Annotated in this window: 93 protein-coding genes, 1 other RNA gene, 3 pseudogenes and 1 riboswitch (1 of these 98 running past the window's edge); of the genes and pseudogenes, 63 read left to right on the top strand and 34 right to left on the bottom strand. The window is 71.6% G+C overall.

Annotated features, from left to right (window positions below):
• Positions 1–1,266 precede the first annotated feature (1,266 nt).
• The 5 genes from ACFXKZ_RS22260 to ACFXKZ_RS22280 are packed head-to-tail and all read right to left on the bottom strand — an operon-like array spanning position 1,267 to position 6,969.
• Positions 1,267–2,562 carry a DUF58 domain-containing protein gene (locus ACFXKZ_RS22260; RefSeq protein ID WP_380002675.1) on the bottom strand — a complete coding sequence of 432 codons (1,296 nt, stop codon included), beginning with the start codon at positions 2,560–2,562 and terminating at the stop codon, positions 1,267–1,269.
• A 6-nt stretch (positions 2,563–2,568) separates the two neighbouring features.
• Positions 2,569–3,537 carry an AAA family ATPase gene (locus ACFXKZ_RS22265; protein ID WP_380002677.1) on the bottom strand — a complete coding sequence of 323 codons (969 nt, stop codon included), beginning with the start codon at positions 3,535–3,537 and terminating at the stop codon, positions 2,569–2,571.
• Positions 3,534–4,784, bottom strand: coding sequence for a DUF4350 domain-containing protein (locus ACFXKZ_RS22270; RefSeq protein WP_380002678.1), 1,251 nt, complete (start codon positions 4,782–4,784; stop codon positions 3,534–3,536). The genes ACFXKZ_RS22265 and ACFXKZ_RS22270 overlap by 4 nt, the downstream gene beginning before the upstream one ends.
• Positions 4,781–5,452, bottom strand: coding sequence for a DUF4129 domain-containing protein (locus tag ACFXKZ_RS22275; RefSeq protein WP_380002679.1), 672 nt, complete (start codon positions 5,450–5,452; stop codon positions 4,781–4,783). The genes ACFXKZ_RS22270 and ACFXKZ_RS22275 overlap by 4 nt, the downstream gene beginning before the upstream one ends.
• Positions 5,449–6,969 (bottom strand): hypothetical protein, encoded by a 1,521-nt coding sequence (locus ACFXKZ_RS22280; RefSeq protein WP_380002680.1) that lies wholly within the window; start codon positions 6,967–6,969, stop codon positions 5,449–5,451. Before ACFXKZ_RS22280 ends, ACFXKZ_RS22275 begins: the two co-directional genes overlap by 4 nt.
• Positions 6,970–7,331: 362 nt before the next feature.
• On the opposite strand from ACFXKZ_RS22280, the gene mtrA reads away from it, so the two are divergent.
• From mtrA to ACFXKZ_RS22310, 6 genes are all read left to right on the top strand, one after another.
• On the top strand, positions 7,332–8,009 hold the full coding sequence (gene mtrA, locus ACFXKZ_RS22285; protein WP_026219725.1) for an MtrAB system response regulator MtrA: 678 nt from the start codon (positions 7,332–7,334) through the stop codon (positions 8,007–8,009).
• A gap of 16 nt (positions 8,010–8,025) precedes the next feature.
• Positions 8,026–9,822 carry an MtrAB system histidine kinase MtrB gene (gene mtrB, locus ACFXKZ_RS22290; RefSeq protein ID WP_380002681.1) on the top strand — a complete coding sequence of 599 codons (1,797 nt, stop codon included), beginning with the start codon at positions 8,026–8,028 and terminating at the stop codon, positions 9,820–9,822.
• Positions 9,819–11,594, top strand: a complete 1,776-nt coding sequence (locus tag ACFXKZ_RS22295) for an LpqB family beta-propeller domain-containing protein (RefSeq protein WP_380002682.1) — start codon at positions 9,819–9,821, stop codon at positions 11,592–11,594. The genes mtrB and ACFXKZ_RS22295 overlap by 4 nt, the downstream gene beginning before the upstream one ends.
• 653 nt (positions 11,595–12,247) lie before the next feature.
• Positions 12,248–12,613, top strand: coding sequence for a phosphoribosyltransferase family protein (locus tag ACFXKZ_RS22300; RefSeq protein ID WP_380003142.1), 366 nt, complete (start codon positions 12,248–12,250; stop codon positions 12,611–12,613).
• Positions 12,501–13,181 (top strand): ribosome hibernation-promoting factor, HPF/YfiA family, encoded by a 681-nt coding sequence (hpf, locus tag ACFXKZ_RS22305; RefSeq protein ID WP_380002683.1) that lies wholly within the window; start codon positions 12,501–12,503, stop codon positions 13,179–13,181. The genes ACFXKZ_RS22300 and hpf overlap by 113 nt, the downstream gene beginning before the upstream one ends.
• A gap of 219 nt (positions 13,182–13,400) precedes the next feature.
• Positions 13,401–14,111 (top strand): response regulator transcription factor, encoded by a 711-nt coding sequence (locus tag ACFXKZ_RS22310; protein ID WP_246127381.1) that lies wholly within the window; start codon positions 13,401–13,403, stop codon positions 14,109–14,111.
• 64 nt (positions 14,112–14,175) lie between these two features.
• On the opposite strand, the gene ACFXKZ_RS22315 is transcribed toward ACFXKZ_RS22310, so the two are convergent.
• Complete coding sequence (locus tag ACFXKZ_RS22315) at positions 14,176–15,384, bottom strand: winged helix-turn-helix domain-containing protein (RefSeq protein WP_380002684.1); 1,209 nt, start codon at positions 15,382–15,384, stop codon at positions 14,176–14,178.
• A gap of 28 nt (positions 15,385–15,412) precedes the next feature.
• Positions 15,413–15,943, bottom strand: a complete 531-nt coding sequence (locus ACFXKZ_RS22320) for a GNAT family N-acetyltransferase (RefSeq protein ID WP_380002685.1) — start codon at positions 15,941–15,943, stop codon at positions 15,413–15,415.
• 138 nt (positions 15,944–16,081) lie between these two features.
• Here ACFXKZ_RS22320 and secA point away from each other — a divergent pair, with 138 nt between their 5' ends.
• Positions 16,082–18,850: a preprotein translocase subunit SecA gene (gene secA, locus ACFXKZ_RS22325; protein ID WP_380002686.1), complete on the top strand. Its 2,769-nt coding sequence runs from the start codon at positions 16,082–16,084 to the stop codon at positions 18,848–18,850.
• 521 nt (positions 18,851–19,371) lie between these two features.
• Here the strand turns inward: secA and ACFXKZ_RS22330 are convergent.
• Complete coding sequence (locus tag ACFXKZ_RS22330; protein ID WP_380002687.1) at positions 19,372–19,986, bottom strand: Rv3235 family protein; 615 nt, start codon at positions 19,984–19,986, stop codon at positions 19,372–19,374.
• Between the two features lie 240 nt (positions 19,987–20,226).
• On the opposite strand from ACFXKZ_RS22330, the gene ACFXKZ_RS22335 reads away from it, so the two are divergent.
• Genes ACFXKZ_RS22335 through pruA form a run of 3 tightly spaced genes read left to right on the top strand, consistent with a single transcriptional unit; the run spans position 20,227 to position 23,048 of the window.
• Positions 20,227–20,688, top strand: a complete 462-nt coding sequence (locus ACFXKZ_RS22335) for a DUF6912 family protein (protein WP_380002688.1) — start codon at positions 20,227–20,229, stop codon at positions 20,686–20,688.
• A gap of 26 nt (positions 20,689–20,714) precedes the next feature.
• Positions 20,715–21,374: an HAD family hydrolase gene (locus ACFXKZ_RS22340; RefSeq protein ID WP_380002689.1), complete on the top strand. Its 660-nt coding sequence runs from the start codon at positions 20,715–20,717 to the stop codon at positions 21,372–21,374.
• 45 nt (positions 21,375–21,419) lie between these two features.
• Positions 21,420–23,048 (top strand): L-glutamate gamma-semialdehyde dehydrogenase, encoded by a 1,629-nt coding sequence (gene pruA, locus ACFXKZ_RS22345; protein ID WP_380002690.1) that lies wholly within the window; start codon positions 21,420–21,422, stop codon positions 23,046–23,048.
• Positions 23,049–23,064: 16 nt separating this feature from the next.
• On the opposite strand, the gene ACFXKZ_RS22350 is transcribed toward pruA, so the two are convergent.
• Positions 23,065–23,628 (bottom strand): DJ-1/PfpI family protein, encoded by a 564-nt coding sequence (locus ACFXKZ_RS22350; RefSeq protein ID WP_380002691.1) that lies wholly within the window; start codon positions 23,626–23,628, stop codon positions 23,065–23,067.
• Positions 23,629–24,028: 400 nt separating this feature from the next.
• On the opposite strand from ACFXKZ_RS22350, the gene ACFXKZ_RS22355 reads away from it, so the two are divergent.
• Complete coding sequence (locus tag ACFXKZ_RS22355; RefSeq protein WP_380002692.1) at positions 24,029–28,912, top strand: NAD-glutamate dehydrogenase; 4,884 nt, start codon at positions 24,029–24,031, stop codon at positions 28,910–28,912.
• Between the two features lie 79 nt (positions 28,913–28,991).
• On the opposite strand, the gene ACFXKZ_RS22360 is transcribed toward ACFXKZ_RS22355, so the two are convergent.
• The 5 genes from ACFXKZ_RS22360 to ACFXKZ_RS22380 form a co-directional block, all read right to left on the bottom strand.
• On the bottom strand, positions 28,992–29,417 hold the full coding sequence (locus ACFXKZ_RS22360) for a hypothetical protein (protein ID WP_380002693.1): 426 nt from the start codon (positions 29,415–29,417) through the stop codon (positions 28,992–28,994).
• Between the two features lie 210 nt (positions 29,418–29,627).
• Positions 29,628–30,488 carry a carbohydrate ABC transporter permease gene (locus ACFXKZ_RS22365; protein ID WP_380003143.1) on the bottom strand — a complete coding sequence of 287 codons (861 nt, stop codon included), beginning with the start codon at positions 30,486–30,488 and terminating at the stop codon, positions 29,628–29,630.
• A gap of 53 nt (positions 30,489–30,541) precedes the next feature.
• Positions 30,542–31,903, bottom strand: a complete 1,362-nt coding sequence (locus ACFXKZ_RS22370) for an ABC transporter permease subunit (protein WP_380002694.1) — start codon at positions 31,901–31,903, stop codon at positions 30,542–30,544.
• A 9-nt stretch (positions 31,904–31,912) separates the two neighbouring features.
• Positions 31,913–33,256: an ABC transporter substrate-binding protein gene (locus tag ACFXKZ_RS22375; RefSeq protein WP_380002695.1), complete on the bottom strand. Its 1,344-nt coding sequence runs from the start codon at positions 33,254–33,256 to the stop codon at positions 31,913–31,915.
• The gene (locus ACFXKZ_RS22380; RefSeq protein WP_380002696.1) at positions 33,253–34,464 is read right to left on the bottom strand and encodes an ABC transporter ATP-binding protein; all 1,212 of its coding nucleotides are present in this window, start codon (positions 34,462–34,464) and stop codon (positions 33,253–33,255) included. The genes ACFXKZ_RS22375 and ACFXKZ_RS22380 overlap by 4 nt, the downstream gene beginning before the upstream one ends.
• Positions 34,465–34,623: 159 nt before the next feature.
• Positions 34,624–34,711: riboswitch (ZMP/ZTP riboswitch) on the top strand.
• 30 nt (positions 34,712–34,741) lie between these two features.
• On the opposite strand from ACFXKZ_RS22380, the gene glyA reads away from it, so the two are divergent.
• A complete protein-coding gene (gene glyA / locus ACFXKZ_RS22385; protein ID WP_380002697.1) occupies positions 34,742–35,992 on the top strand; it encodes a serine hydroxymethyltransferase in 1,251 nt (416 codons plus the stop codon).
• Positions 35,993–36,115: 123 nt separating this feature from the next.
• On the opposite strand, the gene ACFXKZ_RS22390 is transcribed toward glyA, so the two are convergent.
• Positions 36,116–38,746 (bottom strand): FHA domain-containing protein, encoded by a 2,631-nt coding sequence (locus tag ACFXKZ_RS22390; protein ID WP_380002698.1) that lies wholly within the window; start codon positions 38,744–38,746, stop codon positions 36,116–36,118.
• Between the two features lie 314 nt (positions 38,747–39,060).
• Here ACFXKZ_RS22390 and ACFXKZ_RS22395 point away from each other — a divergent pair, with 314 nt between their 5' ends.
• The 3 genes and pseudogenes from ACFXKZ_RS22395 to prfB all read left to right on the top strand — a co-directional run bounded on the left by ACFXKZ_RS22395 (position 39,061) and on the right by prfB (position 43,992).
• Entirely contained in the window at positions 39,061–40,635 is a 1,575-nt protein-coding gene (locus ACFXKZ_RS22395) for a serine/threonine-protein kinase (RefSeq protein ID WP_380002699.1), read from the top strand.
• Between the two features lie 149 nt (positions 40,636–40,784).
• Positions 40,785–41,936: pseudogene (locus tag ACFXKZ_RS22400) on the top strand (serine/threonine-protein kinase); the annotation flags it as partial.
• 943 nt (positions 41,937–42,879) lie between these two features.
• Entirely contained in the window at positions 42,880–43,992 is a 1,113-nt protein-coding gene (gene prfB / locus ACFXKZ_RS22405; protein ID WP_126643607.1) for a peptide chain release factor 2, read from the top strand.
• A 330-nt stretch (positions 43,993–44,322) separates the two neighbouring features.
• Here prfB and ACFXKZ_RS22410 read toward each other — a convergent pair whose 3' ends face one another.
• Positions 44,323–45,312 (bottom strand): hypothetical protein, encoded by a 990-nt coding sequence (locus ACFXKZ_RS22410; RefSeq protein ID WP_380002700.1) that lies wholly within the window; start codon positions 45,310–45,312, stop codon positions 44,323–44,325.
• Between the two features lie 457 nt (positions 45,313–45,769).
• Positions 45,770–45,952 (bottom strand): hypothetical protein, encoded by a 183-nt coding sequence (locus tag ACFXKZ_RS22415; protein WP_380002701.1) that lies wholly within the window; start codon positions 45,950–45,952, stop codon positions 45,770–45,772.
• Between the two features lie 236 nt (positions 45,953–46,188).
• Here ACFXKZ_RS22415 and ftsE point away from each other — a divergent pair, with 236 nt between their 5' ends.
• The 8 genes from ftsE to ACFXKZ_RS22455 all read left to right on the top strand — a co-directional run bounded on the left by ftsE (position 46,189) and on the right by ACFXKZ_RS22455 (position 55,134).
• Positions 46,189–46,878 carry a cell division ATP-binding protein FtsE gene (ftsE, locus tag ACFXKZ_RS22420; RefSeq protein WP_078977036.1) on the top strand — a complete coding sequence of 230 codons (690 nt, stop codon included), beginning with the start codon at positions 46,189–46,191 and terminating at the stop codon, positions 46,876–46,878.
• Between the two features lie 56 nt (positions 46,879–46,934).
• A complete protein-coding gene (gene ftsX / locus ACFXKZ_RS22425) occupies positions 46,935–47,840 on the top strand; it encodes a permease-like cell division protein FtsX (protein WP_078977037.1) in 906 nt (301 codons plus the stop codon).
• Between the two features lie 171 nt (positions 47,841–48,011).
• Positions 48,012–49,271, top strand: a complete 1,260-nt coding sequence (locus ACFXKZ_RS22430; protein WP_380002703.1) for a M23 family metallopeptidase — start codon at positions 48,012–48,014, stop codon at positions 49,269–49,271.
• A 57-nt stretch (positions 49,272–49,328) separates the two neighbouring features.
• The gene (smpB, locus tag ACFXKZ_RS22435) at positions 49,329–49,808 is read left to right on the top strand and encodes an SsrA-binding protein SmpB (RefSeq protein ID WP_126643611.1); all 480 of its coding nucleotides are present in this window, start codon (positions 49,329–49,331) and stop codon (positions 49,806–49,808) included.
• A 144-nt stretch (positions 49,809–49,952) separates the two neighbouring features.
• Positions 49,953–50,322, top strand: a transfer-messenger RNA (tmRNA) gene (ssrA, locus tag ACFXKZ_RS22440).
• Between the two features lie 345 nt (positions 50,323–50,667).
• Positions 50,668–52,746 carry a DUF262 domain-containing protein gene (locus tag ACFXKZ_RS22445; protein WP_380002704.1) on the top strand — a complete coding sequence of 693 codons (2,079 nt, stop codon included), beginning with the start codon at positions 50,668–50,670 and terminating at the stop codon, positions 52,744–52,746.
• Between the two features lie 464 nt (positions 52,747–53,210).
• Positions 53,211–54,617 carry an NAD-dependent malic enzyme gene (locus ACFXKZ_RS22450; protein ID WP_380002705.1) on the top strand — a complete coding sequence of 469 codons (1,407 nt, stop codon included), beginning with the start codon at positions 53,211–53,213 and terminating at the stop codon, positions 54,615–54,617.
• Positions 54,618–54,852: 235 nt separating this feature from the next.
• Positions 54,853–55,134, top strand: coding sequence for an HU family DNA-binding protein (locus ACFXKZ_RS22455; protein ID WP_020553331.1), 282 nt, complete (start codon positions 54,853–54,855; stop codon positions 55,132–55,134).
• A 169-nt stretch (positions 55,135–55,303) separates the two neighbouring features.
• Here ACFXKZ_RS22455 and murA read toward each other — a convergent pair whose 3' ends face one another.
• Positions 55,304–56,647: a UDP-N-acetylglucosamine 1-carboxyvinyltransferase gene (gene murA / locus ACFXKZ_RS22460; RefSeq protein WP_126643613.1), complete on the bottom strand. Its 1,344-nt coding sequence runs from the start codon at positions 56,645–56,647 to the stop codon at positions 55,304–55,306.
• A gap of 151 nt (positions 56,648–56,798) precedes the next feature.
• On the opposite strand from murA, the gene ACFXKZ_RS22465 reads away from it, so the two are divergent.
• The 12 genes from ACFXKZ_RS22465 (at position 56,799) to ACFXKZ_RS22520 (ending at position 68,750) form a co-directional block, all read left to right on the top strand.
• Positions 56,799–57,185: a hypothetical protein gene (locus ACFXKZ_RS22465; RefSeq protein WP_380002706.1), complete on the top strand. Its 387-nt coding sequence runs from the start codon at positions 56,799–56,801 to the stop codon at positions 57,183–57,185.
• Between the two features lie 5 nt (positions 57,186–57,190).
• A complete protein-coding gene (locus ACFXKZ_RS22470; protein ID WP_078977041.1) occupies positions 57,191–57,748 on the top strand; it encodes a YqgE/AlgH family protein in 558 nt (185 codons plus the stop codon).
• A gap of 111 nt (positions 57,749–57,859) precedes the next feature.
• The gene (locus ACFXKZ_RS22475) at positions 57,860–58,174 is read left to right on the top strand and encodes a DUF3039 domain-containing protein (RefSeq protein ID WP_126643614.1); all 315 of its coding nucleotides are present in this window, start codon (positions 57,860–57,862) and stop codon (positions 58,172–58,174) included.
• 273 nt (positions 58,175–58,447) lie between these two features.
• Entirely contained in the window at positions 58,448–59,281 is an 834-nt protein-coding gene (locus ACFXKZ_RS22480; RefSeq protein ID WP_380003144.1) for an FAD binding domain-containing protein, read from the top strand.
• Complete coding sequence (locus tag ACFXKZ_RS22485; protein ID WP_380002707.1) at positions 59,278–59,859, top strand: (2Fe-2S)-binding protein; 582 nt, start codon at positions 59,278–59,280, stop codon at positions 59,857–59,859. Before ACFXKZ_RS22480 ends, ACFXKZ_RS22485 begins: the two co-directional genes overlap by 4 nt.
• 13 nt (positions 59,860–59,872) lie before the next feature.
• A complete protein-coding gene (locus ACFXKZ_RS22490; protein ID WP_380002708.1) occupies positions 59,873–62,044 on the top strand; it encodes a xanthine dehydrogenase family protein molybdopterin-binding subunit in 2,172 nt (723 codons plus the stop codon).
• A 143-nt stretch (positions 62,045–62,187) separates the two neighbouring features.
• Positions 62,188–63,600, top strand: coding sequence for an MFS transporter (locus tag ACFXKZ_RS22495; protein WP_380002709.1), 1,413 nt, complete (start codon positions 62,188–62,190; stop codon positions 63,598–63,600).
• A gap of 130 nt (positions 63,601–63,730) precedes the next feature.
• Positions 63,731–64,303 (top strand): hypothetical protein, encoded by a 573-nt coding sequence (locus ACFXKZ_RS22500; protein WP_380002710.1) that lies wholly within the window; start codon positions 63,731–63,733, stop codon positions 64,301–64,303.
• Entirely contained in the window at positions 64,276–64,461 is a 186-nt protein-coding gene (locus ACFXKZ_RS22505; RefSeq protein WP_380002711.1) for a hypothetical protein, read from the top strand. Before ACFXKZ_RS22500 ends, ACFXKZ_RS22505 begins: the two co-directional genes overlap by 28 nt.
• A 235-nt stretch (positions 64,462–64,696) precedes the next feature.
• A complete protein-coding gene (locus ACFXKZ_RS22510; RefSeq protein WP_380002712.1) occupies positions 64,697–66,478 on the top strand; it encodes a DEAD/DEAH box helicase in 1,782 nt (593 codons plus the stop codon).
• A 723-nt stretch (positions 66,479–67,201) separates the two neighbouring features.
• A complete protein-coding gene (locus ACFXKZ_RS22515; RefSeq protein ID WP_078979460.1) occupies positions 67,202–67,873 on the top strand; it encodes an IclR family transcriptional regulator in 672 nt (223 codons plus the stop codon).
• 106 nt (positions 67,874–67,979) lie between these two features.
• Positions 67,980–68,750: a PDZ domain-containing protein gene (locus ACFXKZ_RS22520; protein ID WP_380002713.1), complete on the top strand. Its 771-nt coding sequence runs from the start codon at positions 67,980–67,982 to the stop codon at positions 68,748–68,750.
• A 285-nt stretch (positions 68,751–69,035) separates the two neighbouring features.
• On the opposite strand, the gene ACFXKZ_RS22525 is transcribed toward ACFXKZ_RS22520, so the two are convergent.
• A complete protein-coding gene (locus ACFXKZ_RS22525; protein WP_380002714.1) occupies positions 69,036–69,506 on the bottom strand; it encodes an Lrp/AsnC family transcriptional regulator in 471 nt (156 codons plus the stop codon).
• A 72-nt stretch (positions 69,507–69,578) separates the two neighbouring features.
• Here ACFXKZ_RS22525 and ACFXKZ_RS22530 point away from each other — a divergent pair, with 72 nt between their 5' ends.
• Positions 69,579–70,946, top strand: coding sequence for an FAD-binding oxidoreductase (locus ACFXKZ_RS22530; RefSeq protein ID WP_380002715.1), 1,368 nt, complete (start codon positions 69,579–69,581; stop codon positions 70,944–70,946).
• A 430-nt stretch (positions 70,947–71,376) separates the two neighbouring features.
• Here the strand turns inward: ACFXKZ_RS22530 and ACFXKZ_RS22535 are convergent, their stop codons facing one another.
• Positions 71,377–71,619, bottom strand: coding sequence for a hypothetical protein (locus ACFXKZ_RS22535; protein ID WP_380002716.1), 243 nt, complete (start codon positions 71,617–71,619; stop codon positions 71,377–71,379).
• Here ACFXKZ_RS22535 and ACFXKZ_RS22540 point away from each other — a divergent pair.
• Positions 71,618–72,475 (top strand): helix-turn-helix transcriptional regulator, encoded by an 858-nt coding sequence (locus ACFXKZ_RS22540; protein WP_380002717.1) that lies wholly within the window; start codon positions 71,618–71,620, stop codon positions 72,473–72,475. The genes ACFXKZ_RS22535 and ACFXKZ_RS22540 overlap by 2 nt on opposite strands.
• A 298-nt stretch (positions 72,476–72,773) precedes the next feature.
• On the opposite strand, the gene alaS is transcribed toward ACFXKZ_RS22540, so the two are convergent.
• Positions 72,774–74,084 carry an alanine--tRNA ligase gene (alaS, locus tag ACFXKZ_RS22545; RefSeq protein ID WP_380002718.1) on the bottom strand — a complete coding sequence of 437 codons (1,311 nt, stop codon included), beginning with the start codon at positions 74,082–74,084 and terminating at the stop codon, positions 72,774–72,776.
• Positions 74,085–74,368: 284 nt separating this feature from the next.
• Between alaS and ACFXKZ_RS22550 the strand changes: the two genes are divergently transcribed.
• The 4 genes and pseudogenes from ACFXKZ_RS22550 to ACFXKZ_RS22565 form a co-directional block, all read left to right on the top strand.
• Positions 74,369–74,731: a zinc ribbon domain-containing protein gene (locus ACFXKZ_RS22550; RefSeq protein ID WP_143658021.1), complete on the top strand. Its 363-nt coding sequence runs from the start codon at positions 74,369–74,371 to the stop codon at positions 74,729–74,731.
• A 94-nt stretch (positions 74,732–74,825) separates the two neighbouring features.
• The gene (locus ACFXKZ_RS22555; protein WP_380002719.1) at positions 74,826–75,632 is read left to right on the top strand and encodes an SDR family NAD(P)-dependent oxidoreductase; all 807 of its coding nucleotides are present in this window, start codon (positions 74,826–74,828) and stop codon (positions 75,630–75,632) included.
• A gap of 109 nt (positions 75,633–75,741) precedes the next feature.
• On the top strand, positions 75,742–77,046 hold the full coding sequence (locus ACFXKZ_RS22560; protein ID WP_380002720.1) for a nicotinate phosphoribosyltransferase: 1,305 nt from the start codon (positions 75,742–75,744) through the stop codon (positions 77,044–77,046).
• A 53-nt stretch (positions 77,047–77,099) separates the two neighbouring features.
• Positions 77,100–77,711 (top strand): annotated as a pseudogene (locus tag ACFXKZ_RS22565) (isochorismatase family protein); the annotation flags it as partial.
• 1,871 nt (positions 77,712–79,582) lie between these two features.
• Here the strand turns inward: ACFXKZ_RS22565 and ACFXKZ_RS22570 are convergent.
• A complete protein-coding gene (locus ACFXKZ_RS22570; RefSeq protein ID WP_380002721.1) occupies positions 79,583–81,379 on the bottom strand; it encodes an immune inhibitor A domain-containing protein in 1,797 nt (598 codons plus the stop codon).
• Between the two features lie 182 nt (positions 81,380–81,561).
• Between ACFXKZ_RS22570 and ACFXKZ_RS22575 the strand changes: the two genes are divergently transcribed.
• On the top strand, positions 81,562–81,765 hold the full coding sequence (locus ACFXKZ_RS22575; RefSeq protein WP_126643288.1) for a hypothetical protein: 204 nt from the start codon (positions 81,562–81,564) through the stop codon (positions 81,763–81,765).
• On the opposite strand, the gene ACFXKZ_RS22580 is transcribed toward ACFXKZ_RS22575, so the two are convergent.
• Together ACFXKZ_RS22580 and ACFXKZ_RS22585 are read right to left on the bottom strand one after the other, a co-directional pair.
• The gene (locus ACFXKZ_RS22580; protein WP_380002722.1) at positions 81,749–82,462 is read right to left on the bottom strand and encodes an RDD family protein; all 714 of its coding nucleotides are present in this window, start codon (positions 82,460–82,462) and stop codon (positions 81,749–81,751) included. The two genes, ACFXKZ_RS22575 and ACFXKZ_RS22580, sit on opposite strands and share 17 nt — an antisense overlap.
• 165 nt (positions 82,463–82,627) lie before the next feature.
• Entirely contained in the window at positions 82,628–83,572 is a 945-nt protein-coding gene (locus tag ACFXKZ_RS22585) for an RDD family protein (RefSeq protein WP_380002723.1), read from the bottom strand.
• Between the two features lie 115 nt (positions 83,573–83,687).
• On the opposite strand from ACFXKZ_RS22585, the gene clpS reads away from it, so the two are divergent.
• From clpS to ACFXKZ_RS22620, 7 genes are all read left to right on the top strand, one after another.
• The gene (gene clpS, locus ACFXKZ_RS22590) at positions 83,688–83,978 is read left to right on the top strand and encodes an ATP-dependent Clp protease adapter ClpS (protein WP_174861535.1); all 291 of its coding nucleotides are present in this window, start codon (positions 83,688–83,690) and stop codon (positions 83,976–83,978) included.
• Positions 83,979–84,066: 88 nt separating this feature from the next.
• Positions 84,067–84,663: a DUF2017 domain-containing protein gene (locus ACFXKZ_RS22595; RefSeq protein WP_380002724.1), complete on the top strand. Its 597-nt coding sequence runs from the start codon at positions 84,067–84,069 to the stop codon at positions 84,661–84,663.
• A gap of 138 nt (positions 84,664–84,801) precedes the next feature.
• On the top strand, positions 84,802–86,211 hold the full coding sequence (locus ACFXKZ_RS22600; RefSeq protein WP_380002725.1) for an amino acid permease: 1,410 nt from the start codon (positions 84,802–84,804) through the stop codon (positions 86,209–86,211).
• A gap of 69 nt (positions 86,212–86,280) precedes the next feature.
• Entirely contained in the window at positions 86,281–86,694 is a 414-nt protein-coding gene (locus tag ACFXKZ_RS22605) for a Mov34/MPN/PAD-1 family protein (RefSeq protein ID WP_380002726.1), read from the top strand.
• A 162-nt stretch (positions 86,695–86,856) separates the two neighbouring features.
• Positions 86,857–86,955 (top strand): putative leader peptide, encoded by a 99-nt coding sequence (locus tag ACFXKZ_RS22610; protein ID WP_360307782.1) that lies wholly within the window; start codon positions 86,857–86,859, stop codon positions 86,953–86,955.
• Between the two features lie 166 nt (positions 86,956–87,121).
• Positions 87,122–87,403: a MoaD/ThiS family protein gene (locus ACFXKZ_RS22615; RefSeq protein WP_380002727.1), complete on the top strand. Its 282-nt coding sequence runs from the start codon at positions 87,122–87,124 to the stop codon at positions 87,401–87,403.
• Positions 87,403–88,353, top strand: coding sequence for a PLP-dependent cysteine synthase family protein (locus ACFXKZ_RS22620; RefSeq protein ID WP_380002728.1), 951 nt, complete (start codon positions 87,403–87,405; stop codon positions 88,351–88,353). Before ACFXKZ_RS22615 ends, ACFXKZ_RS22620 begins: the two co-directional genes overlap by 1 nt.
• A gap of 104 nt (positions 88,354–88,457) precedes the next feature.
• On the opposite strand, the gene ACFXKZ_RS22625 is transcribed toward ACFXKZ_RS22620, so the two are convergent.
• A complete protein-coding gene (locus ACFXKZ_RS22625; RefSeq protein ID WP_380002729.1) occupies positions 88,458–89,075 on the bottom strand; it encodes a TetR/AcrR family transcriptional regulator in 618 nt (205 codons plus the stop codon).
• 143 nt (positions 89,076–89,218) lie between these two features.
• On the opposite strand from ACFXKZ_RS22625, the gene ACFXKZ_RS22630 reads away from it, so the two are divergent.
• The 11 genes from ACFXKZ_RS22630 (at position 89,219) to ACFXKZ_RS22680 (ending at position 102,982) form a co-directional block, all read left to right on the top strand.
• Positions 89,219–90,193, top strand: a complete 975-nt coding sequence (locus ACFXKZ_RS22630; protein ID WP_380002730.1) for a zinc-binding alcohol dehydrogenase family protein — start codon at positions 89,219–89,221, stop codon at positions 90,191–90,193.
• Between the two features lie 131 nt (positions 90,194–90,324).
• Positions 90,325–90,489: a hypothetical protein gene (locus tag ACFXKZ_RS22635; RefSeq protein ID WP_380002731.1), complete on the top strand. Its 165-nt coding sequence runs from the start codon at positions 90,325–90,327 to the stop codon at positions 90,487–90,489.
• Entirely contained in the window at positions 90,486–91,241 is a 756-nt protein-coding gene (locus ACFXKZ_RS22640) for an MBL fold metallo-hydrolase (RefSeq protein ID WP_380002732.1), read from the top strand. Before ACFXKZ_RS22635 ends, ACFXKZ_RS22640 begins: the two co-directional genes overlap by 4 nt.
• Positions 91,242–91,293: 52 nt before the next feature.
• Positions 91,294–92,019: a ribonuclease PH gene (gene rph, locus ACFXKZ_RS22645; protein ID WP_380002733.1), complete on the top strand. Its 726-nt coding sequence runs from the start codon at positions 91,294–91,296 to the stop codon at positions 92,017–92,019.
• A 282-nt stretch (positions 92,020–92,301) separates the two neighbouring features.
• Positions 92,302–92,700, top strand: coding sequence for a hypothetical protein (locus ACFXKZ_RS22650; protein WP_380002734.1), 399 nt, complete (start codon positions 92,302–92,304; stop codon positions 92,698–92,700).
• 156 nt (positions 92,701–92,856) lie between these two features.
• Positions 92,857–93,207 (top strand): cupin domain-containing protein, encoded by a 351-nt coding sequence (locus ACFXKZ_RS22655; protein ID WP_380002735.1) that lies wholly within the window; start codon positions 92,857–92,859, stop codon positions 93,205–93,207.
• Between the two features lie 103 nt (positions 93,208–93,310).
• Positions 93,311–93,913, top strand: a complete 603-nt coding sequence (rdgB, locus tag ACFXKZ_RS22660; RefSeq protein WP_380002736.1) for an RdgB/HAM1 family non-canonical purine NTP pyrophosphatase — start codon at positions 93,311–93,313, stop codon at positions 93,911–93,913.
• Positions 93,914–94,036: 123 nt separating this feature from the next.
• Complete coding sequence (locus tag ACFXKZ_RS22665; RefSeq protein WP_380002737.1) at positions 94,037–95,146, top strand: PucR family transcriptional regulator; 1,110 nt, start codon at positions 94,037–94,039, stop codon at positions 95,144–95,146.
• Positions 95,147–95,272: 126 nt separating this feature from the next.
• On the top strand, positions 95,273–95,917 hold the full coding sequence (locus ACFXKZ_RS22670; RefSeq protein ID WP_380002738.1) for a hypothetical protein: 645 nt from the start codon (positions 95,273–95,275) through the stop codon (positions 95,915–95,917).
• 158 nt (positions 95,918–96,075) lie between these two features.
• Positions 96,076–98,106, top strand: a complete 2,031-nt coding sequence (locus tag ACFXKZ_RS22675; RefSeq protein ID WP_380002739.1) for a flotillin family protein — start codon at positions 96,076–96,078, stop codon at positions 98,104–98,106.
• 46 nt (positions 98,107–98,152) lie between these two features.
• Positions 98,153–102,982, top strand: a complete 4,830-nt coding sequence (locus tag ACFXKZ_RS22680) for a DNA repair ATPase (protein WP_380002740.1) — start codon at positions 98,153–98,155, stop codon at positions 102,980–102,982.
• On the opposite strand, the gene ACFXKZ_RS22685 is transcribed toward ACFXKZ_RS22680, so the two are convergent.
• Positions 102,961–103,674 carry a GNAT family N-acetyltransferase gene (locus tag ACFXKZ_RS22685; RefSeq protein ID WP_380002741.1) on the bottom strand — a complete coding sequence of 238 codons (714 nt, stop codon included), beginning with the start codon at positions 103,672–103,674 and terminating at the stop codon, positions 102,961–102,963. The two genes, ACFXKZ_RS22680 and ACFXKZ_RS22685, sit on opposite strands and share 22 nt — an antisense overlap.
• A 190-nt stretch (positions 103,675–103,864) precedes the next feature.
• Here ACFXKZ_RS22685 and ACFXKZ_RS22690 point away from each other — a divergent pair, with 190 nt between their 5' ends.
• On the top strand, positions 103,865–105,427 hold the full coding sequence (locus tag ACFXKZ_RS22690) for a molybdopterin-dependent oxidoreductase (RefSeq protein ID WP_380002742.1): 1,563 nt from the start codon (positions 103,865–103,867) through the stop codon (positions 105,425–105,427).
• Positions 105,428–105,523: 96 nt separating this feature from the next.
• Here ACFXKZ_RS22690 and ACFXKZ_RS22695 read toward each other — a convergent pair whose 3' ends face one another.
• On the bottom strand, positions 105,524–106,573 hold the full coding sequence (locus ACFXKZ_RS22695) for an LLM class flavin-dependent oxidoreductase (protein ID WP_380002743.1): 1,050 nt from the start codon (positions 106,571–106,573) through the stop codon (positions 105,524–105,526).
• Between the two features lie 226 nt (positions 106,574–106,799).
• On the opposite strand from ACFXKZ_RS22695, the gene ACFXKZ_RS22700 reads away from it, so the two are divergent.
• On the top strand, positions 106,800–108,251 hold the full coding sequence (locus ACFXKZ_RS22700) for a catalase (RefSeq protein WP_380002744.1): 1,452 nt from the start codon (positions 106,800–106,802) through the stop codon (positions 108,249–108,251).
• Positions 108,252–108,282: 31 nt separating this feature from the next.
• Here the strand turns inward: ACFXKZ_RS22700 and ACFXKZ_RS22705 are convergent, their stop codons facing one another.
• From ACFXKZ_RS22705 to ACFXKZ_RS22730, 6 genes and pseudogenes are all read right to left on the bottom strand, one after another.
• Positions 108,283–108,945: an RICIN domain-containing protein gene (locus tag ACFXKZ_RS22705; protein WP_380002745.1), complete on the bottom strand. Its 663-nt coding sequence runs from the start codon at positions 108,943–108,945 to the stop codon at positions 108,283–108,285.
• 177 nt (positions 108,946–109,122) lie between these two features.
• Positions 109,123–109,425, bottom strand: coding sequence for a co-chaperone GroES (locus tag ACFXKZ_RS22710; protein ID WP_052173837.1), 303 nt, complete (start codon positions 109,423–109,425; stop codon positions 109,123–109,125).
• A 222-nt stretch (positions 109,426–109,647) separates the two neighbouring features.
• Positions 109,648–110,022 carry a DUF3618 domain-containing protein gene (locus tag ACFXKZ_RS22715; RefSeq protein ID WP_380002746.1) on the bottom strand — a complete coding sequence of 125 codons (375 nt, stop codon included), beginning with the start codon at positions 110,020–110,022 and terminating at the stop codon, positions 109,648–109,650.
• A gap of 217 nt (positions 110,023–110,239) precedes the next feature.
• Positions 110,240–110,995 carry an energy-coupling factor ABC transporter ATP-binding protein gene (locus ACFXKZ_RS22720; RefSeq protein ID WP_380002747.1) on the bottom strand — a complete coding sequence of 252 codons (756 nt, stop codon included), beginning with the start codon at positions 110,993–110,995 and terminating at the stop codon, positions 110,240–110,242.
• Positions 110,996–111,061: 66 nt separating this feature from the next.
• Positions 111,062–111,823: a cobalt ECF transporter T component CbiQ gene (cbiQ, locus tag ACFXKZ_RS22725; protein ID WP_380002748.1), complete on the bottom strand. Its 762-nt coding sequence runs from the start codon at positions 111,821–111,823 to the stop codon at positions 111,062–111,064.
• Position 111,824: 1 nt separating this feature from the next.
• A pseudogene (locus tag ACFXKZ_RS22730) lies at positions 111,825–112,864 on the bottom strand (energy-coupling factor ABC transporter permease).
• A gap of 253 nt (positions 112,865–113,117) precedes the next feature.
• Between ACFXKZ_RS22730 and bcp the strand changes: the two are divergent.
• Positions 113,118–113,594 carry a thioredoxin-dependent thiol peroxidase gene (bcp, locus tag ACFXKZ_RS22735; RefSeq protein ID WP_380002749.1) on the top strand — a complete coding sequence of 159 codons (477 nt, stop codon included), beginning with the start codon at positions 113,118–113,120 and terminating at the stop codon, positions 113,592–113,594.
• A 431-nt stretch (positions 113,595–114,025) separates the two neighbouring features.
• Here the strand turns inward: bcp and ACFXKZ_RS22740 are convergent, their stop codons facing one another.
• A protein-coding gene (locus tag ACFXKZ_RS22740; protein WP_380002750.1) for an amidohydrolase crosses the window boundary here: on the bottom strand, positions 114,026–115,343 show its 3' portion. 326 nt of this gene lie beyond the right edge of the window; the window shows 1,318 of its 1,644 coding nt (coding positions 327–1,644); its start codon lies off the right edge, out of view — the gene reads right to left on this strand; the stop codon is at positions 114,026–114,028.

The raw sequence follows: 115,343 nt of genomic DNA on the forward strand, positions 1-115,343 counted from the left end.
GGGTGGGGCTTGCGTCGGGGCGGGTGCCCGGGTCGGGGGAAAAGCGGCCCGCGGCGGGTGGCCGGGAGGGGGGTCGGGTTGGGTTCCGCCGGGCGGGCGTTCCCGAGTGGGTCGGGTTCCTCTTCGGCGTGTGTTGGGCTTGGGGTTGCGGGTGGCCGGTGCGGAGTCGGCCGAAGTGGGTGGTGGGCCGCCGCCGGCGCCGGGGATCCGAGACCGCCGGTCTTCGGCGAGGCGCGCGTGTTGCTCGGCGAAAACCGGCCGGCAGCAGGGAGCTGGAGGGGGCTCGGGTCGAGTCCTCCAGGCGGCCTTCCCGAGTGGGTCGGGCAAGGCATTTCGAGGCGCGGCAGACGTGTGTGGGTGGCGGGGGTTCACGAAACCGGACGGCGTGGGGTGTCGTGGCCTCGGTGGGAGAGAAAACCGCAGGTCAGCGGAGAAAGGGGAGCACTTGAGGTCTCTCGGGATCCGGTTTCGACTCTCGCTGGACACTTTCGGTCTCCTCAGTCGCTGCGAGTGGGCGGTTTTGGTCTCTGCAGCGGCGTTGACGGGGCCGGAGCGCACGAAACCGCCACTCGGCACCCGACTTTCCGCCCCGACAACGCAAAACCCCAGGTCACCGAGGCTCGAAGCCCACAACCACCCGCCCGGGAACCGGTTCTGAACCCCAGCCCCGCTCCCACGCCCCCCGACATCCCTGACCCACTCGGCAAGCTCCCCCGCAACCCAAGCACAAGCCCCGCCGAAACAAACCCGACCCACCCGCGAACGCACGACCGGCGGAACCCAACCCGACCCCCCTCCCGGCCACCCGCCGCCGGTCGCTTTTCCCCCGACCCGGGCACCCGCCCCGACGCAAGCCCACACCCCGAAGCCCACACCGGCGCCGGCCCACCCCCGCGACCCGAACCCGCCCCGCACCGGCCACCCGCAACCCCAAGCCCAACACACGCCGAAGAGGACCCGACCCACTCCGGAACGCACGACCGGCGGAACCCAACCCGACCCCCTCCTCTGCCACCCGCCGCGGGCCGCCTTTCCCCCGACCCGGGCACCCGCCCCGACACAAGCCCCACCCCGAAGCCCACACCCCGCCACCGGCCCACCCCCACGACCCGGATCAGGCCCGCACCAAGCAGGCCCGCAAGCAACAGCGCAACGGGCGCCGGAAGCGCTCGGCCCACTCGGGGAGGCGCCGAGGAACCCGAACGGGAGAACGGACACCTTGTTCCCGGTGGGTAGCGGTGATGGGTTCGCCCCGGCTTCGGGCTTCTACAACCGGCCCGCCAGCTTCAGCGCCAGGTACATGTCCGTGACCGCCGACGCCAGTTCGCCCGGCGGGGCGTCCACCACCGTGACGTTTCGGCGGCGGAGTTCGGCGGCTGTGGTGCGGCGTTCGGCCAACTCTTTTTCCGCGGCGGCGGCTTCGTAGACGGCGGTCGCGTCGCCTCGGTGGGCGGCCATGCGGGTGATCGCCGGGTCGGCGACCGCGGCCACGATCACCTCGTGTCGGGCGGCCAGTTGCGGGAGTACCGGCAGGATGCCTTCCTGGACCGCCTCGCGTTCCAGGCCGGTCATCAGCACGATCAGTGAGCGGCGCGGCGAGCGGCGGAGGATTTCCGCGACCAGGCCGCGGGCGTCGGGTTCGACCAACTCCGGTTCCAGCGTGGCCATTGCCTGGACGAAGGCGGGGAGTATCCCGTTTCGGGGCGCGCGGCGGACCTCGGCGCGGACCCGGCGGTCGTAGGCGAGCAGGTCGACCCGGTCGCCCGCGTGGTTGGCCACCGCCGTCAGCAGCAGGCTCGCGTCCATCGCGGCGTCCAGGCGCGGGATGTCGCCGATCCGGCCCGCGGAGGTGCGGCCGGTGTCCAGGACGACCAGGATGTGCCGGTCGCGTTCCGGGCGCCATGTGCGCACCACGACGCCCTGGTTGCGGGCGGAGGCGCGCCAGTCGATCGACTTCGCGTCGTCGCCGGGCACGTACTCGCGGAGCGTGTCGAATTCGGTGCCGGCGCCCCGGGTGAGCAGGGCCGAGCGGCCGTCGAGTTCGCGCAGGCGTTCCAGCTTGGAGGGGAGCAGGCGGCGGCTGGGGAAACCGGGCAGGACGCGCAGGCGCCACGGCACCAGGTGCGAGCCCTGCCGGGCGGCCAGGCCGAGTGGGCCGACGGAGCGCACGGTGACCCGGTGGGCGTGCCGGTCGCCGCGGCGGGTCGGGGTCATCGTGGTGGTGACCCGGCGGCGTTCGCCGGCGGGTACGGCCAGGTCGTGGCGCTGTGTGGTGGTGCCGGTGCTCGGCGGCCAGGCGTCGCGCAGTCGGCCGCGCAGCGCCCGGGTGCCGGGGTTGGTCACGGTCAGCGTCACCTCGGCGGGTTCGCCGAGGCGGACCGCGGTGTCGCCGGCGCGGGTGAAGGTCAGGTCGCGGACGCCGGCGGCGAGCAGCAGGTCGGTGAGTACGCCGAGCAGGAGCAGGCCCTCGACCACGGCCAGGCCGAGCAGCGAGGGCAGCAGCAGGCCGACCACCAATACGCCGATTGCCGCGGCCAGTACGGCGCGTCCGGTCAGGGCCATCGGCGGTTAACGCGGGACCGGGGTGTGGGCCAGTACGGAGTCGATCACCATGTCGGGGGTCACGCCCTCCATCTCGGCCTCGGCGCGCAGTCGGACCCGGTGGCGCAGCGCCGGGCGGGCCAGCGCCTTGACGTCGTCGGGGGTGACGTAGTCCCGGCCGGCGAGCCAGGCCCACGCGCGGGCGGCGGCCAGCAGTGCGGTGGCGCCGCGCGGGGAGACGCCCATGGCCAGCGACGGGGAGGTGCGGGTGGCCCGGCAGACGTCGACGACGTAGGCCAGCACCTCCGGCTCGACGCGCAGTTCGGCGACCGCTCGGCGGCCCGCGGCCAGATCGTCGGCGCCCGCCACGGGACGGACACCCGCGGCGGCGAGGTCGCGCGGGTCGAAACCCCCCGCGTGTCGGCGCAACACGGTGATCTCGTCGTCGCGTTCGGGCAGTGGCAGGGTGAGCTTGAGCAGGAACCGGTCCAACTGGGCCTCGGGCAGCGGGTAGGTGCCCTCGTACTCGATCGGGTTCTGCGTCGCGGCGACCAGGAACGGGTCGGGCAGCGGGCGGGTGGTGCCGTCGACCGAGACCTGCCGCTCCTCCATCGCCTCGAGCAGTGCGGCCTGGGTCTTGGGCGGGGTGCGGTTGATCTCGTCGGCGAGCAGCAGATTGGTGAACACCGGGCCCTCGCGGAACGAGAACGCGGCGGTGCGCGCGTCGTAGACCATCGAGCCGGTGACGTCGCCCGGCATCAGGTCCGGGGTGAACTGCACGCGGGTGGTGGTCAGTTCGAGGCTGCGGGCGAGGGCGCGCACCATCAGCGTCTTGGCCGTGCCGGGTACGCCCTCCAGGAGCACGTGGCCCCGGCACAACAGGGCGATCACCAGGCCGGTGACGGCGGCGTCCTGGCCGACCACGGCCTTGCCGATCTCGCCGCGCAGGGCTTCGAGGGCGTCGCGCGCCCCGCGGGTCTGCTCGGGTGCGCTCACGTCGTGCGTACCTGCCTTATCAGCGCGTCGAGGTCGGCGGACAGGGTGACGAGGGCCTCGTCGCTCTCCGGGATCGCACCGTACAACAGGGCGTGCACGTGTGCGGACGTGTGGTCGGTGCGGGCGGTGATCGCCGCGATCAGCGCGGCCTCGCCGGTGTCGGCGCCGAGCAGGCGCGCGAGGCGTTCGCGGGCGGCGGCGCGGAGCAGTTCGGCGGCCGTGTCCCGGGCCCGGCCGCGGCGGTACAGCCGGGCGCGGCCCTCGACGGTCTCGGCGGCGCGGACCACGACCGGCAGCGGTTCGGCCACGACCGGGCCCAGCCGGCGGGCCCGCCACAGCGCGAGCAGGACGGCGGCGACGGCCAGTTGGGCCGCCCCCCAGCGCCAGCCGGCGGGGAGCAGGTCCCACAACGAGTCGTCGGCGGGCGGGAGTTCGCCGCTGCCGGGCAGGTACCAGACCAGGCGCGGGTGGGCACCGAGCAGGTTCAGGGCCAGCGCGGCGTTGCCGTGCGCGTCCAGGCGGTCGTTGGTGAGCATGCCGCCGGAGCCGAGCACGACCGTGTCCCGGCCGGGGCCGGCCGGAGCGAGCACCAGGGTGGGCAGCCCCGCGTACGGGTAGCAGCCGGTGGCGGCGGGGAACGGGCCGATGTCGAAGCGCCCGCCGCCGACGTCGGCGCTGCCCGCGCGTTGTGCCGCCGGGAGCCGGCAGTCCGGATCCAGCTTGCGGCCGGAGGTGTCGCGGGCGGTGCGTACGCCGGGGGCCAGCGCGTCGAGGGCGGCCTCGTCGGGGCGGATCAGCACGGTGCGGGCCGGCGCGGCGGCGGCGAGGCGGGCCAGGTGCGCGTCGGTGAGCAGGTCGGGGTAGGCCACCACGAGCGTGGTGTCGGGGCGGATCGCCCGCTCCGCCTCGTCGGCCGAGCGGACCAGTTCCACCTCGACGCCTCGGGCGCGCAGCAGTTGGGCCACCGCCTTGCTGCCGGCCTTGCCGGTCGAGCGCGGGTCCAGGCGGCCCTCGTGGCGGTCGCCCTGGATCAGCACGAGGGCGGAGACGACGATGACCACGAGGGCGACCAGCGCGAGCGGGACGCGCAGGCGGCGCCAGGTCTGCTCGGCGGTGCGGCCGAGGGGGGCGGGCGGGGGCAGGGCGGGGCCGGATCCGGCGGTGCCCGAGGTATCTGAGTTGTCCGGCGCGGGGGAGTCCGGCTCCGCGGGGCTCGACGCGCCGGGGGCCGCCGGGTCGGCGCTCATCCGGGGATCCGTTCGGCGGCGCGTGGGCGGGCGGCGGCGCAGCGGGTGTCGAGGTCGCGCAACCGGTCGTCCAGGGCCCGGTCGGCGGTCCGGCCGCCGTAGTGCACGTCGTCGAAGATCGTGGCCGCGGCGCGCAGGTCCGCGGCGACCTCGGGCAGCACCCGACCGCCCTCGACGGCGGCCTCGTCGGCGGTGCGGCCCGGGCGTACGTCCAGCACGGCGCGTTCCTCCAGGTCCCGCACGATCGCGCGGAATCGTTCCCGGACCGCCTCGTCCCAGCGGCCGGCCGCGGCGTGCGCGTCGGCCGCGGCGCGGTGTCGGGCGGCCGGCATCGGGCCGTGCTCGCCGTACAGCGGCGACTCGGCGCGCCGGGCCGCGCGCAGCGGCCCGAGCCGCAGCCGCAGCAGGACGAGCGCGACGGCCGGCACGAGCACGATTACCGCGAGGCCGGTGAACCCGCCGGGGGTGTTGTCGCCCGCCCGGGAGAGCAGGTCGCCGAGGCGGTCGAAGAGCCAGTCCAGGATCCGGCGGAGCGGGTGGGGGTCGTCGCGGTGGTACTCGACCCGGGACAGCTCGTCCCGGGCGGCATCCCGCGCGTCGTCGCGCGGGATGTCCACCGGTTCCCAGTCCCGGGGCAGGAGCGGGAGCGCGAGCGCGAGTCGGGTCACGCGGGCGTGGGTCCCGCGGCCGACCCGGTGCCGGTCTCCTCGTCCAGGACGCCGGCCGCGCGGGCGAGTTCGAGGTCGAGTGCCTCGCGGCGGATGCGCTGGTCGATGTAGAGCAGCGCGGTCGCGCCGGCGGCGAACGGGTACAGCAGCGCGGAGGAGATCACCGCGCCGATGCCGGTGATCAGCAGGTCGACGAACGTGGGGTCGGGGATGTCGGACGTCTTGGAGGCGGTGATCGCCGTGAAGCCGTCGGAGAGGAGCAGGAACGGCATCTGGATGATGCCGCCGACGATCGCCATGATCAGCGAGATCAGCAGCAGGATGCCGCACACGCGCCACCACGAGCCGGTGACGAGCTTGCGCGAGCGCTCCAGAGCCTTGCGGACCGTCTGCTTCTCCAGCATCAGGACGGGCCCGGCGAGGGTGAGGCAGACGTACAGGTAGATCGCCGCGACGATGCCGCCGATCAGGCCGGGGAGCAGCAGCAGCGCGCCGAGCCCGTCGGCGCCGACGGCCAGCAGGGCCAGACCCGGCAGAATCGCCACGAGCAGCGTGCCGACCGGGACCAGCCAGGTCGCGAAGGTGACCCCGAGCAGGCGCGGCAGCAGTGGGCGGACCGCCTTCCAGGCCTGCGCCGCCGTCATGGACTTGGCGATCACCGCGCGGCTGACCACGACGGTGAGCATCCCGGTGGCGGCGATCTGGCCGAGGGTGGAGACCACGATCGGCACGATCAGGATGGCGAAGGTGTCGCGCAGGTAGCGCCACAACTCCTCCCCGGTGGGGTCGTCGGAGAGGTCGCCGGGGGAGAACTCGCGGTTGAGCAGCCAGGTGGCCGGTACTTCGAGGCACTGGGTGAGCAGGGCGATCACGACGGCGATGCCGATCATGACCTTCCAGTGGGTGCGCATCGCGGCGAACGCGCCGTCCAGGATCTCGCCGACGCTCAGCGGGCGCAGCGGGATCACGCCGGGCTTGGCGGCCTGGACGTAGGGGCCGTTCCAGCCGGGGGGCGCGCCCCAGAGGGGCTGGGTGCCGCCCCAGCGCGGGTCGGATGCGGCGCCGGGGTGATCGGCGCCCTGGTGCGGGGGTCCCCAGCCGGCGGCCGGGCCCTGGTGCGGCGGCCCCCAACCGGCGGCGGGGGGCTGGACCGGCGCCCAGCCCGGTGCGGGGGCCTGCGGTGCGGGCCGGTCGGACTCCGGGCCGGCGGGCTTGTCGAGCGAGGTCCGCCGGTCCGAGGCGGCCGGCCCGTCCGAGGCGGCGCGATCGTCCGCGGCCTCCGAGCGGTCCGAGGTGGCGGGACCGTTCGCCTCGACCGGCCCATCCGAGGACGCGGCCTCGCCCGAGGGGGTCGGCTCGGGGGCGGTCGGTCCATCCGCGGCCGGGGTCGGCTCGGCCGCCGCCGGCGGCGTTGCGGGCTCGGGCGCGGATCGGTCGGGTGACGTGGCGTCGTCCGCCGGGCGTGCTGCGTCCGGCCCCGGGGCGTCCGGGGTGGGCCGGCCGGGCGAGTCCGTCATGTCGATTGCGCTCCTCGTCCTGATGGGTGGTGACTCATCGTGGCATGCCCGTGTGGCCCCTTGGTGAACGGGCGGCCGGCGGATCCGAACGACGGGCCGGGCGGGCCGGCCGGGTGGACAACGACGGGCGCCCGGTCGCACGTTCCGGATGCCGCCCGGCGCGGGCCGCGAGGGTCGTGTCGGTGGCCCGAAACGTCCGTTGCGTGCCCGGTCGGGACGGCGTACCTTCCGGCATTCGGGGTGACTCCGCACTCCCTGGGCGTGCCAATCGTCAGAGAAAAGTACGTTTTGTCACCCGAGGACGCGGCCGGAATCGGTCGGATGAGTGCAGGTCACAATCCGGTAATGCGACGATGAGGCACATGAAGGGACGCGTCCTCATCGTTGACGACGACACCGCACTGTCCGAGATGCTCGGCATCGTGCTGCGTGGCGAAGGGTTCGAGCCGTCGTTCGTGGCGGACGGCGACAAGGCACTCCAGGCATTCCGGGACGTCAAACCGGACCTGGTGCTGCTCGACCTGATGCTGCCCGGCCGCGACGGCATCGACGTCTGCCGCCAGATCCGTGCCGAGTCCGGCGTGCCGATCGTGATGCTCACCGCCAAGAGCGACACGGTCGACGTCGTGGTCGGCCTGGAGTCCGGAGCAGACGACTATGTGATCAAACCGTTCAAGCCCAAGGAGCTTGTCGCTCGTGTGCGGGCCCGCCTGCGCAGAGCCGAGGAACCCACCCCGGAGCAACTGGTGATCGGCGATCTGGTGATCGACGTGGCCGGCCATGCCGTGAAGCGGGACGGGCAGAACATCGCACTGACCCCGCTGGAGTTCGACCTCCTTGTCGCACTCGCCCGCAAGCCCTGGCAGGTGTTCACCCGCGAGGTACTGCTCGAACAGGTCTGGGGATACCGACACGCGGCCGACACCCGCCTGGTGAACGTCCACGTCCAGCGGCTGCGCTCGAAGATCGAGCGTGACCCCGAGCGTCCGGAGACGGTGGTCACGGTGCGCGGGGTCGGCTACAAGGCGGGACCGGCCTGACCTTGAGATCGTCCCGGTGAGCACCGCACAGCGGTCGCCCTCCCCGTCGGCCTGGTCCCTCGCCCTGCGTCGTGTGCGCGGCGGCGTGGGCCGGGTCATGGCGCTGTGGAACAGATCGATCCAGTTCCGCGTCGTGGCCACCACCCTCGTGCTGTCCGTCGCCGTCACGGTGCTGCTCGGCGTGGTGGTGGTCGGCCAGGTCCGCAACGGCCTGCTCGACGCGAAGGTGGCCTCCGCCCGGTCCCAGGCCCAGGGCGGCTTCGCCGATGCCCGCGCGCAGGCCGACGAGATCGCCACCAGCCCGGGCCGGCACGTCCAGGTGCCCACCGGCATGCCCACCGGCATGCCCGCCGGCACGCCGGCCGGCGGCAACCGGGTCAACACCGGCGACTGGCTCAATGCGCTGGTCAAGCAGCTCTCCAGCGGCGGCCAGGGGGTGTACGACGTGGCCGCGACGAGTCAGGACACGGTGGACAGCCCACCCGGGTCCGGCCGCAGCCCCCGCGCGTCCGGCGACGTGGTCCCCGACGAAAGCGTGCCGGCCGAACTGCGCCGCGAGGTCGGCCTCAAACACGGGGTGGCGCTGCTCCAGTACACCCAGATCGTGCGCGAGAGCCAGCACGGCGAGGGTCCGGCGGAGACCACCCGCGAGGCCGGCCTGGTGGTCGGCGCCCAGTTGGAGGACCCCGACGGGGGGTCGTACCAGCTGTACTACTTCTTCTCCTTCGGTCCCGAGGAGAAGACCCTGGGCCTGGTGCGCAGCACGCTGGCCACCGCCGGGGTCTTCCTCGTGCTGCTCCTGGTGGCGATCGCGGCGCTGGTGACCCGATGGGTGGTCACCCCGGTGCGGATGGCGGCCCGGATCGCCGAGCGGTTGGCGGCGGGCCGGCTGGAGGAGCGGATGCGGGTGGTCGGCGCGGACGACCTGGCCCGGCTGGGCTCGTCGTTCAACAAGATGGCGTCCAACCTGCAGAACCAGATCAGACAGCTGGAGGAGTTGTCCCGGGTGCAGCGCCGGTTCGTCTCCGACGTCTCGCACGAACTGCGCACTCCGCTGACCACCGTGCGGATGGCCGCCGACGTGCTGCACGAGGCGCGCGAGGACTTCGACCCGGCCACCCGGCGCTCGGCCGAACTGTTGCAGAACCAGCTGGACCGGTTCGAGGCGCTGCTGTCGGACCTGTTGGAGATCAGCCGGTTCGACGCGGGCGCGGCGGTGCTCGACGCCGAGCCGGTGGACCTGCGCGACCTGGTGCGCCGGGTGGTGGAGGGCGCCGAGCCGCTGGCCGAGCGGCGCGGCAGTCGGCTCGTGGTGCGCGTGCCGGACAAGCCGTGCGTGGCCGAGGTCGATCCCCGGCGGATCGACCGGGTGCTGCGCAATCTGGTGGTCAACGCGATCGAGCACGGCGAGGGGCACGACGTGGTGGTCACCGTCGCCGCCGGCGAGGACTCGGTCGCGGTGGCCGTGCGCGACTACGGCGTGGGCCTCAAGCCCGGCGAGTCCTCGCTGGTGTTCGCCCGGTTCTGGCGGGCCGACCCGGCCAGGGCGCGGACCACCGGCGGCACCGGCCTGGGCCTGTCCATTGCGCTCGAGGACGCGCATCTGCACGGCGGCTGGCTCCAGGCCTGGGGCGAGCCGGGCGGCGGCTCGCAGTTCCGGCTGAGCCTGCCCAAGACCGCGGGCGGCGAGCTGGTGCGCTCCCCGCTGCCGTTGGAGCCCGAGGACTCGCGGGCCAATCGGGGCCTGGGTCCGGCGGGCTCGCCGTATCGGCGCGGCGTACGTACGGCCGGTTCCGCGGGAGGCAGTCGATGAGGCGGATCACCCCGTTCCTGGCCCTGGTGTGCGTGCTGTGCGCGCTCAGTGCGTGTGCGTCGATGCCGCACAGCGGCAGTGTGCGCGAGGCGGCCAAGGGCGGCACCAAGGACCAGGGCCCGGAGCAGCAGGTGCGGGTGTTCGCCGTGCCGCCCAAGCCCGGCGAGCAGCCGCACGGCATGGTGGCCGGCTTCCTGGAGGCGGTCACCAGCGACGAACCCGACTACACCACCGCGCGCGCCTACCTGACCCCGGAGGCCCGGGCCAAGTGGGTGCCCACGCGCGAGGTCGTGGTGCTCAACACGATCGCGAAGATCGAACTCGTGGCCGGCGCCGACGAGCGGACCTATCGGGCCGAGGTCTCCGGCACCCGGGTGGGCACCGTCGACAGCCGCAACGCCTACCAGCCCGAACAGCAGGCGGGCGCGCCCTACCTGGCCACCCTGCAATTGCGCCTGGGCAGCGACAACCAGTGGCGGATCGCCGACCTGCCCGACGGGCTGATCCTGTCCAACGCCGAGTTCCACCGGATCTACCGGTCGGTCAACACCTACTGGTTCGCCACCTCGATGCCGCTGGGCCAGGACGTCCTGGTGCCCGATCCGGTCTATCTGCGCAGCCGGGTGGGACTGACCTCGGCGCTGGTGCGGCAACTGGTGAACGGTCCCACCGACTGGCTGCGGCCGGTGGTGGAGACCGCCTTCCCCGCCGGTACCGAGCCCGCCGACCGGGTGGTGTCGATCGAGGACAACCGCACCGCCCGGGTCCAGCTCAACCGGCAGGCCAGACTCGCGCAGGGCAAGGGCTGCGAGCGCATGGCCGCGCAACTGCTGTTCACGCTGCGCCAGGTATCGGGGGTGGACTCGGTCTCGATCACCGGAGGCGGCGCGCCGATGTGCCTGCTCTCCGACGACGACGCGGCGCACTACGACCCCACGCGGGCGGCCAAGACGCCCGGGCCCACCGGCTACTTCATCGCCAAGGGCGGCATGGTCAACGTGGTGCCCGGCGCGAACGGCAACCCGCCCGCGCTGCCGGGACCCTTCGGCGACGGCACCTACAAGGTGGACCAGATCGCCGTCTCGCGGGACCAGTTCCGGCGCCGGATCGCGGGCATCGACACCGGCGGGCGCAAGTTGTGGGTCGGCGACGTGGACGGTCACGGCGAGGCCCAGGAGTGGCTGAACACCTCGCCCGGGTCGTTGTCGAGCCCGACCTGGGACGGCCGCGGCGTGTTGTGGGCGCTGGATCACACCAAGAACGCCGAGCAGGTGCTGGCGCTGTACGAGGACGAGCGGCGCCAGGTCACCAAGGTCGCGGTCGACGTGGAGGGCATCACCGCGGCCCGGATCACCGACCTGCGGTTGTCCTCGGACGGTGTGCGGGCGGCGCTGGTCCTGAACACCGGGCAGGTGCTGGTCGGCCGGGTCGAGCGGCGCGTGAGCAACGGGGTGCCGGCCATCACCATCGCCGCGCCGCGCTCGGTGCTGCCCTCGTTGGTCGAGGTCAAGGCGATCTCGTGGAACGGTCCGGACCGGCTGGTGGTGCTGGGCAAGGAGGGCCAGGGCGCGCTGCAGCCGCAGATCGTGGACATCGACGGCGGCATCTCGATCTCGGTCGCCTCGGTCAACGGCATGCTGCACATCGCCGCGCCGGACGGCGCCGACCAGCCGCTGCTGGCCGACTCCGGTGAGCAGAACATCTACCAGCTGTCCCAGGGCAACAACTGGATCAAGGTGCACAGCGGCACGTACCCGGTCTACCCGGGGTAGCGCGCCCGCCCGGAGCCCGTCCGCGCCCACGGCCCGCCCCCGCCCCGGGGCCCATCCGCCACGGCGCGCCATGACCGGATCGGGTGGTTGCGCGTGCGGCCGGTCCGTTTCGGGGCCGGGCGTGCGAGCTTGGGGGTATGGAACGGCGTCGGGTGCTCGCGACATGGGCCGACCTGGTGTTGCCCGTGTGCTGCGCGGGCTGCGCCGCACCCGGCGCGCAGTTGTGCGCCGCCTGTCGGGGGGTGTTCCTCCCGGCGCCGCGGCCGGCCGACCCGGTGCCCGCGCCCGAGGGGCTGCCGCCCGTACATGCGGTCGCCGCCTACCAGGGGCCGGTGCGCTCGGTGCTCGCCGCCTACAAGGAGCACGGCGCGCGCCGCCTGGCCCGCCCCCTGGGGGATGCGCTGGCCCGGGCGGTGACCGCCGGTCTCGCCGACGGGGCCGGTCCGTGCCTGTTGGTCCCGGTGCCCTCGACCCGCGCCGCGGTGCGTCGGCGCGGTCGGGACGCCACGAGGGAGCTGGCGCTGCGCGCGGCCGGCCGATTGCGCGCGACCGGGGTCCCTGCACGGGTGCTCCCGGCACTGCGACATACCCGTCGGATCCTGGACCAGGCGGGCCTTTCGGCACATGAACGGAGGATGAACGTCCGCCGATCAATGATCGTTTCGGACAGGTTGGCGCCCTTGTTTACGGGCATTAGTGTGGTGATCGTCGTCGATGATGTTTGCACCACCGGCGCAACTCTCGCGGAGGCGACCCGTGCGGTCCGAGCCGTGGGAGGGCGAGTCGAGGCGGCGGCCGTGGTGGCCGCGACCGCCCGGCGGCGCGGGACGGAGCAGGGCCGTCGGCGACCTGGTCGGTCGGATGGGTGCCCACCCCTCCGGCATGGCGCAATGGATGGAGTTCTGCGTGGACATTGTCGTCAAGGGCCGCAAGACCGAGGTACCCGAGCGTTTTCGCAAGCACTGTGTCGAGAAGCTGGACAAGATCCGCAAGCTCGACGACAAGGTGATCAGCGTTGACGTGGAGGTGACCAAGGAGCGGAACCCGCGGCTGGCGGAGCGCTCGGACCGGGTGGAGATCACGCTGAACACGCGTGGCCCCGTCATCCGGGGCGAAGCCGCCGCGTCCGACCCCTACGCCGCACTCGACCTGGCGTGCGCGAGACTCGAGGCACAGTTGCGCAAGGCCGCCGATCGGCGGCGCGTGCACCATGGTCACCGCTCCCCCGTCTCGGTGGGCGCGGCCACTGCGGAGATCAATCACGCCGACCGGCTCAATGGGGCCGTGGTGGCGTCCGCGGAAGACATCGAGGCGGTGAAGAACGGCGAATTGAGGCCCCAGCCGCACATGGCGGGCCCGATCGAGGTGGATGGCGAAGGCCCCCTCGTGGTTCGCGAGAAGGTACACGCCGGGCGTCCGATGGCGCTCGACCAGGCGCTGTACGAGATGGAGTTGGTAGGCCACGACTTCTATCTGTTCATCGATTCGAGCACCAGGTGGCCGAGTGTGGTGTACCGCCGGCACGGCTACGACTACGGTGTGATCCACCTCAAGCCCGAGGACCGCGAGGACGGCGGACCGCAGTAGTCGCGGTCGGGCCGTCGCCGCGCGCCCTCTGGTCGTGATTCGACGCCGAAACCCCTCGGGGTTTCGGCGTCGGTTGCGTCTTCGACCCTGGCGTTCCCTGGCGAATGTTCCGCTTCGCAAGTACGTTCCGCACATAACGCCCATCAGGGCCTGGCGTCGTGGCGATCACGTGGGATCATGTCCTGGACACGGATCGTGCCGACCCAGGGGGGAAACACGGTGGGTGAACAGTCTGTTCCGGCCCGCGTGGAGCACGGCTCAGCGGGCGAACCGATTCGCGTGCTGGTGGTCGACGATCACGATCTGTTTCGCCGGGGTCTGGACATCGTGCTCGCGCCGGAGCCCGATATCACCGTGGTCGGCGAGGCCGGGGACGGCGCCGAGGCGCTGGAGGCCGCGCAGGACCTGCTGCCCGACATCGTCCTGATGGACGTGCGCATGCCCAGACGCGGCGGCATCGAGGCGTGCACCGCGATCAAGGAGGTCGCGCCCAGCACTCAGATCATCATGTTGACGATGAGTGAGGAAGAGGCCGACCTCTACGACGCGATCAAGGCCGGCGCCACCGGTTATCTGCTCAAGGAGATCTCGCACGGCGAGGTGGCCTCGGCGATTCGCGCGGTGGCCGACGGGCAGTCGCAGATCAGCCCGTCGATGGCGGTCAAGCTGCTGACCGAGTTCAAGTCGATGAGCCGGCGCGACGACGAGCGCCGCCTGGTGCCGGCGCCGCGGCTGACCGACCGCGAGATCGAGGTGCTGCGCCTGGTGGCCACCGGGCGCAACAACCGCGACATCGCCAAGCAGTTGTTCATCAGCGAGAACACCGTGAAGAACCACGTGCGCAACATCCTCGAGAAATTGCAGCTGCATTCGCGCATGGAGGCCGTGGTCTACGCGATGCGGGAGAAGATCCTGGAGATCGGCGACTGAACCGGGGCGCCTCCCGGGCGGGCCCGGATCGGCCGGACGCGGACGCCCGGCCGATCCCGGCCGGTCAGCCCGCGAGCAGCGCGGTCAGCCGCGCGCGGGTGCTCTCGTGGTCCAGCGCCTCGATCCGTACGTCGTCGCACCCCACCCACCCGGCGGCCGCGCGCAGCGCGTCGGCCGCGCCGACCAGCACCCGCTCGCCGACCGCGGCGCCGGCCTCGAAGGACATGCGCCGGGCCACCAGGGTGCGTCCCTCCCGGGCCGGGTCCACCCGGCCGACCAGCCGCCCGCCCGCCAGGATCGGCGTCACGAAGTAGCCGTGCACCCGCTTGGCGGCGGGCACGTACGCCTCCAGGCGGTGTTCGAAGCCGCCGAACACCCGGGCGGTGCGCGGGCGATCCCACACCAGCGAGTCGAACGGCGACAACAGCGTGGCGCGATGACGCCCACGCGGCGGTGCGGCGAGCGCGTCGGGGTCGGCCCACGCGCCCTCGCGGGCGGCCCGTTCGCCCCAGCCCGCGACCGCAACCGGGACCAGGCCGCTGCCGGGCAGGGCGGCGTCGACCTGGGCCCGGGTCAGCCGGTACTGGTCCATCAGGTCGGCCCGGGTGGCCACGCCGAGCTGTCGGCCGGCCAGGCGCACCAGGCGGCGCAGGCACTCCGCGTCGTCGGGCTCCTCGGCGAGCAGGGCCGCCGGGACCACACGTTCCGGCAGGTCGTACACCCGCTTCCAGCCGTTGCGGCGCACGCAGACCACGTCGCCGAAGGCCAGCGCGCGCTCGACGGCGATCTTGGTCTCGCTCCAGTCCCACCACTCGCCCTTGTTCTTGGCCCCGCCCAGCGCGGTCGCGGTGAGCGGGCCCTCGGCGCGCAGGCGTTTCAGGACGGTGTCGAACGACTCCTTCGACACCTGATGACCCCACAGCCGGCCGCGGCCTCGGTAGTGCCGGCGGCGGAAGGCGAAGTCCGGCCACGTCGACATCGGCAGCACACACGCCGCGTGCGACCAGTATTCGAACGCGGTCTCGCCGGACCAGTAGGCGCTCTCGACGGTGGAGCGGCCGACCGGGCCGAGCCGGGAGTAGGGCACCAGCTCGTGTGAGCGGGCCAGTGTGGAGATGGTGTCGAGTTGTACCGCGCCCAGCGAGTGCAGCACGCCGAGCACGCCCGCCCGGCGATCGGGGGCACCCAGCAGGCCCTGCGCGGCCAGCACGATGCGGCGGGCCTCGTCGGCGGTCAGCTCGGCGTCCGGCGTGAAGGTCGGCTGTGAGGTCATGGCCGCCACCTTAGAACGTATGTTCGCATCAGGTGTCCGTGGCGAGCCGGGCGTGCAGATGTACGTCGGTGAACTCCTCGCCGAAGCCGGTGAGGCAGCCCCGCAGTACTCCTTCGAGTGCATATCCCGACGCGTTCGCGACCGCGCACGAGGCGGAGTTGGCCACCGCGTGGCGCAGTTCCAGGCGATGCAGATCCAGCGCGCCGAACGCCCAGCGGGTGAGCGCGCCGACCCCGTGCCGGGCGACCCCGCGACCGCGCGCGGACTTCAGCGTCCAGTAGCCGACCTCGGCCGTGCGCCACTGCGGCGACACCTTCCACAGCGCCACATGGCCGTGGACCTCGCCGCTCACCGCGTCCATCACCGCGAACGACGGCCCCTCGCCGCTCGCCCATCGCTGCTCGCGCGCGGCCAGCCACGCGTGTGGATCCTCGTCCTCGGGCACCGGTGGGCGGTGCGCGATCAGCTCGTCGGCGAGCGCGCCGGCGATCACGTCGACGTCGTGTTCGTTCCAGGGCCGGAGCTGAAAGCGTCCCGCCGCGATCTCCACAGGTTCCATGCCGGTCACTGTGCCGGCCCGCGAGGCTCGATCGGGCTTGCCTCCTCGCATACGATGGCCGTATCGGCGGGACGGGCCCCGCCGTGCCGTCACGTCCGAAAGGCGGGCGGGCGCCGTCGGGCAAGGAGCTCATCCAGCGTGTCTATCTTCGACAAGGTCCTGCGCGCCGGCGAGGGCAAAATCCTGCGCAAGCTCAACCGCATCGCAGATCAGATCGAGTCGATCGAAGACGACTTCAAGGACCTCTCCGACGCCGAGCTGCGCGCGCTGACGGACGAGTACAAGCAGCGCTACGCCGATGGGGAATCCCTCGACGACCTGCTTCCGGAAGCCTTCGCCACGGTGCGCGAGGCCGCGCGCCGCACGCTCGGTCAGCGGCACTACAAGGTGCAGCTGATGGGCGGTGCCGCGCTGCACCTGGGCAACATCGCCGAGATGCGCACCGGCGAGGGCAAGACCCTGGTGTCCACCCTGCCCGCCTACCTCAACGCCATCGCCGGCGAGGGTGTGCACGTGGTGACGGTCAACGACTACCTCGCCGAGCGCGACTCGGAGTGGATGGGTCGCGTGCACCGCTTCCTCGGTCTGACCGTGGGCTGCATCCTGGCCAACATGCCCCCGCACGAGCGGCGCAAGGCGTACGGCTACGACATCACGTACGGCACCAACAACGAGTTCGGCTTCGACTACCTGCGCGACAACATGGCGTGGTCGGCCGACGAGCTGGTGCAGCGCGGCCACTTCTTCGCCGTGGTCGACGAGGTCGACTCGATCCTCGTCGACGAGGCCCGCACCCCGCTGATCATCTCCGGCCCGGCCGACCAGGCCACGAAGTGGTACGCCGACTTCGCGACCATGGTCAAGCGGCTCAAGCGCGGCGAGGCCGCGAACCCGCTCAAGGGCATCGAGGAGACCGGCGACTACGACGTCGACGAGAAGAAGCGCACCGTCGCCATCCACGAGTCCGGCGTCGCCCGGGTCGAGGACTACCTGGGCATCGACAACCTCTACGAGGCGGTCAACACCCCGCTGGTCGGCTACCTGAACAACGCCATCAAGGCGAAGGAGCTGTACAAGCGGGACAAGGAGTACGTCGTCGTGGACGGCGAGGTGCTGATCGTCGACGAGCACACCGGCCGCATCCTCGCCGGTCGCCGCTACAACGAGGGCATGCACCAGGCGATCGAGGCCAAGGAGGGGGTGGACATCAAGGACGAGAACCAGACCCTTGCCACCGTCACCCTCCAGAACTTCTTCCGCCTGTACAAGAAGCTCGGCGGCATGACCGGTACCGCGATGACCGAGGCCGCCGAGTTCCACCAGATCTACAAGCTCGGCGTGGTGCCCATCCCCACCCACCGTTCGGTGCAGCGCGTGGACCAGTCCGACCTCGTGTACAAGACCGAGGAGGCCAAGTTCAACGCGGTGGTCGAGGACATCACGCAAAAGCACGAGAAGGGCCAGCCGGTCCTGGTCGGCACCACCAGCGTGGAGAAGTCCGAATACCTGTCGGCCCAGCTGCGCAAGCGTGGCGTGCCGCACGAGGTGCTGAACGCCAAGCACCACGAGCGCGAGGCGCAGATCGTCGCGCAGGCCGGCCGCAAGGGCGCGGTCACGGTGGCCACCAACATGGCCGGCCGAGGCACCGACATCATGCTCGGCGGCAACCCGGACCACCTCGCCGCGGCCGAACTCGCGCAGCGCGGGCTGACCCCGACCGAGACGCCGGAGGAGTACGAGGCGGCCTGGCCGGAGGCGCTGGAGAAGGCCAAGAAGGCGGTCAAGGCGGAGCACGAGGAGGTCTCCGACCTCGGCGGGCTGTACGTGCTCGGCACCGAGCGGCACGAGTCCCGCCGGATCGACAACCAGCTGCGCGGTCGTTCCGGGCGCCAGGGCGACCCGGGTGAGTCGCGGTTCTACCTGTCGCTGGGCGACGACCTGATGCGCCTGTTCAAGGCCAACATCGTCGAGCGGGTGCTGACCCTGGCCAACGTGCCCGAGGACCAGCCGATCGAGTCGAAGATGGTCTCGAACGCGATCAAGTCCGCGCAGACCCAGGTCGAGCAGCAGAACTTCGAGATCCGCAAGAACGTGCTCAAGTACGACGAGGTGCTGAACCGGCAGCGCGAGGTGATCTACGGCGAGCGCCGCCGGGTGCTCGCGGGGGAGAACCTGCAGGAGCAGATCGGGCACTTCATCGACGACACCGTCGAGGCGTACGTGCACGGTGCGACCGAGGGCTTCGCGGAGGAGTGGGACCTCGAGAAGTTGTGGGCCAACCTCAAGCGGCTGTACCCGGTCAGCATCACGATCGAGGAGGTCGAGGAGGAGTTCGGCGACCGCTCGGAGCTGGACACCGAGCAGCTGGTCGAACTGCTCCGGGCCGACGCCCAGGCCGCCTACGCGCTGCGTGAGGAGAAGCTGGGCGAGGAGGTCATGCGCGAGCTGGAGCGGCGGGTCATCCTGTCGGTGCTGGACCGCCGGTGGCGCGAGCACCTGTACGAGATGGACTACCTCCAGGAGGGCATCGGCCTGCGGGCGATGGCGCAGCGCGACCCGCTGGTGGAGTACCAGCGCGAGGGCTTCGACATGTTCAACGCCATGATGGAGGGCATCAAGGAGGAGTCGGTCGGCTACCTCTTCAACGTCGAGGTCGAGATCGAGCAGGTGCCGGAGGCGCCGAGCATCTCGATCGACAAGGCCGCGCCGCTGCCGGAGATCCACGCGAAGGGCCTGGACGCGCCCCAGCGGCCGGCGCACCTGCAGTACAGCGCGCCCACGATCGACGGCGAGGGTGGTGTGATCACCTCCGAGGAGAACTTCGACGAGGACGCGGACGAGGTCGAGGAGGGCGCGACGCGGGCCGAGCGGCGGCGGGCGCAGCGGGCGAAGCGGAAGAAGAAGTAGGCGGGTCCTCATGCGCCGGACGGGCTGAGGGGACGCCGGTTGGCGGTGGTCGTGAGCGGTGTCGTAGGTCGGTTTGGCCGGCCGGCGGCCCGCCGGTCCTCAAGCGCCGGACGGGCTGAGGGGGCGCTGTTGGCGGTGGTTGTGGATGGTGGCCTCGGTCGGGCTTTGGCGGCCTGCGGCCTGCTGTCCTCAAGCGCCGGACGGGCTGGAGTTTGCTGGCATAGGGCTTGAGGGCCCGCGCCCCGGGCCGCGCGCCCCGCGAGCCCCGCCCCGGGCCCCGCGAGCCCGCCCCGCGCGTCGGCCTCGGCCCCGGGCTCCGCGCCTCGGCCCCGCGCCTCGGCCTCGCGCCCCGGGGCCCGCGCCCCGCGCCCGGGCTCCGCGCCCCGCGCCCCGCGCGTCGGCCTCGCGCACCGGGCCGCGGGCCTCGCGTACGGCGAGGTCCGCTTTGCGCCTGATGGGTCTGGTGGGGCGATAGTGCGTGGGTGAGGGTCCGGACCTGTTGGTTCGGGCCCTCACCCTTTTCAGGCCAGTTCGTCGTGTTCCAGGGCTGTGCAGAGCCAGGTGTTGGTGGGGTGGCGGGTGGGGGCGTCGCGTTCCAGGCGGAAGGCGACGGTGAGGACCCACGAGGGGGCGCGTAGGCGGGCGTAGCCCTCGGCGATGCCTTCGGCGGGGGCGTGGCCGCCGCAGGACTCCACCCGTAGGTGTCCGACTCGGCGGGCGGCGAGGCGGCGGATCAGGTGTTGTGTGGTGCCGTAGACGGGTGCGGAGGCGTACGGGCGCAGCTGGGCGAGTGCGCGTCGGCCCGAGGCGATCTCGGCCAGCGCGTGGGCCAGCCGTTGGGAGCGCAGCCGGGCCTCGGCCGGGTCCGGTTCGGCCAGGGCGGGGACCAGGCGCAGCGCGGGCCGCGGGTTGGGTCGCGGCGCGAGCCGGGAGCCCGGCCGGGAGTCGGATCCGTGTTCGGGGTGGGGCAGTGGGTGCGGGGCGTGGGCCAGGTTGCCGTGGGTGAGGGGGGTGATCCGGCCCGGTGGGCGCAGCGGGATCACCTCGGCGACGGCCGCGGTGTCGAAGGGAGTTTCGCCGGCGGGGGCTCGGACCACGTACAGACGTGGTGGCGAGCCGGTGTTCGTGTGGACCATGGGTCCTCCCCGTGAAGCGGATGTGACGTTGTGGCGCACCCGTCCCGCTCGTTCCCCCGACCGGGACGTGTGCAGGCACTTCCTAGCCGGCCGGCGCCCCGCGGTCAACCATTCGTCTGGTCACCGCTGCGATTACGCTGACGCGCGTCGACTCACGCGTGGTGGCGCCGGGTCGGCCCCGGTTTCGGCGTCCTTCGTCCCCGAAGGAGTGTCCGGATTTCACTCGATTGGAGTCGCCCGATGCGCGTGTTCATCCCTACGACGCCCGCCGGCCTGGCCGCGGTGCACGCCGCCGGCGGGATCGAGTCGGCGCCGCTGCCGGCGTACGCCGTCACCGAGGCGTTTCGCGCGTGGTACGGGAGCGACGACGAGGAGGAGTTGGAGTACGGCGCGTTGACCCGCGCCGCCGAGGGCTCGCTGCGGTTGCTCGCGGCCGAGCCGGGCGCGGTGCGTCGGGTCGTGCTCGCGGCGGACGTGCCGGATGCGCTGGTGGCCGAGCGGGCGCAGGACGGCCCGGGCGCGGTCCTGGTCGACGCGCGTGTGCCGCGCAAGCGGATCGCGGCGGTGCACATGGACACCGCCGACGCGGAGGAGGCGGTCGCCGCGGCGCTGGCGGGCGGGCTCACCGACGAGCTGATCGAGGTCACCGAGGAGCACGAGCTGCTGTGGTTCGCGACACAGGAGCTGGCCGACCTGCTGTGACGGCCGGCAGGGCACAATCAAGGTCCATGACGAATCGGAATCCGCACCTGGTTTGGGACTGGAACAGCACCCTGTTCCACGACTTGGACGCGATCATCGAGGCCACCAACGCCTCGTTCGCGCTGATCGGACTGCCGCCGATGACGCTGGAGCGCTATCGGGAGCTCTACTGCGTGCCGGTGCCGAAGTTCTACGAGAAGGTCGTCGGCCGGGTCCCGGACGCGGACGAGTGGACCCGTCTCGACCAGGCCTTCCAGGAGGTCTACACCCTGCACAGCGCGCGCTGCGAACTCGCCGTCGGCGCGGACGAGCTGCTGCATGCCTGGCAGCGCGAGGGCGGTACCCAGTCGCTGTTGTCGCTGACCGCGCACGAGGCGTTGATGCCGTTCGTGCGCCGGTTCGGGATCGAGGAGCGGTTCGTCCGGGTGGACGGGCGGGTGGGTCCGCCGGGCGGCGGCAAGGCCGAGCACCTGGTGCGGCACCTGGCCGCGCTGGAGCGGGACCCGGCGGACGTGGTGCTGATCGGCGACGCCGCCGACGACGCGGCGGCGGCGCTGCACGTGGGCGCGCGCGTGGTGCTGTACGCGGGCGGCTCGCACGCGCGGGCCGGTCTGGAGGGGGTCGGGGTGCCCGTGGTGGACTCGCTCGCCGAGGCGGTCGAGCTCGCGCGTGGCTACGTGCGCTGACCACCCTCGCGCATCGATTGTCCGGTTCGTGGGCACTGCGCATCCATGGATGCTGTGACCCGGGTGCCCCGGCCGAGCAACGAACCCGTCCACGGCTACGCGCCGGGCAGCCCCGAGCGGGACCGCCTGCGGGAGCGGCTGGCCGAGTTGTCCGCCGTACCCGTGGACCTGCCGCACACCATCGGCGGCGAACACCGGATGGGCGCGGGCAAGCGTGTGCAGTTGGTCCAGCCGCATCGGCGTGCGGGCGAACTGGGCACCCTCGCCAACGCGACCCACGACGACGCGCGGGCCGCGCTGACCGCGGCGAAGGAGGCCGCGCCCGGGTGGCGCGCGCTCGACTTCGACGACCGGGCGGCGATCATCCTCAAGGCGGCCGACCTGCTCGCCGGGCCGTGGCGCGAGACCATCGCCGCCGCGACGATGCTCGGTCAGGGCAAGACGGTGCAGCAGGCGGAGATCGACGCGCCGTGCGAGCTGATCGACTTCTGGCGGTTCAACGTCGACTTCGCCCGGCGGATCCTGGCCGAGCAGCCGATCAGTTCCCCCGGGGTGTGGAACCGGCTGGACCACCGGCCGCTGGAAGGCTTCGTGTACGCGGTCACCCCGTTCAACTTCACCGCCATCGCCGGCAACCTGCCGACCGCGCCCGCGCTGATGGGCAACGTGGTGTTGTGGAAGCCCTCGCCCACCCAGGCGCTGGCCGCGCACCACCTGATGCGGCTGTTGGAGGCGGCCGGGCTGCCGCCGGGGGTGATCAACCTGCTGCACGGCGACGGCGTGGCGGTGTCCGACGTGGCGCTGGCCGACCCGGACTTCGCGGGGCTGCACTTCACCGGGTCCACCGCGACCTTCAAGCACCTGTGGCGGGGCATCGCCGACAACCTCGACGCCTACCACGGCTATCCCAGGATCGTCGGCGAGACCGGCGGCAAGGACTTCGTGGTCGCGCATCCCAGTGCCGACCACGACGTGTTGCGCACCGCGCTGGTGCGCGGCGCGTTCGAGTACCAGGGCCAGAAGTGTTCGGCCGCGTCGCGCGCCTACATCCCGCGCTCGATCTGGGAGAGCGAGTTCCGCGACGCGTTCCTGGCCGAGGTGGACGGGTTGTCGATGGGCGACGTGACCGACCTGAGCCACTTCATGGGCGCGGTGATCGACGAGCGCGCGTTCGCCAAGCTCAAGGCGGCGATCGACCGGGCGCACGCCGCCGACGGCCTGCGGGTGCTCGCGGGCGGGACCTACGACGACGCGGTGGGCTGGTTCGTGCGGCCCACCGTGGTGCTCGCCGAGGATCCGTGGGACGAGGTGTTCACCACCGAGTACTTCGGGCCGTTCCTGGGCGTGCACGTGTACGAGGACCGCGACTGGGACACGATGCTCCGGCAGATGGAGTCGGCCGCGCCGTACGCGCTCACCGGCTCGGTGATCGCCCGCGATCGGCGCGCGCTGGCGCACGGCACCGACTTCCTGCGCTTCGCGGCGGGCAATTTCTACCTCAACGACAAGCCCACCGGCGCGGTGGTGGGGCAGCAGCCGTTCGGCGGCGCGCGGGCGTCCGGCACCAACGACAAGGCCGGCGCGATGCAGAACCTGATGCGCTGGACCAGCACCCGCACGATCAAGGAGACGTTCGACCCGCCGACCGACTACCGCTATCCGCACATGGGCTGAGCGCACGCCCCAGGGCTCAGGCCGGTGCCTTGGCGCGCAGGACCTGGACGAACTCGCGCATCCAGGCCGGGTGGTCGACCCAGCCGCGGGCGGAGACCAGGGTGCCGTCGACGACGGCCTCGCCGTCCATCCAGGTGGCGCCCGCCGCCCGTACGTCCGGCGCGATCGCCGGGTAGGCGGCGGTGCGGCGCCCGTTCAGCACCCCCGCGGCGGCGCTGACCAGCGGCCCGTGGCAGATCTGCGCGACCGGCTTCTCGGCCGCGAAGAAGTGCCGCACGATGCGCTGCACCACCGGGTTGTTGCGCAGGTACTCCGGGGCCCGGCCGCCCGGCAGCACCAGGGCCACGTAGTTCTCCGGCCGCACCTCCACGAAGGCGAAGTCGGCCGGCCACGTGTAGCCGGGCTTCTCGGTGAACGTGTCGTAGCCGTCGACGAAGTCGTGCACGACGAAGTTGAGCTTCTTGCGCGAGGGCCCGGCCACGTGCACGTCGTAGCCCTCCTCGCGCAGCCGCTGGTACGGGTAGAGCACCTCGAGCGATTCCGCCGCGTCGCCCGTGATCAACAGCACCTTCTTGGCCATGACGATCGTCTCCCCACCGAGTTCGTCCGCCCGCGTCGTGTCGTTGCTCCCGCACCACGGTGCCCCGAGCGTCCGCCCCGGGGCAATGGGCAATCGCCGGCGCTTCGGAACCGCGTGGCTCAGGGCAAGGGCGGTACGGGGTGTCCGGGCATAACCGAAAATTACTTACAGGGTGATCCGAGATCCCCTCTCGGCGGCCGAGGACCACGCGAGTAGCCTGACGATGCGGCGACGCCGTGCGGGTCGCGGGCCGAGACGACGGAGTCCCGGAACCACCACCGACGCGCCGACGTCGCCTGAAACAGGTACTCGCGACAAAGCGGGTACCGGCAGTACACGGCCGGGCACGCCCGGGGACGGCAATGGTCACGCAACGGCGCGCGACAGGAGCGGCAGCATCATGCAGAGCAAGCTGGACGAGGCGAAGGCGGAGCTTCTCGCCCGAGCGGCGGACGCGGCACGGGCGGCATCGTCACAGCACGGAGGCGGCGGGCCCGAGGGCCCGAACCGGGTGGACCTCGATGTCCTCCTGTCCCGCTACTACCGGCACACCGCACCCGACGACCTGATCGACCGCGACCCGGTCGACGTATACGGTGCGGCGATCTCGCACTGTCGACTCGCGGCGCAGCGCCCCCAGGGCACCGCGCGGGTCCGGGCGTACACGCCCACGGTGGAGGAGAACGGCTGGGCGTCGGGGCACACCGTGGTCGAGGTGGTCACCGACGACATGCCCTTCCTGGTGGACTCGGTCACCAACGAACTCTCCCGCCAGGAACGCAGCATCCACGTGGTGATCCACCCGCAGCTGATCGTCCGGCGCACCATCGCCGGCGAACTGCTGGAGATCGTGGACACCACCGACGCACACGGGGTGCCCGAGGACGCGCTCGTCGAGTCCTGGATGCACATCGAGATCGACCGCGAATCCGACCGCGAGGACCTGCGCGCGGTGGAGAGCGGGTTGCAGCGCATCATCAGCGACGTGCGCGAGGTGGTCGAGGACTGGGCCAAGATGCGCGACACGTCGCTGCGGCTGGCCGACGAACTCGCCAACGACCCGCCGGCGACGCTGCCGGAGGAGGAGATCGGCGAGGCGTGGGAGCTGCTGCGCTGGCTCTCCGAGGATCACTTCACCTTCCTGGGATACCGCGAGTACGACCTGGTCTGCGAGAACGACGAGGACGTGCTGCGCGCGGTGCCCGGCACCGGGCTCGGCATCCTGCGCGCCGACCAGGACCTGTCGGCGTCCTTCAGCCGACTGTCCACCCAGGCCCGGGCCAAGGCCCGGGAGAAACAGCTGCTGATCCTCACCAAGGCCAACTCGCGGGCCACCGTGCACCGCTCGGCCTACCTCGACTACATCGGCGTGAAGAAGTTCGACGCGGCCGGCAACGTGATCGGCGAGCGGCGCTTCCTGGGGCTGTTCAGCTCCGCCGCCTACACCGACAGCGTGCAGCGCATCCCCGTGGTGCGCCGCAAGGTGCACGCGGTCCTGGACAAGGCCGGCTTCCCGCCGGTCAGCCACGACGGCCGGGACCTGCTGCAGATCCTGGAGACCTACCCGCGCGACGACCTGTTCCAGATCGCCGTCGACGAACTGCACGACATCGTGATCAGCGTGCTCTACCTCCAGGAGCGGCGCCGGTTGCGGCTGTTCCTGCGCAAGGACGAGTACGGCCGGTTCTACTCGGCCCTGGTCTACCTGCCGCGCGACCGCTACACCACCGAGATCCGGCTCAAGATGCAGGACATCCTGCTCGCCGAGCTGGCCGGCTCCGTCGTCGACTACACCGCGCGCAACACCGAGTCCGTGCTCGCCCGCCTGCACTTCACCGTGCGGGTGCCCACCGGCGCCGAACTCGGCGACCCGGACGTGGACTACATCGAGCGCCTGCTCTCCGAGGCCACCCGCTCCTGGATCGACGACTTCGGCGAGGCCCTCGTCGCCGAATGCGGCGAGGAGAGCGCGTCCGAACTGTCCCGCCGCTACGCGCACGCGTTCAGCGAGGGGTACAAGTCGGACTTCCCGCCCCGGACCGCGGTCGCCGACCTCAAGCGGGTCGAGGAACTGACCCCCGAGGCGGACTTCACGCTCCACCTGTACGAGCCGATAGGAGCACTGCCGGGCGAGCGGCGCTTCAAGATCTACCGCATCGGCGACTACGTCTCGCTGTCCGAGGTGTTGCCGATCCTGCAGCGGATGGGTCTGGAGGTCGTCGACGAGCGGCCCTACGAGCTGCACCGCGCCGACGGCACCGTGGCGTGGGTGTACGACTTCGGCCTGCGCTACGACGCCTCGGCGATGTACGGGCAGCCCGAGGACGTCAAGGAGCTGTTCCAGGACGCGTTCTCGGCGACCTGGACCGGGCGCGCGGAGAACGACGGGTTCAACGCGCTGGTCTTCCGGGCCGGGCTGACCTGGCGCCAGGCGATGGTGCTGCGCGCCTACGCCAAGTACCAGCGGCAGGCCGGGGTCACCTTCGGGCAGGACTACATCGAGGGCGTCCTCGTCTCCAACCCGCACACCACCCGACTCCTGGTGAACCTGTTCGAGGCCCGCTTCTCGCCCGGCCACCAGCAGGCCGGCACCGAGTTGGTGGACGGCATCGTGGAGGCCATCGAGGGCGCGCTCGACCAGGTCGCCAGCCTGGACGAGGACCGCATCCTGCGCTCCTTCCTGGCGATGATCAAGGCCACCCTGCGGACCAACTTCTTCCAGCACCGCGAGGACGGCGAGGCGCACGACTACCTCTCGCTGAAGTTCGACCCGCTCCAGATCCCGGACCTGCCGGCGCCGCGGCCCCGGTTCGAGATCTTCGTCTACTCGCCCCGGGTCGAGGGCGTGCACCTGCGCTTCGGCGCGGTCGCGCGCGGCGGGCTGCGCTGGTCCGACCGGCGCGAGGACTTCCGCACCGAGATCCTGGGCCTGGTCAAGGCGCAGATGGTCAAGAACACGGTGATCGTGCCGGTCGGCGCCAAGGGCGGCTTCGTCTGCAAACAACTGCCCGACCCGAGCGACCGCGAGGCCTGGCTGGCCGAGGGCGTCGCCTGCTACCGCACCTTCATCGGCGCCCTGCTCGACATCACCGACAACCTCGTCGACGGCGAGGTCGTGCCGCCGGCCGACGTGGTGCGCCACGACGGCGACGACACCTACCTGGTGGTGGCCGCCGACAAGGGCACCGCGACGTTCTCCGACATCGCCAATGCGGTGGCCGAGTCGTACGGGTTCTGGCTCGGCGACGCGTTCGCCTCCGGCGGCTCGGCCGGCTACGACCACAAGGGCATGGGCATCACCGCCCGCGGCGCGTGGGAGTCGGTCAAGCGGCACTTCCGCGAGTTGGGCCACGACACCCAGACCGAGGACTTCACCGTCGTCGGCATCGGCGACATGTCCGGCGACGTGTTCGGCAACGGCATGCTGCTGTCCGAGCACATCCGGCTGATCGCCGCGTTCGACCACCGGCACATCTTCCTGGACCCGAACCCGGAGGCGGCAGCCTCCTTCGCCGAGCGCCGCCGGTTGTTCGACCTGCCGCGCAGCTCGTGGGCGGACTACGACACGAGCCTGATCTCGGCCGGCGGCGGCGTGTACCCGCGCACCGCGAAGTCGGTGCCGATCAGCGCGCAGGTGCGCGAGGCCCTCGGGCTGCGCGAGGGGCTTGTGCGGCTCACCCCGGCCGAGTTGATGAAGGCGATCCTGCAGGCCCCCGCGGACCTGTTCTGGAACGGCGGCATCGGCACCTACATCAAGTCCAGCGGCGAGTCGCACGCCGACGTCGGCGACAAGGCCAACGACGCCATCCGGGTCAACGGCGCCGACCTGCGGGTCAAGGTCGTCGGCGAGGGCGGCAACCTGGGCTGCACCCAGCTGGGCCGGGTCGAGTTCGCACTCGCGGGCGGCCGGATCAACACCGACGCGATCGACAACTCGGCGGGCGTGGACACCTCGGACCACGAGGTGAACATCAAGATCCTGCTCAACCAGGTCACCGCCGCCGGCGACATGACCGGCAAGCAGCGCAACGAACTGCTCGCGCAGATGACCGACGAGGTCGGCCACCTGGTCCTGGCCGCCAACTACGGCCAGAACTGGGCGCTGGCCAACGCGGTGGCACAGGCATCCAGCCTGCTGCACGTGCACATGCGGTACATGCGCCGGATGGTCCGCGACGGGCACCTCGACCGGGAGATCGAGTTCCTGCCGACGGATCGTCAGCTCCGCGAGCGGCAGCAGAACGGGCAGGCGATGACCCAGCCCGAACTGGCCGTGCTCCTGGCCTACACGAAGATCGTGATGGCCCAGGACCTGATCGCCTCCGACCTGCCCGACGACCCGTTCCTGGCCCGGGAGTTGTACCGCTACTTCCCGAGCGCGCTGCGGGCGAGGTTCGTCGAGCAGATGGACCGGCACCCGCTGCGCCGGGACATCATCACCACCGTCGTGGTGAACGAGGTGGTCAACCTCGCGGGCATCACGTTCATGTTCCGCATGCGCGAGGAGACCGGCGCGTCGGCGGAGGAGGTCGCCCGGGCGCACATCACCGCGCGGGAGATCTTCGGCGCGGACCGGATCATGGGCGCCATCGCGGCACTGGACAACAAGGTCCCGGCCGAGATGCAGACCACCCTGCGGCTGCACAGCCGGCGACTGATCGAGCGGGCCACCCGCTGGTTCCTGGGCAGCCGGCGCGAGATCGACATCGCCGCGCAGGTGGAGCTGTTCCGCGACGGCGTGGCCGAGGTGGTCGCACACCTGCCCAAGGTGCTGCGCGGCTCGGACCTGGCCTGGATGGACGGGCTGTACGAGCAGTTCACCGCGGCGGGCGTGCCCACCGAACTGGCCACCGCGGTGGCCGGGATGTCCTCGGCGTACGCGGCCCTGGACATCGTCGAGGTGGCGACCGAATCCGATCGCGGTGTGGTCGACGTCGCCCAGGTGTACTTCGACATCGCCGACCGGCTGCCGATCGCGCACCTGCTCGACCGGATCATCGAACTGCCGCGCAGCGACCGGTGGAAGTCGATGGCGCGGGCCTCGCTGCGCGAGGACCTGTACGCGGCGCAGGCCGGGCTCACCGCCGACGTGCTCGCCTCCGGCGAGCCGCAGGACACCCCGGAGCTGCGGTTCAAGGCGTGGGAGCACAAGAACGCGCCGGTGCTGGTGCGGGCGCGGTCCACGCTGGAGGAGTTGCAGGAGGCGGAGAGCTACGACCTGGCGACGTTGTCGGTCGCCATGCGGGTGATTCGCACGCTGCTGCGTACGGGCGCCAAGAGCTGACCGACGCGAACGACCGCCGGCCCGGAACCCCGAGGGGTTCCGGGCCGGCGGCCTGTGGTGCGTGTGTTCCGCGAGCCTTCTATGGTTCGAGCATGAGCAGTTCGTGTCGGCTGCGCTCGCGCACGGCCCACCAGCACGGCAGATAGACCACCGCCGGCACACCGGCCACCAGGATCGACCACGTCGGGCAGGCCATCAGTATCGCCACCAGCGCGACGAACACGTGGATCAGGCCCACCGCGGCCGCACGTCCCAGCGCGCCGGTGCCGCGCCGCAGCGCGTCGCGCACTCCGACCACGCCGAAACCGCACATCACGGCGATGCCCGCGCACAACACCGACGCGACCAGCAGCAGATCGCCCAGCCCCTCCAGGCTCTTGCGGTCGTCGCGCACCGCGAACGACATCACCGCCAGGGTGCCCGCGCCCACGCTCATCAGCAGTGTCTCGACGGCCAACGCGATCAGCAGCGTGCGGAGAAAACCGATCCGACGACTTCCCCTCATTGTTCCCCCGAAATGACGTTTTGCCCCCCGTTTGATGCGCCCCCGAACCGGTTCCGCAACAGGGGTGGCACCCTACGCCTTCGGACGATGCCACACGGAATCGCGTTCCCGACGGCGGTATCCGTAACGAGTCCGGCACGAAACGCCGAGGCCGCGAGGCGGTTGCCCGGAAGTCACCGGGCCGCCCCGCGGCCGTCGCGCACCGGTCGACTACTTCACGGCGCCCGCCATCACGCCCTGCACGAAGTAGCGCTGGAAGCCGAAGAACACGAGCACCGGGACGATCAGCGACAGGAACGCGCCGGGGGCCAGCACGTCGATGTTGGCACCGAACGCCCGGGACTGCGACTGCAGGGCCACCGTCAGCGGCGCCGATTCGGTGTCCGCGTAGATCAGCGCGATCAGCATGTCGTTCCACACCCACAGGAACTGGAAGATGCCGAGCGAGGCGATCGCGGGCAGCCCCAGCGGCAGGATGACCCGGAAGAAGATGGTCAGATCCGTACCGCCGTCCATCCGCGCGGCCTCGAGCAGATCGCGCGGAATGCCCGCGAAGTAGTTGCGGAGCAGGAACACCGCGAACGGCAGGCCGAAGGCGACGTGGAAGAGCACCACCCCGGTGATCGTGCCGAAGAGCCCGGTGTCCCCGTACAACTTCGAGATCGGGATCAGCGCCACCTGCACCGGCACCACGAGCAGCCCGACCACGACCAGGAACAGCCAGTCCCGACCGGGGAATTCCAGCCAGGCGAAGGCGTAGGCGGCGAGCGAACCGATCAGGATCACCAGCAGCGTGCTGGGCACGGTGATCCAGATCGTGTTGAGGAACGCCCGGGTCATGTCCTTGTTGTCGAGCAGCTTGTCGTAGTTCGAGAAGGTCAGGTCGCTCGGCTTGCCGAGCACCTTCCACCACCCGGACTTGCTCATCTCCTGCGGATCGCGCAGCGAGGACACCAGCAGGCCGAACGTGGGCATCAGCCAAAACAGCGCGATCAGTGCCAGCAGGACCGCCGCCAGGCCGCCGCCGGTGCGGCCGACGATCCGCGAGGCGAGGCCGCGCTTGATCCCCATCTCCGGTCGTTGCGGCGGGGCGGGCTTCGTCAGGTCGGGGGCCGCGGGCGCGCTCACCGGTTCTCCCTTCGGAAGCGACGGATGTTGAACAACATCGCCGGCAGCACCAGCAGGAACAGCAGGATGCCGATGGCACTGCCCAGGCCCTGGTTGTTGCCGCCGCCGAAGGAGGCGATGTACATCTGCAGGGCCAGGACGTTGGCCTCCTTTTGCGACGAGCCCAGCGAGATGATGTACACCAGGTCGAAGATCTTCAGCACGTTGATCACCAGGGTGACCATCACCACCACGAGCACCGGCGCGAGCAGCGGGATGGTGACCCGGCGGAAGACCTGCCACTCGGTCGCGCCGTCCACCCGGGCCGCCTCCAGCGCGTCCCGGGGGATCGCGGCCAGGCCCGCGGCGATCAGCACCATCGCGAAGCCGGCCCACATCCAGATGTAGGCGCCGATGATCGCGGCGGTGATCAGGTTCGGCCCGAGCCAGTCGTAGCCGGCGAACGACTTGGCGAAGTTGGACGCGGCCAGGCGCAGTTGCACCGGGCCGTCCTTGGCGGCGGACGCGGGCAGGGTGAACGAGCCGTCCTTGCCGGTGGTCGCGCTCGCGACGGTGTGTCCGCCCCGGACCGCCTCCACCTTCACGCCCGGCAGCCCCTTCTCGCCCGGGTCGACCACGCCGGGTTTGCCAGCGTTGCCCTTGCTGAAGTCGACCCAGACCACACCACCCAGGCCGCCGGCGGGCGGCACGCCGGGCCGGGCGTTCTGCGCGTCGCCGGGGATCTTGTTCGCGGGCAGCGCCACCAGCGGCAGCAGCGCGGTGCCGTCGGCCGCGGTGCCGGCCTTGGTCACGAAGCCGCCGCCCTGGGGGGTGAGTACGGCGTCGTTGCGCGGCCGGGCGCCGGGATAGGGCGCGCCCTCGCTGAACACGTCGTGCACGCTGGTCAGCACCGCGTTGGCCACACCCTGGTCCGGGTCGCGGTCGTACACCAGCCGAAAGGTGATGCCGGCGGCCAGCATGGACACCGCCATCGGCATGAACACGATCAGCTTGAACGCGGTGGCGAAGCGCACCCGTTCGGTGAGCACCGCGAAGACCAGGCCGAGTGCGGTGACCGCGGCGGGCACCACCAGGACCCAGATCAGGTTGTTCTTCAGCGCGGTGAACGTGTTGTCGTCGGTGAACAGTTCCTTGTAGTTGTCGATCCCCACGAAGTCCGACCAGCCGTCCGCGCCGAACAGGCTGCGGATCAGCGACCACACAATCGGATAGGCGACCAGGACGGCGAGCATGACGACGGCCGGCAGCAGGAACAGCCAGCCGAGCAGGGTGCCCGAACCGAGCCCGCGCGTCTCGCGCGCGGGCGTCGGCTTTGTCTTCTCGGGCACCGCGACCTGTGCGGGTGCCTTGTCACTCATGGCCGTCGATCACCCGGCCGAGTAGGCCTTGGCGGCGTCCGCCTCCAGCTTGGCCTGCGCCCCCGCGACATCGGAGGGATTGCGCAGGAAGTCCTGGAGGTCGCGCCACTCGCCTTCGCCCTTGGTGCCGCCGAACGCAGCCGGCGCCTGGTCGGAGAGGTCGAAGCGGAAGTCCTCGCCCGCCGCGATCAGGTTCTTCGCGATCCCGCGCGTGGTGTCGTCGCGGTAGGCCGCGAAGTCCAGGTTCTTGTTCGGCGAGAGGTAACCGCCCTGCTGCGCCCACACCTTGGCCGCGTCCGGCGAGGCCAGATACTTCAGCAGCGCCTGGGCGCCGGGGGAGTCCTTCATCGCCACCGCCACGTCGCCGCCGGTGACCACCGGCGCCTTGCCGGTGCCGACCGCGGGGAAGCCGAAGAACTTCGCGTCGGCGCCGATCTTGGCCTTGGTGTCCTTGATGATGTTGGTGCCGATGAAGTCGCCGCCCGCGATCATGCCCGCCTTCGGCGGATCGCCGAACGCCTGCGGTACGGACGCGGGGAACTCGGTCTGGAGCACGCCGCCGGAGCCGCCGGGGAACCAGTCGCTCTTGCCGAAGACCTGGGCCAGCGTCTCCAGCGCGGTCTTCACCGAGGGGTCGGTCCACGGGATCTTGTGCTTGGCCAGTTGGTCGTACTTCTCCGGGCCCGCCTGGCTCAGGTAGATGTTCTCGAACCAGTCGGTGAGCACCCAGCCGTCGGCGCCGCCGATCGCGAACGGCGGTGTGCCCGAGTCGGAGATCAGGCCCGCGTTCTTGAGCAGGTCGTCCCAGGTCTTCGCCTCGGTCGCGCCGGCGTTCTCGTAGACCTTGGCGTTGTACCAGATCAGCGACTTGTTGGCGCCCTTGTAGTACACGCCGTAGAGCTTGTCCTGGTAGGAGCCGAGCTTTTGCCACTGGCCGGAGAAGTTGGCCTGCACGCTCTGCTGGACGTCCGGCGCGAGCGGCTTGATCCAGCCCTTTTGCGCAAACTGCTGGAGTACGCCGGGCTGGGCCAGGAACGCCACGTCCGGCGGCGCGTTGCCCTCGACCCGCTGGCCCAGGAACGTGGAGGCGCTGTCGCCGGTGGGGATGAACTCGGTCTTGGCCCCCGTACGCTTCTCGAAGTCGGCGAGCACCTTCTTGAACGCGGCCTGTTCGTCACCGGTCCACACCGCCGCGACGCTCACCGTGGTGCCGTCGAGCCTGGGTACCGGCGCACCGCCGCCGCTCGGCGTCGAGTCGCTCTTCTTGTCCTTGCCGTCGCCGTCGTCGCTGCAGGCCGCGAGACCCATGGCGAGCATCGAGGCGACCGCCAAGGCGCCCACAAGCCGCTTCACGCATCCTCCGTAATGGACAGACCCGTCTCCGGGTCGAAGAAGTGCAGCCGGTCGGTCGCCACCCGCATCACCACGCCCGCGCCCTCGCGGGCGCTGGTGCGCGGGCCGAAGCGGGCCACGAGTTCGGAGTGCGCCGCGTCCGGATCGGGCACCTGTTCCTCCGCGCCGACGTCGCGCGCCAGCTCCTGGACGTCCTCGGTCACCGCCGGCGGCGCGTCCACGCTCACGTGGACCAGCACCTCGGAACCCATCGCCTCGACCAGGTCGGCCTCGGCCCGCAACACCGCGCCCGGCGCGGGCTCGGCGCCCTCCAGGGCGGCGTCGTGCAGGTCCTCGGGCCGAATGCCGACGATCAGCGACCGCCCGGCGTATCCGGCCAGGGCCGGCCGGGCGGCGAGCACCTCGGCGGGCACGGACAACCGCTGACTGCCCACGCCCACCGCGAAGTCGCCCGCCTTGTCGCGGGTCAACTCGCCGGTGAGCAGGTTCATCGCGGGCGAGCCGATGAAGCCCGCCACGAACAGGTTGACCGGGTGGTCGTACAACTCCTGGGGTGGCGCGACCTGCTGGAGCACCCCCTTCTTCATCACCGCGACCCGATCGCCGAGCGTCATCGCCTCGGTCTGATCGTGCGTCACATACAGCGTGGTGACGCCGAGTTCGCGGGTCAGCCGGGCGATCTGAGCGCGCATCTGCACGCGTAGCTTCGCGTCGAGATTGGACAGCGGTTCGTCCATCAGGAACGCCTGGGGCTCACGCACGATCGCCCGGCCCATCGCCACCCGTTGCCGCTGTCCGCCGGAGAGTTGACGCGGTTTGCGGCCCAGGTGCTCGGCCAGTCCCAGCGTCCGCGCCGCCCGGTCGACCCGCTCGCGGATCTCCGCCTTGGGCAATTTCCGTAATCTGAGCCCGAATCCGATGTTGTCCCGCACGTTCAGATGCGGATACAGGGCGTAGCTCTGGAACACCATCGCCACGTCCCGATCCCGCGAGGGGATCCGGTTGACCACCCGATCCCCGATGCTGACCGTGCCCTCGCTGATCTCCTCCAGGCCGGCCACCATGCGTAACGCGGTGGTCTTGCCACATCCGGACGGACCGACCAATACCAGGAACTCCCCGTCCGCAACGGTCAGATCGAGCGAGGTGACCGCTCTCGTACCGTCGGTGTAAACCTTTCCGACCCCATCCAGAACCACTTCCGCCACGAATTTCCCCCGAGGGTGGACAGATGTCGCCTTCCGATGTCCTGTCGTACGCCTGGTGTGGCGTTCGCCACAAGCCCTGCCCCACGCAACGAGCCTTATTCGTGACTTTCGATCATCAGTGCGTAATGGGGGGACGGATGCCGGTCGCGCTCCGTATGCTGACCGTGCCGCGACTGGCGTACACGTGGAATGACCACGGGGGAGCGGTGGTTCCGCCGACGAGGTGTCGTCCGCCTGGGCACCCGGCTCACATCTCGTTGTGAACCGAGCCGGAGGAATGATGGACCGTCATGTCGAACTCGGCCGTACCGACCCGGAGATCGCCTCGCTCGTGCGGGCCGAGGAGGCCTTGCAGCAGGACACGCTGCGGCTGATCCCGAGTGAGAACTACGTCTCCGCCGCCGTGTTGGAGGCGACCGGGACGGTGCTCACCAACAAGTATTCCGAGGGGTATCCCGGCCGGCGCTACTACGAGGGCCAGCAAAACGTCGACCCGATCGAGAACATCGCGCGCGAGCGGGCGAAGTCGCTGTTCGGCGTGGAGCACGCCAACGTGCAGCCCTACTCGGGCTCGCCGGCCAACCTCGCGGTCTACCTCGCCTTCGCCCGGCCCGGCGACACGGTGCTGGGCATGGCGCTGCCGAGCGGCGGACACCTCACGCACGGCTGGGGCGTGTCCGCGACCGGGACGTGGTTTCGGGGCGTGCGCTACGGGGTGCGCGCGGACACCGGGCGCACCGACCTCGACGAGGTGCGCGACGTGGCCCTGCGGGAGCGGCCGAGACTGATCTTCTGCGGCGGTACGGCCGTGCCGCGCACGGTGGACTTCGCCGCGTTCGCGGAGATCGCCCGCGAGGTGGACGCGATCCTGGTCGCGGACGTGGCGCACATCGCCGGGCTGATCGCGGCCGGTGTGCACCCCTCGCCGGTCCCGCACGTGGACGTGGTGTCCACCACCACACACAAGACGCTGCGGGGTCCGCGCGGGGCGATGCTGATGTGTCGCGCCGAGCATGCCAAGGCGATCGACAAGGCGGTCTTCCCGGGCCTACAAGGGGGGCCGCACAACCACACCACGGCGGCGATCGCGGTCGCGTTGCGCGAGGCGGCGACGGAGGACTTCCGGGCCTATGCGCGGCAGGTGGTGGCGAACGCACGGCGACTGGGGGAGGAACTGGCCGCGCGCGGATTCGAGTTGGTCTCGGGCGGGACGGACACGCACCTGCTCCTGGTGGATCTGACGCGGCGCGGGGTGCCGGGCAAGGTCGCGGCACGGGCGCTGGATCGGGCGGGGATCGTGGTCAACTACAACACGGTGCCGTTCGATACCCGGTCGCCGTTCGATCCGTCGGGGATTCGGTTGGGGACGCCGGCGCTCACGTCGCGTGGCGTGGGGGTGGAGGACATGGCGTTGGTCGCCGGGTGGATCGATCGGGTGGTCGGGGGGTCGGAGGGCGAGGAGTCTCGCGTGCGGGGTGAGGTGCGGGAGTTTTTGGGGCGGTTTCCGGCGCCTGGGTTGGCTGTGTAGTCGGTGGGCTCGGGTTGGGTTACCCGCCCGCTCCACCCGTGGCGTTTTGGTGTTCGGGCTGCGGGTTACCGCGTTCGGGGCGGCGATTCGGCCCGTGGGGGTTGGTGGCTGCCGGGCTTGTGGCTACCGGGCCTTTTGGGTCAGGTGCAAAGGGGCTCTGGGCCATAGGCGCGATTGCAACGGGGTGCCCAGTTGTTCGGCGGCGCGGCGGACCGCGCCGGTGAGCAGAGCCAGGTCGGTGGGGCCGTTGCCGCCGCCGACCGGGGTGGGGCGGCGGGCCAGGCGGTTGCCCATCTCCTGCCACTCCTGGCGCACGACGGTGGGGCGCAGGGTCGCCGTGCGCGGCATTCGGCCGGTCACCCGGCCGCCCTGGAAGGGGATCACCGCGCCGTCGCGGCCGCGCACGAAACCCCGGCCCGGGTAGTCCTCGTCCACGCCCGCCGCGTCCTCGACGTCGATCAGCACGCGGGAGGACTGCGGATCGTCCACGCGCAGGGCGATCCGCAGTTCGGCGCCCGCCGCGGCCTCGATCTCCAGGCTCCGGGCGGGTCGACCCGTGGTCACCAGCAGGTGTACGCCGTGCGCGCCGCCGCGGTGGGCCACGTCGGCCAGGCCCTTGACGCACCCCGGGTACGTCTCGGCCAGCAGGTCTATGTCGTCCACCGCCACCACCAGCCGGGGCAGCGCCCCGCCCGGGCCCGTCCGGTACGCCTCGAACGAGGTGCCGCGCAGCAGCCCCTCGCGGCGGTCCAACTCCTCGCGCACGGCGGCGATCGCGTCGCCCGTGGCCGAGACGTCGGCGTCGGCGTCGGCCGGCGAGCCCACCACATGCGGCAGGTCGGACAGCCCCTCGGGGCCCCGGACCAGCGCGATGGCCAACTCGTCGGGCCGGTTCGCCACCGCGAGCGAACACAACACGGAGGCCAACAACTCGGAGCGGCCCGAGCGGGCGGCCCCGCCGATCACCACGTGCGGGCCCTCGGTGGACAGGTCGACGGTGATCGCCCCGCGCGCGTCCGAACCCAGCACCGCGCGCGGCGAGTGGCCCGCCTCGCGCCAGCCCGCGAGCAGCTTGGCGGGGGTGAGCAGATCCAGGTTGAGCAGGTCGAGCAGGCGGACCGACTCGGGCAGCGGCGAGGTGACCCGGCGGGTGGCCTCGCGCAACGGGGCCAGCGCGCGGGCGAAGCGGTCCGCCCACGCGGAGGACACCGCGTCGGCGACCACGTCGGTCGATCGGCGCGTGCCCGGTCCGATCAGGTCGATCCGGGTGCCCACCTCGCCGGTGACGTGGGCCACCGCCGAGCACTGCGCCGGCAGGTCCTCGGCCCGCTCGTCCAGGCACAGCGCGTGTACGCCGGCCGCGGGGCCCTCGACCAGGAGCCGGACGATCTCCGGCCGGGCGGCCAGTCGGCCGGCGCCGTCGAGCACGACCACGGTGCGTCGGACCGGCACCCGCTCGGCGGTGTCGATGCGATCGAGCAGCTCGCCGGCGCGGGCCAGCACCTGCTCCGGGCCCAGGCCGACCAGGAGCCGGCAGTCCTGGCCCTCGCCCGGCCGCAGATGCGGCAACCAGCGGGCCCAGGACCAGTCGGCGGCGGTGGCGCCGTCGGCGCACAGCACGACCAGTTCGACGTCCTGCGGCCCGTGCAGCCCGGCGAGTTGGGCGACCACCGAGCGGGCCAGACCGAGCAGCCGAAGCCGCGGCCCGGCCAGGCCGAGGACGGTGTCCTCGAGCGAGACGGTGACCGGTACGGAGAACGCGGTCAACCTGCGCTCCGCGCCCTCGCCGGCCGAGGTCGGCGGCTCCACCAGGGTCACCCGCGACGGCAGGTCGCCGACCCCCAGGCGCACGCTCAGCGCCTCCGGGTGGCCGGCCGCGCGCTCCCACAACCGGCCCACCGGACCCGGCTCGCCGGTGGCCAGCGCGTCGAGCAGCAGCGTGGCCGGGTCGGGCGACCGGTCGCGACGCCAGCGCACCTCGTCGAGCAGCGCCGAGCGGGCCGCCGCCTCGATCGTCTCGCGCTCGGTCCCGCCGGCCCGGCGGCGCAGCGCGAACGGGCGCCGCCGCCCCGGTGCCTCCTCGGGCAGTTCGAAGCGGGCCCGGGCGGGCACCGGCAACTGCGCGCGGGCGACCCGGCGGACCTCGATGTGGCCGGTGCCGTCGGCTCGCGCCGGGGCGCCGGAGGCATCGTCGGGCGAGCCGTAGGGCTGGGGCAGGAACGTCTGCAGGGTGGACTCGCCGACCCGCAGCAGCGATCCCGGCGGCAGGTCGACCGGCTCGCGCCCGACCGGCATGCCGTCCACGGTGGTGCCGTTGGTCGAGTCGAGGTCGGCGACCCGGATGCGACCGGGCTCTATCCACAGTTCGGCGTGCAGCCGGGACAGGTCGGGATCGCCCAGCCGCACCTCGGCCTCGGGCGCGCGGCCGATCCGTACCCCGCCCTGGTGCAGCAGGTGCACGCCGCCCGCGTCCGGCCCGCCGACCACCCGCAGTTGCGCGGACCCGGCGGAGGGGGAGGGGGAGCCGAGCGCGTCGACGGTGATCAGGGCGCCGTCCACCAGGGGTGGTCGGCCCACGGGGGTGTCGTCGCGCAGCCGCACGTCGCCCACCCAAAAACGTTGGCCGTCGGTGCCGGAGGCGGTCCGCAGCGCGCCCGCGATCCCCGCGAAGGTCGTTCCGGACGGCGCGGTGACGAGCACGTCGGCGCCCGGTCCGGTCCGCTGCGGTCCGTGCACGGTGAGCCGGATCTGCATGCGCGCCCTCCCTCCTCCGAGCAGAAAACAAGAGGCATCCTCGCACCCACGACCGTCATGTCGCCCACGGCCGGACGGACGAAGGTTCTTGTCCGAATTTCGACCGCAAACGACCGGGTCGCCGGCGAATCGCCCGAACACGGGAGCGGCCCCGACCCCATCGCGCCGACCCCCCGACGTCGACCCCGTGTCGAGTATCCGCCGAGAACCCGATCGGACAAGGTTCGACCCGGCCGGCCGAACCGTACCTGCGGTCGATGCGTCCGTACCTGAGTACCACCTAGGGTGGGAGGCAACCCGGCACCACCGCCCAGGTGGCGGACAGGACAGTGGGGAGCGGCGTGGACCGGCCGGTCGGCAGCAAATATCTGCTCCAGGAGACTCTGGGGCGCGGAGCCAGTGGCACCGTCTGGCGCGCGAGCGTGCGCGACTCCGGCGAGGTGGTCGCGGTCAAGGTGCTGCGCGAGGAGTTGGGTACCGACCCGGACGTGGTCACCCGCTTCCTGCGCGAGCGCTCACTGCTGCTCAACCTGCGCCACCCCAACCTCGTACACGTGCGCGACCTCGTCGTCGAGGGCGAGACGCTCGCCCTGGTGATGGACCTGATCGACGGTCCCGACCTGCGCACCTACCTGCGCGACAACGGCCCGCTCCCGGCCGCCCCCGCGGCGCTGACGATGGCTCAGATCTGCGACGCGTTGAGCGTGACACACGCCGACGGCGTGATACACCGCGACCTGAAACCGGCCAACATCATGCTGGCCCGCAACGGCGACTCGCTCTACCCGATGCTGACCGACTTCGGCATCGCCCGGCTCGCCGACTCGCCCGCGCTCACCCGCACCCACGAACTCGTCGGCACCCCCAGCTACGTGGCCCCGGAGACCGCCGAGGGCCGCCCGCTCACCCCCGCCGTGGACGTCTACGCGGCGGGCGTGGTGCTCTACGAACTGGTCGCCGGACACCCGCCGTTCCGCGACACCAACCCGATCGCGCTGCTGCACCACCACCTGACCGAGATCCCGGCGCGGCCGGCGGGCATGCCCGACGCCTACTGGCTGATCACCGAGCGCTGTCTGGCCAAGCAGCCCGAGGTGCGGCCCGACGCGGCGGGTCTCGGCCGCGCGTTGCGGATGGCCGCCGACGTGGTCTCCGGCGCGCGACCCGACGACGGCTCGATCGCACAGGTGCTGGCCGCGAGCGCGTTCGGCGCCCGAGCCGGCGGCGGTGGGGCCGCCGACGCCACCCGCGCGCTCCCACAGACCCGGGCCGGCTACCCGAGCGCGCCGACCACCCCGCCGCCTACGCCGCCCGTACCGCCCGCGTCGCCGAACGCGACCCGGGTGATGAGCACGCAGCCGCCCGGCTACCCGCAACCGCAACAACCGCCGCCCACGCGGCAACAACCGGCCCAGCAGGCCCCGCATCACCCGCCGCCCGCCTACGCCGAGCCGATGCAGCACGGCCGGCCCGGCCCGCCCGCGCAGGCCGATCCCGGCCCGCCGCCGCCCCCACCGCCCCCGTCGCGCTACCGCCGCGACGAGGCGGCCGAACATGAGCCCCGGCGCCGACCGCGCGCCGTGCGCGAGCCGGACGAGCCCAGGGAGCGCGAGCCGCGCGACCGCCGCGAACGCGAGCCGCGCCGGCGGCGGTTCCGACTCACCAGCATCCCCGGCGTGGGCTGCGGCGTCGGCTGCCTGCTGCGGCTGGTGATCATCGCCGCGGTCCTGTTCGCCGTCTACTGGTTCAGCCCGCTGCACGACTGGGTGAACTCCGCCATCGACACCTTCGATACCGTTCGAGGCTGGTACGACGACGTCAAGGACTTCGTCACCGGCAACGACGGCGGCGACAAGGGCGACGGCAGCGGCGGTGGCGGCAAGAACTGACGCGAAGTCATCCCCCGGTCGCCCACGTCGAGGACGGCCTCGTACACGCCGTCCTGCCCGACGGTCCCCGCATTCGGGGGTCGGCCGCGTAGGGTGCGGTCGGGGAAGTCCGCTGTGAGCACCACGCTCGCTGGGTCCACGGAGCTGCTTTGGCACGCAAGATCGGTAGCCGATACGTCGCCCTGAAGGTGCTCGGGCGCGGCGCCAGCGGGACCGTCTGGCAGGGCGAGGGCCCCGAGGGACCCGTCGCGATCAAGCTGCTGCGCGAAGACCTCGCGTCCGACCAGGTGTTGGTCGCCCGCTTCGTGCAGGAGCGCACCGCGCTGACCAGCCTCGACCACCCCAACATCGTGGGCGTGCACGACCTGGTCGTCGACGGCACCGACCTCGCCCTGGTGATGGACCTGGTGATCGGCCCCGACCTGCGGGCCCGGCTGGAGCGCGAACGGGTACTCACCCCGCGCCTGGCCGCCGCGATCGTCGCCGACGTCGCCGACGGCCTCTCCGCCGCACACGCGGAAGGGGTGATCCACCGCGACGTCAAGCCCGAGAACATCCTGATCGACACCTCGGGCGGGGTCTCCCGGGCCCGCCTCACCGACTTCGGCATCGCCCGCCTGGTCGACGCGCCGCGCCGCACACGGGCCACCCGGATCATCGGCACGCCCGACTACCTGGCCCCCGAGATCATCGAGGGCCTGCAACCGACGGCCGCGGTGGACGTGTACGCGCTGGCCACCGTCCTGTACGAACTGCTCACCGGCTGGACGCCGTTCGGCGGCGGACACCCCGGCGCGGTGCTGCGCCGCCACGTCACCGAACCGGTGCCCGGCATCCCCGGCCTGCCCGACCCGCTCGCCGCAGTGCTCGCGTCGTGCCTGTCCAAGGCGCCCGCCGCGCGGCTGACCGCCCGCGAGTTCGGCGAGCGGCTGCGCTCGGCCCTGCCCGCGCTGATCGGTCTGCCCGCGTTCGACGTACCCGACCCCAACGGCACCGCGGGCCGCCAGGACACCCCCGTGCCGCGCCCGGCCGGCGTGGTCCCGCTGGTCTCCGGCATCTCCGAGGCCGCCGACGGCAGCCGGGACACGCACACCAACCTGACCCGCCCGGTGTTCGAGGAGGCGGTCCCGGTGCAGTCGCACCGGCGCGGCAAACCGGCGCGCGGCGGCCGGCGCCGGTGGGTCGCGGTGCTCGGCGGCGTGCTGGCCGTGGTCGTGATCGGCGCGGGCGCGATGTGGTTGGGCAGGGACGACGACAACCCGGCCCGCCCCGCCGGACAAAGCGCCGGACCGCCCACCGACACCGCGCCCGGACCGACCCGCGGCTCCGAGGGACCGGCCCCGCAGCGGGCCCCCGGCAGCTATGCGTGGGCCGCGTTCGCACCGCTGCCCGCCGCGCCCGTGCTGCTCCAGGGCGGCCCCGCCGCGGCCCGGGTCGACGCGGACCGCAGCTACCTCGTGCAGCGCGACGGCGACGGCGGACTCTGGTACGTCTCCGGCGACGGCGCGCGCTGGGGCGAATGGCGCAGGCTGCCCACCTTCCGCACCACCGACGACCCGGCGGCGGTGGCCACCGGACCCGGCCGGATGGACGTGTTCGCCGTCGGCGTGAGCGACAAGCTGCTGTATCGCGCCACGTTCGCCGACGGCCGCTTCGGCGAATGGACCAGGACGGACGCCAAGACCAAGCTCACCGGCGCGCCCGCGGCGGTGGCCACCGGCGACCGGATCGACATCGTGGCCCGCACCGCGAGCGACGGCCTGGCCGCCGGGTCGCTCACCGGCGGCGGCTGGAGCGGCTTCACCACGGTGCCCAGCGCGGGCCGGATCGAGGCGGCGCCGGCGCTGACCGCGAGCGGCCCCGGCACGCTGGACGCCTTCGTGGTGCGCGCGGGCGACCACGCGGTGCTGCACATCACCAGCGTCGACGGCACCTGGCGCGAGCCCGAGCGGGTCAACCTGGCCGCGTCCGCGCGCCCGGCCGCCGCCTGGAGCCAGGCCCGGGGCCTGGTCGTGCTGGCCCGGGACGGCAACGGGCGACTGCTCGGCGCGGTGCCCGGCGAGGGCGGCTGGCGGCCGGTCGACCCGAACACCGCCAGCGCCGACGCCCCCGCCGCGGCGGCCGTCGGCGCCGACCGGGTCGACGTGTACGTCCGTGCCGACAACGGCCGCCTGCAAGGCGCCGCGTCGACCCCCGACACGGGCTGAGTCCCGAGTCGGGCCGCCGTCCACTTAGGATGGGTGCGTGGCTGCCGTTGATCCTTCCGAAGAGCTCAAGTCCGTCGAGTCGACCATGGGGTCGATCGAGGCCGTCCTCGACCTCGACAAGATGCGGGCCGACGTGGCCGCTCTCAACGAGAAGGCGGCGGCGCCGGATCTGTGGGACGACCCCGAGGCCGCGCAGAAGGTGACCAGCCGGCTGTCGTTCCTCCAGGGCGAACTGCGCCGGGTCGAGGACCTGCGCCGCCGGATCGACGACGTGAACGTCCTGTTCGAGCTGGCCGAGGCCGAGGACGACGCGGACACCCGTGCCGAGGCCGAGAGCGAGCTCGCGGCGGTGCACAAGGCGGTCGGCGAACTCGAGGTCCGCACCCTGCTGTCCGGCGAATACGACGCGCGCGAGGCGCTGGTGACCATCCGCTCCGAGGCCGGTGGTGTGGACGCCGCCGACTTCGCCGAGATGTTGCTGCGGATGTACACCCGCTGGGCCGAGCGGCACGGCTACCCGACCGAGGTCTACGACACCTCCTACGCCGAGGAGGCCGGCATCAAGTCGGCCACCTTCGCGGTCAAGGTGCCCTACGCCTACGGCACGCTGTCCGTCGAGCAGGGCACGCACCGCCTGGTGCGCATCTCGCCGTTCGACAACCAGGGCCGCCGACAGACCTCGTTCGCGGGCGTCGAGGTGTTGCCGGTGGTCGAGCAGAGCGACCGGGTCGACATCGACGAGTCCGAACTGCGGGTCGACGTCTACCGTTCCTCCGGTCCCGGCGGCCAGGGCGTCAACACCACCGACTCGGCGGTGCGGATCACGCACATCCCGACCGGCATCGTGGTGTCCTGCCAGAACGAGCGCTCGCAGATCCAGAACCGCGCCTCCGCGATGGCGGTGCTCTCCGCCAAGCTGCTGGAGCGGCAGCGCCAGGAGGAGCAGGCCCGGATGAACGCGCTCAAGGGCGAGGGCTCGTCCTGGGGCAACCAGATGCGCTCCTACGTCCTGCACCCGTACCAGATGGTCAAGGACCTGCGCACCGAATTCGAGGTCGGCAATCCGCAGTCGGTGCTCGACGGCGAGATCGACGGCTTCATCGAGGCGGGTATCCGCTGGCGCAAAACCCAGCAGACCGCCGCCGCGTAGCCGAGACCGGCCGCCGGAAATTCCGGTGAACAAGTCGATATCACGGCCCGGGACGCCCACGATTCGGTGGGGGTTCCGGGCCGTGTGGCGTTGCGCTTTCGCGCCGATTTTCGCGGCGAATCGGAATTAACCCCCGCAACCCTCTCCGAACGCCCTTGACGCGGCATCCGCCCGGTTACCAGTCTGAACAGCGGCATTACCGCGACGCATCCGATCAGGGGAGTCCGAAGCGCATCGACAGATGGCACGGACGCGCGTCGGGTGATGCCCAACGGCGTTTGGGACCCCACCCGCGCCGGCGCGGATACGGGGATCTCATCCAACTGGGGGTTAATTGATGTCAACCAAAATGCGCGTCCGGACGGCTCGGATGGCCGCCGCTGCGCTGTTCGCGGCGGGCGCGTCCTTCGCGGTCGCCGGCGTGGCGAGCGCGACGGACGGCGGTTCGCCGGACGACGGGTGCGAGCAGACGCACACGTGCCCGGGTGGTCCGGGCGGTACCTCGACGGGTACTTCGACCGGCACGTCGACGGGCACCTCCACCGGCACGTCGACCGGTACGTCCACGGGTACCTCGACCGGTACCTCGGCGGGCACGTCCACCGGCACCTCGACGGGCACCTCGACGGGGACCTCCACGGGGACCTCCACCGGTACGTCGACGGGTACCTCGACCGGTACTTCGACGGGAACGTCCGCGGGCACCTCGACGGGTACCTCGACCGGCACGTCCACGGGCACCTCGACGGGCACGTCGGCCGGTACCTCCACGGGTACCTCGACCGGCACGTCGACCGGTACGTCCACCGGCACCTCGACCGGTACCTCCACCGGTACTTCGGCCGGTACGTCGACGGGTACCTCGACCGGTACTTCGACGGGTACGTCCACCGGCACCTCGACGGGTACGTCCACCGGCACCTCGACGGGCACCTCGACCGGTACTTCGACAGGCACGTCGGCCGGTACGTCCACGGGTACCTCGACCGGCACCTCGACCGGTACGTCCTCGGGCACCTCGGCCGGTACCTCGACGGGCACGTCGTCGGGCACCTCGGCCGGGACCACCAAGGGCAACTCGGGCGGCTCGGGCAACACCAGTAAGGGCAACTCGGGCGGCAGCACCGGTGGCAACACCTGTGACGCCACGCACGCCTCCGGCGGGCTGGACCTGAACTGCGGCGGCGACGGGAACACCCGGACGAGCAGCGGCAACGACCAGCAGAACGCCCCCGTCCGCGACTTCGGCGGCGGCGACACCGCGCCGGCGCAGCAGGCCGCCAAGAAGGAACTGGCCGAGACCGGTTCCGGCGCCAACATGGCATTCCTGATCGTCGGCGGTGCCGCGATGGCGGCCGGTGGCTTCACCTTCACCGTGCTCCCCGCGCGGCTTCGGCGCCGGCAGCAGGCCCCCGCGGCCTGAGTCGAAGACTTGTGCCCCGGCGCGGCGGTGCCGGGGCACTGAATCCGCCGTCCCGGCGTTCCGAGCCGGGCGCACCGCGGTCATCGCGAGTGCGTCTGTGAAACGGTCGGCCCGGAACCGGGGGCGGTGGGCGGCACCCGCGGTACGCGGTCGGGCCCTGTGCCCGGCCCGAGAACGGGGCGCCCGCTCGGATCGGTCCGCGCCGGACAGCTGCCGGCAAGGGCGGGTTCGGGTTCCGGAAGCCGCGGAGCGCCGCTGCACAGCGCGAAGGCCCTGGGGGCACCCAGGGCCTTCGTCGTGTCCGGTCTCGGCTGTTGCCGGGTCTCTCCCGGCCGCCGGCGCGCTTGGGGCGGCTCAGCCGCCCACGCGGGCCAGCAGCAGCGCACACGCCAGGACGAGCAGGGCGAGTGCCGCCACCATCGCGGGGTTGATCCCGCCGGAGCCCCTGAGGCGTTCGCGACTGGCTCGACACGTCGGGCAACGACCCTCCGTGACCAGTCCGGCGCAGTTCGCACACACCAGGCGGTCCAAGGTCATCTCGACTCCTCCGCCTCGATTGCTCCGCTATTACGCATCGATACACATAACGCTCACGACGCGGCGGGAAGTTCCCGTCACCCTCCACTGTGCCGCTTACACTCACGGAATGGCCATGCCCGACGACCACTCCGTTCGAGCCTGGGCGCCCGGCTCCCGACGGTGTGGTCCCTTGGCCTCCTCTGTGCCCCCAGCTGCATGCCCTGCCCCCTACACTGGCGCACCGTGATGCAACCGTGATCCGATTCGACAACGTCAGCAAGACCTACCCGAAGCAGCCGCGCCCCGCGTTGCACGACGTCTCCCTCGAAGTGGAGAAGGGTGAGTTCGTCTTCCTCGTCGGGTCCTCGGGCTCGGGTAAGTCCACCTTCCTGCGGCTGGTCCTCAAGGAGGAACGGCCGTCCCTGGGCAACATCTTCGTGGCGGGCAAGGACCTCGGCCGACTGTCCAACTGGAAGGTGCCCGCGCTGCGCCGCCAGGTGGGCACGGTCTTCCAGGACTTCCGCCTGCTGCCGAACAAGACGGTGTACCAGAACGTCGCGTTCGCGCTCGAGGTGATCGGCAAGCCTCGGGGCACGATCCGCAAGGTGGTACCGGAGGTTCTGGACCTGGTGGGGCTGGGCGGCAAGGAGGAGCGCATGCCCGGCGAGCTGTCCGGTGGTGAGCAGCAGCGGGTGGCGATCGCCCGGGCCTTCGTGAACCGGCCGATGATCCTGATCGCCGACGAACCCACCGGCAACCTCGACCCGCAGAACAGCGTCGGCATCATGAAGCTGCTCGACCGGATCAACCGGACGGGCACCACGATCCTGATGGCCACGCACGACCAGGCGATCGTGGACCAGATGCGCAAGCGCGTCATCGAGCTGGAGCAGGGCCGACTCGTCCGCGACCAGTCTCGCGGCGTGTACGGCTACCAGCACTGATCCACCGGACCACCCCGGCGCGGCAGTCCGGCCGCGCCCCTAGCGACTAGGACATCATGCGCGCCCAGTTCGTCCTCTCGGAGATCGGAGTCGGTCTCCGCCGGAACCTGACCATGACGATCGCGGTGATCGTCAGTGTCGCGCTGTCCCTCACGCTGGCCGGAGCGGGTCTGCTGCTGCGGGTTCAGGTGAACGAGATGAAGGACTTCTGGTACGACCGGGTCGAGGTCTCGATCTTCCTGTGCGGCAAGAGCGACCACGGGCCCGGTTGCGAGGGCGGCGAGGTCTCGAACGAGCAGCGCGAGGGGTTCCGCGCGGAACTCAGCCGGATGCCGCTCGTGGAGAAGACCTACTACGAGACCAAGCAGGAAGCGTTCCAGCACTTCAAGGAGCAGAACAAGGAATCGCCGATCTCCGGCAGCGTGACCGCCGATCAGCTGCCGGAGTCCTTCCGGGTCAAATTGAAGGACCCGACCAAGTACCAGGTGGTGGCGAGTGCGTTCCAGGGGCGGCCGGGCGTGCAGTCCGTCCAGGACCAGCGCAAGATCCTGGAGCCGTTCTTCAAACTGCTGAAGAACGCGCAATGGGCGGCGCTCGGGGTGATGGTCTTCATGCTCCTGGTGGCGATCCTGCTGATCGTCAACACCGCCCGGGTGTCCGCGTTCAGCCGCCGTCGGGAGACCGGGATCATGCGCCTGGTCGGCGCGTCGAACCTGTACATCCAATTGCCGTTCATCATGGAATCCGCGATCGCCGGGTTGCTGGGCGGTCTGATGGCGACCGGGTTGTTGAGCGCCGGGTTCTACTTCGGCGTGAAACAGGGGCTCGGTCAGCAGTTCAGCGCGTTCGATCTGATCGGCTGGGGTCCGGTGTTGATGACCCTGCCGTGGCTGATCGTGTTCGGCGCGGTGATGTCGGCGATCGCGTCGTTCTTCACCCTGCTGAAATACCTCAAGGTCTGAGCACCGGGCGAACACCGGGTACCCGGAGCGGCCCGAGAGCCCCGCAGCGCCACGGCGCGGCGGGGCTCTCGAACGTCTGTATGCGTCCGGATGGGTTTCGTGTGAGTTCGTATTACTTCCATACCGGTGTGTTCAGTGGCGATTCGCGTGCATTCCGCGTTTCTTGTGATCATGCGCAGAATTCGGACCAGGCGACTCGGATTGTCGGTGCTCGTGGTGATCACGGCCGCCGCGGTGGGTTTCGTGCCCGCGTACGCGGACGGCGACGACGACGGTGACGTGCGGGCCCGGAAGCAGCGCGCCGATGTGGCGGCCCGGGATATGCGGGCCGACCTGGACGCGTCGCTGGCCCGGCTGACCGCGGCGGAGAAGGCGTACGCCGAGGCCGAGGCGGCCGCGCCGGGGGCCCGGGCCGCGGCCGACGCCGCGCGGGCGAAGGTGGCCGAGGCGCAGGCCCGTACCGCCGATCTGAGCCACGCCGTGGAGCTGGCGGAGGCCGCGGTGACCACCGCGGAGGCCGAGTTGCGCGACGTGGCCGCCGCGACCCAGGCGGTGCGCGACGACGTGGCGCAGCTGGTGGGGCGGGCGTACCGCAGCGGGCAGATGGCGCAGCTGTCGATGATCCTGCGCGCGCAGACCCCCGCGGAGCTGCTGAGCAGCCTTGAGAGCTATCGGCGCATGGTGCAGGCGGACCACGAGACCATCGCGCGCCTGGAGCGCACCCGGGACGCGGTGGACGCCCGCCGGGCCGAGCTGGAGCGGCGCCGCGAGGAGGCCCGGCGCAGGCACGCCGAGGCCGGGCGGAACCTGGCCGAGGTGGTCGCGCTGGAGAAGATCGCGACCGAGGCGGCGGCGAGGGTGACCGCGCTCGGCGCGCAGCGTGAGCGCGCGCTGGCCACCGCGCGCGAGGAGAAGGCGGCCGACCAGCAGCGCTACGAGGCGATCCGCACCGAGCAGAAGCGGCTGACGGAGCTGGTCAACCGCAGCAACGCGCCCGCCCGGGGCGCCGGGCCGCAGACGTCCTCCTCGGTCACGGGCGGCGCGCTGTCCTACCCGGTCCGCGGTGCGATCAGCTCGGGCTTCGGGATGCGCTACCACCCGATCCTGGAGTACACGAAGCTGCACACCGGCACCGACTTCGCGGTCCCCGAGGGCACCGCGGTGGCCGCCGCCCGCGAGGGCACGGTGGTGCAGACCGGCTACAACGCGGCGTACGGCTACCGCGTGGTGCTCTCCCACGGGCGGGTCGGCGGCGTCGCGCTGACCACGACGTACAACCACCTGTCCCGGATCACCGTGCGCGAGGGGCAGCGGGTGGCCCGGGGCGACCAGGTCGGCCGCTCCGGCGACACGGGCTGGTCCACCGGCGCGCACCTGCACTTCGAGGTGCTGGTGGACGGCGACTTCGTCGACCCGGCACTGTGGTTGTGACGGCCGGGCCGGCTCCGGGGTAATGGGCTTGCGGCCATGCGCGAGAATGCAGGGATCATGGCGAAAGAGATCGGGCGCAAACTCATCGCCCAGAACAAGAAGGCGCGGCACGACTACCTGATCGAGGACACCCTCGAAGTCGGGCTCGTGCTGACCGGCACCGAGGTCAAGTCGTTGCGGGCCGGCAAGGCGTCCCTGGTGGACGGCTTCGCGAGCATCGACGGCGGCGAGGTGTGGCTGCACAACGTGCACATCTCGGAATACTCCCAGGGCACGTGGACCAATCACACGGCGCGACGCAAGCGGAAGCTGCTGCTGCACCGGCACGAGATCGACAAGCTGGTCCAGTCGACCCAGGAGACGGGTCACACGCTGGTGCCGCTGAGCCTGTACTTCAAGGACGGCCGGGCGAAGCTCGAACTGGCGCTGGCCAAGGGCAAGAAGAACTACGACAAACGACAGACCCTGCGCGAACAGCAGGACAAGCGGGAGACGGAGCGCGTGATGTCCAAGTACGTGCGCGGCCGTCGGCAGTGAACCGGCGGCGAGAGTGACCGGCGGGGAATGAAGTGGACCGGTCCGACGTTGGACCGTACGATGTGCCTGGTTCGGCTCGAGCATGTGTGGCGAGTCGGGCCGTTCGAGCAGGACACCCTCGGGTGGTTGCTTGAAAATTCAATAGGGGGTGATCGGTTTCGACTGCGGCTGTCGAAGCAGAGGAAGCGAGCCGAGGAAGCGACAATGATCTCGTTAACCATATGTCGCAAACAAATAATCGCCGATACCAAGCGCGATTCCTTCGCCCTCGCTGCCTAAGCGAGTATCCGAAGGTGTCAGACCGGGTGCGTCCCCGCCCCGGACCCTGGCATAATCTAGGGGACTTCACCGCCCGACCCGGTTACGGGGTCGTTCGGGACAAAAAACAGTAACTGGGCCCGTCGGTGTCTTGTCCACGTGAACACCGGGGCCGAGAAAATCATTGTGGACTGCGCTCGGAGAAGCTCTGGTTCCGCACCGTAGGACGCGGGTTCAATTCCCGCCACCTCCACCCCTGTTGAAAAGTATCGAAGCGAAGAGCCCGGTGTGCCTGCACACCGGGCTCTTTCGCGGTCTCTGGCACTTCCTGGAACATCCTGGCTTGCGGGCCCTCCGGACAAGCCCGGCCGACAGCCGTCGGGTGCCCGTCGACGGCCCCATCCTCGTCGTCGGCAGAGTTCTGCTCACCGATGCTGGCCGAGTCTCACTTTCCTGCCCCACCCGGCCCGGCGTCGTGGTTGGATCGACGTTCAAACCCTTGCCGAGCAAGAGGCACTTGGACAGGCGGATGCCGGCAGCGGTGGGTAGTGTGCGCGCCCGAGGACATGCGCGCTACGAATGATGGGGGGCGGGGCACGCGGTGGATGCGAACCCGAAGACTTTGCACGGGCTGTTCGGCGCAGACTTGCGTCTTGTCGTACCGGTCTTCCAGCGGCCTTATGTGTGGACCGAAGACCGGAACTGGCGTCCCCTGTGGGAGGACGTCGCCGCGTTGGTGCATCGAAGGCTCTCAGGCGAAGAGGTCCACCCTCACTTCCTCGGCGCCGTGGTACTGGATCAACTTCCGACGCCCACCGGATCGATGCCCGCCCGCCTGGTCATCGACGGGCAACAACGTCTGACAACCCTTCAAATCCTGCTGGCCGCCGTCCGGGACGTTGCCCGGGAACTCGAAATCCCCAAGATGTACGGCAGCGTGCTGGACAAGCTCACCGTCAACGAAGACGAGCTGACGGACGACCCGCACGCGGGCTACAAGGTATGGCCTACAAACATCGACAGATCACCGTTTCAAGCGGTCATGGACGGTCGTCTGCGGCGAGCCGTGGACGTTGCCGTCCCGGTCGGAGCGGGTGATCCCGTGATCGTTCAGGCCTACCGGTTCTTCTTCAACCGGGCCATCGAATGGGCGGACGAGCTCAGCTACGAGGATCGACTGATAGAGGGCTTCGATGCGCTGGTTCGTATCCTCCGGGAGAAGTTCGAGGTCATCGTCATCGACCTCACGCCCAACGACAACGCGCAGGTCATCTTCGAGGCCCTGAACGACCGCGGTACGCCCTTGCAAGCCTCCGACCTGGTGAAGAACCTGCTCTTTCAGCGAGCCGAGGAGCAAGGCCTACCGGTCGAGGATCTGCACCGCGATGTCTGGTCGGCGTTGGAAACGCCCGATTGGCGCAAAGAGGTCCGCCAAGGGCGTCTCAAGCGCCCTCGGCTGGACGTTTTCCTTACCCAGTACCTCACCAGCGAAGTCGCCGAAGAGGTCTTGGCCCCCGAGCTCTTTCTCACCTTCCGCACTTACGTGAAGAAGTCCGACGCGGAGCTGGACGTCCTTATGCGGCACCTGGTGTCTCGGGCCGCCGTGTACCAGCGCCTGACGGCGGACAAGCATCCCGCCACGCCCGAGGGTCGGTTCCTTCGCAACATCGGGATCCTGGACACCAACACCGTCATCCCGGTCCTCCTGTGGCTCGTGACCCGCTTCGACGAGCAGGAACGAGCTCAGGCCGTGGCCGCCTTGGACTCCTACCTCATGCGGCGCACGGTCTGTCGGCAGACGACCAAGAACTACAACCGCCTTTTCCTCGACCTGCTCAAGGAACTGAAGGCAAAGGACGATCCAGCCGTCGTGGAAGACTTCCTGTTGCGACAGGGCGCCGATTCCGGGTTCTGGCCCGGGAACGCAGATATTCGATACGTCTTCCGTACGCAACCGCTGTACGGGAAGCTCACCCAGACTCGCGTACGATTGCTCTTTGCCGAACTGGAGGATGCTCTCTACGAGGGCAAGACGGAACGGCTCGTCTATGATGGCGAGTTGACTGTCGAACATCTGCTGCCACAGACATGGGAACGGTACTGGTCTCTGCCGCAGACGGATGTCGAAGCGTATGAGCGCAGGCAATCCCTCCTCCATACCGCAGGCAATCTGACCCTGTTGACTCGCAAGCTGAATCCGGCCGTCTCGAACGGACCTTGGTCGGACAAGCGCCGCGAAATTCTGCTACACAGTGCCCTTTCGCTCAATCGTTCGCTGCCCGCGCAATGGAACGAGGAGCTGATCATTGCCCGAGCCGACCACTTGGCCGAGGCGTTTTGCCGCCGCTGGCCGCGCGCGTCCGGTGACGCGACCTCCCGGATGGTTCCCGCCCCATCGACTGGCTCGGAACCCCACACGACCGGGGTGCCTGGTGGGCCATCGGCGGTGGGAGTCCCCAAGCCGCGGCGCGATGTGGCCCGGCACATCCAGGAGGCTTTCGCCGGTCTGTCCACCGGTGCCGTACTCACGGTTCGGGAAATCGTTGCGGCGCGCACGAGTCAGTACGACGCCGGCGAGATCAGTGCCGGAGCCGTTTCCTTCAGGCTTCGCGCCGACAACGTCCCCGGTATACGGGCGCTTCGCGATGCACATCCGATGGCGGCCAGGAAAATCGGCTGAATATGCGCACACGCCATGCCGGTCTACCAAATGCGGTCGGCGGACGCGTGTACGGGTGCTCGGAAGGCCGGGCCGGGCGGAGAGCGGACGACGTGTTGTCGTGATCGGATGATCCGAGAGCCGGCCCGAACAAAAGCGGTGGTCCCAAGGACCACCGCTTTCGCCATGTCGAGGACACCGACCCGCCAATGCTCGCCTCTCGGCAAGTGGTCCCTCGTAGGGACTAATGGTTGGGCCCGGGGGCTTGGATCGAGCCGGTGTCGTCCACCAGCGTAACCGACCCTCCCGCCGGCGCCGGGAGATCGGCGAAGGACGAGGATCACAGTTTGCGTGGTCGGGGGGTCCGGGTAAGGCGGGCTCCCGGTCGCCCCGGCCGGCACGCCCATGTCCACGAAGTGAGACCATCGGGGGCGATGCGACCTCGGCGGAGACGGGCGTCGCAGCGATCGGAGGAGAAAGAGTTCATGCCCGCAGCGCCCAGCGCCTCGTACTCGATCACGGCTCGACTGGAGGTCCCCGCAGGGGGTCCGTCGGTCAGTCGGCTCACCAACACGGTGGAATCCGCCGGGGGGTCGATCACCGCCCTCGACGTCACCGCGTCCGGCCACGAGCGCCTGCGGATCGACGTCACGATCGCCGCGACCTCGACCGATCACGCCGACCGGCTCGTGGAGGCGATCCGCGAGATCGAGGGCGTCACCCTCGGCAAGGTCTCGGACCGCACCTTCCTGATGCACCTCGGCGGCAAGATCGAGATGCAGTCCAAGCACCCGATCCGCAACCGCGACGACCTCTCGATGGTCTACACCCCGGGCGTGGCGCGGGTGTGCCTGGCCATCGCGGAGAACCCCGACGACGCGCGCCGGCTGACCATCAAGCGCAACACCGTCGCGGTGGTCACCGACGGCTCCGCAGTGCTCGGCCTGGGCAACATCGGCCCCAAGGCCGCGCTGCCGGTCATGGAGGGCAAGGCGGCCCTGTTCAAGCGCTTCGCGGGGATCGACGCGTGGCCGATCTGCCTGGACACCCAGGACCCGGACGAGATCGTCCGGGCCGTGCAGGTGATGGCGCCGGGCTTCGCCGGGATCAACCTTGAGGACATCTCCGCGCCGCGCTGCTTCGAGATCGAGCGTCGGCTGCGCGAGACGCTGGACATCCCGGTCTTCCACGACGACCAGCACGGCACCGCGATCGTGGTGCTCGCGGCGCTCACCAACGCGCTGCGGGTGGTCGGCAAGAAGATCCAGGACGTGCGCATCGTCATGTCGGGCGCGGGCGCGGCCGGCACCGCCATCCTCAAGCTGCTCCTCTCCGCGGGCGCGGCCCACGTGGTGGTCGCGGACGTGCGCGGCGTGGTGCACACCGGGCGCGAGGACCTGGGTACGGACCTGCGCTGGATCGCCGAACACACCAACGAGCAGGGCCTGACCGGCACGCTCAAGGAGGCCGTGGTCGGTGCGGACGTCTTCGTGGGCGTGTCGGCGCCGAACGTACTCGACGGCTCCGACATCGCCGCGATGGCCGCCGACTCGATCGTGTTCGCGCTGGCCAACCCCGATCCCGAGGTGGACCCGGCGGCGGCCCTGGAGCACGCCGCGGTGGTCGCCACCGGGCGCAGCGACTTCCCCAACCAGATCAACAACGTGCTGGTCTTCCCGGGCGTCTTCCGCGGTCTGGTGGACGCGCAGAGCCGGCACATCAGCGACGACATGCTGCTCGCGGCCGCGCGGGCGCTGGCGTCGGTGGTCTCCGACGACGAAGTGAACCCGAACTACATCATCCCGAGCGTTTTCCACCCGGAGGTCTCCTCGGTGGTCGCCGCGGCGGTGCGGGACGCGGTGTTGGCGGAGCGTCAGAACCCTGCGGGATGATCGTCGTACTGTCGGTCCGTATCCCGGTTGCGGGGCCCCCCGAACGGCCCCGTAATCTGCCGGAACCGCGAAATCACGGGGCTTTCCCAGTGATTTGGCGTGTCCTTGATTAGCTTCCGGGCATGGATGAGTGCAGGATTCGTCCCCGGGGCAAGAACAGCGAGTTGGACTGAACCACGTTTGCGACCACGTTCCGTGGTCGTCGGCGGAGGTCAGCAAGACACGGGAGTGACACATGAACCGCAGTGAGCTGGTGGCCGCCCTCGCGGAGCGCGCCGACGTGACCCGCAAGGACGCGGACGCCGTACTGAGCGCGCTCGCCGACGTGGTCGGCGAGATCGTCGCCAAGGGCGACGAGAAGGTCTCGATCCCGGGCTTCCTCACCTTCGAGCGCACCCACCGTGCCGCCCGCACCGCGCGGAACCCGCAGACCGGCGACCCGATCGACATCCCCGCCGGCTACGGCGTCAAGGTTTCGGCGGGCTCGAAGCTCAAGGCCGCGGCCTCGGGCAAGTAAGTCCGTAGCAGCCCCGGTGGAAACCGGAAGGGCGGCTTCCCTCGCTGGGGAAGCCGCCCTTCCGGCGTCGTGGGACCCGAGCGGCCCTACGCGGCCCTCCTCGGGCCCCTGAGACCCCGGGAAGGGGCCATCGTGATCCGAGGGGCCGCGGCAAACGGCCGACGAACGGCTAGGCGACGCTCTCGGCGACCCGCATGGGCAGCTCCACGCGGGCGCCCAGGGCCTCCAGCTTGGCCTGGAAGTCCTCGTAGCCGCGCTCGATCAGGTCGATGCCGGTGACCCGCGAGGTGCCCTCCGCGGCGAGCGCGGCGATCAGGTACGAGAAACCGGCCCGCAGGTCCGGGATGTCCAGGTCGGTGGCGTGCAGCTTGGCCGGCCCGGAGATGACCGCGGAGTGCTGGAAGTTGCGCTGGCCGAACCGGCAGGGCGTACCGCCCAGGCACTCGCTGTAGAGCTGGATCGTGGCGCCCATCTGGTTCAGCGCCGAGGTGAAGCCGAGCCGCCGCTCGTACACCGTCTCGTGCACGATGGACAGGCCCGTGGCCTGGGTCAGCGCGACCACCAGCGGCTGCTGCCAGTCGGTCTGGAAGCCGGGGTGCACGTCGGTCTCCAGGGCGATCGCGTTCAGCGGCCCGCCCGGGTGCCAGAAGCGGATGCCCTCGTCGTCGATCGAGAACGCGCCGCCGACCTGCCGGAAGACGTTCAGGAAGGTCATCATGTCCAGCTGGCGTGCGCCGCGGACGTAGATGTCACCGTGCGTGGCCAGCGCCGCGCAGGCCCAGGACGCGGCCTCCAGCCGGTCCGGCAGGGCGCGGTGGTCGTAGCCGCCGAGCTTGGCGACGCCCGTGATTCGGATCACCCGGTCGGTGGTGACCGAGATGATCGCGCCCATCTTCTGGAGCACGCAGATCAGATCTATGATCTCCGGCTCCACCGCCGCGTTGGACAACTCGGTGGTGCCCTCCGCGCGCACCGCCGCGAGCAGCACCTGCTCGGTGGCGCCCACGCTGGGGAACGGCAGCCGCACCTTCGCGCCCTCGAGGCCGTTGGGCGCCTCGATGTAGAGCCCCTCGGGGCGCTTGGTGATCACCGCGCCGAACTCGCGCAGCACGCTCAGGTGGAAGTCGATCGGCCGGTCGCCGATCATGCAGCCGCCCAGGTCCGGGATGAACGCGCGGCCGAGGCGGTGCAGCAGCGGGCCGCAGAGCAGGATCGGGATCCGGCTGGAGCCGGCGTGCGCGTCGATGTCCGCGACGTTGGCCTGTTCCACCTGGGTGGGGTCCATCAGCAGTTCGCCGGGCTCGTCGCCGTCGCGCACCGCGACACCGTGCAGTTGCAGCAGGCCCTTGACGATGCGTACGTCGCTGATCTCCGGGACGTTGCGCAGTCGGCTCGGCGCCTCGCCCAGGAGTGCGGCCACCATCGCCTTGGGCACCAGGTTCTTGGCGCCCTTGACCCGAACCTCGCCTTCCAGCGGGGAACCGCCGTGAACCAAGAGCACGTCGTCTTGCATGAATCCTCGCACTTCTGTGGGTGCCGGAACCGACAGGGAAGATGGGCCGACAGCGCTACACGGTAGTCGGATCCGCATCGGGCCCGTGGCGGGTTGTGGTGCCGAAGGGCCCGGGGAGAAGGGTCTTTGGGCCCGTGGACGAGGAGTGGGGATGGCCGGGGGAACGAGGGGCGGCAGGCTCGCGTACTGCGCGTTCGTGGTGGCGGTGCTGGTGAATCTCTACCTCCTGTTCAATCCCGGCAGTCCGGGTGACCCGGCGCCGTTCGTTCCACATCGTGACAAGATCGTGCATTTTCTCTCCTTCGCCGCCATTGCCTGGACGGGTCGGCGTGTCGGAATCGGTGCGCTGCCGCTCGGCGTGCTGCTCGTGGGGCACGCGGTGGAGAGCGAGCTGATCCAGCACTTCCTGCTGCCGCACCGCAGCGGCGACCCGTTCGATGTGCTCGCGGACGTATGCGGGATGGGCGCCGGACTCGCTCTCGCCGGCCGACTTCCTCGCCGGGCGGCACACTCTGACGCGGCGGTTGCGGGATCATGAGCCCTATGACCGAGGTATCGCTCACCGGACGCCTGCTCGTGGCCACGCCCGCGCTGGCCGATCCGAACTTCGACCGGTGTGTGGTCTTCCTCCTGGAGCACGACGAGGACGGCACCCTCGGCGTGGTGATCAACCGACCCAGCCCGGTGGACGTCGACGACGTGCTCGTGCCCTGGTCCAAGATCGTCAGCGAGCCGTCGGTGGTGTTCCAGGGCGGGCCGGTCGCGATGGACTCGGCGCTGGCCATCGCCTCTGTGCCGGGCGGCGCGGAGCCGCTGGGGTGGCGTCGGGTGCACGGCGGTCTCGGGCTGGTGGACCTGGACGTGCCGCCGGAGCTGGTGGCCGCCGACTTCGGGTCGATGCGGGTCTTCGCGGGTTATGCGGGGTGGGGTCCCGGGCAGTTGGAGACCGAGTTGCGGTCGGGCGCGTGGTACGTGGTCGACTCCGAGCCGGGCGACGCCTTCACGCCGACGCCGGATCGGTTGTGGCGGGCGGTACTGCGGCGGCAGGTGGGCGAGTTGGCCATGGTCGCCACGTACCCGGAGGACCCGACGCTGAATTAGCGCGGTTGTGGGGGTGGTCGGAGGGGTGGCCGCAGGGGTGGTCACGCGCGGGCTCGGCGCTCGTGCGCACGCGCCGATCGATGCGGTCGGCGTCTGGCTATCCTGGTGGGTATGACCACTCCCCAGAGCTTCCCGGAGCCGGAGCACGGGACGGGCACCGGCACGCTGATCGAGGAGACGCCGAAGCTCTCCCACGGCGACGGTGACCACGAACGCTTCGCGCACTACGTCCAGCGCGACAAGATCATGGAAAGCGCGATGTCCGGGAGCCCGGTCATCGCCCTTTGCGGGAAGGTCTGGGTACCGGGTCGCGACCCGAAGAAGTACCCGGTCTGCCCGATGTGCAAGGAGATCTACGAGACCATGCCTGCGGGCGGGTCGGGTGACAAGGACAAGAGCGGTGGCAAGAGCGGCGGCAAGCAGTAGCGGTCGCGGTAGCGGCAACAACAGTCGCTGAGGTGTGCGTGGGGCGTCGGCCGATTCGGTCGGCGCCTCTTGCGTTGCGTAGCGTCGTGGCTCGGGTGGGTGCGGGTGGTGCCGGTCGGGGTGGGATTCGACGCGCTTTTCACCCGTTGTGTTTTGGTTCCGGGGCCCGGTTCACCGGGTGGGGTTTCGGGTTGGCTCAAATCTCGGCCGGGTCCGCTCGTTTCGTGGCCGCGTGGCAATAGGGTGGGCGGCGCTGTGGACGCGACGATCTTGATGCCGTTGTCGCTCGACGAGGCCGTGGACGCCCTCGCGCGCGATCCCCGGGCACTGCCGGTGGCCGGGGGGACCGACCTCATGCCCCGTGTCAACGCCGAACTGGTGCGACCGTCGGCCCTGGTGGGCCTGGCGAAGGTCGCCGACCTGCGGCGATGGGGTTACGAGGACGGTTTCGCCATGCTCGGCGCCGGGCTTACCTGGGCCCGGCTCGCGGACGCGGACCTGGCGGCGCTCGTCCCGGCGCTGGCCGCCGCCGCCAACGAGGTGGGCACCGCGCAGGTCCGCGCGATGGGCACGCTCGGCGGCAACATCCTCGCGAGCGGCCGACCCGCCGACTCGCTGCCCGTACTCGCGGCCCTGGAGGCCACCGTGTCGTGCCGTTCGCCCGGCGGGGTGCGCGAGGTCGCACCGCACCTGCTCGAACCCCGGTCCGGTCCGATCGCCGAACAGCTGTTGCGGCCGGGGGAGTTGATCACCGGAGTACGGGTGCCGCTGCTGCGTGGGGTACAGGAGTTCGTCAAGGCGCCGGTGGGCGCGGGCCGCTATCTGACCCTGGCCCTGGTGGCCGGGCCCGTGGTCGGCGACGTGCGCTGCGCGGTCGGCGGGGCGCACCCCGGGCCGGTGCGCGCGTTCGAGGCCGAGCGGTGGTTGGCGGGGCGGATGGACGCGCGTACCGGGCGGCTCGCGGACGGGCGCGACGCGGCCGACTTCGGCCGGCTCGTCGCCGACGAGGTGCGCCCCGATGCCGAGCAGCGGGCCGCCCGGGCGCATCTGCGGCACGTGGTCGCGGTGTGCGCGCGGCGCGCGGTACAACGGGCGTTCGGCGGATGAGCGGGCCCGGATTCGGGGACGTCCTCGGGGGTGACACGAACCCGACGACGTCGTACGTGCTGCGGGTCAACGGCGAGGCCCGGCTGATCGAGAACGCCTGGATCGGCGAGAACCTGCTGTACGTGCTGCGCGAGCGGCTCGGCCTGCCCGGCGCCAAGGACGGCTGCGGGCAGGGCGTGTGCGGCACCTGCACCGTGCAGTTGGACGGGGTGGCGGTGGCCGCGTGCCTGATCGCCGCGGCCACGCTGGGCGATCGTGAGGTCCGCACCATCGAGGACCTGGACAACGACCCGGAGACCGCCGACGTACAGCGCGCGCTGATCGAGGCCGGCGCGGTGCAGTGCGGGTTCTGCGTGCCGGGCGTGGTCGCGTCGGTGTGCGCGCTGCTGGCCCGGGCGCCCGAGCCGAGCGAGGTGGAGATCCGGCGGGCGCTCGACGGGCACCCGTGTCGGTGTGCGGGGCCGCATCCGATGGTGGACGCGGTGCGGATCGCGGCGCGCCGGCGGGTGCCGCGGGAGACCCACTCGACGATGATGTTCAACGTGATCGCGCCGCCGACGTCCGGCGGCGCCGAGTGAGCGGGCGGACCCGGTGATCGGCGAATCCGCGCCGCGCCCCGACGGCGACGCCAAGGCCCGGGGGCGGTTCTCGTACACCGGCGACCTGTGGGCGCCGGGGCTGCTGTGGTGCGTGCTGGTGCGCTCGCCGCATCGGCACGCGCGGATCCTGGGCATCGACGCCGGGGCGGCCTACGCGGTGCCGGGGGTGCGCGGTGTGGTCACCGCCGCCGACCTGCCCGCCGGGGCGTGCCACGGGGCGATCGTGGCGGATCGGCCGGTCCTGGCCGACGGTGTGGTGCGGTTCGCCGGGGAGGCGGTCGCGGCGGTGGCGGCGGAGACGTTGCAGGCGGCGCGGGCCGGCGCCGCGGCGGTGCTGGTGTCGTATCAGCCGCTGGAGCCGGCCGTCGACCCCGAACACGCCTTCGCGGGGCCGCCGTTGCATCCGGACGGGAACGTGCTGCGGCACATCGCGTTGCGGCACGGGCGGCCGGTCAGGGTGCGTCGGGACGGTACGCCCGTGGAGGAGGTGGTGGTCGAGGGGCTGTACGAGGTGCCGGCGCAATATCAGGCCAATCCGGCCACCGACGCCGCGCTTGCGCTGCCCTCGCCCGACGGCGGGGTCGAGTTGCACGTGGCCACGCCGTATCCGCACGCGGACCGCGATCAGGTCGCCGAGTGTCTGGGACTGCCGGCCGGGATGGTCCGGCTGATGCCCACCGGCGCGGGCGGCTCCGGGGGCAGCCGCGAGGACGTCGGACTGACCGCCGTGGTGGGGCTGTTGGCGCTGCGCACGGGGCGACCGGTCAAGGCGGTGCTCGATCGGGACGAGTCGCTGCGCGCGGGTGGGCATCGGCACGCGGCGCGGATGAAGTACACGCATCGGGCGGACCGGGACGGGCGGCTGCTCGCGGTGGAGGCGCAGATCATCCTGGACGGCGGTGCGTACGCCGGGGTGTCGGCGGAGGTGGTCGGGCGGTTGATCGGATGTGCGGCGGGGCCGTACATGGTGCCGTACGCGGCGGTGGATGCGTGGGCGGTGCGGACCAACAACGCGCCGGCCGGGGCGATGCGGGGGCCGGGCGCGGTGCAGGTGTGCTTCGCGCACGAGGCGCAGATGGACAAGCTGGCGGACGCGCTGGGGATGGACCCGGTGGAGCTGCGGCTGCGCAACGCGCTGAGCACCGGGACGATGTTGACGACGGGTCAGGTGCTGGACGGGCCGGTGCCGGTGGGGGCGGCGTTGCGGGCGGTGGCCGAGGCGGCGCCGCCGGCGGTGGCGCTCGCGCCGGGGACGTTGCGCGGGACGGGGTACGCGGTCGGGCTGATGCCGCTGCTCGGGATCGAGGGGGCCGACGAGTCGTCGACGGCGACGGTGCGGCTCGACGGCGGGGTGGTGACGGTGACGTGCGCGGCGGTCGAGGTCGGGCAGGGCTTCGTGACCCTGGTGCGGCAGATCGTCGACGAGGTGCTGGGGGTGCCGGACGCGATCGTGCTCCAGGCCGGGACCGCGCTGCCGACGGCGGGGGCGCCGGGGGTGGGGCGGCACACGTGGCTGACCGCGGGGGCGGTGGAGCAGGCGGCGCGGGAGATCCGGGAGCGGCTGTTGGCGCCGGTGGCGGCGCGGTACGGGATGACGGCGCGGTTGCTGGATGTGCGCGACGGGCGGATCCGGTCCTACGACGGGCTGATCGACCTGCCGGTGGATGTGATGTACGAGGACACGGCGACGGTGACCACGGCGGGCGCGTGTCGGGCGCCGAGCACGGAGCCGTTGGACGACGCGGGGCAGGGCAACGCGTACCCGGCGGTGGCGTTTTCGGCGTGTCGGGTGGTGGTGGACCTGGATCCGGAGCTGGGCACGATCCGGGTGGTGGACGTGACCGGGGCCTACGACGCGGGGCGGGTGCTGGATCCGGCGCAGGCCCGGGTGCGGGTGGAGAGTTCGGTGGCGATGGGGGTGGGGCTGGCGCTGACGGAGGACGCCGAGGCGGTGTGGGCGCCGCCCGGGCCGTGGGACGTACCGCCGGTGCGGGTCGCCGCGTGGATCGAGGAGCCCCAACCGGGCGCCCCCTTCGGCGCGAAGGGCCTCGGCGACGCCGCCATCGTCCCGGTCCCGGCCGCCCTGGCCGCAGCCGTCCGCGACGCCACCGGCCTGGAACTCCCCCGCCTCCCCATGCGCCCAAGAGACGTAGTGGTGGACTGACGACCCCCGCCGGCGCCGCCACGGGCAGACGCGGACCGCGCCCGTGTGCGCAGGGATGTGGCGCGCCTTGGGAGTGGTTCGTTGACAAGGTGGGGTGATTGCATTGATAAGTCGGTTGATATGACAGGGCCTAGGCTGTCTCGGTGACAGCCGTAGGGGAGTCGAAGTCCGCCGCACGACGTGGCGCCGCAGGATCCGAGGGGCGGGAGCCGGGGGTGTTGACCCGGCCCTACCGGCATCTGACGCTCGGGATCGTGTCGGTCGTCCTGTTGATCGCCTTCGAGGCGATGGCCGTGGGTACCGCGATGCCGGTGGCGGTTCGGGAACTGGACGGCGTGCAGCTGTACGCGCTGGCGTTCTCGAGCTTCTTCACCACCAGCCTGCTCGCCATGGTCGTCTCCGGCGAGTGGTGTGACGCGCGTGGACCGCGACTGCCGCTGTTCGGCGGGATCGGGGCGTTCGCCGCGGGCCTCGTACTCTCCGGCACCGCGCAGTCGATGTGGCCTTTCATCGTCGGCCGGGCCGTTCAGGGCCTCGGCGGCGGCCTGGTGATCGTGTCCCTGTACGTGGTGGTCGGCAAGGCGTACCCGTCCACGCTGCGCCCACGCGTGTTCTCGGCCTTCTCGGCGGCGTGGGTGCTGCCCTCGATCGTCGGGCCGCCGGTGTCCGGCCTGGTCACCGATCACCTCGGCTGGCGCTGGGTGTTTCTGGCGATCCCGGTGCTCGTGGTGTTGCCGATCGTGATGATGCTGCCGCAACTGGAGCGGATGGCGGGCGAGTCGGCTCCCGACGTACGGATGAACCGACGCCGCATCGGCGCGGCGGCCGGCGCCGCGCTGGGCGCGGGAATGCTGGAGTACGGCGGCCAGGACCTGGACGTGGTCGGCATACCGCTCCTGGTCGCGGGGACCGTGCTGATGGCCGTGACGGTGCCCCGGCTGCTGCCGACAGGCACGATGCGCGCGGTACGCGGCTTGCCGACGGTGATTTTGTCCCGGGGCGTGCTTGCGGGCGCGTTCTTCACGGTCGAGTCGTTCGTTCCGCTGATGCTGATCAGCGAACACGGGCTGTCCCCGACCGAGGCGGGCCTGACCCTGACGGTGGGGGCACTGTCCTGGGCGATCGGATCCTGGTACCAGGGTCGTTCGTCCCACGAGCGCCGCCCCGTCCTGGTCCGGGTCGGCTTCCTGTTCGTGGCGCTCGCGATCGCCGGAGCGCTGCTGGCGTTGCTGCCGGGCATGACCCCCTACACGGTCACCGCGGGGTGGTTCTTCGGCGGTATCGGCATGGGCCTGGCCGTCTCCTCGCTGAGCGTCCTGACCCTCGACCTGTCCACTCCGGAGGAATCCGGCACCAACTCCTCCTCCCTCCAGGTCGCCGACTCCCTCGGCACGATCGTCATGATCGGCATCTCCAACGCCGTCTTCGCCGCCCTCCACGCGGGTTCCGGCAAGGACGGCGGCGTCTTCGCCCTGATCTTCGCCATCATGCTCATCCTCGCCCTGGCGGGCACGTTCCTGCCCCCGCGAATCCGCCCCCGCCCCACCCGAAGCTGACCGAGAGCCCTCCGGCCCGGTTGCGAGCTCGTCGATCGGCGGTGGGATTCCGGATACGGACAGCGACCCCTGCGACTACCCTGAGTCCCGAGCGCGTGCGGTACCGCGCGCCATCGGGGATGGGGGCCTCATGCCGTTGCAACCGCGATTTCGCAGATCCGCCGGCTCGCAGCGGCGATTCGTCGACCGGGAAGAGGCCACGGCGGCCTTCGAGGCGGTGTGGACCGACGCCGGGGACGGCCTGCGCGTCGTGAACGTGACCGGTGTCGGCGGCATCGGGAAGTCGCGATTCCTGCGGGAGTGCCAGGCACGGTCGACGGCCGAGGCCCGCACCGTGCTGCTCGACCTGCAGATTCCCGCGCTGCGCGAACAGGACGCCGCGCTCGCGGTGTTACGGTCGGGCTTCGGCGCCCAGGGGGCCGCCTTCCCTCGCTACGACCTCGCCTACCTCGCGCTGTGGCAGCGCCTCCACCCGCACCTGCAGATCTCACTTGCCGACGTCGCGGCCCGCCGGCAGAGCGACGTCCTGGCCGATCTCGCGGACGCGGTGGGCGGCCGGACGAGGCCGAGGCGGTGCGCGGCGGCTGGCTCGCGGCGATGCCGGCCGACGTGCGGACGGCGGCCGCGGTGGATCTGCCCGTGTACATCCGGCACGAGCGGGTCAAGTCGGCCCTCGTGGACACCGTCCGGTACGCCAAGTTGATCGCGGCGGCGGTCGATCCGAGGACCGAGGCTCGCCTCGTTGCCTCGTTGACGACGAAGCTGAACCGGGCCAGGGCGGTCTGGGGCCTGGACGATCGGTTGGCCGGCGAGGAGACGCGCCGGATCCTGGGCGCACACGCCGCCGCCGTCGTGGAGTGACGTCGAGGCCGACACGTCGATCCGTCGAGGGCGGGGGGTTTGTCGGGACGCGCCTGGGACGTCGAGGTGGATGGGATTTGGGCGGGCGAAGGGCCTGGGGATTTGGGCGGAATCAGGGGTGAGCGGGGAGGTTTTGCCCGGGCGTGGGGTCGTGTTCGGAGGGCCCCGATGGGGCGCTCGGGTAGCCTGAGCGCTTGTCTTTGGTTGTCTTTCGGTCTGGAGCAGAGCCGTCGCAGTGAGTACCGCAGCCGCGTCCCATCTGTCCCCGGCCTTTCCCAACCGTGCCTCGTGGGGTACGGCGAACAAGTTGCGTGCTTGGCAGCAGGGGGCCCTTGATCGGTATCTGGAGCGGCAGCCTCGGGACTTTCTCGCGGTGGCCACGCCCGGTGCCGGGAAGACCACGTTCGCGTTGCGGATCGCCTCCGAGTTGTTGGATGCGCATGTGGTGCACCAGATCACCATCGTGGCGCCGACCGAGCATCTGAAGAAGCAGTGGGCCGAGGCCGCCGCGCGGATAGGGCTGCGGATCGATCCGAATTATTCGAGTTCGTCGGGGCCGGTCTCGCGGGAGTATCACGGCATCGCGGTTACCTACGCGGGTGTCGGTGTGCATCCGATGTTGCATCGGCGGCGGGTGGAGAACCGCAAGACGCTGGTGATCCTGGACGAGATCCACCACGCGGGCGACAGCAAGTCGTGGGGCGAGGCGTGCATGGAGGCGTTCGAGCCGGCCACCCGGCGGCTCGCGTTGACCGGTACGCCGTTTCGGTCGGACATCAACCCGATTCCGTTCGTGGCGTACGAGGAGGGCAAGGACGGCGTCAGGCGGTCGTCGGCCGACTACACCTATGGGTACGGCCACGCGCTTTCGGACGGCGTGGTGCGGCCGGTGATATTCCTGTCCTACTCCGGCGATCTGCGCTGGCGGACCAAGGCCGGGGACGAGATCGCGGCCTCGCTCGGCGAGCCGATGACCAAGGACGCGATCAGTCAGGCCTGGCGTACCGCGCTGGATCCGCAGGGGTCGTGGATGCCGCAGGTGTTGCGGGCCGCCGACAAGCGGTTGGGCGAGGTGCGCAAGGCCATTCCGGACGCGGGTGGTCTGGTGATCGCCACCGACCACGAGTCGGCTCGGGCGTACGCGCGGATGATTCGGGAGATCACCGGTCAGGGCGCGACGCTGGTGCTCTCCGACGACGCTGGCGCCTCGAAGAAGATCGAGGACTTCTCCGCCTCCGAGGAGCGCTGGATGGTCGCGGTGCGGATGGTGTCCGAGGGGGTGGACGTGCCTCGGCTGTCGGTGGGTGTGTTCGCGACGACGATCTCGACGCCGCTGTTCTTCGCGCAGGCCGTGGGGCGCTTCGTGCGGGCCCGCCGCCGTGGTGAGACCGCGTCGGTGTTCCTGCCCTCCGTGCCGACGCTGCTCCAGCACGCGAACGAGATGGAGATCGAGCGCGACCACGTGCTGGACCGCCCGAAGAAGGAAGGCGGGATGTACGACGAGGAGGACGCCCTCCTCGCCCAGGCCAACGCGCAGAAGGACGAGCCGGGACAGCAGGAGGAGTTCGCGTTCGAGGCGCTGGAGAGCGAGGCCCGGTTCGACCGGGTGTTGTTCGACGGCGCGGAGTTCGGGCTCCAGGCGCACGTGGGTAGCGAGGAGGAGCAGGAATACCTGGGGTTGCCCGGGCTGCTCGAACCCGACCAGGTGCAGATGTTGTTGCAGTCGCGCCAGGCCAAGCAGGTGGCCAAGAGCCGACGCCGGCCGGACCACGAGGCCGACCTGTCGGAGAAACCGGCCGACCAGCGCCCAGTGGTGACGCATCGTCAGATGACCGCGATGCGCAAGGAGCTCAACACGATGGTGGCCGCGTGGCACCACCGCACCGGGCAGACGCACGGGCAGATCCACAACGAGCTGCGGCGGGTGTGCGGCGGGCCGGCGGTGGCCCAGGCCTCGGCGGGGCAGTTGGAGGCGCGGATCGGGAAGATCCGGGAGTGGGCCACGTCGGGGCGGTGAGGCGGGGCGGGGCGTTGCGCCGAGGAGGGGTGGCGGGCCCGAGCCCTTGCCGGGGCCGGTGCCGGAGTCGGAGCCTCGAACTGCCCGAGCGCTCGTTTGAGCCCGAGCACTCGTCCGAGCGCGAGCCGGAGCCGCTGCCCCGGCCCGAGCTCCAGCCCGAGCCCTTGCCCCAGCCCGAGCACTCGCTCCAGTCCGAGCCGCGCGAGCCGGAGTTGAGCCCGGCGATGGGTGATCGCTCCGGGTGGGGCCGGTGATTTCGGGTCGATGGTGGCGGCTGGGATTGTCTTGATTTCGGTGATGGGGCGCGCTCGGCGGTCGGGGGACGGACTGGGTTTGATCTCAGGGGTTGGGACGCGGTGTCCGACTGGTGAGTACGGAGCTGCCCGGATGCCGCCGTGTGCGCAACGTGGCGAGGATCGCATGTTGTGGATTGGTTTATTTATGGTTTATGTCCTGATTCATCTGATATTTTAGCTGTCCGTATCCCGGATATCCGGTGCCAAAGCTTCCCCCTCTGGTTAGCGTGATCCTCTGACGCCTCGCACAGGAGAAACCGTCCTGCGTGGGCGTGGGAATCCGTTCGGCCTGCCCGCCGAATGGTGACGAGTACGTGTCCTGGCCCCATGATCTGGCGCCGCACAGCCTCGCGAATGTGGCGTTCCGTTCGGGGATCGAACGCCGCCGCTGGACGTAATGCAACGTCACGCGAAGGGAGGGGGGCCGGTGGTCGCCGAGACGTCACAGACCCTGGACCGAGGACTCAAGGTCCTCGAACTGCTCGCCGATGCCTCGGACGGTTTGTCGGTGTACGACATCACCGCCGCGCTGGGCGTCAACCGCACCGTCGTCTACCGCATTCTCGCCACCCTGGAGCAGCACGGCCTGGTCCGCCGCGACGAGAGCGGACGTACCAAGCTCGGCCTCGGTGCGCTGCAACTGGCCCGTCGGGCCCACCCGCTGGTTCGCGACGCGGCGGTGCCGTGTCTGCGTCGGCTCGCCGAGGAGACCGGGGCCACCGCGCACCTGACCATCGTGGACGGCATGGAGGCCCTCGTGGTCGCCGTGGCCGAACCCACCTGGACCGACTACCACGTGGCCTACCGGGTCGGCTCGCGGCACGCGCTGGACGCGGGTGCTGCGGGGTTGGCGATCCTGGCCGCGCGTCGGGTGATGGCCGGGCTGGACGGGCCCAGGTCCTATGTGTACGCCCCGGGCGACGGTCGGAACACGGTGCCGGGGATCGCCGCGGCGGTGCCGGATCTGGCGGCGGTGGAATCGAGCGTCGGGATCGTCTCGCTCGGCAACCTGGACACCGAACGCCTGGGGCGTCGGGTGGCCGAGGCGGCGGCCGAACTGTCCAACGAACTGGGCGGCGTGCGGGTGTCCGCGGCGTAGGGTCGGGGTCGGGGCGGTGCCTGTGGGGTGGCCGTGGGACGCCTGCGGAGGCGGTGAGGCGAGTCCGGTACGGCGCGTGCGGTCGCGCCGTGTTTAATTGCCAAGCGTGGCCCGAACCAAGCTCACCCTGCCGGTGTCTCTGCTCCTCGTCGCGTGCCTTTTCGGCTTCGCGTTTCTGGTGCCGATGCCGTACGTCCTGATCACGCCGGGCTCGGTCGCCGACACGCTCGGGGACGACGGAGGGCGGCCGGTGGTCGAGATCTCGGGGCCGGCTCCGGTGTACCCGACGACCGGGCACCTGTTGCTGACCACGATCCACGCGAGCGGGCGGAACGAGAAGCATCGGCTCGGGTCGCTGCTTTCCGCGTGGTGGGACGAGGACGAGTCGGTGGTGCCTCGGAAGTCGATCTACCCGGACGGCAAATCGGTCGAGCAGGTCGTCGAGACCAACGTCAAGGACATGGTCAAGTCGCAGGACAGCGCGACGGTCGCGGCGCTTCGGTATCTGGGCAAGTCGCCGGAGGACGTCAAGGTCACGTTGCACCTGTCCGATGTCGGCGGGCCAAGTGCCGGGCTGTTCTTCGCGCTGGGCATCGTGGACAAGATGACCGAGGGGCCGTTGACCGGTGGGCGGACGATTGCCGGTACGGGGGCGATCGACACGAACGGCAAGGTCGGCGAGATCGGTGGGTTGCCGATGAAGTTGTTGGCGGCGAAGCGGGCGGGGGCGACGGTGTTCATCCTGCCGAAGGGTGAATGTGGCGAGGCCGGGCGGGTGGGGGATTCGGGGTTGAAGCTGATTCCGGTGGAGACGCTCTCGGGGGCGGTCGATGCGTTGAACGCGCTCAACGCCGGGGGCAAGGTTCCGTCGTGCTGACGCCTTTGGCCTCAAACGCCGGCCGGGCTGGGTGGTTGTTCGGCTGATGCCGGGCGTTGGTGGGCTTTGTCGGCCTCAAACGCCGGCCGGGTTGGTCTTGTCGATCACCTTCGCGCCCGCCGCCTTGAGCGCGATGCCCGCGATCCAGGCGGCCCTTCCGCGATCGTGGTGCCGACCGCCGGCAGTTACCGTCGCCCGCCGCCCGGGAAACGCCAGATGGGCCGAGCGGGCACGACCGTCACCCGAACCGGCGTCCCGTTACCCATCCGCCACGACCGCGTGCGCTCACCCCTCCGTCACCGCGCACTCGACCAGCGGCAACACCCGATACGGCACCGGGTTCTCCGTCGCGATCGTCGTGGAGGCGCGGACCACCGCGTCCAGCTCGACGATCCCCTCGATCACCTGCTGCAGATGCGCGTTGGAGCGGGCCACGATCCGGCACAGCAGGTCGCCCCGACCGGTGATCGTGTGCACCTCCAGCACCTGCGGCACACACTCCAGGTGTTTGCGCACGTCACGCCCCTGCCCCTGGCGGATCTCCAGGGTCATGAACGCGGTCACCGGGAAGCCGAGCGTGGCCGGGTCCACGTCCGGCCCGAAGCCCCTGATCACGCCGCCCTCGCGCAGCCGGTCCAGGCGTGCCTGTACCGTCCCGCGCGCCACGGCGAGCCGGCGCGAACACTCCACGACACCGATCCGCGGCGTGTCCACCAACAACCTGATCAGCGCGGCATCCAACCGGTCGATCTGCACGGTGCCCTCCCTCGGGGTACTCGGTTCCCGGTGCCTACCCTGGGGCCATTCACGGCCACACCGGGAGGCAGCATGACGACCGACCTGATCGCGGCGCTGCGGGAGGATCTACCCGCGCACGTCCTGGTGACGGACGCGGACATCGCCGCATCGTACGCGCGTGACATGGCCGGCCTGTGTGCGGCCGGTAACCCTGCGGTGGTGGTCCTCGCCGAGACCACCGAACAGGTGCGGCACGTGATGCGGGTGGCCACCCGGCTGCGGGTGCCGGTGGTCCCGCAGGGCGCCCGCACCGGGCTGTCGGGCGGGGCCAACGCGGTGGACGGCTGCATCGCGCTGTCACTCGTACGGATGAACCGGATCCTGCGCATCGACCCCGTGGACCGGATCGCCGTGGTCGAGCCCGGTGTGGTCAACGCCGACCTGTCCAAGGCCACCGCCGAATTCGGCCTGGTGTACCCGCCGGACCCGTCCAGCTGGGAGACCTGCACGATCGGCGGCAACATCGGTACCGGCGCGGGCGGGCTGTGCTGCGTCAAGTACGGCGTGACCGCCGAGTACGTGCTCGGCCTGGAGGTCGTCCTCGCCGACGGGCGAGTCCTGCACACCGGGCGGCAGACCGCCAAGGGCGTCGCGGGCTACGACCTGACCCGCCTGTTCGTCGGCGCCGAGGGCACGCTCGGCGTGGTCACCCGGGCCACCCTGGCGCTGCGCCCCACCCCGCCGCCCGCGCTGGTGACGGTGGCCCAGTTCGCCGACACCGCCTCGGCCGCCCGCGCGGTCTCCGCGATCATGGCAGCCGGGCACACGCCCTCGCTGATGGAGCTGATGGACGGCACCACGCTGCGGGCGGTGAACGCGCTGGCCGCCATGGGCCTGCCCGAGCACAGCGCGGCGCTGCTGCTGATCGCCGTGGACACCCCGGAGCCGGCCGCCGAGTTGGCCGCGATCGAGGCGATCTGTACCGGGGCGGGCGCGTTCGAGGCGTTCACCGCCGAGGACGCCGAGGACTCGGCGATGTTCATGCAGGCCCGCCGGCTCGCGCTGCCGGCCCTGGAGCGGCTGGGCACGAGCATGATCGACGACGTCGCGGTGCCGCGTTCGCGACTGGGCGACATGCTCGACGGGGTGGCCGCGATCGCCGAGCGCCACGACACGGTGATCGGGGTGTGCGCGCACGCGGGCGACGGGAACACCCACCCGATCGTGATCTTCGACGCGACCGACCCGGCCGCGGTCGAGCGGGCCGGTCTCGCGTTCGATGCGATCATGCGACTCGGCCTGGACCTCGGCGGCACAATCACCGGAGAACACGGCGTGGGCGTACTCAAGCGGGAGTGGCTGGCGGAGGAACTGGGGCCGGTGGGTGTCGAGGTGCAGCGCGGCATCAAGGCCGCGTTCGACCCGCTGGGCATCCTCAACCCGGGCAAGGTGGTCTGAGGGGTGGGCTGAAGGTCGGCTGAACGAACCCGGAGCAGGGGGTGGTCCGGAGCACCCGCTGCTCCCTCGGAGGTCCTGTCGACTGCTCCCGGGGTGGCATGCCCCGGGGGTACGTCGGGGTTTGGGTCGTCCTCGGGTAGTAGGCGTGATCGGCACTCCCGGCCGACGCCCGAATGGGGGTACGACACCTAGGTTTGGATACGTCGCCCCTGCTGGGGCGCACGGTGTCGCCCTCTCGGGGCGGACCGGGGTGCGTTCGGAGGTGGCGGTCGTGGAGAAGCGGGACAGTCGAGAGGTACGGGTCGCGGCGATCGCGCTGCGCCGCCGTCGGCAGGCACGCGCGCAGGCCACCGCCCGCCTCGTCACCGCGATCCGCCGAGCCGCCTGACCGGCTCTCCTTGCGATGTACGACCCCGCCGCCGAGGCGGGGTCACAGCGCGCCGGCCGCGGCGCGCACCGTCGGGTGTAGCGGGTAGCCGAGTTCGCGGCGCGCGGAACCCGTGTCCGGCAGCCCCTCCCACGCATCCGCGGCGCCGCCGTCCACGCCGCCGGCGGTCGGGCGGTCGGGTTCGACCGCAGACTCGTCGACCTCGGATGCGTCGTCCGGGCACTGCGGATCCAGGGACACATGGTCCCTGGATACCGCTCCGGCCAGGGCCGATGCTGGGGGCATGAGCGATCGACGCGAACTTGCCGGCTTCCTGACGCGCAGCCGGGAGCGGTTGTCCCCGGCCGACGTGGGGTTGCCCGACGGCTCCCGGCGGCGCACCGCGGGGCTGCGGCGCGAGGAGGTCGCGCGGCTGGCCGGGATGTCGGTCGACTACTACGCGCGGCTGGAGCAGAGCCGGGGCGCCAACCCGTCGTCGCAACTGCTCGCCGCGCTGGCCCGCGCGCTGCGGTTGGACCAGGACGGTCGCGATCACCTCTTCCACCTGGCCGGGCAGGTACCGCCGGGGCGCTCGTCGGGCCGCGACGCGCACGTGCCGCCGGCGATGTTGCTGGTGCTCGATCGGTTGTACGACGTGCCGGCGCAGGTGATCTCCGATCTGGGCGACGTGCTCGCGCAGAACACGATGGCGGTCGCGTTGATGGGGCCGGGGGTCGGACGCAACATCCTGGTGCGGTGGTTCACCGAGCCGGACTCACGGTCGCGCTTCCGGGCGGAGGACGCGGACGCCGCCTCCCGTACCCACGTGGCCGATCTGCGGGCCACGGTCGGGCGGCGGGCCGGTGATCCCCGGGCGGCGGCGCTGGTGGCGCAACTGTCGGCGGGGTCGGCGGAGTTCGCGCAGTTGTGGGCCGCGCACGATGTGGCGGTGCGGCGGTCGATGGACAAGACGTTCCGGCATCCGTCGATCGGCGACATCACGGTGCGGTGCGAGGTGCTGGTCGCGGCCGAGGCGGATCAGCGGCTGATCGTGTACACGGCCGAGCCGGGGAGCCGGGCGGCGGAGCAGTTGGCGCTGCTTCGGGTGGTGGGCGTGCAGACCATGACGGCCTCGGCGGAGGCGGGCATGGGGCGGGATTGAGCGGGGTGGGGGCGGGGCCGGGGCCGGGCCGGGGCGGCGGGCTTCGGGGCGGGCCGGCCTGCGGCCCGGTTTTCCTCAAGCGCCGGACGGGCTGGGTGGGCTCGGGTCGGCCGGTTGCGCTTTGGGTTTCGGGTGGGGGTGGCGCGTGTGTGGTGTGGGCTCGTGGTTCAGCCCGTCCGGTGTTTGAGGAAAACCGGGCCGGAGGCCGGCCGGGGCCGGAGTTGCTTTGCTTCGGGCCCCGGGGGTGGATCCGGGGTGGTTCGTTGGGGTTGGTTGCTTGACTTGGGGCCGGGTTTTGTTATTGCTCGGTCGGGTTTGGGGGGAGGGTTGGTAGGAGGGTGCGTAGGTGGGAGTGGTCCACCGTCAGGCCGGACTCGCGGGCTGCCTCGATGGTCAGGTCCGGGGGGTAGCCGTGGGAGTCGTAGAGGGTGAATACGGTCTCCGCCGGCAGGTCGGATCGGCCCGTCGCGAGGCGGCGGCGGATGGCACGGTCGACCAGGCGGGTGCCGCGGGTGAGGACTCGGTCGAAGGACTCCTCCTCCCGCGCGGTCACCTCCTCGATCAGGGGCGCCGCGAGGGCGAGTTCGGGCCAGGACGGGCCCAGGTTGCGCACCACGCTCGCAGTGATCGGCGGCAGGATCGCGCCTTCGATGCCGAGTCGGCGGCCGTGCCGGATCGCGCGTCGCATCAGCCGGCGCAGGACGTACCCCGTGCCCTCCTTGTCCGGCCGGATGCCGTCCGCGAGCAGGAACGCGATCGCCCGCGCGTGGTCGGTGACCACCTCGAACGAGACCCGGTCGGGGTCCTCGCGGTCTACGGGGGAGTAGCCCCGACCCGCCGACTCCTCGACCACCGCGAGCGTGGGCCGCAGCAGGTCGGTCTCGACCGCGCCGCCCACGTCTTGGAGGATCGCCGCGAGCCGGTCCAGCCCGAGCCCCGTGTCGACGCCGGTGCGCGGCAGTTCGCCGAGGACGGGAAAGCTCCCGTCGGGCCCGCTCTCGCCGCGCACGCTGCGCATGAAGACCAGGCTCCACAACTCGACGAAGCGCTCCGAGTCCACCGCCGGTCCGCCGTCCGACCCGAACGACGGGCCCCGGTCGTAGGTGACGTCCGAGCACGGCCCGCACGGCCCCGGCACGCCCATCGACCAGAAGTTGTCCGCCGCGCCCATCCGTTGGATCCGCGACGACGGCACGCCGACCGCGCGCCAGATCCGCTCCGACTCGTCGTCGTCCTCGTACACGGTGATCCACAACCGGTCGCGGGACAGGCCGAAGTGTTCGGTGAGCAGTTCGTACGCGAACGCGACGGTCTCCGGCTTGAAGTAGTCGCCGAAGGAGAAGTTGCCCAGCATCTCGAAAAAGGTCGAGTGCCGACGGGTGTACCCGATGTTGTCGACGTCGACGGTGCGGACGCACTTCTGGACCGAGGTCGCGCGGGGGAACTCGGGCTCGACGTCGCCCAGGAACCAGGGTTTGAACTGGTTCATCCCCGCGTTCGCCACCAGCAGGCTCGGATCGGGCGGCAGCAGTGAACCGGACGGCACCGGGCGGTGTCCGCGCGCGGTGAAGAAGTCGAGAAAGGTGGAGCGGATGTGTGGAGAGAGCATGGCGCATCGGCCTTCGCGAGAGCAGCGGGCGGTGGGGGTACACGCTGGGGGTACACACACGCCGAGCCGGGCCGAGGCGCGCTATCGCGCCCGGTTCGCCGGCCCGACGCCGGTAGCTCGCTGCTCGTGGATCTCCATGTCCCCGACGATAACGGGACGCTTCGCCGGGGTCGACGGGATATCCGGGGCCCCGGCCGGGCGAACCGGGACTCGGGCCCGAAATCCCGGTGCGGGCCCGGCGAACCGGCTTCTCGCGCCGGTCGGCATGCCCTACCGTGCCGATCATGAGCGAGCAGCCACGCAGCGAGGTCCCGGCCGGCGACGGCGGCGACCTGCGCCCGGACATGGCCGATCGACTGCGCTCCTACTGGGGTTTCTCCGCGCAGCGCGAACGCCAGGCCGCGATCGGCCGCGCCGCGCCGCGCAAGCGGCGGCACGTCGAGGTGCAGTGCGGCAAGTGCGGCTCGACCAAGGTGAGTACGGACATCGTCGGCGACTACGTCTGCGGTTCGTGCGCCGCGCGCTGGCGACCGCCGACCGCCGCGGACGGGCCGACCTGTCCCGAGTGCGGCTCGGGCAAGGTGTCCTCGATGCCGTACGGCGATCGTAAGTGTCGGGACTGCGATCACCAGTGGCGACCCAGCTGACCTGCGATTTCGCCGGTACGCCCTTGTTTTGTCGCGCGGTTGCCGGTACCCACCGAACCCACGAGAGCACAACGATCCACGTGGGAGGCAGCGCATGGCAGGACGTCTTTTGGACCACGTCGCGGTGATCACCGGCTCGGGTGCCGGCATCGGGCGCGGGATCGCCCGGCGGTTCGCGGCCGAGGGGTGTCGGGTCCTGGTGAACGACATCCGCGGTGAGGCGGCGGAGCGGGTGGCCGCCGAGATCACCGACACGTTCGGCGTCGAGACGCTCGCGGTGGTCGCCGATGTCACGATCAAGGCCGAGGCGGTCGGGCTGGTCGAGGCCGCGCTGTCCCGGTGGGGACGCCTGGACACGCTGGTCAACAACGCGTGGGGCGGCGGCCGGATCAACCGGATCGAGAACAAGACCGACGAACAGTTCCGGCACGGCCTGGACATGGCGATGTGGGCCGGGTGGTGGACGATGCGCGCGGCGTTCGAGCCGATGCGGGACGCGGGCGGCGGCAGCGTGATCAACATCGCCAGCCTGAACGGGGTCAACGCGCACCGCTTCACGGCCGAGTACAACGTCGGCAAGGAGGCGCTGCGCGCGCTGACCCGCTCGGCCGCGCGCGAGTGGGCGCCGCACCGGATTCGGGCGAACGTGATCTGCCCCGGGGCCAGGACCGAGGCGTTCGAGGCGTACGCGAGGGCGAACCCGGAGGCCGCCGCGGCCGCAGAGGCGCTGAATCCGATGGGGCGGTTGGGCGATCCGGAGACCGACATCGGCGGCGTCGCGCTGTTCCTGGCGAGCGAGGATTCGTGCTACGTGACCGGCAACACCCTGTTCGTGGGTGGCGGGACGCACATCAACGGGTCGACGTGGGCGCCGACGCCGGAGGAGGATCGGGTCGGGTAGATGTCCGAGATGGTGGATGAATGCGGGCTATTGAGGCGGAATTTCCGTGATGCGCGCCACTCTTGCGAGTAATCGTCAAACTGACGAGTAATCGTGTTATGCTGACGACATGGACACCGCAACCACGGCATTGCTGACGGATCACTACGAGCTGACGATGCTCGAAGCCGCACTGCGCAGCGGTGCGGCGCACCGTCGTTCGGTGTTCGAGGTCTTCGCCCGCCGGCTGCCGGACGGGCGCCGTTACGGCGTGACCGCCGGCACCGGGCGACTGCTCGACGCCATCGAGAACTTCCGCTTCGACGACGAGACGCTGAGCTTTCTCGACGAGGCCGGCGTAGTCGGCCGGGCGACGCTGGACTGGTTGGCCGGCTACCGCTTCACCGGCAATGTGTGGGGCTACGCCGAGGGCGAGTGCTGGTTCCCCGGCTCGCCGCTGGTGGTGGTCGAGGGCAGCTTCGCCGAGGCGGTGGTGCTGGAGACGCTGATCCTGTCGATCCTCAACCACGACGCCGCGGTCGCCGCCGCCGCGTCGCGGATGACCTCGGCGGCGGCCGGGCGGCCGTGCATCGAGATGGGCTCGCGCCGCACCCACGAGGAGGCCGCGGTCGCCGCCGCGCGCGCCGCGTACATCAGCGGCTTCGCGAGCACGTCCAACCTGCGGGCGGGGCAGCGGTACGGGATTCCGACCCGGGGCACCAGCGCGCACGCCTTCACGCTGCTGCACGACGACGAGCGCGAGGCGTTCGCGGCGCAGGTGGCCGCGCTGGGGGCGGACACCACACTCCTGGTGGACACCTACGACGTGGCGACCGCGGTACGGACGGCGGTCGAGGTGGCCGGGCACGAACTGGGCGCGGTCCGACTCGACTCGGGCGACCTGCTCCTGCTCGCCCACCGGGTGCGGGCGCAGCTCGACGAACTCGGCGCGGCCAAGACCCGGATCGTGGTCACCAGCGACCTCGACGAATACGCGATCGCCTCGCTGCGGGCGGCCCCGGTGGACGCCTACGGGGTGGGCACGCAGCTGGTCACCGGCTCGGGACACCCGACCGCGTCGCTGGTGTACAAGCTGGTCGCGCGCGCGATGAGCGACGAGCCGGACGCGCCGCTGGTGCCGGTGGCCAAGAAGTCGCCGGGCAAGCCCAGCCACGGCGGCCGCAAGAGCGCGGTGCGGCGCTACGACGCGGACGGGGTGGCCGAGGCCGAGGTGCTGCGGCCGTTCCGGGCGGACGCGGAGCCGGTGCCGGGGGAGCGGGAACTGCTGGTCCCGCTGGTGCTGGGCGGGGAGATCGTCGGGCGCGAGCCGCTGTCGGCGGCGCGGGCGCGGCACGAGCGTTCGCGTGAGGAACTGCCGCTTTCGGCTACGCAGCTCTCGCGCGGGGAACCGGTACTTCCGACGATTTACGAGTAGGCGCGAGCGGGTTCGTCGGTGGCGACGGGCCGGTCACGAGGAGGCAGGTGGCGATGACCCGGGCATTGATCGTGGTGGACGTACAGAACGACTTCTGCGAGGGCGGAAGCCTCGCCGTCGCGGGCGGCGCGGCGGTGGCCGAGGCGATCCGGCACCACGTGGCGGCCAACGCGGCCGAGCAGCCGCCGGACCCGGTACACGCGGAGACGCCGGCGTATGCGCACATCGTGGCCACGCGGGACCACCACGTGGACCCCGGGGCGCACTTCTCGGCGACGCCGGACTACGCGCGGTCCTGGCCGGTGCACTGCGTCGCCGGGACGGAAGGGGCGCTCTTCCACCCGGCGTTCGCGTCGGCGGTCGAGTCGGGGCGGGTGGAGGAGGTCTTCTCGAAGGGCGCCCACGCCGCCGCCTACAGCGGCTTCGAGGGAGCCGCCGCCGACGGAACGTCCCTCGCCGCGTGGTTGCGGGAGCGGGGGGTCACACAGGTGGACGTGGTGGGCATCGCCACCGACCACTGCGTCCGGGCAACGGCCCTCGACGCGGTAGGCGAGGGCTTCGCCACCCGGGTACTCCTGAGCCTCACGGCCGGGGTGGGCCCGTCGAGCACAGCGACGGCCCTGGCGCAGATGCGGGAGGCGGGCGTGGAACTGGTGGGCGCCCCGGGCGGCCGGGGGGGCTGTGGGGGGGGGGGGGGGGGGACGGGGGGGGCGCGCGGGGGGGGGGGGGCGGGGGGGGGGGGGGGGGGGGGGGGGCGGGGCGGCCTCAAACGCCGGCCGGGCTGAGTGGTTTGGCTTGGCTTGGAGCTGAGGCGGTGCTGGCGTCTCGGTTGGGTCGGGGTGGCCGGCTCGGCCCGGCTTGAGCGAGTCAGGCTGCGGTTGCGGGGCCGACCCGGGTCGCGGGGTGGGCCGCCGCCGGCGTGCGTGGCTTCGAGACTTGGGGTTTCCGGCGGGGCGGGTGTGTTGGTCGGCTTAAAAGCGGCCAGCGGCGGCGGGCGGGGTGGGTGCTCGGGTTGGGTTCGCCGGGCGTGCGTTTCCGGGTGGGTCGGGTGTTTTCGGCGTGCGTTGCGCTTTGGGTGGCGGGTGGCTGGTGCGGGGTCGGTCAGGGTCGGTGGTGGGTCGCCGTCGGCGTGCGGGGCTTCGAGACTTGGGGCTTGCGGCGGGGCGGGTGTGTTGGTCGGCGGAATAGCGGCTGGCAGCGGCGGGCAGGGTGGGTGCTCGGGTTGGGTTCGCCGGGCGTGCGTTCCCGGGTGGGTCGGGTGTTGGCGGCAAGACTCGCGCCTTGGGCTGCGGGTGGCCGATGCGGGGCTGGTCAGGGTCGGTGGTGGGCCGCCGCCGGCGTGCGGGGCTCCGAGACTTGGGGCTTGCGGCGAGGCGCGCGTGTTGGTCGGCGAAAGGCGACCAGCAGCGGCGGGCAGGGCGGGTGCTCGGGTCGGGTTCGCCGGGCGTGCGTTCCCGGGTGGGTCGGGTGTTGGCGGCAAGACTCGCGCGTTGGGCTGCGGGTGGCCGATGCGGGGCCGGTCAGGATCGGTGATGGGCCGCCGCCGGCGTGCGGGGCTCCGAGACTTGGGGCTTGCGGCGAGGCGCGCGTGTTGGTCGGCGAAAAAGCGACCAGCAGCGGCGGGCAGGGGGGCGGTCGAGTCGAGTCTGCCAAGGAGCCTTCCCGAGTGGGTGAGGTCGTGTTTCGAGGAACCGGATCGCGGCGGGTGGTTTTGGCACTTGGGTTTCGGTGACCTGCGGTCTTGCGTGGTCGCGGTGGAAAGTCTGGTGTCGAGTGCCGGTTTCGCGTCGCTCCGGCTCTCTCAACGCCGGCATGGAGACCGAAACTGCCGAGTCAGGGTCGGCTTCGTGCACTCCGGCCTCACGGCGGGCATCGAGAAGACCGAAAGTGCCCAGTGGAGGTCGGAATCGGATCCCGAAGCACTCCGAAATGCCACCTAGCCGTGCTGACCTGCAGTTTTCTCTCACTCCGGCGCTGCGGCACCCCACGCCATCCGGTTTCGTCAACCTTGCCGGCCACATGCCCACCGCACCCCGAAAACACCCCGACCCAACCCACTCGGGAAGGCTCCCCGGGAGAACCCGACCGGACCGCCCTCCCGCTCCCCCGCTGCCTGCCGGTTTTCGCCGACCAAGACGCGCGCCCCGTCGGAAGCCCCAAGTCTCGGAGCCCCGGACGCCGGCGGCGGCCCATCACCGATCCTGACCGGCCTCGCATCGGCCACCCGCAGCCCAAGGCGCGAGTCTTGCCGCCAACACCCGACCCACCCGGGAACGCACGCCCGGCGAACCCGACCCGAGCACCCGCCCCGCCCGCCGCTGCTGGTCGCTTTTTCGCCGACCAACGCACCCGCCCCGTCGGAAGCCCCAAGTCTCGGAGCCCCGGACGCCGGCGGCGGCCGACCCCGCGACCGGACCCGCCCCGCACCGGCGCCCGTAGCCGCGGGCTGGATGTCAGCCGGGAAGGCCCCCAGGGGACCCGGCCCAGCCCGGCCCGGCCCGGCCCACATCCCCCTCCGCGTCCCCCGCGGGCGTTGTCACGGCGTGGACTTGGTGATTGTGACCCTTGTCGCGCCCCCCGTTCTGGTGGGGCCTTCCGTGTGGATTTGTACGCCGGTGTGGGGGACCTTTACGCCTGTGGTGGGGGAGGCTCCGGACCAGTACGTGGCTGTGTCGGTGAAGGTTGGGGTGCCCGGGCGGGATGGGAAGGTGCCCAGTCGGCTCAGGGTGATTGCGGAGGTTTGTTCGGATTCTGCGGTCAGGGCCGCGTCGGCGGTTTGGAAGCGGGTGGGCAGGGGTTTGCCGGTGGGGTCGCGGAGGAGGTCCGGGTGGATGTCGATCGGGAGGATCAGGCCCTCGCCCGGGTGGCGGGAGACGTCGTTGTCGGTGAACGCGGTGTCCCACAGCCAGATCAGGACGCCCTCGCCGTAGGGGAAGTGGGTGGCCACACGTTTGCCGGCGGTGAGTTGGTACGGGCCGTCGACCAAGGCGGTGTCGGCGCCGACGTATTGGCGGTTCTCGACGATGTACCAGCGTTTTGCGCCGTTGGGGCGTGGGGGCAGGGGGATCAGCAGGGCCTGGGGGTCGCCCGTGGACTGGTTGGGGGCCAGTTGCACCACGGTTTTTTGGGTCGGGTCGACGACCCGGACGTCCAGCCAGCCGAGTTGGAGCTTGTCCCACGCGGACAGGGCGCCCGGCAGGGAGCCCGCGCCGTCCTCGTCGCCGAGGTAGGCGCCGAGGGCCATCAGTGACCAGAAGCCGGGTGGGCCGTCGGTGGAATTGCCCCGGTCGTACAGGTCCGGCAGGCCCAGGTTGTGGCCGAACTCGTGTGCGATCACGCCCAGTCCGCCGTTCTCCGGCTGCATCGTGTAGTCGCCCACCCACAACCCCGAGTCTCCGATCGGCACCCCGCCCGCCCGGTTGCCGGCCGGGCCGGTGCGGCCCACCTGGTCGGCCTCGGCGTACCAGCGGTGCGACCAGATCGCGCCGCGGCCCTGTTCACCGCTGCCCTGGGCCTTGTCCACGCCGGCGTGCACGATCTCCACGTTGTCCAGGTAGCCGTCGGGCTCGTCGAAGTTGCCGTCGCCGTCGAAGTCGTCCCGGTCCCACCGGTCGAAGGAGGCCAGCCGCTCGCGGACCTGCGCGGCGCTCAGCCCCTCCGCGGCCCGCCCGTCGAACCACACCTTCAGCGCGTGGCGGACCAGCGCCCAGACGTCCCGGCACACGTTCCTGCCGCACGCGTCGTTGCCGTAGCGCGCCTCGTTGTACGGCACCCGCACCCAGTCGGTGACCTCGCCGTCGATCGAGTAGCGCCCCGCCGACTGCCGCAGGTAGTACGACGCCAGTGACGGCGCGATCGTGCCCGGGCCGAAGAACAGGTCCTGGTAGTGGTCGCGTTCGTAGGCCGGCCGCCACATCGTGGTGGTGTCCTGGGCTCGGTCCGGCGCGGGGATCGTGTTGTGCCGGGGGCCGGGGCGCGAGCCGTAGCGCTGCCCGTTCGGGCGGTCGAGACGATCGCCGAACTCGACCAGGATCACGAACACCCGTGACTCGGCGGGCGGTCGGGTCTCGGCGCTGCCCGCCTCCCCCGCCGGCACGGTGCGCGAGGTCGGCCCCGGATCCTCGGTCACCGCCCGCACCGCCGCGTCGCGCCGCTGTCGGCGACGCTCGCTGAACGGGTGCGACAGGTCGTGGTCGCGTTCGGCGAAGGCCCCGGAGTCGGCCCCCGCGGCCGGTTCGTCGGGTCTCGGCGCCGCGGGGGTGGACACCGCGGCGAGGATCAGCAGCGCGCACAGCACGGTGACGAGGGTGGGAGTGACGCGCCTGGGATTCACGAGGACGCTCCGGGGCTCGGGTGGTCCGAGATCGAGGATCACCACCCCGACCGGTCGCGGGAGGGTGCCCGGAGTCGGGACCGATAAATCCCGATCGCAATCGAATGCTTACATTGCGCGTCGCGCGCAGTAGCGTGAAACAGGGGGGCGTGCACAAAGGGGTGCAGGGGAGGTGGTGCGTCGTGGCAAGAGGAGATTTCTTCCGACTCGGCTACGGCGTATTCGTCACGATCGTCTTGACGGTCTCACTACTCGCGGCGTGGGAACCGCGCACCGTGGCGGGGGCTGCCGTCGCCATGGGCATCGGGGTCGCGCTCGGCACGACGACGGCAGTACTCGGGATCCGCGCCCGGCATCACTCGGCTCGGGTCACGCCCCGCGGATGACCGTGGTGTGCGCGGCCTTGTCGTGCAGGCACTGGTGCCAGGGCTGATCCCAGAGCTGCCACAGGACGTTGACCAGCCAGAACAACGTGCCCAGACACGGCACGATGACCGGAAGGGTGTACACGGCTGCGCGGGTCCACGCGATCGACCCCGCGATGGGCCCGCCGTCGGCCACCCGAACCACCCGGATGCCCAGCACCCGCTTGCCCAGGGTGCGGCCGAACCGGTCGAGTTGGAAGCCCTCGTAGACGAAGTAGACCAGCGAGAAGATCAGCCCCGAGGCGAACTGCGCGCCGAACGACACGTCGTCGTAGTTGTAGTCGCTGCCGGCGATCGGCCAGGAGATCAGGCCGGCGACCACGCCGACGATCAGGCTGTCGATGATCCGCGCGACCAGTCGGCGCAGCGGCCCGCCGAGCGTCGGCCCGCCGCCGTATCCGCCGCCGCCCGTGCCTGCGCCGTAGGTCGGCTCCTGGCCGTACGGGCCGCCCTGGCCGTAGGGGTACTGGCCCGTGGGGTCCTGGCCGTACGGCGGCTGCTCGGACGGATCCCGCCCGTAGGGCGGCTGCTGCCCGGTCGGGTCCTGCCCGTACGGAGGCTGGTTGCCGGCCGGTGGTTGTTGTCCGTACGGATTCCCGCGCGTCGGGTCGTTGCCGGACGGGTCGGAAGGCGGCGGGGGCGGTGGGCTTCCTGTCATAAAACCGAGTAAAGCGGACAAAAGCCGACGTGAGCGTGACGCCTTCGGCCAACCCTGGCGTGTCGCGTCTGTATGGGTGACGGGGGCGGGCGAGTCGGGTGAGTGGGGTGCATCGGGCCGACCCGCCCGGCCCCCGCCCGGCCCCGCCCGCCCCCGCCCGCCGGGTCAGTCCCGGGCGACGAACGTGCGGGCCGCCTTGTCGTGCAGCCCCTGGCGCCACGGGCGGTCGAACAGCCCCCACAGCGCGCCGAGCACGCCGACCACGAACACGCCCGGGACGTACAGGACCAGCCAGCGCCGTACCGACTGCCACAGCGTGGGGGTGTCGTGGCTGTCCAGGTCGGCCACCCGCAGGCCGAACAGGGTCTTGCCCAGCGAGCGGCCCCACTTCCAGGTGGGCAGCGCCTCGTACAGCAGCGCCGCCGCGAGCACCGTGCCGAGCACGATCGCGAGCGCGGTGCCGGTGGTGCCGTCGAGCAGCCACACCGTGGTGTCGCGACCCTCGTACCGGGCCCGGTCGATCTTGTCCCGGATGTGGTCGACCGCGTCCGGCACGATCGGGATGGCCACCGCGATGCCGGCCGCGAGCGGCACCAGCGCGTCGGCGATCCGGGCGAGCAGGCGCCGGCCCAGGTGCGCCGGCCGCCGCTCGTTGCTGCCGAACAGATCGGCCTGTACCGGCCGCCACGGCCCGGCCTCCCCGCCGGCGCGCGGCGGCGGCACGGTCTCGCCCGGCGGCGTCGCCCCCCTCGCCCCACCGGTCGGCGCGGTCGGCCCCGAACGCGGCACGTCCGCGCCACCCGGCCCCGGCTCGGCGCTCGGCGGCGCGTACATCCCGGTCGACGACATGTCGTACGGCGCGCCCGTGCTGGTGGACAACACCTCGCCGCGGATCACCCGGCCGCCCTGCCCGATCGCCTCCGGCGCGTTGGCCCGGATCGCGCCGCCTCCGGCCACACCGCCCGCGTCGGCGGTCGGGCCGTCGGCGGGCCGGCCGGGTTCCTCGGCCGGCCGGCTGCTGTCCGGCACCCAGGCACCGCCGTCCCAGTAACGGATGTGGCCGGTGATCTCCGGGTCCGGGTACCAACCCGGTGCGGGCGCAGAGGACATGCGCGGGATTTTGCCGTACCCGAGGGGGGACGGGTACGCCCCGGGTCACATCCGGGCACGCCGACCCCGTCGAGCCGGTTCGCCCGGGCCCTGGGCTGATGGCAGCATGGGACCCATGAGTGTCGCTCCCATCGAGGTCGAGAAGCATCAGCCCGACGAGGATGTCCGGGCCGAGACCCCGTGGGTGTGCATCGTCTGGAACGACCCGATCAACCTGATGTCGTACGTCACCTACGTCTTCCAGTCCTACTTCGGTTATCCGAAGCGCAAGGCCGAGAAGCTGATGCACGACGTGCACAACAAGGGTCGGGCCGTGGTGTCGTCGGGGACGCGCGAGGAGATGGAGCGCGACACCACGGCGATGCACGGGTTCGGGCTGTGGGCGACCATCCAGCACGACAAGTGACGCCCGCGCGGTTCGCACGACCCGGCCGGGCCCTCGGGCGCCCGCCGCACCCTCTCCTCGCCCATATTCTCCGGGAGTTGCACAGCCTGTGAACGGCCTCTTCATGCGCGGACGCTCGGGACGGCCCGAGATCGTCCTGGAAGACATGCACGTGCGAGTGCTGGCCGATCTGTGCGGTCAACTGGTCGAGATGGTCTCGCCCGACGACGAGGCGGTCGATCCGCTGGCCGCCGAACTGGGCCTGACCGGACTCGGCTCGACCGAGGTGCCGGCCACTCCGGACGATCCGGCGCTGGCCCGTCTGTTGCCGGACGCCTACGCCGACGACGTGGAGGCGGCGGCCGAGTTCCGCCGGTACACCGAGACCGACCTGCGGCTGCGTAAGCGGGACAACGCGCGGATCGTGCTCGCCGACCTGGCCGAACTGGTCGACCTGACCGTACCGGCCGAGGAAGACGAGGTCATGAGCGGCCGCGAGCACCGGGTGGTGCTGGACGCGGAGGGTGTGCAGGCCTGGCTCGGCACCCTCAACGACCTGCGCCTGGTGATCGGTACGCGACTGGAAGTCACCGAGGACATGGAGGAGTTCGAGGCCAAGCTGGCCGACGACGACCCGCGCCGGTGGTTGTTCGCGGTGTTCCACTGGCTGGGCGGCCTCCAGGACTCGCTGCTCGGAGCGTTGTAGACCCGCACCGGGCGCACGCACGGTGAACCGGCCATCCCGGCCATCCCGCCCAAACGGACACGCCGGAACAATCGGAATACCGGTTTCCGCCCCCCATCGTTGGTAATACGGCCTCCGTACCGACGAACGGGAGCGATCATGACGGAGACCGAAGCCGGATCGACCGCCTCGGGGGCCGGGCCCGGTGCGGACGCCGAGGGCTACGAGCGGGGGCTGAACGGTCGGCAGATCCAGATGATCGCCATCGGTGGGGCGATCGGCACCGGGCTTTTCCTCGGTGCGGGCGGGGCGATCGAGAAGGCCGGGCCGTCGTTGATCGCCGCTTACGCGGTGGCCGGCGTGATGATCTTCTTCGTCATGCGCGCGCTGGGCGAGTTGTTGATGTACCGCCCGGTGGCGGGCAGTTTCGCGGAATACGCGCGGGAGTTCTTCGGTCCGTTCGCCGGGTTCGTCACCGGGTGGACGTACTGGATCATGTGGGTGGTCACCGGGATGGCGGAGATCACCGCCGCGGGCGTCTACGTGCAGTACTGGTGGCCGGCGGTGCCGCAATGGGTGACCGCGCTCGTGGTGCTGCTCGTGTTGTTCGCGGCCAACCTGATCTCGGTCAAGCTGTTCGGCGAGTTCGAGTTCTGGTTCTCGATGATCAAGGTGACCGCGATCATCGGGATGATCCTGGTCGGCATCGGGGTGCTGATCTTCGGCTTCGGCGAGGCCGGCGACCAGGCGTCCGTCTCGCACATGTGGTCCGACGGCGGGTTCGCGCCCAACGGCGTCGGCCAGACTCTGCTGGTGCTCCAGATCGTGATGTTCGCGTTCCTGGGCGTCGAACTGGTCGGGGTGACCGCGGGCGAGGCGCAGAACCCGGAGAAGGTGCTGCCGCGCGCGATCAACACCATCCCGTTCCGGATCGGGTTGTTCTACATCGGCGCCCTGGTGATCATCCTCTCGTTGGCGCCGTGGACCGACTTCCACGCCAAGGAGAGCCCGTTCGTACTGGTCTTCGACCGGGTGGGCATTCCCGCCGCGGCGGCGATCATCAACTTCGTGGTGCTCACCGCGGCGCTGTCCTCGTGCAATTCGGGGCTGTACTCGACCGGTCGCATGTTGCGCACGCTCGCGGTGGAGGGGCAGGCGCCGCCGCGGGTGAGCGGGCTCAGCGCGCATCGGGTGCCGGCCATGGCGATCACCGTCTCGGCGATCGTGATGGGCGTGGGGGTGCTGGTCAACGCGCTGGTCCCGGACCGGGCGTTCATGTACATCACCTCGGTGGCCACCGTCGGCGCGCTGTGGACGTGGGGCATGATCGTCGGCTGCCAGATGCGCTACCGGCGCGCGGTGGACCGGGGACGGCTGGCCGGGCACGGCTTCCGGATGCCGGGCGCGCCGTACACGGGCTGGGCGGTGCTGGCGTTCCTGGCGATGGTGGTGGTCCTGCTGGGCTTCTCGGCGGACACCCGGATCGCGCTGTACGTGGTGCCGATCTGGGTGGCCTTCCTGGTGGTGGCGTACATCCCGGTGCGGCGCGGGCACGGGGCACGGGCCTGAGCGCGGAGGCGGAGCCGGCGCGACCCGCGCGGGCACGCGGGTCGCGCGGGTGCTCAGTACGCTCGGGGCATGCTCACCATCACCGCAGCCCTGCGCGATCGCATCGTCGCCCACGCCCGTGCCGACCACCCCGACGAGGCGTGTGGCGTGGTTGCCGGGCCCGAGGGCAGCGACCGCCCCGAACGGTTCGTCCCGATGCTCAACGCCGCGCGCTCGCCCACGTTCTACGAGTTCGACTCGGCCGACCTGTTCAAGCTCTACCGGGAGATGGACGACCGGGACGAGGAGCCGGTGATCGTCTACCACTCGCACACCGCGACCGAGGCGTACCCGTCGCGCACGGACGTGTCGTACGCGTCCGAGCCGAACGCGCACTACGTGCTCGTGTCCACGCGCGAGGAGGACACCTACGAGTTCCGGTCGTACCGGATCGTCGACGGCGTGATCACCGAGGAGGAGGTCAACGTGGTGGACGCCTACTGACCGGGGAACGGCGGGGGCGTCCCGCCGCCGGCTCACCCTCGCCCCGCCGTCGTCTCACCCGTCGATATGGGAGGTTCCGGCATGCGAGATCACATCAAAGCGACCCGGGGGAATGGCTAGCATGACCATATGCGTTATGCGGGCGTGAATACGACGGAAGCGGTGCCGGGCGGAGCCCCGGGCGCCTTCCTTGTCGCACGCCTGCACGTCGACCTGTGCCGACTCTCCAGCGCCCTCTGTCGCGCTGCGCGCGTGGGCTGATCCCGAGGTCGGATCGGCCCATCAGGCACCCAGGCAGCAGGCACGTCCCGCAGCACCGGCGCATGTGAACGACCCCCCGCCCCACCGCCTCCGATGGAGCGTCGGGGTGCGGCCCGCGTCCGGACTGCGTTCTCTCCGTTCGCGTCACAACCAGAGGAGCGCATCCATGGCCATCGAGGTCCGCATCCCGACCATCCTCCGTACCTACACCGACGGCGCGAAGGCCGTGCCCGGCAACGGCGCCACGCTCGCCGACCTGCTGGTCGACCTGGAGGTCCGACACCCGGGCGTGCGCGCTCGACTCGTCGAGGAGAACGGCGAACTGCGCCGCTTCGTCAACGTCTACCTCAACGACGAGGACGTGCGCTTCACCGGCGGTCTGACCACCAAGCTGGACGACGGCGACACCGTGACGATTCTTCCGGCGGTCGCCGGCGGCTCGATCTGATGCGTTACGAATCGTTGCTCGACTCGGTCGGCCGGACCCCGCTGGTCGGCCTGCCGACGTTGTCGCCGTCGCCGACCGTGCGGGTGTGGGCCAAGCTGGAGGACCGCAACCCGACCGGTTCGATCAAGGACCGCCCGGCCCTGCACATGATCGAGACGGCCGAGCGGGACGGGCTGCTCACGCCGGGGTGCACGATCCTGGAGCCGACCTCGGGCAACACCGGCATCGCGCTGGCGATGGCGGCCAAGCTCAAGGGCTACGAGATCGTCTGCGTGATGCCGGAGAACACCTCCGAGGAGCGCCGCGAGCTGCTGCGCATGTGGGGCGCGCGGATCATCGCGTCGCCCGCGGCGGGCGGGTCGAACACCGCGGTGCGGGTGGCCAAGGAGCTGGCGGCCGAGCACCCCGACTGGGTGATGTTGTACCAGTACGGGAACCCGGCCAACCCGGACGCGCACTACGCGACCACCGGCCCCGAACTGCTGGAGGACCTGCCGACGATCACCCACTTCGTGGCGGGTCTGGGTACCACCGGCACGCTGATGGGCGTCGGGCGCTATCTGCGCGAGAAGGTCCCGGGCGTGACGATCGTGGCGGCCGAGCCGCGCTACGACGACGTGGTGTACGGGCTGCGCAACCTCGACGAGGGGTTCGTGCCGGAGCTGTACGACGGCGACGTGCTGACCACGCGCTACTCGGTGGGCTCCGCCGAGGCGGTCGGGCGCACTCGCGAACTGCTGGAGAAGGAAGGCATCTTCGCTGGCATCTCGACCGGCGCGGTGCTGCACGCCGCGCTGGGCATCGCGCGCAAGGCGGTCAAGGCGGGGGAGTCCGCCGACATCGCGTTCGTGATCGCGGACGGCGGGTGGAAGTACCTGTCGACCGGGATCTACACGGCCGAGTCGACCGAGGCCGCGGTGGAGGGGCTGCACGGGCAACTCTGGGCCTGAGGGCCCGTTTCGTTCTCTGTTCTCGTATCGAGGCCGTTTGCCGCCTCCCGGTTCGCGCCGGGGGTGTGGAGGCGGCCTCGATGCGTTGGGGGAGGCGCGGGTGTTCAGGCGGCGGTGAGCAGGCCTTCGGCCAGGGTGCGTACGGCGGCGGCGACCCGTTCGCCCTCGCCCTGTTCGAGCAGGCGCAACACCGATCGGCTCTGCAAACCGGCGAGCAGGAGGTGGGCCTGCGTCTCGGCGTCGAGGTCGGGGCGGCGGGCGGCGAGCAGGTCGGCGATGTGTCCGTGCCAGAACCCGTAGACCGGGTGTGCGGTGCGCGGATCCTCGGCGGGGTCGGCGGCCGGTTTCGGGGTGGCGCTCGCGGCGTGGCCGAGCGCGGCCATCAGGCCCTTGTTGCGGGCGACCACGTCGACGATGGCGTCGAGGAAGGCGAGCAGGCGCTCCCCGGGCGGGGCGCCGGGGCCGAGCGGCGGCGGGCCGGTGGTGACCGCCGCGGTCAGGGCGAGTGCGCGCTCCGCCATCAGGGCCTCCATCAGGCCCATCCGGCTGCCGAAGCGGTGGAACACCGTGCCCTTGCCGACGCCCGCCGCCGCGGCGACCTGTTCCATCGAGATCTGCTCCGGGCGGTGTCGGGCCAGCAACTCCTCGGTGGCGCGCAGGATCGCGCGCCGGTTGCGGGCCGCGTCGGCGCGTTCGGGGCGGTCGGTGGGGGCTTCGGGCATCGCGTTCCTCATCACTGGTCGAGGCTGGTGATCCGTGGACAACTTGACCGGCGGTCCAGTACGTTCGAAGTCAACTTGACCGGCGGTCCAGTTTGGTGCCGGGTCGGGTATCCACCATGTTCTCCTGCCGCCCGGAGGGTCGAATGCGACGAGTCCGCTATCACGAGTACGGCGATCCGGAAGTCCTCACCGTGGAGGAGGCCGACGTGCCGACGCCCGGACCGGGACAGGTGCTGATCCGGAGCGAGGCGATCGGCGCGAACTTCGTCGACACCCGGTTCCGGCGCGGGCCCGCCGCCGGTCCGCTGTTCCGGCGGCCGTTGCCCGGGGTGCTCACCGGTGACGTGGTGGGCCGGGTCGAAGCGCGCGGCCCGGGGGTGGACGGGCCGCCGGTCGGCGCGCGGGTGGCCGCGTTGGCGGAGGACGCGTTCGCCGACTTCGTGCTCGCCGACGCCGAATGGGCGGTGGCGGTGCCCGACGGGCTCGACGCCGGTGTGGCGAGCGCGCTGCCGCTGGCCGCGCCGGTGGCGTTGCGGGCGGTGCGGACCGGGCGACCGGCCCCGGGCGAGACGGTGTTGGTGCACGCCGCCGCCGGGGGCATCGGCCACCTCGTCGTGCAACTGGCCAAACTGCTCGGCGCCGGTACGGTCGTCGCCGCCGTCGGGTCGGCCGCCAAGTTCGACTTCGTCCGGGCGTACGGCGCCGACTTCGCCGTCGACTACTCCGCCGCCGACTGGCCGGAGCGGGTGCGGGAGGTCGTGCCCGGGGGCGTGGACGTCGTGCTGGACTCGGTGGGCGGGGACATCCTGCGGCGCGCCTTCGACGTGGTGGCGCCGTTCGGGCGGGTCGTGGTCTACGGCGCGGCGAGCGGCGATGTGTCCGGCATCGCGCTCACCGACCTGTTCGCCCTGCGGTCCGTGGCCGGCTTCTCCCTCCTGGCCTGGCGCGCCGCCGCCCCCGAACGGGCCCGCGAGGAGCCGGCCGAACTCGCCGAACACCTGGCCTCGGGCCGGCTGCGCGTGGCGGTCCACACGACCCTCCCGCTGACCGAGGCGGTACAGGCCCACCGACTGCTGGAAGAACGCAGCCAACTCGGGCGGATCCTGCTCGTCCCCTGACGCTGCCGAAGCGGGCGGTCGTCGGCTTTCCCGCCGTCCGCAGGTGCGCGGGTGGGGCGGGCGGTATGACGTCGGTTACTCCGAGGGCGTTGTGTGGGGGCGCGTGGGGGGTCTCTGCGTACTCTCGGGGGGTGGTGTTCGTATCCAGCGGCGCGCCGAGCGGGATCGTCGATTCCGGTGTCGGTGGCCCTCCCGTGGCCCGGGCCGGGTTCGAGCGGTCGGCGCATGTGGCCGGTCGGCCGATGCGGGGCGTGCTCGGGGTCGCCGGCGTCGACGTGTTCGGAGCGCTCGCGTGAAACTTACCGTCGTCGGGTGTTCCGGCAGCTTTCCCGGACCGGACAGCCCCTGCTCGTGCTATCTCCTGGAGGCCGACGGGGTGCGGATCCTGGTCGATCTCGGCAACGGCGCGCTCGGCGCCCTCCAGCGCCATGCCACGCTCGGCTCGATCGACGCCGTACTGCTCAGCCACCTGCACGCCGACCACTGCCTCGACCTCGCCTGCTACTTCGTGGCCCGCAAGTATTGCCCGGCGGGGGAGTTGCCCCGGCTGGTCGTCTACGGCCCGGCCGATACGCACGAGCGGATCGCGCGCTCCTACGACGTCGAGGGCGCGATCGACAACGGGCGCATGGCCGAGGTGTTCGACTTCCGCACGGTGGTCACCGGCACCTTCGACGTGGGCCCCTTCCGGATCACCGCCGACCGGATGCCGCACCCCGTCGAGTCCTACGCGTTCCGGATCGAGGCGGGCGGGCGATCGCTGGTCTACTCCGGCGACACCGGGGTCAGCGACGACCTGGTGCGCATCTCGCGCGGCGCGGACCTGCTGCTGTGCGAGGCGTCGTTCGAGCACGGCCGAGAAGACCTGCCGCACGTGCACCTGAACGGCCGGCAGGCCGGCGAGCATGCCGAACGGGCGGGCGTGGGGCGGCTGTTGCTCACCCACATCCCGCCGTGGACCAGTCGCGAGCGCAATCTCGACGACGCCCGCAAAACCTTCACCGGCGCCGTCGACCTGGCCCTGCCGGATGCCTCGCACACGGTCTGAACCCGGCGCCGGGCGGTCCGGACCGGCGCCTGCCACGGCTTAGGCTGGAGGCATGTCACGAGTAGACGGCCGTACCCCCGAGCAGCTCCGCCCGATCGGCTTCCAGCGCAAGTGGCTCGACCACGCCGAGGGCTCGGTCCTCGTCGAGTTCGGCCGTACCCGCGTCCTGGTCGCCGCCAGCGTCACCGAGGGTGTGCCGCGCTGGCGCAAGGGCAGCGGCGAGGGCTGGGTGACGGCCGAATACTCGATGTTGCCGCGCGCCACCCACACCCGCGGCGACCGCGAGTCGGTCAAGGGTCGGATCGGCGGGCGTACCCACGAGATCTCGCGGCTGATCGGCCGCTCGCTGCGTGCGGTGATCGACACCAAGGCGCTCGGCGAGACCACCATCCACCTGGACTGCGACGTGCTCCAGGCGGACGGCGGCACCCGGACCGCGGCGATCACCGGGGCCTATGTCGCGCTCGCCGACGCGGTGGCCTGGGCGCGTGAGCACAAGCTCACCCGCAAGGGCGCCAACCCGCTGATCGGGTCGGTGGCGGCGGTCAGCGTCGGGATCATCGACGGGGTGCCGATGCTCGACCTCCCGTACGAGGAGGACGTGCGGGCCGAGACCGACATGAACATCGTCTGCACGGGGGACGGGCGCTTCGTCGAGGTGCAGGGCACCGCGGAGAAGGAGCCCTTCGACCGGGCGCTGCTGAACGATCTGCTGGACCTGGGCACTCTGGGCTGCGCGGAGCTGACGGCGCTTCAGCAGCGCGCCCTGGAGGGCTGAGCGGCCGAACGGCCGAGTTCCGGAGGCGGCGAGGCCCAGCCCTCGGGTCCCGGGGCCTGCGGGCAGGCAATGGTGGTGCCCCGAGAGGGTGTTCCCGGCATACCGTGGCAAACGGTGGTCACGCGCCGGTTGCGAGTGTCACGTACACGCAACCGACACGCACCGGGTGTGCGACCGTCGGCCCGGCGCGGCCCGGGACACCAGTACGGTCATGGCACCTGGTCATCCCGATCAGCGGCAGCCACGACCGGGCCCGACGGCCCGTCCCTGACGAGGAGCACCATGTTCCGCGCCACGTACCGTCCGCGCCGGGTCCTGCGCGTCACGATCGCCGCCACCGCCATGGTGGGCGCGTTGTTCGCCACCGCTGCGTGCAGCGAGGCGCAGAAGGCGATCTCGTGCGCCGAATTGGCCACCAACCTGACCAACGACATCTCCAGCCTCGGCAATGTGCTGAACGACCCGGCCGCCGCCCGCAAGGCGCTCGACAACCTCCAGAAGACCTTGAACGACAAGACCAAGGACCTGGACTCCGACGACGCGAAGAACGCCGCGAACGGCCTGGGCGACGTGATCACCCAGCTCAGCACCAAGGCGGCCAACGGCGGCAACCTCAGCGCGAGCGATGTGCAGCCGCTGATCAACGGCGCGAAGAACCTGACCACGATCTGCGTCAAGTAGCCCGCGCGGGGTCGGTGGTTCGAGTGGATCGAGCAGATCGAGCAGATCGAGCGGGACAGGCGGGGAGCACCGCGGAGCATGAGCCGCGGTGCGCTCGCGATCGTCCGCGCCGAGGCGCAGGATGGAAGTGGTGACCTCCGAAGGAGATGATCCACCATGCTCGCTGTGCGATCGATCAACGAAGCCGACGAGAGCCGCGACATACCGCACGGTCACCTGGACGTGGTCAGTCTGGAAGGCGTCGATTTCGGCGTTGCCCGATTCGAGCCGGGCTGGCGGTGGTCGCAGGATGTCGGGCCCATCGCCGGGACCGACAGTTGCCAGTTCCACCACAACGGTTACGTCGCCCAGGGACACGTACACATCCGCATGGACGACGGTGAGGAGAAGGACCTGAAGGCGGGCGACGTCTTCGTCTGCGACCCCGGCCACGACGCATGGGTGGTCGGCGACGAGACCGCGCTGGTCTTCGACTTCGCCGGCAACATCCACGACTACGCCAAGTAGTCGCGCTCGCCGACGAAGCGGCGTTCCCGGCGCGCGTGCGCGGACGCGGTGACCCGTACGCCCGGTTCGGCCGGTGGCGGGCGGCGACCCTAGGCTTTGCGCCATGAGCCGTCTCGTACTCGCCACGCGCAACGCCAACAAGGTTGTCGAACTCCAGCAGATCCTCGCGGACGTCGGACTCGACGTCGAACTCGTCGGGATGGACGCCTACCCCGACGTGCCCGACGTGCCCGAGACGGGGCTCACCTTCGCGGCCAACGCGCTGCTCAAGGCGCACGCCATCGCGCGGGCCACCGGACTCCCGGCGATCGCCGACGATTCGGGCCTGTGCGTGGCCGCGCTCAACGGGATGCCCGGGATCTTTTCCGCCCGCTGGGCCGGTACGCACGGCGACGACACGGCCAACCTGCGGCTGCTGCTCGCCCAACTGTCCGACATCGCCGACGAACACCGCGAGGCGTGGTTCGCGTGCGCGGCGGCGCTCGCGCTGCCCGACGGCACCGAGCGGGTGGTCGAGGGCCGGTTCGAGGGCACGCTGACCCGCGAGCCGCGCGGCACCGGCGGCTTCGGCTACGACCCGATCCTTCGAGTGGCCGGTGACACCCGCACCGCCGCCGAGTTGACCGCCGCCGAGAAGAACGCGATCAGCCACCGGGGCAAGGCGTTTCGCGCACTGGCCCCGATCGTGGCCGAGCTGATCGGCTGACCACCCCACCCGGCCGCCCGTGCCCGCATCCGCCCGTCCCTGCCGGGATTCGGCAGTGTTGGTAGCGTCTTCGCTGCCGGATTTCCGGCAGCGAAGCGGGGCTACGGGTACGGGGGAAAAGGCGTGAAGAGCGACGAGGGGATACCCGCCGAGTTCCTGCGCGACTGGGCCGAACTGCTCGGCGAGATCTCGACCACCGGGCGGTTGTTGCGCCGCGCCGAGTTGAACGTGCTGGCCGACCTCGGTGAGCGGGCCGCGGAGGCCGGACACCACTGGCACGCGCTGGTCGACCTGTATCTGCGCGAGACCCGCCGGGTGTGGACCACGCTGCCGGGTGTTGCCCGCGCGGGAAGCGTGGGCGAGGCGGCCCGGGCGGGCGAGGCGGTGCTGACCGCCTCGGAGGCGGCGATCACCGCGCTGGGCGCCGGCCACGAGCGGGCCCAGCGGTTGGCGGTCCGCCAGGAGGAGGCCGCCCGTCGCGAGTTCATCGACGACCTGCTGTACGGCCGCAGCGACCCGGGCCGACTCGCCGAGCGCGCCGAGCGGTTCGGACTGCGGCTGGCCCGCGCGCACGCGGTCGCGGTGGCGGTGGGCGAGGTGGCGTACGACGAGGCGCACCCGCTGGTCCGCCGGGTCGAGCGCGAGCTGATCGGCCGATTCGGCGAACGCGACGTGCTGCTGACCACCAAGGGCGCCCGACTGGTGTGCATCGCGCCGGACGACGAGCGACCGGTGCTGGCCGCCTTCGCCAAGTACGCGACCTCGTCGGGCGGCGGCCGGGAGAGCGCCGACCGGGTCGCCCTGGGTCGGGCGCACCCGGGCGCGGGCGGGGTCGTGCTGTCCTACGAGGAGGCGCTGGGCGCGCTCGACCTGGCCGAGCGGCTGGACCTGCCGGGCCCGGTGCTCGACGCGGCCGATCTGCTGGTCTTCCCCGTACTGCTGCGCGACCGGGCGGCGATGGCCGATCTGGTGCGCACCGCGCTCGGGCCGCTGGTGCACGCGCGCGGCGGCGCGGCCCCACTCCTGGAGACGATCACGGCGTGCGCGGCGGCGGGCTACGTCAACGCCGAGGCCGCCCGCCGGCTGCGGATCAGCGTACGCACGCTCTCCTATCGGCTGGAGCGGATCCGGACGCTGACCGGATACGACCCGGGCGACGCGTTGCAGCGCTACACCCTGGAGACCGCGGCGCTCGGCGCCCGCGTCTTGGGCTGGCCGGGTACCGCCCTTTAACCCGGCTTTCCCCCGGGTCGCGGATCGGACGTCAAGGAGCGACCAACACTGCCGGCTTCCGGCAATGCGCGCATGTCCGCGGCGGTGCCACCATGACGGCGCACGACAGGCCGAGGGGGTGGGACGGTGGGGGATTTCGTGCGGGCGGCACTGGCGTTTCCCGCCGTCCTGTTCAGCTTCGCGCTCGTCGTGGTGGCGGCCTACTGGCTGCTGGTGTTGATCGGCGGTGTCGCCGTGGGCCATGGCGGCCCCGGGGGTGGTCATCATGGCGGGCACTGGGCCCACGGGGGTCATGACGGTCACGGGGGCCATGGGGACCACGGCCCGGGCGACACCGCCGGTGTCCCGGTCACGGTGACGATTTCGTTCGCGATCGCCGTGACCTGGTTCTGCTGCCTGGTCGGTACCGCGCTGACCGAGCGGTGGTGGCTGCGCGCCGCGGCGCTCCCCGCGGCGCTCGGTGCCGGATGGTTGGCCGCGCGCCTGGCACGGGCACTGGGCCGCCGTTTCCTGAAGCCCGAACGGCCGTCCCTGCGGGCCGACTTCGTCGGTCGTACCTGTCTGATCCGGACCGGTCGGGTGGGCCACGACTTCGGTCAGGCCGAGGTCCGGGCCGAGGACGGCTCGACCGCGCTCCTCCAGGTCCGCACCGACGAGAGCGGGCTGGTCTCCGGCAGCACCGCGTTGATCTTCGACTACGACGTCGCCGGCGAGTTCTTCCGGGTCACCCGCTTCGACAGCGCGCTGGACCCGGACCGCGTCACCGGCTGACCGCCTCCGTGCTCCCGACCGGCCCGAGCCGGTCCACGGGCCCGCGCCCGCCCGCCTTCCGCTCCGCCCGTCCGCTCGCTCTCCGCCCTGCCCGTCCGCCGCCGCGTGCCTTTGCCCGTGCGGTCACCAACGTCCCGTTCGACCAAGGGATTTCACTGATGGATGCCATCACCGTGGGCATCGGCGTGCTCGTCGCCGTCGTCCTGCTCGTCGTGCTCGTCGTCTTCCTCGCCGTGACCCGGCTCTACCGCAAGGTCTCGCAGGGCCAGGCCCTGATCATCTCCAAGGCCAACACGGTCGACGTCACCTTCACCGGCGCCGTGGTGCTGCCGGTGCTGCATCGGGCCGAGACCATGGACATCTCGGTGAAGACGATCGAGATCCGCCGGACCGGACGCGAGGGGCTGATCTGTCGGGACAACATCCGGGCGGACATCCACATCTATTTCTTCGTGCGGGTCAACAAGACCGTCGAGGACGTGATCAAGGTGGCCCAGGCGATCGGCGCGGACCGGGCCAGCGACCGGGCGGCGATCCAGGACTTCTTCGCGGCCAAGTTCGCCGAGGCGCTCAAGACGGTCGGCAAACAACTCGACTTCGTCGACCTGTACACCAAGCGCGAGGAGTTCCGGGACCGGATCCTCGCGGTGATCGGCACCGACCTCAACGGCTACCACCTCGACGACGCCGCGATCGATTTCCTCGAACAGACCCCGATGAGCCAACTCGACGCCGCGAACATCCTGGACGCCCAGGGCATTCGCAAGATCACCGAGCTGACCACCATCGAGCACGTGCGCACCAACGAGTACCAGCGCACCGAGGAGAAGGAGATGACCCGGCAAAACGTCGAGGCCCGCGAGACGGTGCTCGAACTGGAGCGCCGCCAGGCCGACGCGGAGATCAAGCAGCGCCGCGAGATCGAGATCAGCCGCGCCCGCGAGGAGGCGGAGACCTCCCGGGTCCAGGCCGAGGAGCGGCTGCGCGCACAGTCCGCGCACATGAAGACCGAGGAAACGCTCGGGATCCAGAACGAGAACCGGGAGCGCGAGGTCGCCGTCGCGCAGAAGAACCGCGAGCGGGTGATCGCGGTGGAGAACGAGCGGATCGAGAAGGACCGCCTCCTGGAGGTGATCGCCCGCGAGCGGGAGACCCAGCTGCGCCGGATCGCCGGTGACAAGGAGGTCGAGGCGGAGAAGCGGGACATCGCCGAGGTGATTCGCGAGCGGATCGCGGTCGAGCGCACGGTGGCCGCGCAGGAGGAGGAGATCAAGAAGCTGCGGATGGTCGAGGAGGCCGAACGCGAGCGGCAGGCGCAGATCATCCACGCCGAGGCCGAGGCCCAGGGGCGGCTGGTCAAGGACATCAAGGCGGCCGAGGCCGCCGAGCAGTCGGCCGGGCACCGTGCGGCCGAGCAGCTCACCATGGCCGAGGCCCGGCGCAAGTCGGCCGAACTGGATACCCAGGCCGCGATCCGCGCCGCCGAGGGCAAGCGGGCCGAGGCCGCGGCGGTGGGCCTGGCCGAGGCCGAGGTGACCGAGCGGATGGCCGAGGCGGTGTCCAAGCGGGGCCACGCCGAGGCTGCGGTGACCCGCGAGAAGGCGCTGGCGAGCGCCGACGGGCTGCGCGAGCGGCTGAAGGGTGAGGCCGAGGGCCTGACCGAGAAGGCCGCCGCGATGGCCGCGCTCGACGAGTCCAGCCGGGTGCACGAGGAGTACCGACTGCGCCTGGAGGCGGAGAAGGAGATCCGGCTCGCCGGCCTGGAGGTGAACCGGCAGATCGCCGAGGCGCAGGCCACCGTGCTGGCCACCGGCCTGGAGAACGCCAAGATCGACATCGTCGGCGGGGACAGCATGTTCTTCGACCGGATCATGGGCGCGATGGCCGCCGGAAAGAGCGTGGACGCCTTCGTCGACCGCTCCGACACCGTGCGCACGATGGCCGCCCCCTGGCTGGACCCGAACGGCTCGACGTTCGTCGACGACCTCGGCGCGCTGGCCGCGGGCCTGGGCTCGGGCGGCGTGCGCGACCTGACCCTCGCGGGTGCGCTCGGCGCGCTGATCGCCGGTGGCGGACCGCAGTCGGCCACCCTCCAGGGCCTGCTGGACGCGGTCCGCGCCGGCGGGCTGGGCGAGACCCGAATCGCCGACCTGACCGTCCCGGCCCGGCTCAACGGCCTGGCCAAGTAGCGGGGGCTGCGCGATCACCGTGCCGGACAAGGGAGTTGACCCGAACGTGAGCGGCCAGGCGAGCGGCTCGGAAGCCGAGCCCGGGACCCACGAGGTGCCGGGCGGCTCGGAAGCCGAGCCCGGGACCTACGAGGTGCTGCGCGGACGACTGCTCACCGCCGCCCGCGAACTGGGTGCGCGGGCCGGGGAGTTGAACGAGCGCCGGGTGCGTACCTACGGCGGCGGCGCGCCGGCGCTGACCGACACCCACCGGTTGCACACCGAACGGGCGGTGGTGGCCCGGGACATCGTCCAGGTCGGCGGCCTGCTCCTGGCCGGCTGGAACACCGACGGCGGGTCGGGCGAGGAGGTCGGGCCCGCCGACGTGTTCGCGCTGTACCGGCGCACCCCGGAGGGCTTCGAGCCCGCCCCGATCGACGCCGTCCCGGGCCTGCTCGACGACGCCCGTTTCCGGCAGGACTTCACCGAACTGTACCGCTACTTCCGGGACACCCGGCTGCTGCAACTGCGCGACACCGGAACCCACCTGCTCGCGGTCTTCCGGGTCGGCGAACGCCTCACCGACATCCGGGTGTTGCGCTGGCGACTGGCCCCCGACGGCGCCCCCGCCTACCTCGACGCGCAGGGCGAGCGCGAGCACGTCTTCCCGGACGCGTACGACTTCGCCTGGACCGAGAGCACCCGCGCCGACCACGTCCCGGGCCGGCACCCGCACATCGCGATCGCCGACACGCTGTACCTGGCCACCTCCGGCGGCCGGCTCGTGGTCAAGGTCGAGAACGACACCGAGACCGCCGAGGGCATCTACGCGGAACCCGTCGACGACCCGCTCCAGTCGCCGGCCGACGCCGAGGTCGCGCACGCCCGGGTCGGACCGCTGCTGCTGGTCCGGGTGCGCCCGTACAACGAGAGCGATCCGCGCCACCTGGTGTACGACACGCGCACCGCCGAGGTGCGCCGCCTCGACGGCATCGCGACGGCCTGCCGGCGCCTGCCCGACGACCAGGGCATCGTCTTCCCCGGCGGCTATCACCCGAGCACGGGCGGCGCGCGCACCTTCGACATCGACACCACCGACGCGGAGTTCGAGGCGACGGTGCGCTCGCCCAACGGCGAGGACGTGCTGTACGTGTTCCACGCCCGGGCCGAGGGCCGCGTCACGCTGCTGTCCTACAACGTGATCCGCGAGGAGGCCGCCGCGCCGATCGTCGGGCACGGCCGGGCGTTCTTCGCGGACGGCACGATGGCGATCCTGCGGGTCCTCGACGCCGAACCCACCCGCATGCACACCGTCCAGATGTGGGACACGCCGTACACCTCGGACGCGTACGCCGCGGCGCGCCCGCCGGGCACCGGCCCACTGGCCCGGATCGGCAACCCGGAACTGGTCCGCGGCATCGCCGCCTGCCTCGCGATCGCCGCGATGGCCGAGGAGACGGCGCCCACGACCGCCCTCTTCACCGCGATCACCACCGCCGCGGTCCGGGCCGAGGACACCCACCACTGGCTCGGCGACGCCGAACTCGGGTCTCTCGCCGCACCGTTGGCCACTGTGCGCGGCGCCGCGGCGGACGTCGTCGAGGAGTTCCGCCGGGTCCTGGACCTGCGCCGGATCGCGGCCGACACGCTCGCCGAGGCGGTCGCGAGCACCACCGCGCTGACCCGGCGGGTGCGCGGCGAGGTGCCGGAGAGCGCCGACGCCTGTGTCCGGCAACTCGGCGAACTGCGGCATGCACAGGGCCGGTTGGCGAGCCTGCGGGACATCCGCCATCTGGACACGGACGCGCTCGCCGAGGCGGATGCCGTGCTGGTCGCGGCTCTGGCCGAGGCGGGCCGGCGGGCGGTGGCGTTCCTGGCCGACGACGATGCCTTCGTGACCACCCGCCGGATCGTCGACGAGCTGACCGCCGAGGCCGCCGCGTCGGCCACCGTGGCCGACGCGGACGCGCTGACCGCCCGGATCGACGAACAGGCCGACGGGCTGCGCGTGGTCACCGAGGTGATCGGCACCCTCGACGGCACCGACGCCGGCGTGCGCACCACGATCCTGACTCGGATCGGCGAGGTCCTGGGCGGGGTCAACCGGGCCCGTGCGACCCTGGACGCGCGCCGCCGCGACCTGCTCGACGCCGAGCAGCGCGCCGAGTTCGCCGCCGAGATGGCGCTGTTGGAGCAGACCGTGGTCGGCGCGCTGGCCGCCGCCCGGACGCCCGAGGAGTGCGACGAACACCTGGCCCGGCTGCTGGCCCGGATCGAGGACCTGGAGGCCGGGTTCGGCGCGCTCGACGAGCACCTGGCCCGGATCGGCGCCGAACGCGAGCGCGTCCACGACGCGTTCACCGCCCGCAAGCAGGCCCGACTCGACGAGCGGGCCCGGCACGGCCACCGCCTCGCCGACTCCGCACAGCGCGTCCTGACCACCATCGCCCGCCGGATCACCACCCTCGCGAGCATCGACGAGATCAACACCTGGTTCGCCTCCGACGCCCTGGTCGGCAAGGTTCGCGCCACCGCCGGGGAACTGCGCCGCCTCGGCGACCCGGTCCGCGCCGGCGAGCTGGAGGGCCGGCTCACCGCGGCCCGCCAGGAGGCCGTTCGCGTCCTGCGCGACCGCGCCGAACTGTACGACGCGGCGGGCACCGTACGGCTCGGCCGGCACCGGTTCGCGGTGCACGACCACCCGATCGAGCTGACCCTGGTCCCGCACGGGGACACCCTCGCGTTCGCGATCACCGGCACCGACTACCGCGAGGTGGTGCGCGAGCCGCTGCCCGCCGCCCATCGGGTCTTCCACGACCAGCCGCTGGGCTCCGAGTCGCCGCGGGTCTACCGGGCCGAATACCTCGCGGCGGTGGTGCTCGCGGAGACCGAGGGCCGCCCGATCGACGCGCTGCCGGCCGAGGAACTGCTCGCCGAGGTGCGCCGGATCGCGCTGTCCCGCCCCGGCGAGGGCTACGACCGGGGGGTGCACGATCGGGACGCCGCCGCGCTCCTCGCGGCCGTCCTGCGCCTGCGCGCCGGCGCCGGGCTGCTGCGGTTCGCGCCGGAGGTACGGGCCGCGGCCCAGCTGTACTGGGCGCACGGCGTCGCCGCCGATGCCCGGCAGCCCTGGACGACCCGGGCCCGGTCGCTCGGCCGGGCCCGGGACACCTTCGGCCCGATCCCCGCCGTCGCCGACCTGGCCGCCGAACTCGGCGAGCGGGCAACCGGGTTCCTGACCGAGGCGCTGGCCGCGCCCACCGCGCCCGGCACCACGATCGGCGCCTACCTGTTCGAGGAACTCGCCGCCGGCGGCCCGCGCTTCTCCACCGGTGCGGTCGCTCGCACGCTCCTGTCCGGCTTCCGCGCCTCGCTCGGCGGCGACGACGCCCCGGCGGCCAAGGACTTCGTCGAGGACCTGCGCGCCCTCGACGGCGACCTGGCCGCCCGACACCAACTCGTCGGCGCCTGGCTCGGCGCCTACGCCGCCCGCCTCGACACCGACCCGCCCCCGGAGTTGGCCGAGGCGATCGCCGTCGAGGTGTGTGGGGCGGCGCTGGAGCGACACCACGTCGACGCCCCGATCTCCGCCACCGTCACCGGCCTGCTCGGCGCCCACCCGCGGGTGGCGAGCGGCGGCACGCTGGACCTGCGGCTGGACGAATTCCTGACGCGCACCGACGAGTTCCGCCGCACCCGGGTGCCCGCGTACCGGGCGTACCAGCGCCGGCGCACCGAACTGCTGGCCGCCGCCCGCGAGCGGCTGCGGCTCGACGCGCACACCCCCCGGGTGATGTCGGCGTTCGTCCGCAACCGGCTGATCGACGAGGTCTACCTGCCACTGATCGGCGACAACCTGGCCAAGCAGCTGGGCGCCGCGGGGCCGGACCGGCGCACCGACAGCCAGGGGCTGCTGCTCCTGCTGTCCCCGCCCGGCTACGGCAAGACCACGCTGATGGAGTACATCGCCGCCCGACTGGGCCTGCTCTTCGTCCGGATCGACGGCCCCGCGCTCGGTGCGCGCACCACGTCCCTGGACCCGGCCGCCGCGCCCGACGCCGCCGCGCGGCGCGAGGTGGAGAAGATCGGGTTCGCCCTGGAACTGGGCGCCAACGTGCTGCTGCACGTGGACGACATCCAGCACGTCTCACCCGAACTGCTGCAGAAATTCGTCTCGTTGTGCGACGCGCAGCGGCGGATCGAGGGGGTGCGCGACGGCGAGTCGCGCAGCTACGACCTGCGCGGGAAACGTTTCGCGGTGTGCATGGCCGGCAACCCGTACACCGAGTCCGGCGCGCGTTTTCGGATCCCGGACATGCTGGCCAACCGGGCCGACGTGTGGAACCTGGGCGATGTACTCGGCGGGCACGAGGAGTTGTTCGCGCTGAGCCACATCGAGAACGCGCTGACCGCCAACCCGGTCCTGGCCCCGATCGCCGGGCGCGACCGGGCCGATCTGGACCTGCTGATCCGGCTGGCCCGGGGCGATGGCACCGCGCGCCCGGATCGACTCGCGCACCCGTACGACGCGACCGAACTGGACCGCATCCTGGCCGTGTTGCGCCGACTGATGCACGTGGTGGAGACGGTGCTCGCGGCGAACCGGGCCTACATCGCCTCCGCCGCGCAGTCCGAGGCGGCGCGCACCGAACCGCCGTTCCGGCTGCAGGGCTCGTATCGGGACACCAACAAGCTGGCCGAGCGCATCCTGCCGGTCCTGGACGAGGTGGAGGTCGAGCGGCTGTTGGACGACCACTATGCGGCGGAGGCGCAGACGCTGACCACCGACGCGGAGGCCAACCTGCTCAAGCTCGCCGAACTGCGCGGCCGGTCGACCCCCGAGCAGCGGGCGCGGTGGGCGGAGGTGAAGCGGGCCTACCTGGCGGCGCGCGGCTGAGCGGAGGCGGGCTCCGGCGCGGCCTCGGCGGCCTGCGTCGGCTGCTCCGGGATCCACGCGGCGGTGAGCACGCCGTGTTGGGTCCACCCCAGCGTGCGGTACAGCTCCCGCCCGGCGGCGGTGGCGACCAGGACGCCGGTCCGGGCGCCGCGCGCGGCGGCGGCGTCGGCGAGCACGGTCATCACCACGCTGCCCAGGCCGCGCCGGCGGTGCGCGGGGTCGGTGTGGATCTGGTCGGCCACCGCGGTGTCCCCGGTGACCCCGATCCGGCCGTGGGCCGCGACCGCGCCGTCGGCGGCGAGCAGCCGGCCGAAGGTGGTTTCGTCCCGGGTTTCGACCTCGATCGTGTAGCCGGCCGGCGCCGCCGGCGATTGCCGGCGCAGCGGCCCGGTCATCGGGTACTCCGGCTCGCCCACGGTCCACGCGGAGGTGAGCGCGGGCCGTACCCGCTCGATCGGCGCGAGGGTCTTGATCCAGGTGCCGGGCTCGGTTCGGGTCCGGACCACCTCGGCGGGCCGGTCCGGGTCGAAGAACACGTAGCGCACCCGATGCCCGGGCAGTCCGACGTCGAGCCGATACCCGCCGTCCACGGCGACCGGCGCCGTCACCGCCCGAGCCACCGCCCACCCGCCGACCCAGGCCCGGATCAGCTCTGCGTCGGACATGACCCGTTCCCGATCGGCGGTGCTCACGACAACTCCCCATACGGCGGCGACACGAACCGATCAAGCTTATTGCAAGGCGTTTGCAACAAGCCCCGCGGGTTTCCGGCCGCCGGGCCGCTGACGCTTCGTCACACAACGGTAAGCAGGCGATTCGTCCACCGGCCGGGGCAGGGCGTCAGGATGAGGGGAGGCGGATGTCGAGTGTGAGGTGGGCGTGGTGCGGCGTGCCGGCGGGATCAGGGCCGCGGTGGTCGGCGTGGTGTCGGCCGCGGTCGTGGTGGGGGTGGCCGAGACGGTCGCGGCGTTCGTCCGGCCGGAGGCCACGCCGTTCGTGACGATCAGCGGGGCGATCACCGACCGGGCGCCGACCGGGCCGCGCGAGTGGGCGATCCGTACCTTCGGGACCGGCGACAAGGCGTTCCTGCTGACCGTGATCGCCGTGCTGCTCGCGCTGTTCGCGGCCGGCCTCGGGGTGCTCGCCGCCCGCCGGCTCCGCTACGGCGTCGCCGGTGTCCTGGCGCTCGGCGGCTTCGCCGCGTGGACCGCCGCCGACCGTCCCTCGTACCGCGCCGCCGATGTGGCGCCGACGCTGGTCGGCACGCTGTTCGGGGTGCTCGCGCTGGTCCTGCTCACCCGCCCCGACCTGGTCGACCGCCGCCCGCTCGCCCGCCCGCTGCCGGTCGCGCCCGAGGACGACGTGGCCGAACCGGCCCCGGACACCGCGCGCCGCACCGTACTCGTGGTCGGCGCCGCCGCCGCGGCCGCGCTGGCCGGGTTCGGCGGCCGGATGCTCCAGCACGCCCGCTTCAACGCGGAGAAGTCCCGGGCCGGCGTCGCGGGCACGCTGCCCCGGCCGATCAGCGCGGCGGCCCCGGCGGGCCCCGGCTTCGTCGCGCCGGGACTGGCCCCGTACCTGACCCCGAACGCGGACTTCTACCGGATCGACACCGCGTTCACCGTGCCGCAACTGCGCGCCGAGGACTGGGAACTGCGCATCCACGGCATGGTCGACCGGGAGATCCGGCTCAGCTACGAACAACTGCGGGCCCGCTTCCCGATCGAGCGGGACATCACCCTCGCCTGCGTCTCCAACGACGTCGGCGGCGACCTGATCGGCAACGCCCGGTGGCTGGGCACCCCGCTGGCCGACCTGCTGCGCGAGGCGGGCGTGCGGCCCGGCGCCGACCAGATCGTCTCGCGTTCGCCGGACGGGATGACCATCGGCACCCCGCTGCGCGAGGTGATGGACGGGCGCGACGCGATGCTGGCGTACGCGATGAACGGCGAGCCGCTGCCGATCAAGCACGGCTTTCCGGTCCGGATGGTGGTGCCGGGCCTGTACGGGTACGTGTCCGCGTGCAAGTGGATCGTGGACATCGAGGTGACCCGGTTCGCCGTGTTCAGCGCCTACTGGGTCCGGCTCGGCTGGGCCCGCCAGGCCCCGATCAAGACCCAGTCGCGGCTGGACACCCCCCGCGACGCGGCGGACCTGCGTGCCGGCCCCGTCCCGGTCGCCGGTGTTGCCTGGGCCCAGCACCGGGGCATCACCGCGGTGGAGATCCGGGTCGACGACGGCCCCTGGCAACCCGCCGAACTCGCCCCGCAGACCACCACCGACACGTGGCGCCAATACCGGTGGACATGGGACGCCACCCCGGGCCGGCACACCCTGCGCGTGCGCGCCACGGACGGCACCGGCGCGGTTCAGACCGACAAGTCGGCCGACGTGATCCCCGACGGCGCCACCGGCCACCACCACATCGAGGTCACGGTCCGCTGAGCGGGGGTCGAGCCGAAGGCGGGCCCGCCGAGCCCAGGCCGCCGACCCGAGGCCCACGCCCGGCCCGGCGTCCCCCACCGCCGGGCGGCGCACCCCTCACCCCTCGATCAGCCCCCAAGCCTTCGCGATCAACTCGTACGACCGGATCCGCGCATCGTGCCCGTACACGTTGCTGATCACCATCAACTCGTCCACCTGCGTGCGCTCGCGCAACTCCCGCATGCCCGCGCGCACGTCGGCCAGGTCCCCGCTGATGTGCTGCCGCTGGTAGCTCTCCACGAACTCGCGCTCGGCCGGCGTCCACGGATACGCCTCGGCCTCCTCCGGCGACGGGATGCGCCCGGGGTTGCCGCTGCGCAGCTTCAGCATCGACAACGCCTGGGACAACGCGAGCCGCTTGGCCTGCTCCCGGGTGTCGGCCGCGATCACCCCGGCCGCGATCATCGCGTACGGCTCCTTGAGCGACGCCGACGGCTGGAACGACTCGCGGTACAGCTCCAGCGCGGGCAGCGTGTGCTGTCCGCTGAAGTGGTGCGCGAAGGCGAACGGCAGGCCGAGGATCCCGGCCAACTGCGCGCTGTAACCGCTCGACCCGAGCAGCCACACCGGCGCCTCCGCGGTGGCGAACTCGCCGCCCGCCTCGATCCCGGACGCGGGACCCGGCACGGCGTGCATTCGCGCGTATGGGTGCTCCTCGGCGAAGCGCCCGGTGACGAAGCCGATCAGCTCGCCGAGTGCCTGCGGGAACTCGTCCACCGACTCGGCCCCGCCACCGCGCCGCAGGGCGCGCATGGTGACCTGGTCGGTGCCCGGGGCCCGGCCGATGCCGATGTCGATCCGGCCGGGGTGCAGCGCCTGAAGCGTGCCGAACTGCTCGGCCACCACGAGCGGCGCGTGGTTGGGCAACATCACCCCGCCCGAACCCAGCCGCAGCGTGGTGGTGTGCGCGGCCAGGTGCGCGAGCAGCACCGGCGGGGACGAACTGGCGATGCCGGGCATGTTGTGGTGCTCCGCCACCCAGAACCGATGGAAGCCCCACCGCTCGGCCCGCTTCGCCAACTCGGTACTCGTCCGTAGCGCCTCGGTCGCCGAATATCCCGTCCCGACCGGTGCCACGTCCAACACCGACAGCTTTACCGCGTCCACTCCGCGTCCCTCTCTCCGGCCCGCTCTCGGCCCGTTCCCGGCCGCATTCCGGCCCGTGTCCCGCCCCGCCCGCCGCTCCGCACGCAGGCGTATTCGTGCTTTGAGGTGCAACCGCCGCACACCCCGTGCTGTTCCGCCGGCCAGGCGTGCCGGAGAGCACATCGGGCATAAGGAGCAATCGGACCCGACCCACGCACGACCCGAGACCACGAAAGGGATATCGGCGATGACCGAACGCCCCACGACCACGACCGACGCGGGCATTCCCGCCCCGAGCGACGAGTTCTCGCTCTCCGTCGGACCCAACGGTCCGCTGCTGCTCCAGGACCACTACGTCATCCAGAAGATGGCCCAGTTCAATCGCGAGCGCGTCCCGGAGCGGGTGGTGCACGCCAAGGGCGGCGGTGCCCACGGCGTGTTCCGGGTCACCCAGGACGTGAGCCGATTCACCAAGGCGGATCTGTTCCAGCCGGGCCGCGAGACTCCGATGTTCATCCGCTTCTCCACGGTTGCCGGCGAACTCGGCTTCCCGGACACCGTGCGCGACCCGCGCGGATTCGCGATCAAGTTCTACACCCGGCACGGGAACTACGACCTGGTCGGCAACAACACGCCGATCTTCTTCATCCGGGATCCGAGCAAGTTCTCCGACTTCATCCACTCGCAGAAGCGCCGCTCGGACACCCACCTGCACGATCACGACATGCAGTGGGACTTCTGGACGCTCTCGCCGGAGTCGGCGCACCAGGTGATGTTCCTGATGTCCGACCGGGGCACCCCGAAGACGTGGCGCAACATGCACGGCTTCGGCAGCCACACCTTCATGTGGGTGAACGCGGGCGGGGAGAAGTTCTGGATCAAGTACCACTTCCTGACCGACCAGGGCATCGAGAACTTCACCGACGCCGAGGCCGCCGCCATGGCCGGCGAGGACCGCGACTTCCACCTGCGCGACCTGCGCGAGGCGATCGACCGCGGCGACCACCCGTCGTGGACGTTGCACGTCCAGGTGATGCCGTTCGAGGCGGCGGCCGACTACCGCTTCAACCCGTTCGACCTGACCAAGGTGTGGCCGCACGGCGACTACCCGCTGATCGAGGTCGGCCGGATGACGCTGGACCGCAACCCCTCGGACTACTTCGCCGAGGTCGAGCAGGCCTCGTTCGAACCGGCCAACCTGGTCCCCGGCATCGGCGCCAGCCCGGACAAGATGCTCCAGGGCCGGCTGTTCAGCTACCCGGACACGCACCGCTACCGGATCGGGCCGAACTACCTCCAGTTGCCGATCAACCGGCCGATCGTGCCCGTGCACTCCTACAACAAGGACGGCGCGATGCGGTACGAGAACTACGGCGACCCGGTGTACGCGCCGAACAGCCGCGGCGGACCGGTCGCCGACCCGGCGCCGTACGAGGACGAGAACTACGAGGTCGCCGGCGAGATCGTGCGCTCGGCCTACCGGCCGCACGCCGAGGACGACGACTTCGGCCAGCCGGGCACGCTGTACCGCAAGGTGATGTCCGAGACCGACCGGGAGCACCTGGTCGGCAACATCGTCGGTCACATGAAGAGTGACGGGCCGGTGACCGCCGAGGTGTTGCCCCGGGTGATCGAATACTGGACGAAGGTCGACCCGGACCTGGGCGCGCGCGTCGCGAAGAAGTACAACGGCGGCTGACGCCCGCCGCCGACGGCCCGGCGGCTGCCGCTCAGGCGCCGCTGGGCCGCCACACCGACCCGGAGCCGACCGGTACCAGGCCCAGGCCCTGCTGGCCGCCGACCTGGTCGCCAAGGCCGAGGGCCGCCCCGTTGCGGGCCACGAAGACCACGCCGGAGCCGCTGGGCTGTGGTTTCCACATCTGGTTCTCGGCCCGCCCGCAGTCGTCCTGGTAGGCGCGCGGCTCCCGGCCGCCGGACACCTCCAGGCACTTGCGCGAGAGCGCCGACTCGAGCCGGACGAAGCCGCCGCCCGCGTCGCGCACCACCCACTGCTGGTTGGCCTTGCCCGGTCCCATCGGGTACGCGATCACCGCGGCCCGATCCCGATCGCTGGCGCCCATCACGTCCATCGCCCGGCCGTCCGGCAGCAGCAGTACGTAGCGCCCGCCCGCGGCCAGCGGCGGTTTGGCGGACGCGGTCTTGGACGGCGTCGGCGACGCCGAGGTGGGCGGGGCGGTGGTCGGCGGCGCGGAGCTGATCTGCCCGGCGTTCACCGCCGTCGGCGAGGGCGAGGTGGTCGGCCCCGGCGAGGTCGCCGCGGCATGCGAGGAGCCCCCGCCGCCACCGTCGAACACGCCGACCAGGCCGCCGGCCAGGAACCCCGCCAAGGCGACCGCGCACAGCGCCGCTATCCAGATCCGACGTCGCGGCATCTGTCCCTCTCCTCGTGGCCGGCTCTTCCCGCGGATCGGGACATCCTGGCAGAAGAGTTCACCCCAAGGGGTGAATCGGCCGGTGTGGGCCGCCGGATGGTGAACGGACTCACCATCCGGCGCGCGGAGGACGCCGCGGTCGATCCGCCGGATCGGTCGGCGTCGGGGCGGGGCGGGCTAGAGGTACAGGCCGGTTGCCTCGCCGGAGACCTCGATGCGTTCGGCGGCGACCGCGTGCAGGTCACGCTCGCGCAGCAGTACGTACGGGACCCCGCGCACCTCGACCTCGGCGCGCTCCTCGGGGTCGTACAGGACACGATCGCCCGGCTCGACGGTGCGGACGTTCTGGCCGACCGCGACCACCTCGGCCCATGCCAGCCGCTTGCCGACCTGCGCGGTCGCGGGGATCAGGATGCCGCCGCCGGAGCGGCGCTCACCCTCCGCCGCGTCCTGGCGGACCAGGACACGGTCGTGCAGCATGCGGATGGGCAGCTTCTCGCCGAGGTCGTGGGCGGTGTTGTTGCTCGAAGACTGGGACCTGTCGGAACTCACGCTTCGACAAGCTACCCGTCCGAGGCCGAACATGCGTCACCGGGAGGTGTGATGTCCGATCCGCTTCGGCCCGAAAACCGTCCCGGATCGGCTTCGGCCGGGCCGCACGCGGTCGGGCCGGGCGTCGGCCCGACCGGCGTGCCGCGGCGGTCAGCGCTTCTTGGCGGCCTTGGCCTTCTTCGCTGCGGCCTTGTCGCGGCCCCGGCTCTTGACCAGGACGACCAGCAGGACCAGCCCGGCCACGCCGCCCGCGAGCGGCACGATGTGCTCCATGCGCGGTGCGCCGGTGTCGCTGTCGATGAACTGCGCCCGTACCTTGTCCTTCGCGCGGGCCGCGACGTTGGCCGGCTTCACCCGGTCGACGATCTCGTCCAGGGTCACCGCCAGGTTGGCCCGGGCCGCCTCGATGTCCCGTTCGATCTGCTGCGGCGTACGCCGGTCGGGGGCACCGTTCACATCGTGGCCGGCGGACTTGCCGTCCCCGTGCCCGGCGTTCGAAACGTCAGCCTTGTGTGCACCGTTCACCGACTCCACCCGACTCCGCTCAGCGTGTGCCGTCACCGGACGGCCCAATGCCGCCCGGCCTTGCCGCTCCAACTCCGCCGGAGACAGTTCCCGCCCGTGGTCGCTCACAACCCGTCCTCTCCGGCTCCTGCGCTCGTGTGTCGCCCAAGTCTGTCAGTTACCTCCCCGGCCCTGGGTCAACCGGGTCCCGTGGCGTCCCTCGGCGCGCTGCGGGCGGTTACGCCGGGACCGAGGACGGGTCGAAACCGTAGGGCAGTTCGAGCCGGTGGGCGGCCATCAGGTCGCGGTCCAGGAGCAGGTCGCGGGTGTCCCCGTCGGCGACCACCACGCCGCCCGCGAGCACCGCCGAACGTGGACACAGCTCCAACGCGTAGGGCAGGTCGTGGGTCACCATCAACACCGTGACGTCGAGCGAACGGAGCACGTCGGCCAATTCGCGTCGGCTCGCCGGGTCCAGGTTCGAGGACGGCTCGTCCAGGACCAGGATCTCCGGCTCCATCGCCAGCACCGTGGCCACCGCGACCCGGCGGCGCTGGCCGTAGCTGAGGTGGTGCGGCGGCCGGTCGGCGAAGTCGGCCATGCCCACCCGGTCGAGCGCGTGTCGCACCCGCTCCTCCAGCGCGGCGCCGCGCAGGCCGAGGTTGGCCGGGCCGAACGCGACGTCCTCCCGGACGGTGGGCATGAACAGTTGGTCGTCCGGATCCTGGAAGACGATGCCGACCCGGCGGCGGATCTCGCGCAGGTGCTCCTTGGCCACGGGCAGTCCGGCCACCTCGACGGTGCCGGCGCCGGCGGTCAGGATTCCGTTCAGATGCAGGACGAGGGTCGTCTTGCCGGCGCCGTTGGGGCCGAGCAGGGCGACCCGTTCGCCGGGGGCGATGGTCAGGTCGACGCCGAACAGGGCCTGGTGGCCGTCCGGGTAGGCGTAGGCGAGGCCGCGGACGGCGAGGGAGGGGGGCGGGGACTCACTCACGTGGGATACTCCGTTCTCGGGTCGCGCGGTGTCGCGGATCCCGCGATTGTCCGATCACGCGCGAGGTCACCGGAGCAGCGCCCCCGCCCACACCGCGAACGCCGCCGCGGGCAGCGTCGCGGCGGCGGCCCACTGGGCGGCGCCGGCGCGGGTGTCCACCAGGATCGGCATGGTCCCGGTGTACCCGCGGCTGAGCATCGCCAGGTGCACCCGCTCGCCGCGCTCGTAGGAGCGGATGAACAGCGCGCCGGCCGACTTGGCCACCGTCGGGGTCTGGCGCAGGTCGCGCGCGACGAAGCCGCGCGATTCGCGGGCGATCCGCATCCGGCCCATCTCGGCGGTGATCACCCCGCCGTAGCGCAGCATGAACGACATGATCTGCACGAGCAGCGCAGGCATGCGCAACTTCTGCAGGCCGAGCAGCAGGGCGCGCAGTTCGGTGGTGGCGGCGAGCAGCACGCCGGCGACGACTCCGAGGGTGCCCTTGGCCAGGACGTTCCAGGCGCCGAGCAGGCCGTCGTGGCTGACCGTCAGGCCCAGCACCTCGACGGTCGGGCCGTCGGCCACGAAGGGCAGGAGCAGCGCGAAGAGCACGAACGGGGTCTCCACCAGCATCCGGCGCAGTACGAAGCCGGCCGGGACGCGGGCGAGGGCGGCGACGACCGCGAGCAGCGCCGCGTACGCGCCGAAGGCCCAGTAGGCCTCGCGCGGGGTGGACACCGTCGCCAGGACGAAGCCGATCAGCGCGAGCAGCTTGCAGTGCGGCGGCAGCCGATGCACGGGGGAGTCGCCCGGGCGGAAGAGCCGGTGTTCGGGTCCGCCGGCCATGTCAGCCGCCGCTGCCCGAGCCGACGCCGTCGCGGGCGGGCCTCGCCGGGACGGCGTCGACCGGACGGCGCCGGACCAGCCAGAACACGCCGGTGCCGACGGCGAGTGTGGCCGCGACGCCGATCACCCCGGCCAGGCCGCCGGACAGGCGTTCGTTGTGCACGCCCTTGACGTTGTAGTCGGCCAGCGGGCCGTCCTTGAGCTGGTGGTCCTGCTCCTTGGCGTCGATGCCCTTGTCGGCGGACACCTTCTCCAGGCCGTCGGGGCTCCGGCTGGCGTAGTAGCTGACGAATCCGGCCAGGACCAGGGCGAGCACGGCCCCGGCGATCAGCAGGGTGCGGGTACGGACGCGGGTCATCGGGTCTCCCCAGCCGAGCGCAGTTCGAGGGGACGCGCCAAGCCGCGCGCGCCGTGGACGAGGTCGGGCCGCACCGCCAGCACGCTGGAGACGGTGGCGGCGGTGATGATCGCCTCGCCGATGCCGATCAGCACGTGTACGCCGATCATCGCGCCGGCCACCTTGCCGATCGATACGTCGGTGGTGCCGCCGATCGCGTAGAAGAGGGTGAACACGCAGGCGGCGGCGGGTACCGAGACCAGCGCGCCGACGAATGCGGCGATCGGCACGGACGAGTGCCGGGCGGGCAGCAGGCCGAGGGTGAGTCGGTACAGGCCGTAGCCGACCACGACCGTCACGACGCCCATGATGGTGATGTTCAGGCCGAGCGCGGTGAGCCCGCCGTCGGCGAAGAACAGACCCTGCATCAGCAGTACGACCGCCACGCACAACACGCCGGTGTACGGGCCGACCAGGATCGCGGCAAGCGTGCCGCCGAGCAGATGGCCGCTGGTGCCGCCCGCGACGGGGAAGTTGAGCATCTGGACGGCGAAGACGAAGGCCGCGACCAGGCCGGCGAGCGGCGCGGTGCGCTCGTCCAGCTCGCGGCGTGCGCCGCGCAGGCCGACGGCGACGCCGGCGACCGCGATCACGCCGGCGCCCGCGGATACGGGGCCGTCGATGAAGCCGTTGGGTATGTGCATGTGGCCCCTCCCGAAATGCCGGATTCGGCGGAGGGATCCTATGACGTCCGGCCGCACCTGCAAAAGGCTTGCAATTGGGTGATGGTGGCAACAAGGGCGCTCCGGCGTCGGTTTTTGCCCTGCTTTGACGAAGAACACGCCCCGGGGACGCGCGGCCGGCCGGGGGTGCGCGGCCGGGATCGGTCCGACCGCGGCGCTAGCGTTTGCGGCGTACGTTTTGCGTTGCCGAGCGATTCGATTCGAGGAGTTCTTCGTGAGCGACCGCCTCCAGGCGGGCGACACCGCCCCCGCCTTCACCCTGTCCGACGCCGACGGTGCGTCCGTGTCGCTGTCCGACTACGCGGGCCGCAAGGTCATCGTGTACTTCTACCCGGCCGCGCTGACCCCGGGCTGCACCAAGCAGGCGTGCGACTTCACCGACAACCTCGACCTGCTGGCCGGGGCCGGCTACGACGTGCTGGGCATCTCGCCGGACAAGCCGGAGAAGCTGGTCAAGTTCCGGGAGAAGGAGAACCTGCGGGTGACGCTGCTGGCCGATCCGGACAAGGCCACGCTGGAGGCGTACGGGGCCTTCGGCGAGAAGACGATGTACGGGAAGACAGTCAAGGGCGTGATCCGCTCCACGTTCATCGTCGACGAGACCGGCAAGGTGGAACGCGCCCTGTACAACGTTCGCGCCACGGGCCACGTGGCCAAGCTCCTCAAGGACCTGAAGCTCGCAGCCGCCTGAGGTCCGGCCTGTCGCCCGGGGTCGGGGCGGCCGGCCTCAAACGCCGGCCGGGCTACCGGGTTGGTCGGCCCGGAGCCCGGGCAGGCGGCCTCAAACGCCGGCCGGGCTGTGCTTGGGTCGGCCCGTGTCCGGGCGGCCGGCCTCAAACGCCGGCCGGGCTACCGGGTTGGTCGGCCCGGAGCCCGGGTGGGCGGCCTCATACGCCGGCCGGGCTTGTGTCGGCGTGGTCTGAATTCGGGTGGTGGCCTCGGTGCTTGGCCGGGTTGAGCGAAATTCAGCCCGGCCGGCGTTTGAGGCCACCTCGGCCGGAGGCCGGGTAAATCAGCCCGGCCGGCGTTTGAGGCCGGCCACCCGGACACGGGCCGGGCCCACACCAGCCCGGCCGGCGCTTGAGGCCGCCGCAGGCCGGCCCATCCCCGCCGGGCCCGCCGCTAGGCCGTGTGGACGATTTCGCCGCCGACCGCGACTACCTCGCAGATCGTGCCGGGAATCTCCGCGGCAGCGACCCGCATGATGTCGCGGGAGAGCACGACGAAATCGGCGAGTTTGCCGACCGTGAGCGAACCGCGCTCGTGCTCCAGGAAGTTCGCGTAGGCCGACCCCATCGTGTAGCCGTGGATCGTGGCCTCCACGTCGAGCGTCTCCTCCGGGACCCACGCCGCCCCGCCGGCCAGCGGCGCGCGGGTGAGCGCGGTGTACACGCCGACCATCGGGTCCATCTCGGCCACGTTCCAGTCGCTGGACAGCGCCAGGACCGCCCCGGCGGCCCGCAGGCTCCGCATCGGCCACGCCTTGTGCCAGCGCTCCTCGCCGACGTTCTCCGCCCAGTCCTGCCCCGGCCCGGCGATCTCCGGCGCGCAGTGCCTGGGCTGCATGCACGCCACCACGCCCAGCTCGGCGAAGCGGGACACGTCCGCCGGATCCAGGCACTCCACGTGCACCACCTGGTGTCGCGCGTCCCGCTCGCCGTTGACCGCCCGGGCGTGCTCGACCGCGTCCAGGACGGTACGGATGCCCCGGTCGCCGGTCGCGTGCACGAAACACTGGAAGCCCCGACCGTCCAGCCGCGCCAGCAGATCGGCGAACTCCGACGCCGGGTAGAACGTCTCGCCCCGATGACGGTCGCACCCGCGATATGGCTCAAGGAGTGCGGCGGTGCGCGGCTCGACCACGTCGTCGATGTACAGCTTCAGCGGCCCCACCCGCAACCGATCGTCGGCGAACTCCCGCGCCGCCGCCGCGAATTCGTCCAGGTCGGCGTCGGTCGTGCCGCGCGGGTGGAACAGCGCCGCGACGATCCGCGAGCGCAGCCGACCCTCGTGCCGCGCCCGGGTGTACAGGGCCAGGTCGTCGAGCGAGTTCTGCGGCTCGACCACGGTGGTGATGCCGAACCGGATCGCGTCGTCCAGACTCTTGGCCAGCCGCCCGTACTGCCGGTCGGCGGAGGCCCACGGCACGCCCAGCTCCCGCAGCGCCCGATGCCCGTCACGGGAGAGCCCGCGCACCGCGAAGTCCTTGACGAATCCCGTCGGCTCGCCCGTCCGCGGGTCCTTGTCCACCCGACCGAAGGGCAGCACGTCGCTGTCCCGGGTGATGCCGAGCCGCTTGATCGCGGCGCTGTTGAGCCACGCGGTGTGTACGTCGTAGCTGAGTACGAAGGCCGGCACATCGCCGGTGACCGGGTCGAGGTCGCTCGCGCGCGGCATGCGCCCGTCGGGGATCGCCGAGTAGTCGAACGCCTCCGCCTCG

The organism is Embleya sp. NPDC059237, assembly GCF_042754105.1.
GTDB lineage: Bacteria > Actinomycetota > Actinomycetes > Streptomycetales > Streptomycetaceae > Embleya.

Excerpts from the sequence above, each read along its gene's own strand:
- ACFXKZ_RS22320 (WP_380002685.1), bottom strand. The coding sequence starts at position 15,943 with ATGGAACCTGTGGAGATCGCGGCGGGACGCTTTCAGCTCCGGCCCTGG.
- ACFXKZ_RS22365 (WP_380003143.1), bottom strand. The coding sequence starts at position 30,488 with ATGGGGATCAAGCGCGGCCTCGCCTCGCGGATCGTCGGCCGCACCGGC.
- ACFXKZ_RS22650 (WP_380002734.1), top strand. The coding sequence starts at position 92,302 with ATGTTCCGCGCCACGTACCGTCCGCGCCGGGTCCTGCGCGTCACGATC.
- ACFXKZ_RS22485 (WP_380002707.1), top strand. The coding sequence starts at position 59,278 with ATGAGCGGGCCCGGATTCGGGGACGTCCTCGGGGGTGACACGAACCCG.
- ACFXKZ_RS22580 (WP_380002722.1), bottom strand. The coding sequence starts at position 82,462 with ATGACAGGAAGCCCACCGCCCCCGCCGCCTTCCGACCCGTCCGGCAAC.
- ACFXKZ_RS22630 (WP_380002730.1), top strand. The coding sequence starts at position 89,219 with ATGCGACGAGTCCGCTATCACGAGTACGGCGATCCGGAAGTCCTCACC.
- ACFXKZ_RS22605 (WP_380002726.1), top strand. The coding sequence starts at position 86,281 with ATGCTCACCATCACCGCAGCCCTGCGCGATCGCATCGTCGCCCACGCC.
- ACFXKZ_RS22465 (WP_380002706.1), top strand. The coding sequence starts at position 56,799 with ATGGCCGGGGGAACGAGGGGCGGCAGGCTCGCGTACTGCGCGTTCGTG.
- ACFXKZ_RS22270 (WP_380002678.1), bottom strand. The coding sequence starts at position 4,784 with ATGAGCGCCGACCCGGCGGCCCCCGGCGCGTCGAGCCCCGCGGAGCCG.
- ACFXKZ_RS22330 (WP_380002687.1), bottom strand. The coding sequence starts at position 19,986 with ATGGTCCACACGAACACCGGCTCGCCACCACGTCTGTACGTGGTCCGA.
- rph (WP_380002733.1), top strand. The coding sequence starts at position 91,294 with ATGTCACGAGTAGACGGCCGTACCCCCGAGCAGCTCCGCCCGATCGGC.
- ACFXKZ_RS22415 (WP_380002701.1), bottom strand. The coding sequence starts at position 45,952 with ATGACCTTGGACCGCCTGGTGTGTGCGAACTGCGCCGGACTGGTCACG.
- ACFXKZ_RS22535 (WP_380002716.1), bottom strand. The coding sequence starts at position 71,619 with ATGCCCCCAGCATCGGCCCTGGCCGGAGCGGTATCCAGGGACCATGTG.
- ACFXKZ_RS22710 (WP_052173837.1), bottom strand. The coding sequence starts at position 109,425 with ATGCTGCACGACCGTGTCCTGGTCCGCCAGGACGCGGCGGAGGGTGAG.
- ACFXKZ_RS22585 (WP_380002723.1), bottom strand. The coding sequence starts at position 83,572 with ATGTCCTCTGCGCCCGCACCGGGTTGGTACCCGGACCCGGAGATCACC.
- ACFXKZ_RS22300 (WP_380003142.1), top strand. The coding sequence starts at position 12,248 with ATGATCGTTTCGGACAGGTTGGCGCCCTTGTTTACGGGCATTAGTGTG.
- ACFXKZ_RS22390 (WP_380002698.1), bottom strand. The coding sequence starts at position 38,746 with ATGCAGATCCGGCTCACCGTGCACGGACCGCAGCGGACCGGACCGGGC.
- mtrA (WP_026219725.1), top strand. The coding sequence starts at position 7,332 with ATGAAGGGACGCGTCCTCATCGTTGACGACGACACCGCACTGTCCGAG.
- ACFXKZ_RS22700 (WP_380002744.1), top strand. The coding sequence starts at position 106,800 with ATGACCGAACGCCCCACGACCACGACCGACGCGGGCATTCCCGCCCCG.
- rdgB (WP_380002736.1), top strand. The coding sequence starts at position 93,311 with ATGAGCCGTCTCGTACTCGCCACGCGCAACGCCAACAAGGTTGTCGAA.
- alaS (WP_380002718.1), bottom strand. The coding sequence starts at position 74,084 with ATGCTCTCTCCACACATCCGCTCCACCTTTCTCGACTTCTTCACCGCG.
- ACFXKZ_RS22470 (WP_078977041.1), top strand. The coding sequence starts at position 57,191 with ATGACCGAGGTATCGCTCACCGGACGCCTGCTCGTGGCCACGCCCGCG.
- smpB (WP_126643611.1), top strand. The coding sequence starts at position 49,329 with ATGGCGAAAGAGATCGGGCGCAAACTCATCGCCCAGAACAAGAAGGCG.
- ACFXKZ_RS22655 (WP_380002735.1), top strand. The coding sequence starts at position 92,857 with ATGCTCGCTGTGCGATCGATCAACGAAGCCGACGAGAGCCGCGACATA.
- ACFXKZ_RS22500 (WP_380002710.1), top strand. The coding sequence starts at position 63,731 with ATGCCGTTGCAACCGCGATTTCGCAGATCCGCCGGCTCGCAGCGGCGA.
- cbiQ (WP_380002748.1), bottom strand. The coding sequence starts at position 111,823 with ATGGCCGGCGGACCCGAACACCGGCTCTTCCGCCCGGGCGACTCCCCC.
- ACFXKZ_RS22615 (WP_380002727.1), top strand. The coding sequence starts at position 87,122 with ATGGCCATCGAGGTCCGCATCCCGACCATCCTCCGTACCTACACCGAC.
- ACFXKZ_RS22360 (WP_380002693.1), bottom strand. The coding sequence starts at position 29,417 with ATGAGGGGAAGTCGTCGGATCGGTTTTCTCCGCACGCTGCTGATCGCG.
- ACFXKZ_RS22260 (WP_380002675.1), bottom strand. The coding sequence starts at position 2,562 with ATGGCCCTGACCGGACGCGCCGTACTGGCCGCGGCAATCGGCGTATTG.
- ACFXKZ_RS22430 (WP_380002703.1), top strand. The coding sequence starts at position 48,012 with ATGCGCAGAATTCGGACCAGGCGACTCGGATTGTCGGTGCTCGTGGTG.
- pruA (WP_380002690.1), top strand. The coding sequence starts at position 21,420 with ATGGATGCTGTGACCCGGGTGCCCCGGCCGAGCAACGAACCCGTCCAC.
- ACFXKZ_RS22530 (WP_380002715.1), top strand. The coding sequence starts at position 69,579 with ATGACGACCGACCTGATCGCGGCGCTGCGGGAGGATCTACCCGCGCAC.
- ACFXKZ_RS22620 (WP_380002728.1), top strand. The coding sequence starts at position 87,403 with ATGCGTTACGAATCGTTGCTCGACTCGGTCGGCCGGACCCCGCTGGTC.
- ACFXKZ_RS22350 (WP_380002691.1), bottom strand. The coding sequence starts at position 23,628 with ATGGCCAAGAAGGTGCTGTTGATCACGGGCGACGCGGCGGAATCGCTC.
- ACFXKZ_RS22560 (WP_380002720.1), top strand. The coding sequence starts at position 75,742 with ATGGACACCGCAACCACGGCATTGCTGACGGATCACTACGAGCTGACG.
- ACFXKZ_RS22355 (WP_380002692.1), top strand. The coding sequence starts at position 24,029 with ATGCAGAGCAAGCTGGACGAGGCGAAGGCGGAGCTTCTCGCCCGAGCG.
- ACFXKZ_RS22370 (WP_380002694.1), bottom strand. The coding sequence starts at position 31,903 with ATGAGTGACAAGGCACCCGCACAGGTCGCGGTGCCCGAGAAGACAAAG.
- glyA (WP_380002697.1), top strand. The coding sequence starts at position 34,742 with ATGATGGACCGTCATGTCGAACTCGGCCGTACCGACCCGGAGATCGCC.
- ACFXKZ_RS22705 (WP_380002745.1), bottom strand. The coding sequence starts at position 108,945 with ATGCCGCGACGTCGGATCTGGATAGCGGCGCTGTGCGCGGTCGCCTTG.
- clpS (WP_174861535.1), top strand. The coding sequence starts at position 83,688 with ATGAGTGTCGCTCCCATCGAGGTCGAGAAGCATCAGCCCGACGAGGAT.
- ACFXKZ_RS22335 (WP_380002688.1), top strand. The coding sequence starts at position 20,227 with ATGCGCGTGTTCATCCCTACGACGCCCGCCGGCCTGGCCGCGGTGCAC.
- ACFXKZ_RS22340 (WP_380002689.1), top strand. The coding sequence starts at position 20,715 with ATGACGAATCGGAATCCGCACCTGGTTTGGGACTGGAACAGCACCCTG.
- ACFXKZ_RS22540 (WP_380002717.1), top strand. The coding sequence starts at position 71,618 with ATGAGCGATCGACGCGAACTTGCCGGCTTCCTGACGCGCAGCCGGGAG.
- ACFXKZ_RS22550 (WP_143658021.1), top strand. The coding sequence starts at position 74,369 with ATGAGCGAGCAGCCACGCAGCGAGGTCCCGGCCGGCGACGGCGGCGAC.
- ACFXKZ_RS22600 (WP_380002725.1), top strand. The coding sequence starts at position 84,802 with ATGACGGAGACCGAAGCCGGATCGACCGCCTCGGGGGCCGGGCCCGGT.
- ACFXKZ_RS22475 (WP_126643614.1), top strand. The coding sequence starts at position 57,860 with ATGACCACTCCCCAGAGCTTCCCGGAGCCGGAGCACGGGACGGGCACC.
- ACFXKZ_RS22675 (WP_380002739.1), top strand. The coding sequence starts at position 96,076 with ATGGATGCCATCACCGTGGGCATCGGCGTGCTCGTCGCCGTCGTCCTG.
- ftsX (WP_078977037.1), top strand. The coding sequence starts at position 46,935 with ATGCGCGCCCAGTTCGTCCTCTCGGAGATCGGAGTCGGTCTCCGCCGG.
- ACFXKZ_RS22480 (WP_380003144.1), top strand. The coding sequence starts at position 58,448 with ATGCCGTTGTCGCTCGACGAGGCCGTGGACGCCCTCGCGCGCGATCCC.
- ACFXKZ_RS22315 (WP_380002684.1), bottom strand. The coding sequence starts at position 15,384 with ATGACCTCACAGCCGACCTTCACGCCGGACGCCGAGCTGACCGCCGAC.
- ACFXKZ_RS22555 (WP_380002719.1), top strand. The coding sequence starts at position 74,826 with ATGGCAGGACGTCTTTTGGACCACGTCGCGGTGATCACCGGCTCGGGT.
- ACFXKZ_RS22410 (WP_380002700.1), bottom strand. The coding sequence starts at position 45,312 with ATGTTGGCGCCGGAACCGGTCTCGGCCAGTTCCTTCTTGGCGGCCTGC.
- ACFXKZ_RS22450 (WP_380002705.1), top strand. The coding sequence starts at position 53,211 with ATGCCCGCAGCGCCCAGCGCCTCGTACTCGATCACGGCTCGACTGGAG.
- ACFXKZ_RS22295 (WP_380002682.1), top strand. The coding sequence starts at position 9,819 with ATGAGGCGGATCACCCCGTTCCTGGCCCTGGTGTGCGTGCTGTGCGCG.
- ACFXKZ_RS22280 (WP_380002680.1), bottom strand. The coding sequence starts at position 6,969 with ATGACGGACTCGCCCGGCCGGCCCACCCCGGACGCCCCGGGGCCGGAC.
- ACFXKZ_RS22625 (WP_380002729.1), bottom strand. The coding sequence starts at position 89,075 with ATGCCCGAAGCCCCCACCGACCGCCCCGAACGCGCCGACGCGGCCCGC.
- murA (WP_126643613.1), bottom strand. The coding sequence starts at position 56,647 with ATGCAAGACGACGTGCTCTTGGTTCACGGCGGTTCCCCGCTGGAAGGC.
- ACFXKZ_RS22455 (WP_020553331.1), top strand. The coding sequence starts at position 54,853 with ATGAACCGCAGTGAGCTGGTGGCCGCCCTCGCGGAGCGCGCCGACGTG.